This is a genomic window from Pantoea sp. C1E2, from assembly GCF_056491465.1.
This window is the reverse complement of the sequence record NZ_JBSZHT010000002.1, coordinates 2,002,423-2,117,765: the sequence shown is the minus strand read 5'-3', so window position 1 is coordinate 2,117,765 and position 115,343 is coordinate 2,002,423. Positions and strand designations below refer to the sequence as shown.

Genomic DNA, 115,343 nt, shown 5'->3' with positions numbered 1-115,343 from the left:
AGCCAGCAGCATTATCAGAAGAAATACCGTTATTCGCATCAGAATGTCCCTAACTCCGTCGCCCGGCTGACACTTTAGCGGCAAATCTGCTTAGCAGGCAATGTTATTCAGGGAATAAACAGCAGAGGGCCTTGCGGCGTATCGAATTGTTCAAACTCCGTTTGATATAACGGCGCCATATTGGCGGCGGTCAAGACATCCCGAGCACGCCCTTGCATCACCACTTCCCCCTGATGCATCAATCCTACCCGGTCAGCATGGCGCAGGCTGTGGTTGAGGTCGTGGCCGCTGGCAATGACCGCAATACCCGCGTGGCACAGCTGGAGCAGCAATTTATCCACGGCTCGCTGCTGCGCGACATCCAGTGCCGTCATCGGCTCATCCAGAATTAAAAGCTTGCCGTGAGGATTGATCGCCGGATGGATCTGCATCACCACGGCCGCCAGCCGCACACGCTGCCATTCACCACCGGAGAGCTGCGTCAGTTTACGGGTTAATTTGTCCTGCACGCTGAGTTGCGCCAGCACATCATTGAGTGTGACATCGGCCTGCGGCGACGCCGAAGAGAAATGCATACGAAGGTAGTGCCACACGGGCATGGTGCCCAACGCCACCTGTTGCTGCGGTAACCAGGCACGCCACTGAGCTAGCGCAGAACCGCTTAGAGTATTCAGCGATTCTCCTGCGAGCTGGATGACACCTTTCGCCGGCAATAATCCCGACAGCACGCTGAGTAACGTGCTTTTTCCCGCGCCGTTAGGGCCAACCAGATGCACCCACTCGCCCGCGTCGACGCTGAAATCAACAGGAGCCAGACGTCCCGCGACGCTGACTCCCTGACACTGCAACAACATTTACTCTGCCAGCGCCTGCTCAACGCGTTTCAGGATGATCGGATCATCAGGCGTCATATCCGGAGAGAAACGTGCAATCACCTTGCCCTGTTTGTTGATGAGGAATTTTTCGAAGTTCCACAAAATGTCGCCCTCGGCTTTAGGTGCGCGACCTTTACTCACCATACGCTCGAGGAAACCGCTGCCTTCAGGACGTTCGGCTTCAGGCTGTGCCGCCGTTAACTGCGCATACAGCGGATGACGATCTGCACCGTTCACATCGGTTTTGTCGAACATCGGGAAAGTCACACCGTAAGTGGTGCTGCAGAAGGTTTTAATCTCTTCGTTGCTGCCCGGCTCCTGCTCCAAAAACTGGTTGCAGGGGAAACCCAGCACGCTAAAGCTTTTGTCCTGCCAGGCTTTCTGCAGTGACTCAAGCTGCTCATACTGCGCCGTCAGCCCACATTTTGACGCTACGTTAACCACCAGCAGTACGTTGTCCTGATACTCTGCCAGCGTGGTTTTTTCGCCGTCCAGGGTAACCAGTTCTGTCTGATAAATGCTCATTGTCGATTCCTGTTGTTGAGACCAAGATGCCAGCCAACGCTAGCGCGAAGATTTCACTAATAGCACGATAAACAGCGGTGCCCCTAACGTGGCCGTGACCACGCCAATCGGCAACTCCGCAGACGTCAGCACCAGTCGGGCGATAATATCTGCACCGAGTAGCACCGCAGCCCCTGCCAGCGCCGAGGCGGGCAGCAGGTAACGATGATCGCTAAAACCGCTTAAGCGTAACAGATGGGGGATAACCAATCCGACAAAGCCTATTGCGCCGGCCATCGCCACGCTGGTGCCGACCAGCCAGCCCATCGCCAGCACTAACAGGTTGCGCCACAACAGCAACGGCAGGCCCAGCTGACGCGCCGAAGTTTCCCCCAGCGCGAGTAAATTCAGCGTCCGCGCGGTCGCGGTCAGCAGCAGAGTGACCGGCAACAGCGCCAGCATCATCCAGCCATAGCGCCAGTCAATGCCGCTGAAGCCGCCCATCATCCAGTACATTAACTGCCGCAGATCGAGGCTGGTGCTAAAGTACACGGCCCATGTCATCACTGCGCTACAGATAATGCCGAGCGCCACGCCGGTGAGCAATAAGCGGCTGACGGAAAGCTGGCGATGAGCGAAGTGCAGCAGTATCAGCGTGATCAATAACGCTCCCGCCATTGCTGCCAGCGCCAGGCTCCACAGTGAGCCATTGCCCAGCATCACACCCAGCACTAACCCAATGCCGGCGCCATTGGACACGCCAAGTAAGCCGGGTTCAGCCAGCGGATTGTTGAACAGCGCCTGCATCACCACGCCACACACCGCCAGCGCAGCCCCCACCAGCAGCACGGCCAGCGTGCGCGGTAAGCGCAACTGCCAGACGAAGAGTTCACCGTTGGAGGAAAACCATTGGGTTGGTGATATCCAGCTGTCTCCGGCGCACAGGCTGAGTACAAACAGCAACAGCAGAGCGGCACCGAGCAGCATAAGCCAGCGCCGGCTACGACGATCGGCCTGACGGGCAAGCTGTTCCAACAGAGTCATAGGTAAGATTGGCTGAGAAAACAGAGATTTGATTGTAGAGGGATTGTGGCAAAAAGAAAGCGGCACCGAGTGGGTGCCGCTGAGCGTAGCTTACTGATGAGGCGGGATTGGTTGACCGTGATTGTCACGCTGATCGTGGTTATCACGCTGGTCATGATGCTGGTCGCGCGGCTGCGGTTTGTTATCGTGGCGCGGAGCATTGCCCGGATGCTGTGACTGCCAGCCGTTACCGTTCCAGTAACCGTGCGGGCCTTTGGTACCGATGCGTTGATTGTGGTGCTGCTTCCACCAGGTTGGCGCACGCCAGTCGTAGCCATCCCAATAGTAGCCACGCTTATCCTGATCACCGATATGAATAGAAACACCCGGTGTGTTGATGTTAACGGAAACATTGGCGCTCGCCAGCAGCGGCATGCCTAACAGGATGCCCAGTAAAAGTGCTGTCTTTTTCATCAGCAATACCCCTTGTTATGTGATGGCGCTGTTATAACAAATGGATTGCCGCAGTCACTATCAGTCAGTGCCGATTTTCATCCTATTTTCCGGATACTTACGAAATCCTGACATTATGGAAAGATTGCGCAGAACGGCTATTTTACAGCCAATAAAAAAGGCCGCTAAGCGGCCTTTTTGTCATACTGAAATTAGTCAGCGTCCTTCGGTGTCGCGTTCTCAACGCGACTTTTCAACTTTTGTCCCGGACGGAAGGTCACCACTCGGCGGGCAGTGATAGGAATATCTTCCCCCGTCTTCGGGTTACGGCCCGGACGTTGGTTTTTGTCACGCAGATCAAAATTACCAAATCCGGACAGTTTAACCTGTTCTCCGTTTTCCAACGCGCGGCGAACTTCTTCAAAGAAGAGCTCAACCAACTCTTTGGCATCGCGTTTGCTCAACCCGAGTTTTTCAAACAGGTACTCTGACATTTCAGCTTTTGTAAGCGCCATAGGTTCAATCCCTCAAGGTTGCCTGGAATCGCTCTTTTAATGCCGCAACGCATTTGGCAACGGTCGCGGCAATCTCCTCTTCTTCGAGTGTCCGGCTGGTATCCTGCAAAATCAGGCTAATCGCGAGGCTCTTTTCGCCCTCGTTCACGCCCTTACCACGGTACACGTCAAACAAGTTTACGCCAACTACCTGATTTACGCCAACTTTCTTACACTCCGCGATGATATCTGCTGCGGGCACGTTTTCAGCCACTACCACAGCGATATCACGACGGTTCGCCGGGAAGCGTGAAATCTCGCGCGCGTCAGGCAGGACGCGGTCTGCGACCTTATTCCAAAGCAGTTCAAACACTAAGGTGCGGCCGTTGAGATCCAGCTTACGTTCCAACTCCGGATGAACCACTCCGATAAATCCGATTCGTTCGCCGCGTAAATAAATTGCCGCGCTCTGTCCTGGATGCAGCGCCGGATTGGCTTCTGCACGGAAAGAAATTTCATCGAGTTTACCGGTCAAATCCAGTAACGATTCTAAATCGCCTTTTAAATCATAGAAGTCAACTGTCTGACGCGCCAGATCCCAATGCTCTTCGTAGCGATTACCGCTCAGAACGCCCGCCAGCATAAGATCCTGGCGGATACCGAGATCGGCCTGCGTATCAGGAACAAAGCGCAAACCGCTCTCAAACAGGCGTACACGGCTTTGCTGACGATTTTGGTTATAAACTACGGCGCCGAGCAGACCGGTCCACAGTGACAGGCGCATTGCGGACATGTCGCTGGAAATCGGGCTTGGCAGGATCAGCGCTTCTTCACCCGGATGCAGCAACTGCTGTACTTTTGGATCAACGAAGCTGTAGGTAATCGCTTCCTGATAGCCTTTATCGACCAACAGGTTACGCGCGCGCTTCAGCGAAAGATCCGCTTCGCGATGCTTCGTCATAATCAGGCTGGCTTTCACCGGCACGTCTGGAATGTTGTTGTAGCCGTATACGCGGGCCACTTCCTCAACCAGATCTTCCTCAATCGCCATATCGAAACGCCAGCTTGGCGCAACGGCTGTCCACTCGCCATTGCCTACGGTCACTTCGCAGCCGAGACGCGTCAGGATATCGGTGACCTGCTCATCGGCGATCACGTGACCGATAAGGCGGTCGAGTTTTTCGCGACGCAGCGTGATGGTGGCGCGCTCAGGCAGTTTACTGGCGTCGGTTTGATCGATAACCGGGCCCGCTTCACCGCCACAGATGTCCAGCAGCAGTTGGGTTGCGCGTTCAATGGCTTTGAATTGCAGAGCCGGATCAACACCACGCTCATAACGATGCGACGCATCGGTATGCAAGCCCTGACGACGCGCACGGCCGGTGATCGCCAGTGGTTCAAAGAAGGCGCACTCGAACAGCACATTTTGGGTTTCTTCGTTCACACCGGAGTGCTCACCACCAAAAATACCGCCCATCGCCAGCGCTTTCTGATGGTCAGCAATCACCAGCGTATCGCTGTTGAGTTTGGCTTCGGTGCCATCCAGTAAAGTCAGGACTTCACCCTGTTCCGCCATGCGTACCACGATGCCGCCGTCAATGCGGTCGAGGTCAAAGGCGTGCATCGGCTGACCGAGTTCCAGCAGAACGTAGTTGGTGATATCTACTACCGGATCGATAGAACGGATGCCGCAGCGGCGAAGTTTTTCGCGCATCCACAGTGGCGTTGCCGCCTTCACATCAATGCCTTTCACCACGCGGCCCAGATAACGCGGGCAAGCGGCGGTGGCATCTACGCGGATCGGGAAGGTATCGGTAATGGTCGCTTTAACCGGCTCAATCGTTGGCTCGGTGAGCGGCAAACCGTTGACCACTGCCACATCGCGCGCGATACCGATAATACCGAGGCAATCGGCACGGTTTGGCGTCACGCTGATTTCGATGGTGTTGTCATCCAGCTGCAGGTAGCTGCGGATGTCAGTGCCAATAGGCGCATCAGCAGGCAGTTCAATGATACCACTGTGATCGTCGGAAATACCCAGCTCAGAGAAAGAGCACAGCATGCCTTCTGAAGGCTCACCGCGCAGTTTCGCTGCTTTGATTTTGAAATCGCCTGGCAGCACCGCGCCAACGGTAGCCACTGCGACTTTCAGGCCCTGGCGGCAGTTTGGCGCGCCACAGACGATATCCAGCAGGCGTTCGCCGCCCACGTTGATTTTGGTTACGCGCAGTTTGTCCGCGTTCGGGTGCTGGCCGCACTCCACCACTTCACCCACCACCACGCCATTGAAGGCTCCGGCGACCGGATCCACGCCGTCCACTTCCAGGCCGGCCATGGTGATTTGCTCAGACAGCGCAGCGCTGTCCAGGGCTGGATTTACCCATTCGCGTAACCAGAGTTCACTGAATTTCATTGGATAACCTGCCCTTATTTGAATTGTTTGAGGAAACGTAAATCATTTTCGAAGAAGGCGCGCAGATCGTTCACGCCATAACGCAGCATGGTGAGACGCTCCATCCCCATGCCGAAAGCAAAGCCAGAATAGATTTCCGGATCGATGCCCACATTGCGCAACACATTTGGATGCACCATGCCGCAGCCCAGCACCTCCAGCCACTTGCCATTTTTACCCATCACATCCACTTCCGCGGACGGTTCGGTGAACGGGAAATAAGAAGGACGGAAACGAATCTGCAGGTCTTCTTCAAAGAAGTTGTTCAGGAAATCGTGCAGCGTGCCTTTCAGGTTGGTGAAGCTGATGTCTTTATCGACAATCAGACCTTCCATCTGATGGAACATTGGGGTGTGCGTTTGATCGTAGTCGTTACGATATACGCGACCTGGCGCGATGATGCGGATCGGCGGTTGCTGATTTTTCATGGTGCGGATTTGCACGCCAGACGTCTGGGTACGTAGCAGACGAGTGGCATCGAACCAGAAGGTATCGTGATCAGCACGTGCCGGATGGTGGCCAGGAATGTTCAGTGCGTCGAAGTTATGATAGTCATCTTCGATTTCCGGACCGGTAACCACCGCAAAGCCCAGCTCACCGAAGAAGTTTTCAATACGATCGATGGTGCGGGTCACCGGATGCAGACCACCGTTCTCAACGCGACGGCCTGGCAGAGAGACGTCGATGGTCTCAGCGGCGAGGCGCGCATTCAGTTCAGCACTTTCCAGCGTGTTTTTACGCTCGGTCAGGCGGTCCTGAACCTGCTGCTTCGCTTCGTTGATTACCGCGCCTGCTGCCGGACGATCTTCTGCTGGTAGCTCACGCAGGGTGGTCATTTGCAGCGTCAGATGCCCTTTCTTACCCAGGAATTCGACGCGCACGGCGTCCAGGGCGGCGATATCCGCCGCCTCGTCGATAGCGGCCGTGGCACGGGCCACCAGGTCTGCGAGTTGGGACATGATTTCCTCTTCTTCCAGCCGGGCTGGTCAGTTCTTGTAAGGACCGTGAGATCCGATTAAGTGTCGCCAGAAACAGAAAAGCCTCCACGAGGGAGGCTTTCAGCGCGATTTTTCGTTTCTTTTCTTATGCGCAAAAGCCCCTGATTGTCAGGCGCTAAAGTAAAAAAAGAAACGGAAAATAGCAGCGTGCATGCTTGCGTTACCTTGTCTTGATAGAAACCGCACTATTGAAAAGCCCAGCGGTTAAAATGTCAATCTTTTGCGTGAGTTGCAGGCAATAAAAAAGGGAGCAAGCTCCCTTTTTCATCTGACTTACGCCAGAGCTGATTTTGCTTTTTCGACCAGTGCCGTGAAGGTCACTTTATCGAATACAGCGATGTCAGCCAGAATCTTACGGTCGATTTCAATAGAGGCTTTTTTCAGGCCATTAATGAAACGGCTGTAAGACATACCGTTCTGACGGGCCGCAGCGTTGATACGCGCGATCCACAGTTGACGGAACTGACGCTTACGTTGACGACGGTCACGGTAAGCATACTGACCAGCTTTGATAACAGCCTGGAAAGCAACGCGGTAAACACGTGAACGTGCACCGTAGTAGCCTTTAGCTTGTTTTAAGATTTTCTTGTGACGTGCGCGAGCAATTACACCACGTTTTACGCGAGCCATGTGAGCTCTCCTATATCATATTCTGTGATGCCCTATTCCCTGCAGTACGCAAAGTATTCAGGCAGATTTATAAAAAGTTTACTTATGCGTACGGCAGGCAGGCAATAACCAGACCCAGATCGCCTTTAGACACCATGCCTTTCGGACGCAGGTGACGTTTACGCTTGGTAGACTTCTTAGTCAGAATATGACGCAGGTTCGCGTGCTTACGCTTGAAGCCGCCAGAAGCGGTCTTCTTGAAGCGCTTAGCCGCGCCACGGACAGTTTTAATCTTTGGCATTTTTACAAATATCCACTTCGCATTGTTAATAAAATGAATCAGATAGGCGAATAAAAATCCGCACAGCGCGAGCGCTGCGCGGCATTATTACTTGAAGGCCTACTGTTTCTTCTTCGGTGCGAGCACCATGATCATCTGACGACCTTCGATCTTCGAAGGGAAGGACTCGACAATCGCCAGATCCATGTCTTCACACAGATCTTTACGGACGCGGTTAAGCACTTCCATACCGATCTGCTGGTGCGCCATCTCACGACCGCGGAAACGCAGCGTGATTTTGGCTTTATCGCCCTCTTCCAGAAAGCGAATCAGGTTGCGTAGTTTGACCTGATAGTCGCCATCATCGGTACCAGGACGGAATTTGATTTCCTTGACCTGGATAACTTTCTGCTTCTTCTTCTGTTCCTTAGAAGACTTACTCTTTTCATAAAGGAACTTGCCGTAATCCATAATACGGCAAACCGGCGGTTCGGCGTTCGGGCTGATTTCAACTAAATCTACGCCAGCTTCTTCGGCTTTTTCAATTGCTTCGCGCAATGTAACAATGCCAAGTTGCTCGCCGTCTACGCCAGTTAAGCGCACTTCGGTAGCACGGATTTCGCCGTTGATACGGTTCGGACGCGTTGGTTGTACTCGTTTTCCGCCTTTAATAACCTTATTCCTCTAATTGGTGAAGATGTCGGCTGCGAATCTCTTGTTGCAGCTTCTCAACAAACACATCTACGTCCATGCTCCCGAGGTCTTTACCACGGCGGGTGCGCACGGCAACTTTGCCTGCTTCCACCTCTTTCTCACCGCAAACCAGCATATAAGGGACGCGACGTAATGTGTGCTCGCGGATTTTAAAGCCTATCTTCTCGTTTCTCAAGTCTGCTTTGACACGAATGCCCGCTTTCTGCAATTTCTTTGTCAATTCGCTGACATAATCTGCCTGACTGTCGGTAATATTCATCACCACAGCCTGCACCGGTGCCAGCCAGCTCGGGAAGAAGCCCGCGAACTCTTCGGTCAGGATGCCGATAAAGCGCTCCATTGAACCGAGAATTGCACGGTGAATCATCACCGGCGTCTGACGATCGTTATTTTCGCCCACATAGGTGGCGTCCAAACGTTTTGGCAGGGAGAAGTCTAGCTGAACGGTGCCGCACTGCCATGCGCGGTCGAGGCAATCGTACAGGGTAAACTCAATTTTCGGGCCGTAGAAGGCACCCTCTCCTGGCTGATATTCGAACGGAATCTCGTTCTCCTTCAGCGCTTCTGCTAAATCCACTTCCGCACGGTCCCACATTTCATCGGTACCAATACGTTTTTCCGGACGGGTCGACAGTTTCACCACGATTTTTTCAAAACCGAAGGTGCTGTACATGTCGTACACCATACGAATACAGCTATTCACTTCATCACGGACCTGATCTTCGGTACAGAAGACGTGCGCATCATCCTGGGTGAAACCACGGACACGCATCAGGCCGTGTAATGCGCCTGATGGCTCATTACGGTGGCAGCTACCAAACTCAGCCATACGCAGCGGCAGGTCACGGTAAGATTTCAGACCCTGATTAAAGATCTGAACGTGGCCTGGGCAGTTCATCGGCTTGATGCAATATTCACGGTTCTCTGAAGAGGTGGTGAACATCGCTTCTTTGTAGTTTTCCCAGTGGCCGGTTTTTTCCCACAGCACACGGTCCATCATGAACGGACCTTTCACTTCCTGGTAGTCGTACTCTTTCAGCTTGGTGCGCACGAACACTTCCAGTTCACGGAAGATAGTCCAGCCATCGTTGTGCCAGAACACCATGCCCGGCGCTTCTTCCTGCATATGATACAGGTCGAGCTGCTTACCGATTTTACGGTGATCGCGCTTCGCCGCTTCTTCCAGACGCTGCAGATAAGCAGCCAGCTGCTTCTTATCGCCCCACGCTGTACCGTAAATACGCTGCAGCATTTTGTTGTCGCTGTTGCCGCGCCAGTAAGCACCGGAGATTTTCTGCAGTTTGAAGTGATGGCAGAAACGCATGTTCGGCACGTGCGGACCACGGCACATGTCGATATATTCTTCATGTTGATACAGGCCAGGACGATCGTCGTGGCTGATGTTTTCGTCAAGAATGGTGGTTTTGTAGCTTTCGCCACGTTCAGCAAACACGTCACGTGCTTCCTGCCAGCTCACCTTTTTCTTCACAACATCGTAATTAGTCTCAGCCAGCTGGTGCATACGCTTTTCCAGCAGCTCAAGATCTTCCTGCGTCAGGGTGTGTTCGAGATCGACGTCATAATAGAAGCCGTTATCGATCACCGGACCAATCGCCATTTTGGTTTTCGGCCACAGCTGTTTAATCGCATGCCCTAACAGGTGCGCACAGGAGTGACGAATAATTTCCAGACCGGCTTCATCTTTGGCGGTGATAATTGCCACCTGAGCATCTTCGGTGATCGGATCAACCGCATCCACCAGCTCGCCATTTACGCGACCGGCAATACAGGCTTTCGCCAGGCCCGGTCCGATATCCATCGCGATGTCCATCACGCTGACCGGACGGTCAAAGACGCGCTGGCTGCCATCAGGAAGAGTAATTACTGGCATTTCATATCCTTAATTGCAGTGGTAAGCCACACGAAAGCCTACATGCAACATTGAGTTCTGTTTGTGTAACCCGGCGTAATGTCAGACCCACGTTGTCGGAATGACGCCAGGAATGTAAAGCGCCGGAGATAATAGCAGCTTTCGCTCGCGATCTAAACCCGTGAAAAATGCGCTAAGCCATCGGGAGATAAAAAAAAACCGCTGCAAGGCACAAGCCGGCAGCGGTTTTTTTCATCACAGCTTGCTTACATGGCGTAGGAGAGCTGGATGGTGGTTTTGGTATCGGTACGATCCGGCGCAGATTCCGGCGGATTGTTGTTCCAGGTCACGTTATACGCCAGCTTCAGAGCGAAGTGATCGTTGATGGCGACCTGCAAACCGGTTTCAGAGTTAAGGGTCGTATCTTCACCGAAGCTGCTTAACACTGAAACACCCTGGATGAATTTGGTGGTATCGGTCAGCTGCCACTGGTAGCTCACAGCACCGTAACCCAGTGCCTTGGTTTCGTGACCACCTTCATGGAAGTCATCGTAACGAACACCAGGACCGAATTCAGCACGCAGCGAATGAACCGGACCGTTCAGGATCTGGCGACCATAACCTGCGGTTGCTACATCACGTGCGTCATAACCGTTAAAACGGTCGCTCAACCAGCTCGCCTGACCGAACAGATAGTCCGCGCTGTTCATGTTGTAACGGGTACGACCACCGATGTTGTAAGTCTCTGAGGAACGCTCATCGTTAGATGAGTTGTTCGCGGCGTTGCCCCACAAACTGTAAGCGGTGTTGGTCTGATACCACGTCATATTGGTTGACGCGCTCAAAGATGAACTGGTGGTATTCCCTGTCTGTGCCAAATAACCGGCTGACGCGCTGCCTTCAAACGGTTTTTTTGCCGTTGAAGGGTCATCCATAGAGGTAAAAACGGTGTTATCTGCAAATGCCTGGTGACAAAATGCTCCAGCAGAGAGCAATAAAACAGCGGACAGCTTATTAAAGGCTTTCATTAAATGTGACCCGTACGACAGTTTAAAAAAGAGTGAGTCTGAAGAGTTTTCCCAGCCAATCAATGCAATTTACGGTAAGTTTTGTAAATAAGTATGAAGGTGCCAGAAATGCCAGGTTCCGCGTTGGAACCGCATGGTTAATAGGAGTTTTCCCATTACCGGTGCGCATTATAAGAGGCAATTAGCGAAATAGCAGCCCAATTGCTACAAGAATTTTCTGAAGCCCGCTGACGCAGATTTACACCTCTCTTTCTGACCTCAATTGTGCAGAATTCGCTCTATCCGCAGCGCTGGTCTACGCTGAAATCTGTTCCATTACAATGAGGTGAATGATGAGTGACCACGACCTTAAACGTTACATTGTCACGCTAAGTTACCCCGATGAGAGCCTTGGGGATCTTCAATCCCTCAACAGCGTGATGGTCAGCGGCGGCTACACCACCACGCTTCACGATGATGAAGGCCATTCGCATGAACTGGGAACCAATAGTTTCGGCATCATCAGTGCCCTGGAACAACATGAGATTACGGAACACGCCGCCGGGCTGGCAGATGTTGCCTTACATCGCAAAGTGGAGGTGGAAATCATCACATTGGAAGAATTTCTTAAGGCAAAACTCTGACGTGCCACAAATAATCGCAGCGCCGCTGGTTTTGCTGAAGTTTTGAGCGCTACAATCCATTTGACGCAGCGAAAATAGAGGATTACCCCATGTGGTCAGCCATTAGTCGTCTGTTAAGCGAACACGCCGGTGAAGCTGAAATCACTGAACGTTATGAACTTCCCGGTGGCGATGTGCATCCCGCCTGGCGCCTACGCTATGGCGATCTCGACGTTTTCGTCAAATGTAATAAGCGCGATATGCTCACCCTGTTTAGCTGGGAGGCTGACCAGCTGGGCTTGCTGGCGCGGACGCAGACGGTCCGGGTGCCAAAAGTGTATGGCGTTGGTAATGACCGCGACAGCAGCTTTTTGCTACTGGAGTATATTCAGCCAGAGGCGCTAAACGAACTTAGTGCCTTCCAGCTTGGCCAGCAGTTAGCTCGTCTGCATCAATGGAGCGAGCAACCGCAGTTTGGCCTCGACTATGACAACAACATCACCACCTCCCCCCAGCCTAACAGTTGGTTACGCCGCTGGTCGGTATTCTTTGCTGAACAGCGTATTGGCTGGCAGCTGCAGTTGGCCGCTGAGAAAGGGGTGCAATATGGCAATACCGAATTGATCGTCGATTGCGTACAACGCGCGCTGGCTAATCATCATCCTGAGCCTTCTTTACTACACGGCGACTTATGGCCTGCTAATTGCGCGGACAGCAGCAGTGGACCATGGCTGTTTGACCCTGCCTGCTATTGGGGCGATCGGGAGTGCGATCTCGCGATGTTGAATTACTACGTCGAATTGCCGCGCCAGATTTACGAGGGATATCACTCGATATGGCCACTGGCAGAAGGGTTTTCACAACGGCAGCCGGTGTATCAGCTTTATTATTTGCTTAATCGCGCCAACGTGTTTGCAGGTAACTGGACAAACGCCGCACAATTCGCGATTGACCAGCTATTAAATGAAGATGCGCTAGGACAACGTCAGGCCAGACCGGCCTGACGCTTTACAGCATGCCCAGTAATTTCAGGACAAAATAACCGGCGATGGCAATGGCAATCGGCAGGATATAGAGCGGGAAAATCTGCAACAAAATGGTATGACGCGGTATATGGATTTTCTCTTCCAGTTGCGCACGCGTGCGCCCATCCACACCTTTGGCTTGTTCGAGAATCAGCTGATCCTCAATGCCTTCTTTGATATGACGTGATTGACGCCACATACGCGCGCCAGATGCCTGTAAAGCAATCCCGACGAAAATCAGAATGTAGATGATCCAGAAGCCAATATTGGCACCGCCATTAAACTCAGGTACTGGCGAATTTTGCCAAAACATGTTCAAAAACGGCGTGTTGAACTTGATCATGTCGACCATGACATGGACAAAATCCAGCATCACTGCATCAATTCCCGGCTGTTTTTCACTGTGTTTAAACATGAAACCCAGAATCGAGATGATGGTGGATAGCAGCGCTGGAATAAAAATTACCCAGCCAGCCACTCGCTTAAGGATGGCGATGCGGCCAGCCTGTTGGTAAGTCATGGTGTCTCCCTTCACATACAGTAGTTTTGCCCTAAGTCTACCTGCACTACGGCATTTTTTCCTGAAAAATGCGTAACCTGCCGTGAGTCGGATTTCCCTGCTGCCCATGGTAAGGTAGGGCAAATTTCAAACGGAGCTGTTGTATGTCTTATCGTCGCCCGGTGTTGGCCGCTATTTTTGATATGGACGGATTGCTGATCGACTCTGAACCCTTGTGGGATCAGGCAGAACTGGATGTGTTTGCGAGTCTCGGCGTGGATATCACACGCCGCCATGAACTGCCCGATACGCTGGGTCTGCGCATCGATCAAACCGTTCGCATGTGGTACGAAGCCTTGCCGTGGAGCGGCCCGGATCAGGCAGAAGTAACGCAACGTATCATTGCACGCGCATTAGCATTAGTTGAGGAGACGCGTCCCTTGCTGCCCGGTGTTGAACAGGCATTGCAACTTTGCCAGCAGCAGGGATTAAACATCGCCCTCGCCTCCGCTTCACCGCTGTTGATGCTGGAGCGCGTGCTGGAGATGTTCGACCTGCGCAAGTACTTCGACGCGATTGCTTCAGCCGAAGCTCTGCCGTACAGCAAACCTCATCCGCAGGTTTATCTGGATGCGGCCGCGAAGTTAGGCGTGGACCCGCTGAACTGCGTGACGCTGGAAGATTCGTTTAATGGCATGATAGCTACAAAAGCCGCGCGCATGCGTTCAATTGTAGTGCCTGCCGCCGAGTACGCGGATGACGCGCGTTGGGCGCTGGCCAATGTGAAGCTGGCGAATTTGAATGAATTAAAAACTGAGCATCTGTTCAATTAATTCCGATGCACCTGTATCGGGTCAGGACACAGCTCATCCACTCTCGTTGCCCGCCTCTGGGCAACGCTTTGCATTATTCCCAAACGCTCACTACGGCAACATCACCGCATATTTGATCGCTCACGCAAATAAATAAAACAACGTTTCATTTTTATTGAATTCACATCCCATCCTGCCTAAGATGCCCAAAGACCCACTTCGGGACACTTCCTTTAACTTTGAGAGGTCTGAGATGGACGTTCGTCAAAGCATTCATACTGAGCATGCAAAAAATCTGGACACTGCCGGATTACGTCGCGAATTTTTGATCGAAAAAATTTTTGACGCCGACAACTACACCCTGACCTACAGCCACATTGACCGCATCATCATTGGCGGCGTTATGCCCGTGCAACAGTCGGTGACGATTGGCGAGGAAGTCGGCAAGCAATTGGGCGTCAGCTATTTTCTCGAACGCCGTGAACTGGGGGTGATCAATATTGGCGGGCCGGGCTTAATTGACGTCGATGGAAAAACCTGGGAGGTGGGCCATCAGGAGGCGCTGTATGTGGGCCAGGGTGCTAAAAGCGTGGTTTTCCGCAGCAGCGACGCCAGCCAACCAGCGAAGTTTTACTACAACAGCGCACCGGCACACACCCGTTATCCAGATAAAAAGGTCACCTTAGAAGATGCGGTCAAAGCCACGCTGGGCGATGCCGCGACCTCAAACCGTCGCACCATTAATAAATTTATCGTGCCGGATGTGTTACCCACCTGCCAGCTCACCATGGGACTGACGCGCCTTGATGACGGCAATCTGTGGAACACCATGCCGTGCCATACCCATGAACGTCGAATGGAAGTGTACTTTTACTTTGATATGGCGGATGACAGTGCCGTCTTCCACATGATGGGCCAACCGCAGGAGACGCGCCATTTGCTGGTGCACAACGAGCAGGCGGTGATTTCGCCGAGCTGGTCGATTCATGCCGGAGTGGGCACACAGCGCTATACCTTTATCTGGGGCATGGTGGGTGAAAATCAGGTATTCGATGACATGGACCACGTCAGCATCAGCGCGCTGCGCTAACAGGAGCGAAAGATGATCCTTAACGCATTTAATCTGGAAGGCAAAATTGCGCTGGTGACCGGCTGCAACACAGGTTTAGGTCAGGGGATGGCATTAGGACTGGCGCAAGCGGGCTGCGACATCATCGGCGTTAACCGCGCCGGACCTGCCGATACCCAGGCTAAAGTCGAAGCCCTTGGTCGCCGCTTTTGGTCGATTCAAGCCGATCTGACTCAGCCATCAGGGGTGCCGCAGATTGTTGAACAAGCCGTTGCTCTGGCTGGGCGCATCGATATTCTGGTGAATAACGCAGGCATCATCCGCCGTGAGGATGCCCTCAACTTCAGCGAGCAGGATTGGGATGATGTGATGAACATCAACAGCAAAAGCCTGTTCTTCCTGTCTCAGCAGGTGGCGCGCCAGTTTATCGCTCAGGGCAACGGCGGCAAGATTATCAATATCGCCTCGATGCTCTCCTTCCAGGGCGGAATACGCGTGCCTTCCTATACGGCGTCGAAAAGTGCGGTGATGGGATTAACGCGTCTGATGGCAAATGAGTGGGCAAAACACGGCATTAATGTTAATGCCATCGCTCCCGGCTATATGGCGACCAATAACACCGAACAACTGCGCAATGATGAGTCGCGCAACGAAGAGATCCTCGGGCGTATCCCTGCCTGCCGCTGGGGTATTCCGGATGACATGATGGGTCCAGTTGTTTTCCTGGCTTCTGACGCGGCGAATTATGTTCATGGCTACACGCTCGCCGTCGATGGCGGATGGTTAGCACGCTAACCTGTTCTTTTCCCGCGTCATTATGACGCGGGAAAGTGAAAAATATTAACGCTTCGTTACAGCGTCACCGTTCTATTTCACTGGATAAATCCCTATACTGGATGCATCGACAGTTTTTGCAGCCAGGTTTCATCATGACGGCCGAAGGCCATATCATTTTTGCCATTGCCAGCGCGATTTTTGCCAAGCGTGCGGAGCTGACGCCAGTGATGGCCAGCGCCGACTGGTGGCATCTCGTGCCTGCTGCGCTGTTGACCTGTCTGCTGCCCGATATCGACCATCCTAAATCCGTGTTGGGTCAGCGCCTGAGATGGATCTCGCAACCTATTGCCCGCGCCTTTGGCCATCGCGGGTTTACCCACAGCTTGCTGGCGGTGGCGATCAGCCTGTGGCTGTTCCAGATCAACGTCCCGGCGGACTGGTTCCTGCCTGCCGATGTTCTGCAGGGGATGACGTTGGGCTATCTCAGCCACATCGTCGCCGACATGTTGACTCCCGCAGGCGTTCCCTTGCTCTGGCCGTGCCGCTGGCGTTTCCGTTTGCCACTGCTCAACAGCCAAAAAGGCAATCAGCTGGAACGTGCACTTTGCCTCGCATTGGTCGGCTACGCACTGTGGTTTCCGGCTGGCATGCCCTCTTTTGGTGCCAACGGTTGGCCCGAGCAACTGTTTAATACGCTGCAAAATGGTGTCGGTCGATTAGTTAATGGCCAAAGCGGTCAATAACCAGGCAAATCAATCAATAAAGTTATAAACCATTCCTTTTGAGTATAAGCCTGCACTTTCCTGAACTGGTAACATTCCTGACATTCCCTGACGGGAACTTACTGTTTTCCGCGCCAGCCAAACCTGCTACGCGGCACATCTCTGGAGTCGAGTATGGATTTTCCCCTCATTATTAATATCGTCGCCTTCGTTGCGTTGCTGATTCTGTTGAATCGCATTGGCAATCAAAGCTGGAGCCTGTCGAAGCGCGTGCTGACCGGTTTGGTGATTGGCGTATTGTTCGGCCTGGCGCTGCAAACCATTTATGGCGAAAACAGCCCGGTGGTGAAGGCCTCGATTGGCTGGTTCAACATCGTCGGCAATGGTTATGTCCAGCTGCTGCAGATGATTGTGATGCCGCTGGTATTTGCCTCGATCCTGAGCGCGGTGGCACGTCTGCATAATGCCTCTTCACTCGGCAAAATCAGCGTGCTGACCATTGGCGTATTGCTGTTCACTACCGCTATTTCGGCGCTGGTGGGTGTGATAGTCACCGGTCTGTTTGGCCTGAGCGCGGAAGGTCTGGTGCAGGGTGTCCAGGAAACCGCACGCCTGAGCGCGATACAAAGCAACTATGTTGGCAAGGTTGCAGATCTCAGCACGCCGCAGTTGCTGCTCTCCTTTATCCCGAAAAATCCATTTGCTGATATGGCGGGCGCTAACCCCACCTCAATCATCAGCGTGGTGATTTTCGCCGCCTTCCTTGGTGTCGCTGCACTGCAACTGTTGAAGGATGACAAAGTCAAAGGCGAGCGCGTGCTGGTGGCGATTGACACTCTGCAGTCCTGGGTGATGAAGCTGGTACGTTTGATCATGAAGCTGACGCCTTACGGCGTGCTGGCGCTGATGACCAAAGTGGTCGCGGGCTCTAACCTGCAGGACATCATCAAGCTGGGCGGTTTCGTGGTCGCCTCTTATCTCGGTCTGGCGATTATGTTTGGCGTGCATGCCCTGCTGCTGTCGGTGAACGGCATCAACCCGATGCGCTTCTTCCGTAAAGTATGGCCGGTGATCACCTTCGCTTTCACCAGCCGTTCCAGTGCAGCCAGTATTCCGCTGAACGTGGAAACGCAGACGCGCCGTCTTGGTGTGCCGGAATCAATTGCCAGCTTCTCGGCTTCCTTCGGTGCCACCATTGGTCAGAACGGTTGTGCTGGTTTGTATCCAACCATGCTGGCGGTGATGGTCGCGCCAACGGTCGGCATCAACCCGTTTGATCCGATGTGGATTGCCACGCTGGTCGGTATCGTCACGCTGAGCTCTGCGGGTGTTGCCGGTGTTGGCGGCGGGGCCACATTCGCAGCGCTGATTGTGCTGCCTGCGATGGGCTTACCGGTAACGCTGGTTGCGCTGCTGATCTCCATCGAGCCGCTGATCGATATGGGCCGTACCGCATTGAACGTCAATGGTTCGATGACGGCCGGTTCACTCACCAGCCGCTGGCTCGGTTTGACTGACAAAAAAGTGCTGGAGAGTGACGAGCACGCCGAACTGGCGCATCGTTAATTCCGACGCAACTGAACAACGGCAGGCCTAATCGCCTGCCGTTTTTTTATGGCTAAAACTCTGCAATTATCCCCGATCGTGGCGCTAGCGTCAGGAAAGCGTTAAGCATGGTAAACAGACGAAAAATCAGCCACTTTTCTCTTGAGTTTTCTCATCAGAAGGCTAATTCTGCTATCAGTCATAGCAGGAGAATCAACGATGAAACACGTTATCGCCTCGGTGCTGGCGTTAACCTTATTAACGCCCGCCATTAGTTTTGCCCACCCTTACGGCTGGGGCCCCGGCCCAGGTCCACATTGGGGTGGTGGCCCACGTTGGGGCGGTCCTGGTCCGCTGCGCTTCTTACCTGAAGCGGCGACAGCGGTACTGATAGGCGGTCTCACCTATTACATGCTGAATGGCAACTACTACCAGCGTCAGGGCGATACCTACGTGGTGGTCCAGTCGCCTGAGGCGCCGCCAGAAGGCGGGATGCGCGTACTGGATTTCAACGGAAAACGCTATTACGTGCAGGAAGGTCACTATTATCAGCGTGAGATGGGCGGCAATTATGTTGAAGTGCCCCGCCCTTACGGACTGTAAGCGTTAAACGAAAAAAGGCCCGTCATTGACGGGCCTTTTTGCATTCGGTAAGAATTACTGCGCAGCTTGCGGATCGGTATCGTAGTCTTTACAGCTCTGGAAGCCGTAGTTCATTACGCGGCCCACATCGTTATAGCTGACAAAGTAGGTCTGTGATTTACCATCACGCTCGCCAATCACGTATGTCTGGCAAGTACCACGGGCATGTACCATGGTGATTTCAGTTGATGGCGCACCTGCAATCTGGCGAACCTGATCGCGCGTCATACCTTTTTTCACATCCTTAACCACCGGCTTAGTCACGTAGCTTTCGGCTTTGTCATAAGTCGTACAACCAGACAGGGCTACCAGCGTCACAGCGGCAGCGATACATCCCAGCACTTTATTCATCTTTATATTCCTCATACTTTGTCCATGTCACACTAAGCCTGGAACATAAATCCAGATTAATCAAATCAATGGCAATGTTTTAGGCAATTTCTGAAACGTTAGTTTTTCGTAAAGTTGCTATGTTGCCGCTTCACGCTTCGTATAATCCCCCGGCAAAAAAATCTCAAGACATCAATAAGACAGAGGATCAATGACACCTGCACACTCAAATCGGCTGGTTTACGCCATTACGCTGGGCCTGCTTGCGGCACTTGGGCCGCTCTGCATCGACCTGTATCTGCCCGCCTTACCTGAACTGGCGCGCGATCTGCACACCGAAACCGCCACCGCGCAGTTGAGTTTAACCGCAGGTTTGCTGGGGCTCGGCGCAGGACAATTGCTGTTTGGCCCGATGAGCGACAAATTTGGCCGTATTCGCCCCCTGATGCTGTCACTGGTGCTGTTGTTTATCGCTTCCATTGGCTGCGCGCTGGCAAAAGACATTCACTCGCTGCTGGTAGCACGCTTGTTTGAAGGCCTGGCGGGCGCTGGCGGTGCGGTATTGTCACGCGCCATCGCGCGCGATATGTACAGTGGCCATGAACTGACGCGTTTCTTTGCCCTATTGATGCTGGTAAATGGTCTGGCGCCGATTGGTGCGCCGGTGCTTGGCGGCGTGTTAATGACGGTGCTGAACTGGCGCGGCATTTTTGTGGTGCTCGGTTGTATCGCCGTACTGCTAATCTTCCTCGCGCGCTGGAAACTGCACGAAACGCTGCCCGCCGAACGTCGCAGCCAGGGCTCGATCTTTTCCGCCTGGGCGGCTCTCGGCCAGGTGATCACCCATCGTCCATTTATGGGCTTCTGCCTGACGCAGGGCTTTATGATGTCCGGGATGTTTGCCTACATTGGCGCTTCCCCGTTTGTGTTACAGCAAATCTATGGTCTGTCACCGCAGGCGTTTAGTTTCTGCTTCGCCGCCAATGGCTTCGGCCTGATTATTGCATCGCAAACCAGTGCACGTTTGTGCCCGCTGTGGGGTGAATATCGTGTTCTGAAAGGCGGGCTGACGCTGGCGTTTGTCGCGTCGAGTTGCCTGCTATTAGCCGGCCTGACTGGTGCGCCACTGCCGATTATTCTGCTGGCACTGTTCTTCACCATCGCCAGCAACGGTGTGATTGCGACCACGGCTTCGTCTCTGGCGATGCAGAGTCAGGGACATCGTGCGGGCAGCGCCTCGGCGGTGATAGGCGTCACTATGTTCACCTTAGGCGCCATAGCTGTGCCAGTGACCGGGCTGGGCGGTACTTCGGTGGCGAGCATGACGGGCACCATCTTTGGCTGCTTTATGCTGGCAATTTTGATGTTCATCCTGTTGGCACAAAAACCGAAAAGCGCCTGAAAAGCCTGCAAATAAGTGCGACAACAAGCCGTGCGGCTTGTTGTTTGCCAGCGGAGGCGTTAGCTTTAGCAGATGATTCGCATTGTGCCGTCAGGCTACTGACTTGAGGAGAGGTTCATGTCACTGCAGCAGGAAATCATTGAAGCGTTGGGTGTGAAACCCGTTATCGATCCGCAACAGGAAGTCCGCGTCAGCGTCGATTTTCTGAAATCCTACCTGAAAGCCAATCCATTCCTGAAAACCCTGGTGCTCGGTATCAGCGGCGGACAGGACTCCACGCTAACCGGCATTCTGTCTCAAACCGCCATTCGCGAGTTGCGTGACGAGACCGGCGATAAGGATTACACCTTTATCGCCGTGCGCCTGCCGTATGGCGTGCAGGCCGATGAACAGGATTGTCAGGATGCGCTGGCGTTTATCCAGCCGGATTGCACGTTGGTCGTGAATATCAAGGAAGCAATTCTCGCCAGCGAGCGCGCGTTGAAAGAAGCGGGCATCGTGGTTTCCGATTTCGTGCGCGGCAACGAGAAAGCGCGTGAGCGTATGAAGGCACAATACAGCATCGCCGGCATGACCAAAGGCGTGGTGGTGGGCACCGACCATGCGGCCGAAGCCGTGACCGGTTTCTTCACCAAATACGGTGACGGCGGCAGCGATATCAACCCGATTTTCCGCCTGCACAAAGGCCAGGGCAAACAGCTGTTAAAAACCCTCGGCTGCCCGGAACACCTGTATCTGAAGCATCCTACTGCCGATCTGGAAGACGATCGTCCTGGCTTGCAGGACGAAGTGGCGCTTGGCGTTACCTATCAACAGATTGACACTTATCTGGAAGGCAAAACCATCGATGCCGCCGCCGCGAAAACCATTGAAGGCTGGTATCTGAAAACCGAACACAAACGTCGCCCGCCGATTACCGTGTTCGATGATTTCTGGAAAAAGTAACTTCTCTACGTTTCCCGCCGCTATCGCGGGAAACGCCCTCCTTCTGCCGCTGACTGGCGAGAAAAGCATCACGCTGATATACTGGACAGACAACCAGTAATCGGAGTGAGTTTTGGTCAGACGTGCAGCCAGCCACCGCCTCGAATTTGATGCGGCCGCGATTTATCAATATCCCGAACATTTACGTCAGTGGCTGGAAGGGTTACCCAATCAGCCTGGCGTTTATACCTTTCACGGTGACAGCGATAACCTGCCGCTGTATATCGGCAAAAGCGTCAACCTGCGCAGTCGGGTGATGTCGCATTTTCGCACCCCGGATGAAGCCAGTATGTTGCGTCAGGCACGGCGCGTGACCTGGATCCCTACCGCTGGCGATCTTGGTGCGCAATTGCTGGAAGCGCAGATGATCAAAACGCAGCAGCCGCTGTTTAATAAGCGCCTGCGCAAAAATCGTCAGCTTTGTTCTTTGCAGCTTGGCGATGGCGCTCCGCAGGTCGTGTACGCCAAAGATCTCGACTTCTCGTGCTCACCCAACCTCTACGGTTTGTTTCGCAGTCGCTTTGCGGCCATGGAAAAACTCAAGACGATTGCCGATGAACAGCGCCTGTGCCATGGATTGCTGGGATTAGAGCGTTTAACGCCGGGACGCGGCTGTTTTCGCGCCGCGCTAAAACGCTGCGCTGGGGCGTGTTGTGGCAATGAATCCATTGAAGCCCATCAGCAACGCTTGCATGAGGCGCTGGAACAGATGCGTGTGGTGTGCTGGCCGTGGCAAGGCCCGGTTGGCATGGTAGAAGTGGGAACGGCGATGACGCAGATTCACGTCATTGATCACTGGTTCTGGCTCGGTTCGGTTACCACCGAAGTGGAGGCTCGCCAACTGCAGCGCGCACGTCAGGGTTTTGATCATGACGGCTATAAAATTTTGTGCCGCCCGCTGCTTTCCGGGGTTTTCCCACTGATTGAACTCTAAAACAAAACCGCCGACGCTGCCCAAAGCATCAGATGCAGTGGACAGCGTCGGCGGTCTCAAACCGATTAGCTAAACGGCTTATTCACCATCAGCCGGCGGTGGCGGCATTTTACCGTCATGCGGGCCTTTCTCTGTCAGACGTTTCTCAAAGTTGGCGTTGTACTGTTTTTTCTGTTCAGGCGTCAGCACGTTGTAAATCTTGTTCTGCGTTTCCATCATGCTCACCGCACGATCTTTTGCGTTGGCGGTCATTTTCTCAGCCTGCGCTTCGGCTTTCGCTTTATCGAAAGTATCTGAAGCGATGATGCTGTGGTCCGCACGGCGCTCTTCCAGAGATGGACGTTTCATCTCTTTATGGCTGTCACGCATGATGGTTTTGATCTGCGCTTTCTGCGCATCCGTCAAATTCAGGCCTTTGAACATCATCTCCATACCGTGATGACGCATTGGCGGCTTGTGCATTGGTTTTTCGCTACCTGCTGGCGGTGGTGTCAGATTGTCCGCTGCAGCGTGGACGATGTTGGCAGCACCAAGAGCCATTGCAGTAGCCAGGAACAGGGAAGTGAGTTTACGCATAATATTTGTCCTTACTATTCAGTTTCATGACGACAAGGTGTGTCGCGTCTTCGGAAACAAGCATACGACGCCTAACGTCAACTACTCAGAGTCTGAGTAAAGCCCTGAAAGCATAAAAGACAGTAATCAGGCAATCATGGAGAGAAAGAGAAGAAATGCGTGAGGAATTGCAAAAGAGTATGACAATCAAAGGGAAATGCGCAGGAATTAAGGAGGAGTGTAACGGTATTGTCGGTTTTGCGGAAGGGAAAAATGGGCGAATTTCATTCACCCATTTTTATTTATAACGTCAGCGCCTGCGTTTGCGCGTTCTCTTCCACCAGCATCAAGCCAGCACGCAGGCCAGCGGCAACATGAGGATTGGGAAACAGCACATATTCGCGTGCCTGTTGCACGTAATAGCGCGTCTCACCCTCTTCTGCCAGCAACGTGCCCTGCGGAAACGCGGTAAAGTTCAGGGTTTCTGGCCCCATGTGCAGGACAAACTCGTCACTGTGACGGGTAATCTGCTGTGCCACGCGATAGTGCCGCGGCTGTTCCCGCACTTCTGGCAATGGCTCACCGTACAGCAATGCCGCCAGCGCCAACTGCACCGCCGCGAATTGGCTGAGATCGTTTTCACCAAACGGCAGCGCCTTCCCCAGCTCCAGCGTGCAGCTGGCCGCATCGTGATGCTCACAGCTGTAGTGGGTAAAGGTGCCTCCTGGTGAACGATGAAACACCAATGCTTCCAGCTCTGCCGCCGCCAGCCAGTGCAGAAAATCGTCCGGCCACGGCTGAGGATTCAGCGGCATCACGCCGAAGCGCGCATGGTACGAACCGCGAATCGCGGTATGCAGATCGAGATGCCAGCGCACTTCATGATCGCGACACTCATGCCAAAACCGCTCAAGCGCTTGCTCCAGTTGCAGCGTACGCTGGGCTTCAGGTAAGTCGGGCACCTTCTGCCAGCGCCCACCGAACAAACGGTTAATATCATATTGCTGATAGCGTTTGCCGCTGCGCAGCGCTTCTGGATTGCCTAGTATCACCAGCAACCGCACTGCTAACGGCTGATCTCCCCGCAGCAGTGGCGTCAGCAACAGGTTAAGAATCTCAACCGGCGCCGTTTCGTTGCCGTGCACGCCGGCCGAGAGTACCAATGCCTGCTGCGTCGGCGCGTGTGGTGTCAGGGATAAAATGCCCTCGTCATGCCACTGCCACTGCAAATGGGCGTTGCTGCCCTGCCGCTGCTGGGGCGGCTTGCCTGATAGGGTCTGTTGTAGAAAATCCTGCATGTAGACTCCTTTTCAACTCAGAAGCTTTACTTCCACTCTGAGGTTAACGCTGAAATGCGTAGACACTGCCTAAGTCTAGCAGCTGTGTCAGCTCATCCAGCGCGGTGCGTCCTTCACGCAGCAATTGCGGATCGGCCAAATCGGCTTGCGTGAGGCGATCGCGGTAGTGGCGATCCACCCAGCTGTTCAGGGTGGTGAACAGGCGATCATTCATCAGTACCGCTGGATTGAGAGCCTGGCGCTCTGCTTCATTCAGCACCACACGTAAACGCAGACAGGCTGGTCCACCGCCGTTACACATGCTCTCACGCAGGTCGAACACCGTGAGTTCACGAATCGGTCCGCCGCTCTCCACCAGCCCGGACAAATAGCGCCATACACCCGCGTGCTGGCGTGACTCTTCTGGCAGCACCAGTCGCATCCCACCTTCAGGATGCTGCAACAGCTGGCTGTTAAACAGATAGGTATTCACCGCGTCCGCCACTGACACTTGATCGCGTGGCACCACAATAGGCTGGAAGCCGGGCACGCGCGCCGCCAGCTGTTGCAATAACGCAGGCTGATCGACAAACGCTTCTTCATGGCAGAACAGCACCTGCTGGTTGCTAACGGCGATGACATCGTTGTGGAACACGCCCTGATCGATCACCAGCGGATTTTGCTGAGCAAACAGCGTGCGCTGGTCGTCGAGTTGATGCAGACGCGCCACCGCGGCACTGGCCTCTCGCGTTTGACGTGCCGGATAACGCGCCGGTGCAGCGCCCTGCTGTTGGCCATCACGACCATAAATAAACAGCTGCACACCCGCATCACCATACTCGGCGCCAAAGCGGTTGTGGTTAGCGGCACCTTCATCGCCAAACAGGGCCACCTGCGGCAAAGCGTCATGCACACTGAAGTGCTGCGGATCGCGGAAAATGGCGCGCAGCAGGTCAGCGGTTTCCGGCGCTTCGATGGCGCGATGAAACTTGTTATTGAGGTTGGCCACGGTGAAGTGTACGCGGCCATCGGCGCTGTCGGCTGAAGGCGATACGGTAGCGGCATTCGCCACCCACATTGCCGAGGCAGAACTGGCCGCAGACAATAGCTGCGGTGCCTGCTGAGCGGCTTTCGCCAGTACCTGTTCGTCCGTACCAGCGAAACCCAGCTGGCGCAGTAGCGGGATATTCGGCCGCTCATGCGGCGGAATCACCCCTTGCACGTAGCCCATGTCCGCCAGCGCTTTCATTTTCAACAGACCCTGCTTCGCGGCCAGACGCGGGTTAGAAGGCTGCAGCTGATTGCGCGTTGAGGCTTCATTACCAAAGGAGAGCCCGGCGTAATGGTGCGTCAGGCCGACCAGTCCATCAAAGTTGGCTTCAAACGCTTTCATTATTCAGCTCCTTCCGCGGAGAAATCGAGTCCCGGCGATAAGCTGCCCGGCAACGCCAGGCTTGGGCTCTCCAAAGATGCCATCGGCCACGCGCAGTAATCCGCTGCATACCATGCGCTGGCGCGATGGTTACCGGAAGCCCCCACACCGCCAAACGGCGCTGAGCTAGCGGCACCGGTTAACGGTTTATTCCAGTTAACAATCCCGGCACGCGCCTCCAGCAGCAGCTGGTCGAACTGCTCGCGCTGCGGAGAAATCAAGCCGCAGGACAAGCCGTAACGCGTCTGGTTGGCAATACGAATCGCCTGATCGTATTCATCGTAACGGATCACCTGCAGCAGCGGACCAAACACCTCTTCGTCAGGCAGTTTCGCCACGTCGGTCATCTCAATGATGCCGGGAGTGATAATGGCGCTGTCGCGATCCGGCCAGTGCATCGCCAGCAACACCTTGCCGCCCAGATCGATACGCTGCTGCCAGGCCGCATGAATATGTCCAGCGGCGGTAGGTGAAATCACGCTGCCCATAAAGGGTTGCGGTTCAGCATTCCAGGCGCCAGGTTGCAGACGTCCGGCCACTTCCACCAAACGCTGCAGGAAGGCATCGCCTGCCGCTCCGCGTTTCACCAACAGACGACGTGCACAGGTACAGCGCTGCCCAGCCGTAATAAAAGCTGACTGAATCGCAATGTGTACCGCGCCATCAAGGTCTGAAGGATCTTCAACGATCAGCGCATTGTTACCGCCCATCTCCAGCGCCAGCATTTTCTCGGGCTGCCCGGCAAACTGACGGTGCAGGTGATAGCCTGTTGCGGCGCTGCCGGTAAACAGCAGACCATCAATTTGTGGCTCATGCGCCAGCGCCTGGCCGGTTTCGCGCGCGCCCTGCAACAGCGCTATCACGCCTGCGGGCAGACCCGCTTGCTCCCACAGCTCAACGGTTTTTTCCGCTGTCATCGGCGTGAGTTCACTCGGTTTAAACACCACGCAGTTGCCCGCCAGCAACGCAGGAACGATATGACCGTTCGGCAGATGGCCGGGGAAATTGTAAGGACCAAACACTGCGAGCACGCCATGCGGACGATGGCGCAGCGAGCTTTCACCGTCGGCCTGCTCTCCGGTACGCGTGTGGTAGGCTTTCACCGAGATGGCGATTTTATTGATCATCGCCTGCACTTCGGTCAGGGTCTCCCAGCGCGGCTTACCGGTTTCTTTGGCGATGGTTTCTGCCAGAGCGGTTTTGTGGCTCTCGAGTAATGTGGCGAAGGCCTCCACTACCGCCTGACGTTCAGCAAACGGCTTGCGTGCCCACGCGGGAAAGGCGGCGCGTGCCGCCTCGCAAGCTGCCGCCACCTGCGCGCCGGTCGCGGCTCGACCTTGCCACAACGTTTCACCGTTCACCGGGTTTTGTTTGGTTAACGCTTCCGCGCCGCCTGTCAGCCATTGACCATTAATGAAGTGCGTCATGCTTTTTTCTCCTCGCGGCACAGCGTGACTACACGCAATGCATCGCCATAATCGCAGCGCAACGCCGTGCGCTGATGTTCATTGATGCGTACTTTCCCGCTCGCCATATCGACGGGCAGCAGCGCCACGCGGAAATGCTGGTAATCACCGTTGGCGACCAGACACAGCGGCCAGTTTTCATCCGCTTCCCCTGCTTCCGCCTGAAGCAGGTGACTTTTACGAATGGCGCGAATGCGATCAATCTCGCACTCCAGCGTTGGGCCGCCGTCAAAGATGTCGACGTAATTGAGATAACGAAACCCTTCCGCTTCCAGCACGGCGCGCGCGGGCGCTGTTTTCGGATGCACTTCGCCAATCACTTTTTGCGCCGCTTCACTGAGATAGTGGATGTACAGCGGATGTTTTGGCATCAGCTCGGCTATAAAAGCTTTCTGCCCGGTGCCGCTGAGGAAATCGGCCTCACGAAACTCCATCGAGAAGAAACGGCTGCCGACGCTGTCCCAGAACGGGGAATGACCGGTGTCATCACTGACACCGCGCATCTCTGCCACCACATGCTTCATGAAGCGGTCGCGGAAATTGGCCATAAACAGAAAGCGGGATTTCGACAGCAGATGGCCATTTTTGCCATCGCGATAATCGGGATCGAGGAACAGCGTGCACAGCTCGCTGCTGCCGGTGTGATCGTTACTCAACGACAGCGTTGGCAAGCTGGCGTAGACGTTTAACTCTTTCGAGGCGTGTACCTGGGTGCCCACACGGAAGTTGTACCACGGGTCTTGCAGGCCCACGGCCACTTCAATAGCACAGATGCCGACAGCACGATTGTCTTCGCTGTCGGCCAGCACAAACACATAGCCTTGTTCAGCACGCGGTAGCGCGCCCTGCCAGGTGAGCAGAGAACGCTCAATACGCGCTTTCAGTGTATCGCTATCGGCGGGCAGCGAAGTTAAGCCGCCCCCGGTTTTGCCCGCCAGCGACAGCAACTGCGCAAGGTCGTCACGTTCGACGGGGCGAATCACCATCATGATGCGGCTCCTGTGAGCACGCGAGCGCAGGCACGTTCAAAGCGCGCCAGTCCCTCTTTCACTTCCGCTTCGCTGATGTTCAGCGCTGGCGCGAAACGCACCACGTTAGCACCGGCAATCAGCACCATTACGCCTTCTTCAGCCGCCGCCAGGTTGAACTGCTTCGCTTTCCCGGCAAAGTCTTCATTCAGCACGGCGCCAATCAATAGCCCGAGGCCGCGAACTTCTTTAAAGATCGGCAGGCGCTGATTCATCTCCTGCAAAGCATCGACAAACCACTGGTGGCGCTGCGCCACGCCCGCCATAAAATCGGGTTGGTTAATTAGCTCCATCACTTTACCCGCGACCGCACCCGCTAGCGGGTTACCGCCGTAGGTGGTGCCATGGGTGCCCACGCCCATTACCAATGCCAGGTCTTCGCGTGTCAGCATCGCGCCAATCGGGAAGCCGCCACCCAGCGCTTTGGCGGTGGTCAGGACATCAGGCGTCACGCCATAATGCATGTAGGCATACAGCGAACCGGTACGACCTACGCCGCTTTGCACTTCATCAAAAATCAGGGTTGCCTGATGTTTGTCGCACAGTTCACGCAGGCCACGCAGGAAACCAGGATCGGCAGGTAACACACCGCCCTCACCCTGAATAGGTTCGACAATAACTGCACAAGTGTGGTCGTTGATCAGTGCTGCGGCGGAGGCCAGATCGTTGAAGGTGGCATGCTCAATGGCCGGCGGCAGCGGTGCAAAATCACGAGAGTAAGCCGGTTGTCCACCTGCTGAAACCGTAAACAGCGTGCGTCCGTGAAATGCATTATTGAAGGCTACGATGCCATTTTTCTCTGCACCAAAACGATCGTGTGCGACTTTACGGGCCAGCTTTAGTGCCGCCTCATTGGCTTCTGCCCCGGAGTTACAGAAGAACACGCGATCGGCGAAGGTGGCGTCAATGAGTTGCTTAGCCAGACGCAAAATAGGTTCGTTAGTATAGCCATTGCCGGTATGCCACAGTTTTCCTGCCTGATCTGTCAGTGCCTGCTGCAACGCCGGATGCGCATGCCCTAAAGCATTCACTGCAATGCCACCTGCAAAGTCGATGTAATCCTTACCTTGTTGATCCCAGAGTGTTGAACCTTCCGCACGGACCGGAACAAAAGACGCAGGGGCGTATACCGGCATCATCCATTGATCAAAATCGTGACGTGAAACTTGCAGTGACATAGCCATTTCTCCTGCTCCACTTCAGGTGAAGCTTTTGTTTTAAAATTGTTAAAAGCTGTTGTATTGCCGCTCTACTGTAGAGTGCAGCAAGCGTGCCAGCTAGCGAAAAAATGCATAAATCACCTGACGTAACGAAATATCAATAACTTAAAACACCTCACCATTCACTTAAATTGCATAAAAAGTGAATAGATGTCTGATGGAGTGAGTGTGGCAGTGATTTCTTTAGCAGATTTATGCAATTACAAAATGAAATAGTGCTTTTGTGATCGGAGAGGGAATATTTCGCCAGAAAGGTGCGCTAAACGCCCTAATTTAGGGCGGCTTGTGCAATCTCGGTGCACGTATGCGCGGTCATTGTGCAGATATTATCAAGAGGCTAAATGCCAGAGTTGTGATCTTTATTAACATCCAGCGAACAGATTGAATATCTTTTAAGCAACGTTTATTAAACGAAAGCTAAATAACATTTAGTGACTATGGTTATTATCAAAGCGGAAATAAAAAGACACAAAGTGGTGAACTTGATAATTACCATGCTAATGATTAGGTGGATTTCGATATTTGTTATTGAACAATAAAGCATAGGCTTGTGCTATTTAACCAAAATATTAAAAAGGTTATTTACTGTTCTTTAATTTTCAATAAATCATTTATTTTCAACATAATAAATATTTTATGCGCATACTAATGGATGCATGATGGGATAAGTTTATCCAATGTAAAATCCCATATAATGGAAGTTGAGATTAAAAATCACACAAAAAGCCAATCGGAAATATTTAGTTACAGATATTGCACTGTTGATCTTGAACCTTTTGTGTCATTTTCTTTTCACCCCGATTACGGGGACACAATTAAAAAATATCACAGGGTAAATTTATAAATGATGAAGCGCTCCTTACTGGCAGCAGTGATGCCTTTACTGCTGGGACTTTCTTCGGCTCAGGCCGCCGAAATCTATAACAAAGATGGCAACAAGCTGGACCTGACCGGCAAAATCAACGTTTCGCATCTGTTCTCTGATAACGACAGCGCAAACGGTGAAGTTTCTTCCTATACCCGTCTGGGCTTTAAAGGCGAAACCAAAATTAATGACCAACTGACCGGCTATGGTCAGTGGCAATACCAGTACAGCCTGAGCAACTCTGAAGGCAGCGATGCCAACTCAGGCAACAAAACCCGTCTGGGCTTTGCGGGTCTGAAAATTGCTCAGTTCGGTTCAATCGACTACGGCCGTAACTACGGCCTGGTGTATGACGTGCTGGGTTACACCGATATGCTGCCATACTTTGGTGGTGATTCAGGTTACACCGATGCGTTCCTGTCAGGCCGTTCTACCGGTGTGCTGACCTGGCGTAACAAAGATTTCTTCGGTCTGGTGAAAGGCTGGAACGTTGCCGCGCAGTATGAAGGCAAAAACGAGCGCTCTGATAGCGCGACCGCCAGCAACCTGGCTGTTCGTCGTTCGAATGGTGACGGCTTTGCGCTGTCAACGTCTTATGACTTTGACTTTGGTCTGAGCCTGGTAGGTTCTTACGCTAATCTGGATCGCGTAACTGCACAGAACACCGCGACCTACGGCCGTGGCGATAAAGCACAAAGCTGGGCAGCCGGTCTGAAATACGATGCTAACCAGATTTACCTGGCGACCATCTATGGCGAAACGCAGAATGCGACGCCTATCGGTAACAGCGGTTTCGCTAACAAAGCGGTTAACTTTGAAGCCGTTGCACAGTATCAGTTCCTGAACGGCCTGCGTCCTTCACTGGGCTATGTGTCTTCTCGCGCGAAAGATGTCGAGAACAACGTGGGCGACACTGATCTGTTCAAGTATGTTGCCGTTGGCGTGACTTACTACTTCAACAAGAACATGTCTGCTTATGCAGAATATAAAATCAACCTGTTGAAAGATAATAACGCGTTGAACATCAACACTGACGACGTAACTGCTGTTGGTCTGGTGTATCAGTTCTAAGTGAGTATCCCTCATTGCATACCGGCTAGTGTCGGCTGGGTATGAGCAAAGGGCAGCGCAAGCTGCCCTTTTTTATTGTCGTTATACAGGTACTCAATCGCGATTGAGGACGCGATAGCTGACTGTTTCCGTTATTACTCTTCATGATTTTACACTCATGGAGACTACGTTAATGATTCGATTTTGTATTTGTGCACTTATGCTGATGATGTGTGCGTCGCTTGCACAGGCCGCAACGGGCTTTCGTCAAATAACACTTGAAAGCCAGGGCAACCGTCCGCTCAATGTTGCTTTTTGGTATCCCACTGCCGCCACGGGCGTCTTTGAAGACGTGGGTGAGAACCCCGTGTTCTATGGTGAGTCGGTGTTACGCAATGCAACGCCTCGTCCAGGACAGCATCCTTTAGTCCTTCTGTCTCACGGCTATGGCGGTAACTGGCGTAACCTCAACTGGTTGGCGCATGCACTCACTGTGCAGGGATATATCGTCGCTGCCCCCAATCATCCCGGTACAACAACTGAGAATCACGATCCTGCTACTGCCCGGAAACTTTGGCTGCGTCCAGATGATATCAGCCGGGTACTTGATCGGTTATTGGCAGACGAACACCTGGCAGGAAAGGTCGATTCGTTGCGCATCGCCGCCATCGGCCACTCACTTGGAGGGTGGACAGTGATGGAGTTAATCGGTGCCCGGTTTTCGTCAAACAGATTTGTTCAGGATTGTCAGAACCACGCGCAACTAGCAGACTGTCAATTAATCGAGACTTTAGGTATCAGCAATACAAAAACCGCTTCTTTATTAGATGCTCAATTACGTAACCCACGTATTAAAGCGGCCGTATCGCTTGATCTTGGTCTGGCGCGCGGATTCACACCTGAGAGCCTGGCAAGGGTTTCTGTGCCAGTGCTGGTGTTATCCGCAGAACAAGACAGTGCTGAACTTCCCGCCTCACTGGTATCCGGCTATCTGGCGCAGTATCTTCCGCCGCAACAGACATCGTTTTCACGTATAAGAGGCGCAACCCACTTTAGTTTTATGCAGCGCTGTAAACCCCATGGTGCTGAGTTAATCGAACAATCTTCCCCTGGTGAGGGCTTCGTTTGCCGGGATCAAGGCAGCCGCACCCGCGCCGATATTCATCAGGAGTTAATCGCCCGTATCACTCGCTTTCTGACAGCGGCATTGACCCCGCCTGCTGACGAAATGCACTCGGCGTCTGTCCGCTAATGCGCAAAAACTCGCGATTGAAATTTGATTTAGTGGTGAATCCTGACGCCAGCATCACCTCCGTAATCGGCAGTGAGCTGCTTCGAAGCAACTGCTGCGCATGAGCGATGCGAAAACCATTTATCCACTGAGAAACATTGCAGTGGTAAGTCGCATTGATCGCACGTGAGATATGACGCGAGGGAATACCGGATTTGCGTGCTAACAGATTCAACGTGAGTTGTGTATTAAGGAACAGGTCATCCTGCCGCAGTCGATTTTCCAGTTGCAGGCACAAGGCTGCCTGCTCAGGCGTCTGCAACGGAGAAGAATCGGGCAGTACTGTCTCAATACTCACTTCCCGGGGGCGGGTCCGTGCTGCAAGTACAATCGCCAGACTAAGCAAAGGCAGCATTAAACTTTGCAGTATCGCGATGATTTGTGGCACAAGCTTGCCCTGATGCAAAGTGAATTCGAGCGCCACCAGCAAATCTGCCATACCAGAGAAGCAAAGAAATATCCCGGCGGTGAGAGCCATTCTTGCCGCCAGGACGACTTCACCGATGCGCGCATCGCTAAATCGATCCCCACCGCCTAAGCCCATAAGAATCAATGCCGCCCCGTATCCGATGTAAAGCACAAATAGCGCGCTATCAATGGCTTCTGGCCAGCACTGCATAATGATGATGGCCAGCGCGGGCGGGACGATTTTCCAGCGTGAATATTTTTGAGTCGTATGCGGGCTGAAACAGTGCCAGGCCAGCGCCGGGAGTAACGTTGCTAATAGCACGCGCAAAGCCATGAATGGTGTTGACGGCCAGATCCAACGTAATGCTCCCACCGCCAGTAACAGTGAGCAGACGACCAGAAATAGCAGCGTGGTTTGGTGGCGTTGCTTATCGTTCGCCGCTAAGGTCACGATTAAAATTAGCAGCACCAGTAGCGTAACCAGCGGAACCGGAATTGAAGGCATGCAGTAAGAATCCATTCTTGACAATAAGCCGCTATCTTACCAGGTTCATGCACTGAAGTGGCTGGAATTTCGTCGATGACCGTTTTTAAGGCGCCAGCAAATCGAAGCGATTATCCTCACCGGAATTAATGCTAAACGGTTCCTGGATTTGCAGCGTAATCCAGTTGGAGGTCACCCGACCGCCCTTGCTGTCTTCCAGCGTAACCGCCAGACGATAGCTGTTAGTGGCGTCAGATGCGCTGTTCCACGCGGGCATAATAATGCTCCACCCTTGCGGATCGTTAGGATTCGCACCCGGCGTGAGGCTTAACGCCTGGGTATCGCCCTGCCACGTCACCTTGGATATCGGATTCGCATTGCGGATTTGCAATTTCAGCGGCAGGCTTTCGCCGCCGTTTAATTGCCATGGCGGTGTGGCGAGGAATACCGATAAGGTTTTGCGCTGACGATACTCCACTACCGGCGTATTGTTGCGCGTCACCATGTCGTAACGGCTGCCGCGCAGAGAACGCGCTTCAGCCACGTTGTCGGCACTCAACTGCTGGCTCAGCGGCACGCCGAAACGATAGTTAAGATGTAAACCCAGCTGATCCTGACTTTCACCTTCATTACTGGTTTTGTGGCTGGCAGAGAGTGTCACCAGCGGCACCGGCGTGTAGGAGACACCAAAGGTCAGCGCCGAAGGATTGTGATAAGTGTTGCCGCTGCTAAACAGATCGACATCATTGCCCAGATACTGTTCCCAACTTACCGACATGCCGAGTTGGCGATAAAAAGGCAGATAGCCCTGGGTGGTGAAATCGTAGCCACGCGCCATCCGCTGTTGCTGGAAAGGATCGCGGTTTTGCCAGCCCGACAGCGGCGTGTAGTAGTTAGCCGAGAAGCGCAGGTAATCGCCCCAGGCTTCCGTGCCCACCGAAGCGCGCTGCAATCCGCTGTTGAACATACGATCGACAAAACCGTTGTAACCGAGCAGCCATTTGCCCGCCGTCCAGCGTTGTCCCAAGCCGATATTGCCCACCAGCCCATCATCCGTTTGGTGGAAGCCCACCTCACTAAACGTCAGATATTGATAGCGATCGGCCCACGGCGTGAGCAGAGAAGCGCCACTGCCGGTGAAGTTACCGTCGATATCCACGTTGAAATCTATTTGTGCTTTACCATATGGCGACAGCAGGGATTGGCCCTCATTGGTTACGCGGTCGGCCACTTCATCACGAAAGTGGTTGAACGCCCATATCCCCGCCTGATGGCCAAAGGTGGTGTCACTGGTGCTGTCCTGACTGGCTTCACCAATGCTTTTAGCGATGGTCGCCAGATTTTTGCTGAAAGCCGCATTCTCATCTTCATAGCCAAGTGCGGGGAGATCGCTGGCCATCTTCTGGAAGCGTTCGGGATCGTTAAAGGGCGCATCAGCAACATGCGTGTCAGTGACCAGCGCCAGAGCAGGCGCGGTGAAAAGCAGCCCCGTTGCAGCGGGCAGCATGCGCAGTGATTTGAATGCAGAGAAAACAGATGTCATAGCAAAAACAGGCTTTTATCCAGTTTAGAATTTGAAGTGGCTCACAAAACTGTACTGGAATACCCTAACACATTCTGCCGATATTGCAGAAAAAGCCGGGCTGAATTAGGACATTGCCTGATTCGCAAAAGGCATCATCTTATCTTGATAGCGACATCGCTCCGCAGAGCGCCCTGCGTAAAGCCCCGCAAGACGCTCACGGCTGCTGCGATTAGGAGAAGATCAGCCCGCCATCCACATTGATGGTTTGACCGGTAATGTAGCGCGCATCATCCGAGGCGAGAAACGCCACCAACCCGGCGACATCCTGCGGTTGCCCGGCGCGTTTCAGCGGAATATTTTCCACCCATTCCGCCATCAACTCGCCTTTGCCATACTGCTTTTTATCGCTGCTAAGAATTTCTCCCCACACGCGATCGTTGTAATCCCACATCTCGCTTTCGATGATGCCCGGGCAGAAGGCATTCACGGTGATGTGCCACGGCGCCAGTTCCAGCGCCAGGCTCTGAGTAATACCGATGACGCCCATTTTACTGGCTGCATAGTGTGGCGTGTAAATAAAGCCCTGCCGCCCCTGCCCTGATGAGGTGTTGATCAGGCTGCCGCTGCCCTGCTTCACCATATATTTCGCCGCCTCGCGGCAGCACAGCCACACGGCCGTGGTATTGACCGCCAGAATTTTTTCAAAGTCGCTCTTTGGCATTGAATCAAAGCGATCAATCGTGATCACCCCGGCATTTTGGATCGACACATCAATGGTGCCGAAGCGCTCCGCCGCCTGCTGGTAAAGCTGCTGAACCGCCGTCTCATCGGTCACATCCACCTGCAGCGCCAGAATCTCGCTGCCGTACTGTTCTTCCAGCGCCTGCGCCGTGGTGAATACCCGATCCGAGTTGGACACCATCACCAACCGCGCACCATCGCGCGCAAATCGTGCGGCAATGCCCGCGCCAATCCCGCGGCATGCGCCGGTAATCACCACCGTTTTTCCACTAAAATCGCGTGTCATGTTGCCTCCTGTTATCCATGCGTTGCTTCAGGCAGGGCGGCCGATTGCTGCTTTTTTTCATGTCTGCGCAGCAGCACCACCTTACTTTGTAATTTTTGCTGGAACTGGTCGATCACCACGGCGGTAACAATCACCAGCCCTTTAATCACCATTTGCCAGAAATCGCTGACGCCCATCATCACCATGCCATCGGCGAGGAACACGATGACAAAGGCACCAATAATCGAACCCGATACGCGCCCGCGCCCTCCTGCCAGCGCGGTTCCGCCCAAAACGGTTGCGCCGATGGCGTCCATCTCGAACATGTTGCCGGTCATCGGATGTGCCGTTTGCAACTGGGATGCGACGATCAATCCCACCAGCGCAGCGCACAAACCCGAGAAGGCATAAACGAACACTTTGACTTTGATGATCGGCACACCCGCCAGACGAGCCGCGGATTCATTGCCGCCGGTGGCATAGATGTATCGGCCCAGCGGGGTTTTGCGCGTCAGATAGAGGCCGAGCAGCAGGAAGCCAATCATCAACCAGATAGGAATATAAACGCCAAGCACGCTGCCGGATCCCAGCATGGCGAAACCGGTGTTGCCGAGCGCCGGAACACCCACCAGATTGGCGTAAGTGCTGCCATCGTTGAACAGTAACGCGGCCCCGCGTGCCACATACATCATGCCGAGGGTGCAGATAAAGGGCGCGACGCCCAGACGTGTGACGACGGTGCCATTGATCAGCCCCAGCCCGATGCCGAACAGCGCCACCACCAGGATCACTTCCGGCACGTTAAAGAACAGCGTATTGCCGCCCCACAGCGGCACGCCATTGGTCAGCAGCGCCCCTGCCACCATGCCGCAGATGCCCGCCACCGCACCAACAGACAGATCGATGCCACCCGTCAGGATAACCAGCGTCATGCCAATCGCCAGCAGCCCGGTAATGGCAACGTGCTGCGTCATGATCAGCAGGTTTGAGGTGGTCAGGAAGTTGGGCACCATAAAGCTGAAAAAGCCCACCACGATCAGTAACGCGATAAAGGTTCGCGCTTTCAGCAAGTACATATAAAGCAGGTATTTCTGGTTCATTTATTACTCTCCTGCGGGCTCAATCATGCGGTGTTGAGGCGCTAATCAGCGCTTCTCGCGTTGCCGCGCTGCGCGGTAAATCGGCGGTAATACGGCCATCGGCCATCACCAAAATGCGATCGGCCAGTGCCATCACCTCGTCCAGTTCAGAAGAGGAGAACATCACCGCCAGACCTTGCTGTGCGAGATTGCCAATCAGGTGATACACGTCCGTTTTTGCCCCCACATCGATTCCACGCGTAGGCTCATCCAGCAGCACCACCTGTGGGCCGGTCATCAGCGCTTTTCCCAGCACCACTTTCTGCTGGTTGCCACCGCTAAGTGAGGTGATCGGTAGATCCGGGTCGCTGACTTTAATGGCAAGATGGCCAATCATGTCATCGACGCGGCTTTGCTCTTTACGGGGATTGAGTAAGCGCAGCGCACGGCGAAAACCACGCAGGCTGAGATCGCTGAGCGTCATGTTGGCGGTGATCGACATCAACTGCACCACGCCTTCGGTTTGTCGGTCTTCCGGCACCAGCGCAATGCCTTTCTTTAAGCGCTGCTGGAAGTTGCGTTTATCCAGCACTTCGCCATTCAGACTGACGCTGCCGGACTGGCAGTGCATCATGCCAATCAGCCCTTTAAACAGCTCGGTGCGCCCCGCGCCCAGCAAGCCATAGATGCCGATCACTTCGCCCTTGCGCAGTGAAAACGACACATCATTGAGCTTATAGCCGCCATTCTGATGCAGTGCCGTCAGGCCGTTGACGTGCAAAATCGTTTCGCCCTGAGTGGCGGGCTGATAGTCGAAGTGTTTTTTCTTGTCGCCGACCATCTGTTCGATGATCCAGGGAACCGAAGCGTCACGCACTTCTCGCTCACTGATAAAGCGGCCGTCACGAAAAATGGTGATGTGATCGCCAATCTCCATCAGCTCTTCCAGTCGATGCGAGATATAGATGATGGTGACGCCACGCCGTTTCAGCTGGTCAATCACGTTGAACAGCACCTTCACTTCAGACTGGCTGAGCGCACTGGTGGGTTCATCCATGATCAGCACGCGCGTATCTTTCGACAGCGCCCGGGCAATCTCGACCAGCTGTTGATGGCCAATCCCCAATTCGCCCAGCGCCGCATAAGGGTCAACATCCAGCTCAAGCCGCTCAAGCAACGATTTCGCCAACGCATATTGATACTTTTCGTTGATCACACCGCGCTGGAAAAATTCATTGGCGATAAAGATGTTGTCCATCACGTTCATGTTGGGGAACAGATTAAGTTCCTGAAAGATGATGCTGATACCGTGCTTTTCCGCCTGATGAGTGGAGTTGAGCGACACCACTTCGCCATCCAGCAGAATTTCACCGGACGAAGGGGTTTCCACGCCCGCCAGCATCTTCATCATGGTGGATTTACCGGCACCGTTTTCACCAATCAGCACGTTCACTTTGTTGCGATAGACGCGATAGTTCACCTGATCGAGCGCGGTGACGCCGGGATAAATACGCGAAACATTGCGGGTTTCGATAATCACGTCACTTTGAGGATTTTGCATGCCCGCTCCTTACTGCCGCACGATGGCAGCAGGTGTGACATTCGGCACCTGCTCAGGGGTATCGAAGCTGCTGAACACGCCAGAAAGCTGCACTTTATCGCCCACTTTGGGCTTAAAGGCGCTCATCATATTGGCGGCCTGCTGATTAATGGCGCGGCTGTAGTCACCAAACAACACCTGATCGTTGAAGTCCTGATAGCTGGCCCCTTTATAGGCATCACGCAGCACCGTGCCGGGGAAAATCGGACCGACCTGCACCGTCACGTTATCGCCGGAAACGTCTTTCACCGTCATGCGCCCATTGCGTGACGTGGTGTTCACCGCCGTCACCTCACCGCTAACCTTGACGCTGAACACACAAGGATTCTCCTCTTGTGACCGGTAGCCGTAGGTTTGACAGGCGCTGTCAAAATCTTTAGCGGATTTCAGCGCGTTGAGCAGTTCGGCGACTGGTTTTGCATCATGCTGAATCTGCGGCACCAGTTTCTGCTGCCAGGTCTGAGCGATATTGGCCATTTTCGGATTCGGGGGATTTTTCAGGTCGGCCAGCTCCTGCTGCGACACAATGCGGCAACCGCTAAGGATCACGATAGGCAGCAGTAACCAGAGTCGTTTGTGCATCACATTCTCCTGGGGCGCCTGCATAACAGGCGCACCGATTATTGATTACGACTTGTAGTTAAAGTCCTGCACGCCTTTGGCATTGTCCGGGGTGATCAGAATGCCGCGGAACATCACGCGCTGCTTCTCTGGCTTAACCCCTTTCTGAATGAAATTGTCGAGATCGGTCACGCCCTGCGCGGCGATAGCCTGCGCCTGCAACATCACCGTGGCTTTCAGATCGCCTTTTTCCACCGCATCACGTTCGTCGTTGCTGCCATCGATGCCCACCACGGTGACATCATTGCGTCCTGCGGCTTTGAGTGCCGCTATCGCGCCCAGCGCCACCGGCCCGTTGCCGCAGATCACGCCTTTCACATCGGGATGGGCCTGCAAAATGCTGTCCATGATGCGTTTGCCATCAATCAGGGTGCCTTTAGCATCCTGACGCGCCACAGATTTCATATCCGGATACTGATCCAGCACCTGGTGGAAGGATTTCGAACGGGTGACACAGTTGTTGTCCGCGAGGTTACAGGTCAACTCGGCATAACTGCCCTTTTCACCCATCTTCTCGACAAACACGTTAGCCACATCCGAACCGGCCTGGAAGTTGTTGTGGGTGATTTGCGCCAGCGCCACATCGTCTACCGGAATCTCACGGTTGATCAGCACTACGGGGATCCCCGCATCTTTGGCTTTTTTGATCGCCGCGACGCTGGCGGTGGAGTCGGCGTTATCCAGCACAATGCCCTGCACTTTTTTACCGATGGCCGCATCGATCAGCTCGCTCTGTTTCTTAACGTCTTCACCGTGCGACAGCACGCTGGTTTTGTAGCCCAGCTGTTGCGCTTTGAGGTTGGCGCCTTTGGCTTCGGAAGCGTAATAAGGGTTATCCAGCGAGTTCACCAGAATCATGATGGTGCCTTTGTCGGCAGCGAAATTGGATTGGGCGATCAGGCAACTGGCAATGGCGGTGAACAACAGGGTACGTTTTTTCATGTTCGTGCTCTCTCATTGTTTTGTAGTTATTGCAGGGTTGAGGCCTTACTGGTGCTGGCGCGGCATTACCAGATGGTGAAGCCGCCATCGATCATTAAATCTGCGCCGGTGATCATGTCGCTGCCGTTGCTGGCGAAGAACAGCACGGCGGCGGCAATTTCATCGGTGTAAGCAAAACGTCCTAACGGAATCAGTTTCTTCATCTGTTCGCCCTTCTCACCGCGCCAGGCTTTTTCGCCCATCGGCGTCAGCACCACGGTGGGTGACAAGGTATTGACGTTGATGCGGTGTGGCGCGAACTCTTTGGCCATCACTTTGGTCATGCCGAGCAGGCCAGCTTTGGCAGAGGTATAGGCCACATGGTTATCAATGGCGATGGAAGCGGCTTGCGAGGCGATATTGATGATCTTGCCGCCGTTACTGGCGCGCACCATGCGTTTGCCCGCCGCTTGCGAGCAGAGGAAAGGGCCGGTGAGATTGACGGCGATCTGCTTCTGCCACTCGGCAAAGTCGGTTTCCAGTACCGGCTGTAACATCACATAACCTGCACAGTTCACCAGGATATCGATGTGGCCGTAGTGCTGTTCAACCTGGTCGAATGCCGTCTCTACTGAGTCAGCATCGGTCACGTCACAGCACACCAGCAGTACGCGTTCGGCAGAAAATTGTTCCTGCACGGCCGCCACGCGATCGCTTTCGAATGGAGGGTAAAGCAGGGCCAGCCGTGCACCTTTTTCTAACAGCATGGTGTTACTGGCCATGGCAATCCCACCCAGGCCACCGGTCACCACCGCGACTTTGCCGGTGAGATCCAGATCGGTATTCACGCCGTAGCGCAGGTTGACATCGTATTCCCCACTCATCCTTTCTCTCCTGTGTGCATGTTCAGCGGCTCTGGTTATCTCTGGCCGGATAGGTTTGCAGTAATATTGATTTTCGAACAAAAATATAAGCTATCGTTTCGCAATGGTTTGTGGGTGAGATCAAATTTCATACAAATGATGAAAACTATTTTTATCCATATGTTTTTAAAGCAAATAACAAAACACCCTGTTTTTTCGATATAGAAATAACAGCTGGCGGGTGTATGTGAAATCAATTGCATGGCTTTATCTTATTTTCATTCGAAAATGCATCTTTGTGCGAACCGCCTCGCAAATCCCCAACACGCAGAGTAAAATCATCACGGGTTTTCTTATGGTTAAAACCAGACCGTGATTGGAAAGAGGGAGCATTTCGATTGAAAAGCAAAACTGAGCAGCTGGCTGATATGCAGCAGCGTCGTGAGAAGATCCTGGAGATGATCCGCGAAGACGGCACAGTCACGGTTAAAGCGCTTACCGATACCTTTGGCCTGACCGAAGCGACCATCCGCACCGATTTGCGTATGCTACAAAAAGCCGGACATGTGCAGCGCTATCACGGTGGCGCCACGCTGATGACCGGGAAGCAGAATACCGGCGCGCTATTGCTTGAGCGTCAAACCCACCTTGATGAAAAAGAAGCGATTGGCCGTCTGGCCGCACAGTATGTCGAAAACGGCGATACGGTGATTTTCGATTCCGGCACCACCACCACGGCGATTGCCGAGGCGATTGGTCACATCCGCCGTTTATCGGTGATCACCACGGCGGTGAATATTGCGCTGAAGCTGGGGGGTGAACCGGGGATCAATATCCTGCTGACGGGCGGCACCTTTAAGTTTCCGACGCTCTCGACGTCCGGGGAGAAGGCGGCTTCTTTCTTTGAAAACGTGCTGGCCGAAAAGCTGTTCCTCGCCACCGCCTGTATTTCACCGCGCCTCGGGTTAAGCTTCCCCAGCGAGACCGACATCAAAGTGAAGATGGCGATGATCAACTCCGCCAGTACAGTGTTTGTGGTGGCAGACTCCAGCAAAATCGATAAGGTGTCGATGTTTGCCCTGCCCTGTGACTGGAGCAAAATCCATTATTTGATCACCGATCGCGGGATCACTCCGGCGCAGATTGCGGCGTTTGAAGCGTTGGGGGTGCAGGTGTTAGTGGCAGGCATTGAAGAGGCAAAAAAACGCGCGGTGTTTTGAACATTAATTCAGGGGCGGCCAACTCGGCGCCGCCCCTAAGTGCTGATTAGAAACCTAAGCTATCCAGCAAGTCATCCACCTGATCCTGGTTCGCCACCACGCCGGGTGCATTGGCATGAATCTGCGGGCCATTCAACAGGCTGCTGGCGTCTTTACGCGCGGCAGCGTTGGCTTCTGGCATATTCTCCAGCAGCACCATCAGCAACTGACGCTCGATCTCCTGGATCACATCCATCATGCGCTTGATCACCTGACCGGTAAGGTCCTGGAAATCCTGCGCCATCATGATCTCGAGCAGCTGCTTGTTGGTGTAAGAGGTATGCGCCGGCACATCACTGAGAAATTCGCGCGTATCCGAAACCAACTCGCGTGCATCCGCCAGCTCAATCGGGTTTTCAAACCACTCATCCCAACGGCCTTTCAGCTGGTTGGCGTTGGCTTCCATTTGGTCCTGGTGTGGCTGCGCGGCTTCAACGCAGTTCAGTGCGCGTTCTGCCGCTTGCGCCGTCATCTGCACCACGTAATCCAGACGGTCACGGGCGTCCGGAATCGCTTCCGCCGCTTCGGCAATCGCCTGGTCTAACCCCAATTCGCGCAGGCTGTCACGCAACATGCGCGTCAGCGAGCCGATACGGGTAATAATGTCGTGTGCCGAGGCTTCTTCGGTTGGTTTCGGAAGGTCGCTCATCACATCTCCTTACATACCCAGTTTTTCGAAAATTTTACCCAGCTTTTCTTCCAGCGTGGCTGCGGTGAACGGCTTCACTACGTAACCGCTGGCACCGGCCTGGGCAGCTGCAATGATGTTCTCTTTTTTCGCTTCGGCGGTAACCATTAGCACCGGCAGTTTGCTCAACGCCGCATCAGCACGAATGGTTTTCAGCAGTTCCAGACCGTCCATGTTGGGCATGTTCCAGTCGGATACCACGAAATCAAAACCACCCGCACGCAGTTTGGTCAGTGCATCAACACCGTCCTCTGCTTCTTCAACGTTGTTGAATCCCAGCTCTTTCAGCAGGTTGCGGACGATACGACGCATCGTATTGAAGTCATCCACCACCAAAAAGCGCATGTTTTTATCAGCCATATCTACTCCTGTGTTGTCTCGTCCGGCAGGACGGGCTCGTTAAATTCGCAATGCCTGTCCGGCGCTAATTTTTGCCAGCATGTGCTGACTGATGTGTCCTAAATCGACTACTTCACTGGTGCCGCCCATCGCAATCGCTTCGCGCGGCATACCAAAGACGACGCAACTTGCTTCATCCTGCGCGATGGTCCAGGCACCGGCGCGATGCATTTCCAGCATCCCGGCGGCACCGTCGTTACCCATCCCGGTGAGGATGACACCCACGGCATTTCGTCCTGCGTGTACCGCCACGGACCGGAACAGCACGTCAACAGACGGCTTATGACGGTTCACCGGTGGGCCATCATTCAGTTTCACCACGTAGTTGGCGCCGCTGCGGCCCAACTCCATGTGCATGGCACCCGGTGCGATATAGGCATGACCGGGCAAAATACGTTCGCCATCTTCCGCTTCTTTCACGGTGATCTGGCACAGCTTGTTCAGGCGCTCGGCAAACGAGCGGGTAAAGCCTGGTGGCATATGTTGCGTGATCAACAGCGCCGGGCTGGTTGCGGGCAGCGGCTGTAGCACATGGCGAATCGCCTCGGTGCCGCCGGTGGAAGAGCCAATCGCGATCAGCTTCTCACTACTCAGCAGCGGGCCAGCTTTCAGCATCACCGGGGCGGGTGTGGCCGGGCGCGCATGCAATTTCGCGCGTGCCGCTGCGCGAATTTTGTCGGCGATCATCTGGCTATAAGCCAGCATGCCTTCACGAATACCCAACTGCGGCTTAGTGACAAAATCAACAGCGCCCAACTCCAGCGCGCGTAACGTCACTTCCGATCCTTTACCGGTCAGTGATGACACCATCACCACTGGCATCGGACGCAGGCGCATTAACTTCTCCAGGAAGTCGAGGCCATCCATACGCGGCATTTCAACATCCAGCGTCAGCACCTGTGGGTTGTATTGCTTGATTAAATCCCGCGCCACCAACGGATCCGGTGCAGTAGCGACCATCTCCATATCGGCGTGGCTGTTGATGATCTCCGTCATCAACTGTCGCATTAGCGCGGAGTCATCCACGCACATCACGGTGATTTTGCTCATCGTCTTTCCTTGGTCAATCCATAGACTGTCTGTCCACGCAGCCAGAACTCTTTACTGATCTGGCTGAAGTTCTCTGAGTGTCCAGCGAACAGCACACCGCCGGGCTTCAGCAGGGGAACGAAACGGCGCAGGATTTTTTCCTGCGTCTCTTTATCGAAATAGATCATCACGTTACGACAGAAAATCGCGTCGAACGGACCCGGCAACGCCCAGTCGTTGGCCAGTAAATTCAGCTGCGAATAGTTCACCATGCTGGCGAGATCGGAGCGGACGCGCACCATGCCTTCATGCGGCCCGGTGCCACGCAGGAAAAAGCGTTGCAGCTGCGATTGCGATAAGGTGCGCAGCTCTTCCTGGCGGTACACGCCCGCCACGGCTTTTTCCAGTACCTGTGTATCAATGTCGCTGGCGTGCACCTGGAACTTACCCGGTCCGGTACCCAGCGTTTCCGCCAGCGTCATGGCGATGGAGTACGGCTCTTCGCCGGTTGAGGCGGCGGTACTCCACACGCTATAACTGCCACTGCGCTTACGCGCATGATCCGCGAGGATCGGGAAGTGATGCGCCTCGCGGAAGAATGAGGTCAGATTAGTGGTCAGCGCGTTAATAAACGCCTGCCACTCTGCACTGTTCTGGTCTTGCTCCAGCAACGCCAGATAACGACCAAAATCATCAATATTCAGCGTGCGTAAACGGCGCACTAAGCGGTTGTAAACCATCTCCCGCTTGTGATCGGCCAGCACGATGCCCGCGCGTTGATAGATTAGCTGGCTGATACGACGAAAATGCGTATCTGAGAGCGGCAGGCGCTGCACCATTTGCGAGAGCAGCGTGGTCGCTTCACTTTGATCCAATAACGTCGATTTCTTCATGTCAGGTCACCCGGCAACAAACTGATTAAATTGTGATACTGCGATTACTGCTGTGCTGCCAGTTGGGCCGCCTTGCGGCGGCCACACGGATTAAAAGGTTTCCCAGTTATCGTCCGCGCTACGTGCACCTGCGGGTTGTGCCAGCGATTTTGCTGCGGCTGGACGCAAAGTTTTTGGCGCTGTAGATACGTTAACGGCCTGAGCGACAAATTCTTTACCAATATTGAACACCGCAACCGACTGTTTCAGTCGACTGGCCTGATCTTCCAGTGCCGCAGCCGCCGTGGCTGACTCTTCCACCAGCGCGGCGTTCTGCTGTGTCACCTGATCCATCTCGTTCACCGCCAGGCCAACCTGGTCGATTCCGCGACTCTGTTCATCCGACGCCGAGGCAATTTCGCCCATGATGTCGGTGACGCGAGTGACGGCGTTGACGATGTTGGTCATGGTTTCACCAGCACTTTCCACCAGTACCGAACCGGTGTTGACGCGGCTTACGGAGTCTTCAATCAGACCTTTGATCTCTTTCGCTGCCTGGGCGCTGCGCTGTGCCAGACTGCGCACCTCACCTGCCACTACCGCAAAGCCTCGACCCTGTTCGCCCGCACGTGCCGCTTCAACCGCCGCGTTCAGCGCCAGAATGTTGGTCTGGAAGGCGATGCCATCGATCACACTGATGATGTCAGCGATTTTCTTCGAGCTGCCGGTGATCTCTTTCATGGTGGTGACCACGCCATCCACCACTTTGCCGCCGTGCTGCGCGGTTTCTGAGGCGGTGAGCGCCAGCTGAGAAGCCTGACGGGCATTCTCGGCGTTCTGCTTCACGGTCGCAGTCAGCTGCTCCATGCTGGCAGCGGTCTCTTCCAGGGAAGCGGCCTGCTGTTCAGTACGTGAAGAGAGATCGTTGTTACCCATGGCGATTTCGCTGGCACCGGTGTAGATAGCGTCTGAGCCATCACGCACGGTACGCACGGTGTTCGCCAGTTCCTGCTGCATGTGCTGCAGTGAACTGAGCAATTCGCCCATTTCGTTGCGCATGCTGACATCGATCTGCTGTGTCAGGTCGCCGCGGGCGATATGACGAATATGTTCGATACTCTGCTTCAGAGGACGAATCAGCACGTTACGCATGCCGCTCCACACCAGTGCAATCACCAGCAGAGTCACCAGTAAGGTGCCGACCACCAGCATAATGGAGTGCTGATAGGCGCTTTCGTTGGCGTCAATGCCCTGCTTCGCCAGCACGATGTTGTAGCCCAGCCAGGCGGTGTAATCCTTTTCAAATTTATCCTGCATGCCTTGAGTAGGCTGATCGACAAAACCTTTGAAGTTCCCGTTACCCAGGAAATCAATCAGCTCTGCCAGTCCACCACGGAAGGCGTTGTAGTTGGCCTGCAGGACCTTGACGTTCTCTGCACTTTTGCCTTTCTCAGACAAATTGGCGTTGAACTCGGCAAAAGCCTGGTCAGCGTTTTTCAACTCCTCACTTGCCAGCGCCACCAGATCTTTCACGGTTGCGCCTGAGCCAGCCTGTTGGCTGTCCAGCAAATAGCGGATCCCTGCACGGTTCAGCGTGTTACGCGCCTGAACCAGCGATACCCAAGAGGTGCCCATCGCCCGTTGCAGCGTGCTGAGACGCTGGTTGTAGGCAAAATTCTCTTTATCGGCTTTCACCGTGTTAAAAAACATCCCTCCGGAAAACAGCTGCAGCAAGGCAAACAGCGCCAGCACACACAACAGCCCGGAAACGACTCGAATACGACTAAACATAAACACCTCATTGGTTGGCGGATCGCTCCTGTTATCGGCGATTGCGGGGGGATCTTTATGTTGTCTGTGACGGGTTGGACCAGCGGGAATTAAGGAGGATCAGGGATAAATTAAAGTGTGCCGACAGGTGTTCGGGCGCACCTGCGTGCGCCCGAACGAAAGACGCTTAAAACGTCTCCCAGTTGCTGTCACTGACGGGCGCAGTCACGGCTTTGCGTGGTGCACTCAGCACCGGCTGCGCGCTCTGTGGCTGACGCACTGCAGCAGTGGCCTGTGAAGCTCGCGGCACGCGGAATACCGCCACTGACTGGCTCAAACGGCTGGCCTGCTCTTCCAGCGACGCCGCTGCGGCTGCCGATTCTTCCACCAGCGAGGCATTCTGCTGGGTCACGCGATCCATCTCGGTGACCGCCTGGCCGACCTGATCGATACCGCGACTCTGCTCATCTGACGCAGAAGCAATTTCCCCCATGATATCGGTCACGCGCGTCACAGCACCGACGATATCATTCATGGTTTCACCGGCGGTACCCACCAGCTGTGAACCGCTGTTTACACGATTCACCGAGTCTTCAATCAGACCCTTAATCTCTTTGGCTGCCTGCGCACTGCGCTGTGCCAGATTACGCACTTCCCCAGCGACGACCGCAAAGCCACGGCCCTGCTCACCGGCACGCGCGGCTTCCACCGCGGCGTTCAGTGCCAGAATGTTGGTCTGGAAGGCAATACCATCGATCACGCTGATGATATCGGCGATTTTCTTCGAACTGCCGGCGATATCACTCATGGTGCGCACCACACCATCCACTACTTCACCGCCTTTGCGTGCGGTATCAGAAGCGCTGAGCGCCAGCTGAGAAGCCTGACGGGCATTCTCGGCATTCTGCTTCACGGTTGCTGTCAGCTGCTCCATGCTGGCCGCCGTCTGTTCCAGCGAAGCCGCCTGCTCTTCAGTACGGGCGGAGAGATCGTTGTTGCCCGCCGAGATTTCGCTCGCGCCGGTAAAGATGGCATCAGAACCGTCACGCACGTTGCTGACGGTACGCACCAGCGACTGCTGCATCTCATGCAGGCTGGCCGCCAGTTGGCTCATCTCGTTACGTCCTTCCACGGCAATATGCTGCGTCAGATCGCCAGAAGCGATATGGCGGATGTGGCCCAGTAGCTGATGCAGTGGCTGGATCAGCACGGTACGCAGACCAAACCAGCAGCCGATAATCACGAATACCACCACCAGCGCCACCACCACCAGCAGCCACATCATCATATGGAACGCTTGCTGGTTTTGCGCCACGCCTTTCTCCGCCAGCGCACTCTGCGCCGTGCGCCATTCCGCATAGGTGGCTTTCATCTTCACCTGTTTGGCTTCGATGTTCTGCGCAAACATGCCCTGCAGATCGTTGGCTTTTAAACGTTCCAGCATCGCTTTCAGGCCATCATTGAAGGCGGCGTAGTCCGCTTCCAGTCGATCGCGCAACACCTCCGGTAAGCCTGGCGTGCCCGGCAGATCGTAATAACGCTGATAATGACCCGCCGCAACATCCAACTGTTTTTCAGTCTGAGCAATCAACGCCTGCAGCTGGCCGCCATTCGCTTGTGCGGCTGCAGTTCCCTGCATGCGCAGCATCGCGCGGTTCAATACGGTACGGGTCTGGTTGAGTTCAATCCAGGCATCGGACATCGCGCCGACGTTGTTGGTAGAGGTTTGCGCCACCGCAAAAGCTTCTTTGTCTTTTTGTAAGGCAGACCAGAACAATCCGCCGGAAATTAACTGCAAAGCACCAAAGACCAGCAAGACTGCGATCAGGCTGGTGACAACATTGATTCGTTTTAACATGGGTTCTCCAAAGAATAAGGCGTTTCGGCTCCCGCTGTTATCGACCGCTGTTGTTAAATTTTGAGGGGCTTTAACGGATTTTACGAAATATAATTCTGCCAATAACTTTCTTTACAGTGTTTTATAACTAAAGAAATTGTCATTAAAAAAAATGCGCCTTTATCGGTTGAGCGATAAAAGCGCATTGATGTTACTGGAATAAAAGATATTACGGTCGCGCTAGCGCACGACCCTACAGAGGATTAAAACGTTTCCCAGTTGCTGTCGCTGACCGGCGCCGTGACGGCTTTACGTGGTGCACTCAGCACCGGCGGCGCAATTTGTGGATGACGCACGCCCGCACTGGCCACTGTGGACTGTGCGCCACGTGGCACACGGAACACCGCCACCGACTGGCTCAGGCGGCTGGCCTGCTCTTCAAGCGAAGCCGCTGCCGCAGCAGACTCTTCCACCAGCGAGGCGTTTTGCTGGGTGACGCGATCCATTTCGGTCACTGCCTGTCCGACCTGATCGATCCCGCGACTCTGCTCATCAGATGCTGAGGCAATTTCGCCCATGATATCGGTGACGCGGGTGACCGCACTGACGATCTCACTCATGGTTTCACCGGCGGTGCCCACCAGCTGTGAACCGCTGTTAACGCGATTGACGGAGTCTTCAATCAGACCTTTAATCTCTTTCGCCGCCTGCGCACTGCGCTGCGCCAGACTGCGCACTTCACCGGCCACCACGGCAAAACCACGGCCCTGCTCACCGGCGCGCGCCGCTTCAACCGCCGCGTTCAACGCCAGAATGTTGGTCTGGAAAGCAATACCATCAATCACGCTGATGATGTCGGCAATCTTCTTCGAGCTTCCGGAAATGTCGCTCATGGTACGCACTACGCCTTCCACCACGTTGCCGCCCTTCTGTGCGGTTTCAGAGGCACTCAGTGCCAGCTGTGACGCCTGACGCGCATTTTCTGCGTTCTGTTTCACCGTGGCGGTGAGCTGTTCCATGCTGGCTGCCGTCTGTTCCAGCGAGGCGGCCTGCTCTTCCGTACGGGCGGAGAGATCGTTGTTACCCGCCGAGATTTCACTGGCGCCGGTGAAGATGGCATCGGAACCGTCGCGTACATTACTGACGGTGCGCACCAGAGACTGCTGCATCTCATGCAAACTGCTCGCCAGTTGGCTCATCTCATTGCGGCCTTCAATGGCAATGGTCTGCGTCAGGTCGCCCTGCGCGATATGCTGAATATGCTGAATGTTGTCGTTGAGCGGTTTAATTAAGATCTTACGCAGGCCAAACCAGCACAGCGCAATGACAGCAATCACCACCACCATCACCACGCCCAGCAGCCACATCATGCGTTGATAGGCCGCCAGGTTTTCTGCCACACCCTGCGCCGTTAAGCGATCCTGATCGGTTCGCCATTGGCTGTAATCTTTCAGGAAAGCACTCTGGCTCGGCGCCACGGGTACTTTGCCGGCCTGAACTAAATCGTTTGCCAGCAGTGCGTCCTGCATCTGACTCAACGCGTTAGCATAGGCAGTGTAAGTTCCATCAAGATGCTGATTGAGTTCGACATCCTGTCCCGGTGTATCAGGGGTCGTTTTGAACAGTTGATAGTTATCCGCTGCCGTTTTCTGAAACGCCTTGCTGTCGTTGTAAAGCCCGGCGATGTCCGGCTCTGAGCCATTCAGTTTGCTGGTGGCCATACGCAGCTGAATACGCGTCAACACCACACGGCTTTGGTTGAGGCTCATATAGGCATCATTAATAGCGGCGGTATTTTTACTGGCCAGTTGTGAAATATTAAAACTGTTTTTGTCATCACTCAGTGCTCTGAAGAACAGTGATCCGGATGCCAGTTGCAGAAAGCCAAAGATGAAAAGCACCAGCAACAGGCTGGTTACAACGCGGATTCTCGTAAACATAGTTTGCCCTGGAAAAAGAAGAAAATAATGCAGAGCAGTTATCGACCAATGACCGGAATTATTGAGGGGGAAATGCGAAGAATAGTGGGAAATTAGTGTTTAATTACAATGAATTAATTTACACAAGTGATGATAACGGGCCGCCATGCAGCGGCCCGTTTTATGCGCTTACGCGCTGCGCAGCGTATCCACCAGCGCCATCTCTTCGCTGCTCAGCAGCTTCTCGATGTCGACCAGAATCAGCATACGATCGCCCAGCGCGCCGAGGCCGGTCAGGTACTCGGTGGACATGGTGACCGCGAACTCTGGTGCCGGACGAATCTGTTCCTGCATCAGGGACAACACGTCAGACACGCCATCCACCACGATACCCACTACGCGGTGCTCAAGATTCAGCACGATCACCACGGTGTTTTCGTTGTATTCCACATCCAGCTGCGCGAACTTCACGCGCAGATCGATGATCGGCACGATCACGCCGCGCAGGTTAGTCACACCCTTGATGAACTCTGGGGTGTTAGCGATACGCGTTACCTGATCGTAACCACGAATCTCCTGCACTTTCAGAATGTCGATGCCGTACTCTTCGTCACCCAGGGTGAATACTAAGAATTCCTGGCCCACGGTTTCGCCAGCGATTTTGGTCACGGTTGCCATGTCAGTCATTTTTTTGCCCTTTATTTATCTATTACGCTGCGGCACCGGCCACACGCTTTTCACGGTTCAACGATTGCAGTGCAGAAACATCCACAATCAGCGCCACGCTACCATCGCCGAGGATGGTGGCGGCAGAAATGCCCGGCACTTTGCGGTAGTTGCTTTCCAGATTCTTCACGACCACCTGATGCTGGCCAATCAACTGATCCACCAACAGTGCATAACGACGGCCTGCGCTCTGCAGAATCACCACAATGCCCTGTGTGGCATCGGTTTTCGCATTCTGCACATCAAACACATTCCACAGCTCAACCAGCGGCAGATACTCGCCACGCACTTCCAGTACGCGCTCGCCACCCGCCAGCGGTTTCAGCTCTTCAGCGGTCGGCTGCAGGGATTCCATCACCGCATTCAGCGGCAGAATGAACACCTCATCCGCCACGCGTACTGACATGCCATCAAGGATCGCCAGCGTCAGTGGCAGCAGGATGCGAATGGTGGTGCCTTTACCCTGCTTCGAGGAGATTTCGACGTGACCGCCCATCTCCTGAATGTTACGTTTCACCACGTCCATGCCCACGCCACGGCCGGACACGTCAGTGACCTGTTCCGCCGTTGAGAAGCCCGGTGCGAAGATCAGCATGCCGACTTCTTCATCGCTCATGCTTTCGCTGACCGGCAGGCCAGAGGACAGGGCTTTCGCCAGAATACGTTCACGGTTCAGACCGGCACCGTCATCGATCACTTCGATGCAGATGTTGCCGCCCTGATGTTCCGCTGACAGCGTCAGGTTGCCCACCGCGGTTTTGCTCGAAGCCAGACGCTTCTCTGGCGTTTCGATACCGTGGTCAAGGCTGTTACGCACCAGGTGCGTTAACGGATCGATAATGCGCTCGATCAGGCTCTTATCCAGTTCGGTTGAGCTACCCAGCAGCGTCAGCTCCACTTCTTTGCCCAGCTTGCTGGCCAGATCGCGGACCAGACGCGGGAAGCGGCTAAACACATACTCCATCGGCATCATACGAATCGACATCACCGACTCTTGCAGGTCACGCGCGTTACGCTCCAGCTGGCCCATGCTGTTCAGCAGGTCGCCGTGCGCCACGGGATCCAATTCGCCAGAACGCTGTGCCAGCATCGATTGGGTGATCACTAACTCACCCACCAGGTTGATCAGCTGATCGACCTTCTCAACCGCCACGCGAATACTGCTGGATTCGCTGACTTTGGCCGGCGCTGCCGCACGTTTCGCTTCGCGTTTGGCTGGCGGAGTTATATCGGTCACGGTGGCCGTTTGCACCGGCGCTGCGGCTTCAACAGCTGCTGGCTCGGCAGGTGCTGCTGCTGGAGCAGCCGCGCCTTCCGGGAACTGAATCTGTGATTCATCAAGTACAAAACAGAGCACCGCAACGATGTCGTCTTTGCCGACGCCATCAATGGTCACTTCTAACGAGTTAGTACCTTTCACCACGTTGGAAACGGTGCCGAGATTGCCCAGCTCCTCCAGCATCAGTTCCGGCTCTTTCTCTTTCAAATCGACCAGTTGCAGGCGTAAACCCGCTGCCGCTGCCGGGGCCGCTGCGATATCGACCACATCGGCCACTTTCGCCGGTTCTGGCGCAATTCCTTTGGCTTCCAGCGCCAGCTGACGCAGTGCTTCGCAGATATATTTAAAGTTTTCTGCGTTGGGTTCCTGCGCCGTTTTATAGGCATCGAGCTGTTCTTGCATAATATCTTTGGTTTCCAAAAACAGGTTGATGATGTCGGTGCTGAGCTGCATTTCGCCGCGGCGCGCACCATCCAGAATGTTTTCCAGGATGTGGGTGGTTTCCTGTAAAACCGTAAAGCCAAACGTACCGGCTCCGCCCTTAATGGAGTGGGCGGCGCGGAAGATGGCATTCAACTGCTCGGAATCGGGCTCCTGGGGATCCAATCCCAACAGGTGTTGCTCCATATCCGCTAACAGCTCATCGGCTTCATCGAAAAACGTCTGGTAAAAATCGCTGATGTCCATGCTCACGGGATCACCTCGGCTGTGAGGGTTGGTCTGGTGTCACCGCGCCTGCCGCTGGCTGCGCTGCTGGTGCAGGGACGACCGCACTGGCCGGCGAAGCCGGAGTCGCGGTAGAACTTGCGGGTGCAGCAGATGCAGCGGGACCGGTCGGTGCGGTAATGTCGGGAATAATTTGTGCCGGGTCAGTTATCTGCGCGGCATCGCTCTCAGAGTTCTCTTTCTCAATCGCAGCCTGGGTGTCATGGTTCAACACCAGCAGACTGATACGACGGTTTACAGCATCGTTCGAACCACGATTCTTTAACTTCATGGTGTCAGCCATGCCCACCACACGCAGCATTTTCCCTGCGTCCAGGCCGCCGATCACCAGTTCGCGACGTGAAGCATTGGCGCGATCTGCTGATAACTCCCAGTTGCTGTAGCCACGATCGCCAGACGCATACTGGAAATCATCGGTATGCCCAGCGAGACTGATTTTGTTCGGGATATCGTTCAGCACCGGCGCAATGGCGCGCAGGATGTCACGCATGTACGGCTCCACTTCTGCGCTACCGGTTTTGAACATCGGGCGGTTCTGGCTATCAATAATCTGAATGCGCAGCCCCTCTTCCACCATGTTGATGATCAGATGCGGACGCAGTGCTCTCAGACGTGGATCGGCTTCAATCAGCTGATCCAACTTCTCGCGCAGGCGATTCAGGCGAATCTCCTCCAGCTTTTTCTTTTGCGCATCCATATCGACCACTTTCTTCACTTCACCGTCTTTACGCGTCGGGTCATCGCCGCCGCCAGGGATCGGGCTTTCGCTGTCGCTGCTGCGCTGGCCGCCGGTCAGGGCGACCTTCAGCGGCGTACGGAAGTATTCTGCAATCTGAATCAACTCTTTCGGGCTGGAAATCGAGAGCAGCCACATCACCATAAAGAACGCCATCATCGCCGTCATAAAGTCGGCATAGGCAATCTTCCACGAACCGTGGCTGCCATGATGACCTTTATGTTTGCGCTTTTTAACCAGCACAATGGGGCGATTGCCTGCCTTCATGAGTTCTGATCCGAGGTTTGTTTCGCAGGGTTTTTCGCGTTACGCACGTGCTCTTCCAGCTCGGAGAACGACGGACGCTCAGCGGAATACAGGGTCTTACGGCCAAACTCCACGGCGATTTGCGGCGCGTAACCATTCAGGCTGGAGAGCAAGGTCACCTTGACGCACTGCATCATTTTGGTGGTTTCAGCACACTTCTGACGCAGCACCGATGCCAGTGGCGAGATAAAGCCATAAGCCAGCAAGATACCGAGGAAGGTTCCCACCATGGCGTGTGCCACCAGGGCGCCTAACTCTGCTGCCGGGCGATCGGCCGATGCCAGTGCATGCACGACGCCCATTACCGCGGCGACGATACCGAAGGCGGGTAAGCCGTCACCCACTGCCGATATGCTTTGTGCTGGTACTTCGCATTCGTGCTCGTAGGTTTCAATCTCTTCATCCATCAGGGCTTCGATTTCGAATGCGTTCATATTTCCGCTGACCATTAGACGTAAATAATCGGTAATAAAATCCACCAACTGTTTATCGGCCAAAATACGCGGATAGTTAGCAAAAATTTCACTCTGGCTGGGGTCTTCAATGTCGCGTTCTAAAGAGAGCATGCCCTGCTGACGTGATTTCGCCATCAGGCGATACAGCAGCGCCATTAAATCCATGTATACAGCTTTGTTATATTTCGAGCCGCGCATTAACATTGGCAAGGCTTTTAATGTTTTCTTGATCGACTTGCCATTGTTGCCCACTAAAAAAGCACCAATACCCGCACCGCCGATAATAATCAGCTCTGCAGGTTGATAAAGCGCCCCCAGATGGCCACCGACCATCATATAGCCGCCCAACACGGAGCCGACGACCACGATATAACCCAGAATAATCAGCACAAAAAATCCTTACGTCCGTAACGTGTTGGTAGAAGTTAAGCCAGAGAGCCGCAGGTGTTATTCGTAAATCGTGGGCAAAAAAAAAGCAGCGGGCTAAGCCGCTGCTGGATGTTTTCCACGATGCGAACAAACTTAAACGGCGCGTTTAACCTGTTCATCCAGCAGTTGTGGAAAGGTATCGGCAGAATCTGCAGAAAGTTTACGTCTTTTTACGGCACGTGATGGCGGCTGGCACAGGCTGCAAACAAAGCTGCCAACAGGCTGATGAGCATGGTTAATAAAGCTCCCGCCACAGCATTTACAGTCAGACAATTCCAGCATGCCGCTTTCAACGAATCGCACCAGGGTCCATGCACGCGTTAGCGCCAACAGCGGGCCCTCGTCCGATTGCGGACACTGCTCAAGATACAAGCGATAGGCTTTGATCACTGCATCAACACCATTGCTCAACCCGGTTTTCAGCAAGAACTGCCAGGCATTACAGAACATGGATGAGTGAATGTTTTGTTCCCAGGTCATGAACCAATCAGTCGAGAATGGCAGCATGCCTTTCGGTGGTGGTGCGCCACGCAGCTCTTTGTACAGTTTAATCAGGCGACCACGGCTCAGCTGGGTTTCACTTTCCAGCATCTGCAGTCGTGCGCCCAATGTAATCAGCTCCATGGCCAGCTGAATATCGCGCGCTTCCTGAACAATACTTTTTTCGGTCATTACACCGCCCTCTTCTTCGCGGAGACGTCATCTTTTGACGCGCTGCGCAATAAACGGCTGGATAATAAAATACCGGTGTGGATTTGCTGCAAATCATCCACGCGTGATTCTTGAGTCAAACGATTAATGTGGTTGTGATCGGTAAAGCGGAACTGGCAAACCAACTGGTTGGTTTCCGCTAATTTTACCATCTCAGGTAAGGTTAATTGCGACAATGCATCGGCCATCGATTCATCGATGCCTAAACGAAACATTGCTGAAGCTTTTTCCTGGTTAATTAAACGCTGAGCAAGAAGCAAATATGACAGATTGATGTCATATATATGTTTTAGTAATTCTGATGTACCCATTTTTTTCCATCCTGATAGACGCGACACATATACGGCCACAGAATTTAAATTTCTATGGTTCGGGTTGCTGGTTGGTAAATCTAAAGATGGCAAAAAATTATCAGGCACAAGCCAACGTGTACTGAACTGGTTCATTCCCCACCGGGACATTGGTCAGTAGTAGTCAAAACTCCAGGCCATTCTTTTATCGAGTTGTAACCATCTTCCGTGACGTCTGCTTACAGTTTTTTAAGACTAATCCGAAAACAAGGCAAATCTATATCGTCTGATATCGACATACAACGTGAGTGGAGCGAAATTTTAGATAAAGTGTGATCTACGTCACACTTTTAAGGCAAATTTTTTCCTGGAACCTTCAGGATTGCTTTTCTGTTGTGCGTTTTTTGAGCGAATTTGAATTGTTTCGCTAATATTTCACTCCAAAATCCGCCTCTTTAGCCTCTGCGGGCGATTGTCATGACAACGCGATCTTTTATCTGCTGAGTTGGTTTTAAACGGCGATATATGACCACACCACATTCAATAGGCAGCATAATATACTGATTTAAGCGAAAACTATTTGCTTCTAAATTAATCACTTACAGGGAATATTGCTGAAAGGCACTACCACCATGATGATAGATAAGCGTGAAGACTGGACGCAGCGCGCCTGGGAACTGTTAGGGCTTTGTAGGGAGTGTTTAGTGAACGGCAGTGGATGTAACAGAGCGTTACATTAGGGATATGAATGAATTGAAGATTTTACGTATTGATTTGAGATAACTATCGGCCTGACCAACCAAACCTTTAGGGCTGACATGAAAAAAAAGCTTTTTCCGGGTTCAATTGCACGCTTTTTAACCAAAATGTGCGGTTTTAGCTGCCACGTCAGGCAGTTACCCCATAAGGAAATGAAAACGATTTCGCAGGTTTAGGATGGACAGTGAAAATGGTGCGCAGAATTGCGCACCGGAGAGAAGATTTAGGCGAGTTTAGGAAAGGTGGCGACTTTGTTGGCCATACCATGATCGGCGCTACGAGCTGGCAATCCATTCAAATCACGCAGGAAGCTCTCACGCCACTGGGTGATATCCTGCTTGCGCAACACCGCCATCATGTCGTTATAGCGCGAGATACGCTCTGTGCGTGGCATAGTGAGCGCTCTGTCGAGTGCAGCCGCCACTTCATCACGATCGTAAGGATTCACAATCAGTGCCGATGTCAGCTCGTTCGCCGCCCCGGCAAAGCGTGACAACACCAGCACGCCCGGATCGTCCGGGTCCTGCGCGGCCACATACTCTTTCGCCACCAGGTTCATACCGTCACGCAGTGGCGTGACCAGACCCACATCGGTTAAGCGGAAGATTTTCATTAACAGGCGGCGATCAAAGTGCTGGTTCAGATAATAGAGCGGTGTCCAGCCGAGCGTGCCGTACTTACCGTTAATGCGCCCCGCTTCCGTCTCTAATTGATGACGAATATCCTGATAGGCCTGCACATCGCCACGCGACGTCGGCGCAATTTGTGAATAACGGATTTTGCCGCGATGGTGCGGGAAATTCTCCAGCAGTGCCTCATAAGCCAGAAAACGTTCCGGCAAGCCTTTGGAATAATCCAGTCGCTCGCTGGCAATGATATTTTGCACATCGCCCAGCTCACGTTTCATCGCCGCCATCTTCGGTGGCAAATGTCCCTCGGCCATCTCTTTAATGCTGTCCGGCTCGATGCCAATCGGATACACATCGGTCATAAAGGTATTGCCAAAGGCGCGATGTTTCTTCTCACCTTTATTCTGCAACTGCGTCAGCTGGCTCAGGCTATCGAGGAAGGCCACGCGATCGGATTCGGTCTGGAAACCCAGCAGGTCATAATCGCACAGCATCTCCAGCAGCGTCTGATGCGGTGGCAGCGCATTGAAGATCTCCGGCGTCGGGAACGGGATATGCAGGAAGAAGCCGATACGATTGTTAACGCCCAGTTTGCGCAACTCAGCAGCAAACGGCAGCAGATGGTAATCATGGATCCACAACACATCGTCAGGTTGCAGCAGCGGCTTCAGGCGCTGGGCCAGCAAGGTGTTGACACGGCAATAGCCATCCCAGGCTTCGCGCTGATACTGCACTAAATCCAGACGATAGTGGAAGGCCGGCCAGATAACGGTATTAGAGAACTGGCAGTAGTACTGATCGTAATCGTTCTGATTGAGCGGCATTGAGGCATACGTAATGCCATCCTGTTCAACTTGCGAAAGTGGCTCATCCTCTTCCTCGCCAGAGAATTCACAGATTTCTCCGTTCCAGCCAAACCACAAGCCTCCGGTGGTGCGTAACGCGTCCAAAATGCCCACCGCAAGACCACCCGCGCTGGCTTTGCCTCCATCCGGAATAGCGATACGGTTAGATACCACGACTAAACGACTCATAACCTTGACTCCTTACCGACGATGTCATGTTCTAGTTGTAATAATAGTTGCGACAGCCAGTGCCATACCGCCTCAACGCTGTCGAGACGGTAGCGCGCATGGCTGGCGCCTTCTCCGACCTTGACTGAAATGCCCTGCATGGCGTTAACGGCGAGAAATCCTTTTTCATCGGTCAGATCGTCGCCCACGAAGACCGGAATCCGGCCTATAAAGGGGGCTTCTTGCATAAATTCACGTACCGCAGCACCTTTATCGATGCCCTGCGGTTTGAGTTCCACCACGCACTTACCCGGCTGTAGCGCCAGCGCAGGAAAGCGCGTCACGGCGTCTTCCGCCAGTTGCATGATGGATTTTTCATACTCGGGCGCGTTGCGAAAGTGCAGCGCGAACGCCATCCCTTTTACCTCCAGCAGGGTGCCTGGCCACTGGTCGAGCGTCTGCTGCAGTTCGGTTTGAAGCGTTTGCGCAATATCGCCAGGCAACGAGTGCCGATGCACGCGCCCGCTGGCATCACGACGTTCCGCACCATGCACGCCAGCAGCGGGCGCTTCCAGTGGCGCAACCAGCGCATCCAGTTGCGCAATCGGACGGCCCGATACCAGCGCCAGAGCGCCATGACTCAGATTGGAGATTTGTTGCAGATGCTGGCGCACCGATGCGGGGATGGAAACCGACTCGGGGTGCGACTCAATAGTCGCTAGCGTGCCGTCGACATCAAAAAAGAAGGCATAAAGACCGCCGCTGAGTGACGGCAAGGTGCTGTTCTGATTAACCGCAGGGGTCACGTCTCCTCCTGTTCATTAGGCTGTAACAGGATGTTCGAAGTCAGGCTGGGTGTTTTAGTCCGATGTCTGGACTGAGGCGAGGAGGTTGGGCCAAAAACGGGGGACTACAATAGGTAACGCTCCACAAACTCACAACTTTATTGCCAACACAGCAACCTGACTGCGAACATCGTCAGCGTTAAGTCTAGACGGAGATCACAGTTTTGCCAGGTACAGCGGGTTTTTGTGTGAGAAAAGTGTCGGTTTCAGGTGTTTGTGACTTCAAAAAATCGCACCCTTTCCTTTTATTACGCTTCGCTTTTTAACGAGGCTGAATTTTGCCTGACCGCCTTTCCCTGATGACACCGCATTTACCAGATTTTCCTCACTTGCATCCGCGCCGCCGATTGGCTTATGGTGCGGTTACCGTGCAATTTAAGGCGGAAAAAAGGCCGATAAAGGCCCATATCTGCGCCAAATGGCGCTTTAAGGCAGGCATTCAGGACGATGAAAATCCGATCAAGTTCACACTTTAGCGATGTCATGGTGGGTAATAGCCGATGATCCCCCAGAGCTACAGTCAGCGCGTTCACTTCTATTACTGCATTTTGGTCGCACTGAAGATCAATGCAAAAACGCGCAAGCCCGCTGGCGTACGCGGCAAGAATAATTTTCTGCTGAAATGGCTGCGCAACGCGCAGAACAACACCATTTTTCACCCCGATATCACCAGCGAAATTGAGTGGCTGCGTGGCAAAATTATCAGCTCCGGGCCGGATGCCGATTTAGAGCCGATGCTGCAATACGTTTATGACACCGCCAAGCGCGCCGAAACCCTGCGTTTAGGATCGTGAATACCCCACCTCCCTGTTAAAGTAACCTGCTGAAAAATCAGTGATGGAACGTTCGGCTGCACGAACATCAACAGGGATGGATAACAGGACATCAGATATGAATTTCACCATACGCAAGGCTCAGGCCGAGGACGCGGAACTGCTTCACCAACTGGGACGCATGACCTACAGCGCGCATTTTAAACATATGTGGGTTTCCACCGACGAGATGGATGCGTTTATCGATAAAGAATACGGTTTGACGGTGCTGCAGAGCAGCCTCGCAGCAGAAAATGAGAGCTGGTTGATCGCTGAGACCGACCACCCAGTGGGTTTTGCTAAGGTCACCTGGAATACGCCAGTGCCTGATTCCGGTATGACCGGCGCCATGCTGAATAAGCTCTACCTGAATCCCGATCAAACCGGGAAAAACTTCGGCAAAATCATGTTTCAAAGCATCATCAATGAAGCCCGTGAGAAGCAGGAAGGTTACATGTGGCTGGAAGTGATGGCCGAGAACGTGCGTGCGCGTAAGTTCTGGGAAGCCTTTGGCATGCAGCACATCAAAGATATCCCGTTTGTCACCGCCTCACAGCAGAGCACACTGCAAATTCTGGGTATGGTGATTTAACCCGATAAGGCGCCGCGAACACCGATTTCGCCGCGCCCTCACCTTCTTTATTTGCACATTATCCCGTCTTTACCACTTATTCAGATTTGTTCTAACGATATAATCAGTTTTTCTTTTAAGCCGTCCCTCCGCATCATTACGGCAACACAGGAGGCGTTATGGCTGATATCTCTCTACATAAACCATCACACGGCATTGCGCATTTCGCGCCCGGTTTACTGCTCACGGCAGTGATTGCGCTGGCAACCGCATGGCTCGCAAATTTACCCTCAGTCGCTCAGCTTGGGCTGGGCGCCCTGACGCTGGCGATCATCGGCGGGATCATTCTCGGGAATACGCTCTACCCGACGGTACACGGCCAGTGTGATGCGGGCGTGCAGTTCGCCAAACAGAAACTGCTGCGTCTTGGCATCATCCTTTATGGCTTCCGCCTCACCTTCCAGCAGGTGCTGGATGTCGGCGTCAGCGGTGTAGTGATCGATGTGCTGATGCTGACCAGCACCTTTACCCTCGCCTGCTGGCTGGGACGCAAGATCCTGAAGCTGGATCGTGAAACCGCGTGGTTGATTGGTGCAGGCAGCAGTATTTGCGGTGCCGCCGCTGTGCTGGCGACTGAACCGGTAATTAAAGCGGAATCGTCCAAAGTGGCGGTGGCGGTCGCTACCGTGGTGATCTTCGGTACGCTGGCGATTTTCCTTTATCCGCTGATTTGGCATAGCGTTTCGCCTTGGCTGCCAGGCCTTAGCCTGAGCGAATTTGGTATTTACACCGGTTCAACCATGCATGAAGTGGCACAGGTGGTGGCGGCCGGACATGCTATCAGCCCGGAAACAGAGAATGCGGCGGTGATTGCCAAAATGCTGCGCGTAATGATGCTGGCTCCGTTCCTGGTGGTGATTGGCGTGATGGTGCGTCGCGGTTCACCCGCCACCGGAGGAGAGAAACAGCGCATTACTTTCCCGTGGTTTGCACTGGCATTTATTCTGGTGGCGCTGTTTAACTCAGCGCATTTAATTCCCGCCCCTGCCATTGCGGTGATTAATCAGCTGGATAACGTGTTACTCGCCATGGCGATGGCAGCACTGGGACTCACCACACATATGAGTCAATTGAAAAGAGCCGGCTTTCGCCCGCTGCTGTTAGGTCTGATGTTGTTTATCTGGCTGATTGTCGGTGGTGGAGCCATTAATCTCGCGGTTCATCATTGGCTTGGATAAATTTTTGCCGCCCACCCGGGCGGCAAAAATCCTTATTACTTGAAGTGTTTTCTTGAGTAGATAGCGGTTTGTCTGCGGCTTTTAATACGAAATTTCGCATGGGAGATCACGGTCATCCACTTTGGATCGACCTTGTTGGTCAAATAGATATTCAACTGATCCAACAGCGCCTCCCAATTCTTCGCCTGCCAGGCTTTATCACTACCAAGACTCTCCTTCATTCGCTGAATAAGGCTATCCACCCTGGCCTTTACATCACTCAGCGTTTCTCCGGCCTGATGTGCTGCTGCTAATTTCCGGATTTCGGTGGCGTAATAATTGATATCGATCTCGTTTTCGCGCACGCGAACCTCTGCTTATTATTGGTCCGTAATATTACAGTAACCTAAGTCTGCGAATTAACATAATCGGCAATACCTCTCGCCGCTTCGCTATTCTTACACACCCGTACTATTTTTCAGCAATGACGCGCAATATTCGTGCGATCGGACAATTAAAAACGCCGCCTTCAGGCGGCGTTTCACATAGCTCGGGTCGTAATATAAAATGGGGTTTCATTATTTTTTCGAAATCTTAACGCATTTCTTTCAGTTACCCATCAAACAAACAGACCCACGAGTTTTCAGTCAATTGGCAAACATCCACTGGCTTAGATTCACTCTTTAATCGTGAATTCCAGCTCACTCAGTTTTTGATATTCCTTCGCCAGCTTTTTCAGCTGTACTGAGCGCATTTTATCGGCGCGCGCTAGGGCTTCTTCTTCGGTTAACTGAAACTCTTTTTTCTTAAAGAACTGCTCAAAGTTGTACTCACGATCACGGCGCTGAACAAATACCTCGCCATCGTTTTTGAGTTCGCCTTCTGCGATGTAAATGCCCCGGGTTAATGCATATTTTGTTATATAGGCTTTTGTCATGCTGTCCTCTCATCTTGCTTCGTCAGTTAATTAAAGCAAAATTGCCGCGAGTTTTACAGCGCCTTGAAGAAAAAGCAGTCTATTCCTGGATTGTATTGCCATTGATTTAATTAATGTTTTAATTAAACCGAACGTAAAGGCGAAGCGAAGAAATTTCATCTGGTATGGTGGCAATTAAAAGCGCAGCGTGCCTTTAAGATTCCAGTAATGCAAAGTCATCCCATATGAAATTCCCGCCCAGCGCCTCAAATGATAGCTTTCATTTTTTCTGGATATTTTCCCAACTCAACCCAAAGCGCATAAGGTATTTACGTAAGCGATCGGCATCATTTGGCTGTTTTTTATGCTGCCGCGAGACCGCAAATAAATGTCGGCCCGCTTCAGATAATGTTGTGGTGTGCTGACAGACTTCCAGCACGGTTTCGAGTTGTTTTTGATCAAAGAGATCAATATCACCCACAATCGGCAGTAACGGCGAGGACACTCGCTCACTCTGCCAGTTTGCACGTAGTCGCGCGATCTCCTCATCCACCAGCATCAGCGAAATACGCCCGTCTTCAGCCAGTGTTGCCATTCGCATTACGCTGGCGCCCAGTTCACGAAAGTTACCGTGCCATGCTGCTTCTTGTGAGGTGGCAAAAGACACATAATGCAGGCGTGCCTCTTTATCAAACCGCACCTGATGCTGACGCGTGCGCACAAACCGCTGCAATTCATAGTCGATATTCGGTTCAATATCTTCACGACGCTCTGCCAACCCAGGCAACTGGAAGGTCCACATATTGATGCGTGCGTAGAGATCTTCCCTGAAGCGCCCCTCTTTTACCCATTGGCGCATATCACGATGCGTGCCCGCAATAAGCTGGAAATCACTACTCACTTCACGATCGGCTCCAAACGGGAAAAAGCGTTTCTCTTCGATGGCGCGTAATAGCATCGCCTGTTCATCCAGCCCCAGTTCAGCAACCTCATCAAGAAACAGAATGCCGCCATCCGCTTCACGCAATAACCCGCTGCGTGCCGTCAACGCTCCCGTAAAGGCCCCTTTAACGTGACCAAACAGCGTTGACATGGCGTTATCACCGCGCAGCGTCGCGCAATTGACCGCGACAAACTTCCCCTTCACCTGATGACGCGAGAGACGTAATTGATAGATACGCTCAGCGAGGAAGGATTTACCCGCACCCGTCGGCCCGGTCAGCAACATTGGTGCATCAGAACGCTGCGCCACTCGCTCAATTTGTTCAATCAGCGCGTTAAAAATGGCGCTGCGCGTTTCAATACCTGATTTGAGGAACGACACGGAATTCTGACGTTCGTGCTGAAAACGACTGGTCAGAGTGGTATAGCGACTTAAGTCCAAATCAATAATCGAGTAAACGCCATGAGGGGATTTCTCCTCCTTCGGCCCCGGTCCAGTCTGCAACAGACTGGCAGGCAGAAAACGTGCTTCGGTTAACAGGAACCAGCATATTTGGGCAACGTGTGAGCCCGTGGTGATGTGAACCAGATACTCTTCATTCTCGGTATCGAAGGGATAGTTGCGAGCAAAATCGAGAAAAGCACCATACACCTCTTCAAAATCCCAGGGATCGTCAAGGCTGATTTGATGAGGCACCACCTGAGTCTGGGGAGAAATGTGCGCGATATCTTCAGTCAGTTGTTCCACCATGCCGCGATTTAGCGGCTGGTGCAGTACCTCAAACCGATCCACAGGCAAATCGGCATGCTGGCACAGCGCTACACTGGGCCGCCATTTGCTCCAGCGATTTTGCCTTTTGCCACGTCTATCCAGCTGGGTGCCTAAAACACCTATCACGACCCGTCGCTTCACGCTTTATCCCCTAAGATAAAAACCTATCCTAAAGAATAAAAAACTTCTCATTCAATGGCTATCATTTATGTCACACCATAATAATTAATACCTAAAAATCAGATGGTTAATTGAAAATATGACATTTTGTATTTTTTGGCACGTTATTCGCTATCTCTTTATTGCCTAAAGATTTTTAAAAGGAAAGATGAGATGAAAATAACCACAGGGATTCATGGTGTCGATGCCGTTATGCGTGAGCGTGTCTGTACTGTGTTACAGCAGATAGAAGCTGAACATAACGTCCGTGTTCTCTTTGCCTGCGAATCCGGCAGTCGCGGCTGGGGGTTTGCCTCCCCTGACAGTGATTACGATGTCCGTTTTCTCTATGTCCATCAACCCGAGTGGTATTTGCGGGTGGAGTCGCCACGCGATGTGATCGAAAAACCCATCGATGCCGAGTTGGATGTGTGTGGCTGGGAGTGGCGTAAAGCATTGGGCTTATTAAAACGCGCCAACCCAACGCTGATCGACTGGCTTGATTCGCCCATCGTGTATCGCCAGCACGACGGCGTCATGGCGCAACTGAATGCGTTGAGCGGTCGCTTCTTCTCCGCAGAAAGCGCGCGCTGGCATTACCTGTCCATGGCACAAAAGAACTTTCGCCAATATCTGCAGGACGATGAGGTGCGGCTGAAGAAGTACTTCTACGTGCTGCGACCCTTGCTGGCCGTTCGCTGGATCGAGGCGGGGAAAGGTGCGCCACCCATGCGTTTTGACCAACTGCTACACGGCACAGTGCAGGATGGCCCACTGCTGCGTGATATCGCTGAGTTGCTGTCGGTGAAGCAGCGCGCCGGCGAAGCGGAGTACGGTCCGCGACGGCCGATACTGCACGCTTTTATCAGTGCCGAACTGGCTCGTCCGACAGAGGCACTGCCACTGGCACACAGCACCCGAGACAGCGCACTGCTGGATGCCCTGTTATTCGACACCGTGATGGCCGATTTCGATGTGAAGGAGGAGATATGATGCGCGCACTGATGCATTCATTAGGACTGGCTTCTGCGTTCCCCGTAGTATGGAAAACCCGGCAGCGCGCCCTGTATACCCTTCTGGCACCGAGCTATGACAGCGCGCAGCCGTTGCCCTGGGATAACACCGTGCTGCCAGCACAACCGTTGGGAGAGAACGCTGAATTGCACTGGGCGCCGGGTGCCTGCGAAGGCACGCTGATTTACCACATCGGCATCAGCCCGGCTGAGGAGGATGCCGCCGCCATCCTCGCTGCGTTACAACGGGTACTGGCAAAGCCGGACAAGAAAAATATGCGCGCGCTATATCGGCTGATCAATCAGCAGTCGCCGTTGTACTACATCGATGCATTAATGGAGGCTATTCCGCAGGCGAATTTGAGCGCGGTTCAGCTCTATCCGCTGGTGATCTGGCTGGTGACCTCCAGCCCGGACCAGAACGTGGTGAAGTTTGCTATGGCCATGACCGCGTGGTTCTCACAGCAGCGCACCGTGAAGATATTGCAGGTGCTGGCGCAGCATGACGAACTCACGCTTTATGCGGTGGTCGCGCTGCGAACCATGCTGGATCCAGAGGAGTACACGGAAGTTTGGTTCGCCATGATGCAACGCGTCGATGGCTGGGGCCGCGTGCATCTGATGGAGCGGATGCCCACCACATTAAACGCAGCGCAACGCGGTTGGTTATTGCGCACAGGATTCGCCAACAGCGTAATGATCGAATACACCGCAGTGAACTGCGCTGTGTACGGTGAGTTGCTGGATGCGCTGGCCAGTGAGCACGATGATGCACTCCTGTTAGGCTGTGCGGAGATGCTGCTCGCCATGTTGAGTGATGCGCCAACACCGGACATTTCAACCTATGAAGATGGGCCGATTACGTGCTTACGCTACTTACAACATTTGGTTACCCAGCAACCAGCACATCCACAACATCACCGCACCGCACAGGAAATCGGTGCCTGGGTGGCGAGCGAAACGTTGATGGATGCGCCGCTGGCTCAGCGGCTGACGGCATTATGTGCGCAGGTGCTGGCGTTACCGATTTGGCAGGAGGAGCAATGATTATTTTGCCACCGGCAGATCTGCATATCGTGTGGTGTACGCCGGTGACAACATCTCGCGCTTCATCGCCCAGGATTTTTGGATTCCTTGTCCAGCGAACCATAGCTTCCCTTTCCCTTTTTTATTGATCTGATCTATCACATGCATCAATGCTGAACTGTTGGCCTGCGGCTGGATGTCATCAAACAGATCGAGCTGCGCCACGCCCTGACTGTAAAAGTCACCTAACAAGACACCCGCTTTCATATAGCGACACCCTTCCCGCCAGATGCGATCCAGCGCCTCGGTGGCAACGCGGATAATGTCACGAGTGTCATTCGTAGGTATCTGTAATCCACCAATCGCCTGATTACCGTAAAAGATTTCACCCTCCGCATGCGGACTGGTGCGAATAAACACGCCGATCTGTCGGCAATACTGTCGCTCACCACGCAACTTTTCGGCGGCGCGCACGGCATAGTTGCACACTGCCTCACGCATATCGGCATATTCCGTGATGCGTCCCGCAAACGAACGTGAGCAGACAATCTGCTGCTTCACTGGCGCAAACTCTTCCAGTTCGAGACAAGGTTCACCGCGCAGCTCGCGCACGGTGCGCTCCAGCACCACATTGAAGTGCTTACGGATCACCCAGGTGCTTTGCTCCGACAAATCCAATGCGGTGGTGATGCCCATCGCATTCAGCTTCTTGCTGATGCGACGCCCTACGCCCCACACATCTGCCACATCGACTAAAGCCATTAACTTCTTTTGCCGCTCAAGATTGGAGATATCCAGCACGCCGCCGGTTTTGCTCCATTTTTTGGCGGCATGGTTGGCCAGCTTGGCCAGAGTCTTAGTCGGGGCTATACCGACTCCAACTGTCAGGCCCGTTTCTCTAAGCAAGCGCTTACGAATGTCACGGCCGAACACCTCGAGATCGATACAACTCCTGACGCCTGATAAGTCGAGAAAAGCTTCATCAATCGAATAAATTTCCATCCTCGGAGCCATCTCTTCGAGAATATTCATCACCCTATGACTCATGTCACCATACAGCGCGTAATTGGAACTGAATACCTGCACCTTCTGGCGTTTCAGTTCATTCTGTAGCTTGAAATAGGGCTCAGCCATACCGATACCCAATGCCTTCGCTTCCGCTGATCGTGAAATTATGCATCCGTCGTTATTGGAAACAACAACCACAGGCTTACCTTGCAGGTCCGGTCGAAAAACAGTTTCGCAGGAAGTGTAAAAACTGTTTACATCAACAAGCGCGAACATATCTGTGGTCTTTCAGGGTAAACGTCACTACACCAAAAATTTCCAGTTCCTCTTCTGCCTCGAAAACGATAGGAGAATAGTTTGTATTACGTGGCATGAGCTGAAGGCGTGGGGAAGTTTGAAGTTCTTTCACCGTGAATTCTCCCGCGACGGCAGCAATGACGATATCGCCATGAACTGCAGATAATGACCGGTCAACAACCAGTAAGTCTCCGTGACTGATACCTGCTCCTAACATTGAATCACCACTGACTTTGATAAAGTAGGTTGCGCTGGGATGTCTGATGACAAGTTTATTCAGATCGAGACTGTCCTCAATATAATCCTGAGCGGGGCTGGGAAAGCCGCAAGGCACACGTTCCATAAAGAGCGGAAGCGGGCTCGTTGTATCGGACTGATAGGGGATAATCAATTGCATAACAGGCACCTTGATACTGTGTTTATATACAGTATCCATGATTATTCTGATCGATCAAGATCTCTGGGGAAGGATTTCTGAAAGCCGTTGAAGCTCCTCTGAATTTAAGTTGCAACCAGACCCTGAACCCTGAAGATCGAACACTCAATAATCACATAACGTTACTTATTCTGCTTTCCTACTGTTGTCATTCTGTTGAGGTTCGCCAAATGTCGGTCCATCACATTGATATCGTCAGTTACAGCAATCTGTTATCTACTGTCAAAGGGATATCCTTTATGCTGTCAGCTACCAAAACGGACTTCAGATGCAAATCTGACAGGCAGAAAGCCCTAAGCTGTTAAATGCCAGATAAGCTTAGAACTGCTAACTACCTGCACAATAGTAGTTTCAGCTATATTTGTTATTGCTCACAGTTTATACTGTACGGATTGATCAACGGAGGTTCTTAATGAAACACACTCCACAAAGTAATGCTGACACTCTCAATCTTCATGCTCGAACCATGCAGATAAATGGTACTGTTGACGAAAAGGTTGAGCAGTTGCGCAACATGTTCGCTCAGAGTTCAAAACGTACTAAGGATGACAGGAAGCTCCGTGGGGATCGAGAAAAGGTATATTACGAAGGCTGAGTTTAGCGAAGATTTTGTAAGAGCCAGTGAAGACTTTGAATATGGGTATGACGTTATCTCTAAAGTTAATGTCAAAACTGGTCAGTCAATTCTGCATTACGCAGTCCGCCTCCAACAGAGATGGAACGATGATAATTGTATCGTCGTCTATGATCATGATGACGATAGGTTATGGAGCAGGGTAAAGGCCTCTGATTCGAAGGATGATGCAGGCATAAACTGGTATCTTGGTTTTTTTCATGGTCGCGTTGAAGCATGGAAAAATGATCCCCTAATCGTAATATCTTTCCGTGATGAAATCATTCCAACCCCTACAGGGTATGATAAAGGTTTCAAATTAGCTGTTATCCACGCAATCAGTGATCACTCTACCCTTTTCGGTGATGGCTGGGAAAAGAAAATCCCTGCTTACATGCGTGATAAGCGAAAAGAAAATTCCAATATTCTCAACTATTTTGCGGATATAAATAGTTCGGACTCTGACGACCCGACTGCATCTTGAAACTCGTAAATATGGCTGAAGCCTTAGTTTTGAATAGGGGATTATCTGCGTCTCTATGCAATTACATTAAGCATCCGCAGTTACCGCTTCTATAACCTCTTGGCTCAACGCCTCAGCATCAACAATCATCCGCACTCCATGCCCATAAGCGACCCCCGGCAGAAGCTGATACTCACAAATAATTTCAGGCTGTTCTGACCTGCTCCCCGTTGATTAATACACCGCAATGTATTAATCAACGGGGAGCAGGTCACCCTCTTTGTAGCTATCTTTAATGCGGTATGGATGTGCCAGTCTACTTCATCATGCTATGCCGCCTGCGCATCATACTTACTTCGTCACGTCAAAATAGGAAGTGCATTTTGCCTCAACCTCAAGGCCAGAGCATGCGCCGAAAGGCCTTTATTGCGGATACCACTGCACTGATTTTATTTTTCACCACGACGGGCATCATTAATGAACGATGGATCGCGGGCATGGCGTGGGATCAGGTGCTGCATGCGCGTTTGATTGGTGCAATTCTGATGGTGCCAGTTGCCCGCCCTTACGGCTTGTGGCGCGATTGGGTGATGCAGCGGGCGGGATCGGGCCGAGTTTCGAAGCTGCTGTGGGACAGTATCGCGCTGGTGAGTTTTCAGGTGCCGATCTATGCGGCGATCATTGCTTTTAGCGGTGCGTCGGGCAGTGGTTTGGTGCGTGGTACGCTTGGTGCTGCCCTGATGATGCTGTTTTTGGGAAGGCCTTATGGCGCGTTTTTAAATTGGGTGCGGAGAGTGTTTGGTTTGCCGCCTGGTGGGGAAAAACCGATGTCGTTGGATAGCTAAATGATTATCTAGCGGGAGCGAACGAAGATTATTCAAATAGCTGCAAAATGGAGTGTTAACCTGGTGATGAATAGGTGTTTCCCACACATTAATCATAAAATTCGCACCACAACGTTATTAAGACGAGTCGTAATGCAACATTCTGAATAACGTCTAGGGTTAGGTTGAGGTTGTCATTAATTCGATCTGATGGAGGATTTTCAGTGTTATTTCAAGATGACGAGAAAGGCCATATTATCATTGGTGAAGCCGCATTAAGCCTGGCTTTATGTCGAAAGGAAATCAGTGTTACAAACCTTTTTTCACAGCTTGGTTTGATGTCTAAATCAGAGAGTAATATTGACCGGTTGACTCAAATCGCTAAGGCCAGAAACTGGCTGATGAGTTTTGAGTCACCTTCAGTCGCCGAGGAGCAAATACCTTATTTGCAGACCTTAGTTGGCCTGAACAATGAACTGAATTAACGATATATGATCTGAAGCCAAAGGACGTATCCGGTTCCGGCCGGACAACGACGAAGCGGATGGCCTCATCGGTTACACGTGAGTGTACACCGGCCGGAGACAATGTCAGGGACGACACTCTCAAAATGATTTGCCAGAATCTGTCTTTCGCTACTCCACTGACGAAGCAACCGAGTGATCAGGCATAAGCTGATAACTCACTCCACGTAAAACATTCCCGCATAAAAAAACCGCAAACATGAAGATGCCTTTGAGCATAAATTGGCCTAATGAAATTTATGGACGATGCCAGGGCTGTTTTTGGTGATCATCGCCCTCCCAATTTTGAAAAAATGCGCTAAGTTTATTTCACATGGGGTTTCGACATCAGTCGAAATTCCACCCCGTACAAAACCCGCACGCTTTCAATAGAGTGCGATTGTTATACGTTACAGCCTGACCATAATGACGCCTGAGTAGCGGACATAAGGGATAAAATCATGTATCAGAGCACACAACAGTCAACCAATAGCGCGAAGTCTTTCCTTCACTTAGATGCGCTTCGCGACAAAGCAACGACTGAAACCGTTGTGATTGAAGCAGCCGCAGGTGAAATCACCCAACGTGGCGTGAGAGTCACTAACGGCGCCGTTATTTTGCAATTGATCACTGAAGTGCAGAATGCCTCTGATCCAGTACAAATTGATGTGTTACTCAATGCCCTAAAAATCGTAGTCGGGATGACTCCCGGTGAAGAGGAACGCTGGGCATACTTCAACTGGTAAAAGTGTTTATAAAGACTAAACACATCTTCGACCATTGATATTGAAGGGTAAAATAACGTCCAGGTTAACAAACTGAACGACGGCTTTTATCGACATTCCTGTTATTTCAATGGGGTATGGAAAGCATTGATGATCAGTGCTGATGCCGCGCGCTCAGGCTATGGCAGTCACAAAGTACCCCATTGAGTTGCCCGCTACTCCTCTTTCACCCATTGCAAAAAATCCGCAATCGCAGCTTCAATAACCTGCTGGCTCAATGTCTCAGCTTCAACGATCATTCGCAGCCCATGCCCATAAGCGAACCCTGGCAGAAACTGATAACCACAGCAAACCCTCGGCGGTTGATCCTGCGCTATTTCCCGCTCACGCTTCTCAATAAACTGCCAAAATGTCAGCCCGCCAAAAATCGCATACGCTTGCTTTTCCCGGTGTACAAGGGTATGGCTGATGATTTTGCCTTTGCTATTCACGTTAGGCGTTGTTTCAAATCGCGCCTCTTCTTCTTGTTGCTGCTGACTAAGCATCGCCCAGGCTTCATTAAATGCCTGGTCGTGTACCGCATCCTGAAGCGCCTGCTTTGCTGTGATGATCTCAGCATTCCAGAGATCGGCAGGATCGTGGCCGACAAAATAGATGTCACTCCACGCCCAAATGTGATCGGGATTATCTTTGTAGTGCTGGATATCACAATCATCATAAAACACCCCGCCGCAGCGATGACGTTCACAATAGATAAGGTTTTTAAGCTCAATGACTTTTTTGCGACGCTGACGACGAGAAAGGGAAATGAAGGGGCGATGTTTGTTAAAAGGCGACATGGAAACTCCTGACCGGCAACGCTAATGCGGCTGGAAGCAGTCCAGCCGCACAGGCTAACAAAAGCAAGGGCTAAGCAACAGTCGTTATGGGGAGAAAATGTGAACTGTGCACAATCATATTGCACCATTCATCGGCACTCAGTGCGACGAAATAGTGGCTGATTACTTCGAATTGCTCATCGGTGGCTGCAGCATTGTGGGGCTTGCTTGCGGCAGTTAAGTGCCAGAAGCGGAGCCTCAAACCTCAATCGTCTGGATACATTGGTTGTGAAATAAAAGATATTAATTTACTGAGGTCTGCAGATGCCTACGTTCCAGTATCCATTCCCCTAATAACAATGTTCTTTCAAACCAAACGACTTCAGTTCCTTTGTATTTAGCCGATTAATTACCGCATACCCCACAAGCAATACAGGGCCCTATACTTTTTTTTAACGTAATCCGATAGCCCCCTCATTGATGTCAGGAATAATCCAAACACATATGTATACCCTGGGAAGTGATTAGCACTACTTAAGTTGAGGGATGGCTTTAAGTACATTCAGGATATTGGCCAGCCAGTTATTCAGAAGTTAGCAAACAATACCTTCCTTTTGAGTAGCGGCCAAATCATGGACTATCTAGACTTTCTTAGGAGTATTACCAGACCTTTTTCACTGTACAAAGCCTTTTTTGCCCCGATTTTATCAAGGTAATGTAGAATTTGTGTCCAATTGGAACGGCCCCTTCTCCTGGTAAGCCCATGTTTAAATTCTCATTAAAGATATGAGTGGTTTCCTTAGCACTACGATCTCTGAGATTGATTCTGAACCCCGCTTTAACACTGCCATTTTTGCTTTGGCAGATAGCTTCCATCTCATAAATGCCATTTTGTGGTAGCCATAATCCCGGCGGCACAGGCCTGACGTCATCATCTGCAGGAGAGATGTCACGGGCATTTTTTTCTCCCTGAATAATGCCTTGATACCTCCCAGCACCGTATCCGCGGTCATAACTCGATTTGTTGGTAACAACATGGGTTATTATTCCCACCACGACCGCAGCAAATATCATCCACCTTAGCGATCCCCTAAACGACCCTCTCTGTGTTTGGAGTGTCTTTTCAAGCTGACTCACTTTTTCCTGTGCAGCGACGGCGATCGGTGCCAACTCTTTAAGCTGAGATTCATGCAGCTCAGAGCGACGGTACCACTTTATGGCCTGTTCTTTTGCTTCTCTGAGATCGGCCGCTAAAGATGTGTCGCTATTGCTCGTAAGGCGAAGCTCTCCAATTTCATATTCCAGTTGCCTGATCCTACTTTGCGCCGTCTGCAGAGACTGAATGAGATATGCGTGCTTATCACGTAACTCAAGCAGTTCAGCGTGATTAGAGTTTTGCCCCTTCTGTTCCAGATAATCAGCGGGATTCAAACCTTCGGACTGCATCGTTGCAGCTGCAAGCTTTAACGCCTGCGCAGCTTCATTTGCATTGCTGTTATACAAAGCAGATTTTAGGAATTTCTGTATTTTAGACATTTTCAGGTTGAAGCTGTGTGATTTATAATATGTGCTAAATATATTTCAGTTGCGGAACATACTAACTGAAATAGATAGCTTAATGCATTAATTATCCCTTCAGATGAAAATATTTTTTCCACTGCATTCAGATTAACGGAAAAAACCTCGCATAAAATGTTAACTTAATAAGTCGCGCCAATCCCTCGGCTTGAAAATGAACTAAAAAAACATAAGACTACACAGATCATTTCGATAGGCGCTTTCACGCCAGATGAAAGTGCTGCTCACAATCAAATAAAAGGCATGAAAATTAACCATTATACTAACAACCCGCATAAACCTTATACCTCAATAAACTATAGGGGTTAAAATCACGATTTTCGTTTACTACTAATTTTGGCATTCATAACAGTAAAGATATATAGTAAACTTCGTCAATAAACAATCTTTAGAATAAAATTATAAAACGGGTCGCATTTATGCTGTTTTTATGTCCCTTGTCATCTTGGGCAGACTGCTTAGGGAGTGGTGCTTATCAGACTTGCACGGACAATTCAGGTAATAATTATCACGTCCAGCGATAAAATAATGCCACGACAGTCAGTTCATTAAACCAGAACAGTACGAGGATGGGGAGGAAAAATTCAAAAAAAGATGAAAAAGTCAAATAATTTTGGTGGTATAAGATAATGTTTTATACCACCCTCATATCAAACGACTTCTTTTGGATTTGAACCAAATCGGTTGGTTGTTGATTGCCCTTCGAGGGCCAGGAATACAATGTTTACAATGGGCAATAGTAGCCACCACCCGCTACGATCAGTATCGTGAAGTCTTCGAACACCGACAGCAATGCTAGGAATGAGTATAGCTAAACTATAAATATTTGAAAAGACCTCATTGATTCCAATCAAACCTTCGAATATACCAATCAATAATGCAATAATGAAGTTAATCAGAAAAAACATCCAATATTCTTTCCTGCGTGCCCTGCCAGTAAATACTGCATATTTTTTAAGTACATCCAGATACCATTTATTTAAAATCCCACTAGGACTTTCTGTGCTCTGGATTTTTTGACTTATCTGTGGTGCACCGCAATGTGGGCAGGAGTTAGCTGTACTATGAATTTCCTTACCGCAACCGCGACAAAAAACCATGCTCATAATTTTTCCTTAATTTATGAATAGTCTAAACAGTTAAGCATACAAGGGAGACAACTGATAACACAATCCCGGAGATTGCCATATTTTTACCACTTCTCTTTTGAGTTATAGTAATTATTCCAAAAATCAGACCTAGACCCGAAAAAACTCCTAGCCCAACGATAGTATCGTTGTCCCATTCAGAGTCATCAAACATTGCGAGCATACTGATAATACCGAATACTAATGATGCTATGGACATCCACAGTGACCCGGAGACGATATTGTGACTTGCAGATGACGCGACATGCTGACTTGCACCACATTGTGGACATGCGGATGCTGTTTCATGAATTTCCTTGGCACAACCACGGCAAAAGACCATAGCCATGACGTATCCCTCCTTCGATTCAAACGATTCTTATCCATTGGTCTTAGAGTTATCGGCACCCTTTAGGAAAACATTAGTGAAATCGCAGAACAAAAATCTCAATACCATGAGTGTGGAGCGTTGCAGTCATTCACTAGTTTCCTGCCAACACTTATCTGTATTTAAATTCGAAAGTCTTCAATGCTAACGATGTAACACCCACACCTAATGCGGAAACATACACCATTAAGGCAGGTTACATCTAAAAAGGTAAAGAGCATGACTATTGAATACAAATACGGTGCTTAGGCCCTTAAGACATCCCTCAGCGGTTCAGGGGCTTGCAGGTTAGCGCCGTTGGGCTGACGACCCGGCACGCCGGGGAGCCGAAGGGGCCAGAACCTCTTAATGCAGTGGGAGTTATAGAAAAAAGAAATAAGAGTCAATGGATCATCTGCAAATTACCGCAGCAGTTAGGGTGTTAGCAGATAGAACACATATGGACAGAACATCCCGCGACAATCAGGCTTTTTCACAGGTTCTCAGCGGCCTTTAACTTTTCGATTCAACTGCCCGACGATTTTATCCAGTGAATCTCACATTGCAATGCTAGTGGAGTTGCCTGGCGGAGTTGATTGAGTATCAAGGTTTCCTGGTGATCCGGGGAGTTTCTGTGAAGCTGAAGGTTTCAAATCAGAACAAATGAGGTCTGACCCGAAATAAATAGAGTTACTATTTTCAGGCCTGATGCCATTGAGCGGTACTGAGTCACTAATGGAGGAAACTAATGCATCGTGATGCAGAGAACGCTCAAAGGAATGGCTCAAGTATCCGCCCTCACCTCTCTTTCAGAATGCTGTCCGATAGATACCAAAATCTCCGTTAGACCCGTATCCGACACGGAAGATCAACACCCCGTCTTTTTTAACCACACCCGGTATTTCTACCATCCCTCCGCCACATATGCCCTTGGGCCATGCACTGAAAACATGTTCACCGGTAGATGGGAAAAATATGAATTTTTCTGAGGTATCAATTTCAGCGAGAATTTTTCCATCCATGAATATCTGCGTCAGGCATGCGCTTCCACCGAACCCGGCATCACGTTTGATGATTACCTGTCCACTGTCCTCGCTAACTCTCGTTATTAACGACTGGTCTATCACCCTTTGTGCTGGAACAGGCTTTGCTGCCTGATTACTCACAGGTGTACTGGCGCAGCCAGTCATACCCACAATCATCCCACATAAAATAATTGCTGAAATTCTCAAGATTATCCCTATTCGGTAAGGTATTGGCACTGTGCCAAAGCATAATGGCTTATTGCTTTAGGTAATTTACTCATTGCTTTCTTGGCTGCAGGTGATAAGGGTTGCCCCTTCATATCTTTATCAGTTGAAAAGGCCTGCTCTGTTTTTTGTTCAGCTTTAGAGGTAATCACGTCACAGTCCGCACTATGATTAACGCCTTCCTTCACAAATTGATCAACATTCTGAACAAACTCATCCGCCATCTGCATGCCGGCCAGTTGAGGGTTTCTGAGAGCTTTATCGGTCAGACTGTCCGTGAGCATTCCGACTTTCACAAGTGCCTCCGCAATTTCCTGCTTGGCGGTATAAACCGCCATTTCACTCTCTGTTGAAGCACATGCGGCTTTTGTATAAATAAGCGCGAAACACAGTATTAATCTTGCTGTTCTCATAGAAGCTGCTCAATATCCCCGGTCCATTAAAGGTGTCATCACTCTGAAGCTGCCTACCAGGGCTTTGATCCCGGGCGCACTATACAACGCTCAGTGGTATAAACATCAATTACCGCTCAACTTTGTTTGTTCAATGAGGGCGAAAAGATGCTGGGCAAACTGCCTGGCAGCTTCTTCATCAGATACCATGTATTCCTCGTGAAGCACTTTACTAAAGCGGAAAGTCAGGATGCCGTAAATGGCCCATGGAATCGGATAGTTGTCGTTAAAGCGTTTGTCTGGTCCGCCGTTTTTATTGGCATAACGCCATGTATTACCGTCAACCTTACTGTCAGCCGGGACCGCTTCTGTTTCAGCGAACCGGGTCCGCCCATACTGGAGATCAATATCTGAAATTGATACCACCGCGAATCTGGCGTCACTTTCAATCAGCAGAAAGCCCGGGAAAATATACACGTCACCCCCGTTTCGGTTTTCCAGATGCGGTACCAGCCTGAACTCATCGTTGTTTGAAGCTGGCAGACAGTTTGGGCGCCCCATACTGAAAATCACGCCTTCGCGGGAAACCTCTTTATCCGCCTGGGTGCGCTGCTTCAGCTTATCGGTATCCCTGTAGGAAAGAATGTCCCAGATTTTGTTGCTCCGGGAGACCATCCCAAAAGACTGGCTCAGTGCACGATAATGAGAGAGGATCATTTCATCACCTCCCCAGTCGAACGTGACGCCACTGCTTTCCAGCGCGTCCTGGCCGTTTTCAATCTCCGCAGCGGTGTCCAGTGCCTGTTCTAGCACTCTGGCCAGCTTTTTACGGAACAGACTCCGCAAAACGATCATGCCGTAAAATCTGCTCTGCTTCTCAATCTTGCGCTGACGGGCTTTCAGCCCTGACAGCGCGCTGGTGATCTGCTGACGCGTCGCTTCAGCCTGATTGATCACCTCTGCCAGTTCGGACATACCCATTTCGCCAATGGCTTCAATATCGGCACTTACCACGGGGGTAGCAGGAGGGTCATTATGTTCAAAGCGTAAAGGAGGAGTATCTGACTGGCTAGGCTCGGGATAGCGCGGAGGGACTGAAGGTGAAGCGGATTTTTTTCCACCAAGCTTGTGGCTGTAAGATAAACCGGACCCCGGAATACCGACGGTTGCACGCGCTCCATTACGTCCACCAAAATTTATCGTGGCACCCGGAACGCCCAAAGACCAACTGGTTCCTCCCGACGAGACATTAAGATAAAGCCCCGGTGCGATTTTAAGTCTCTTTCGAAACGCAATCCCATGATTTCCCCTTCCTGTTGTTAGGAATAATCCTAACGGCAATCAGCCTGGCGTGGAAGTTAACTTTGCTGCCAGAATTAAGGGTTGATTCACCGTAAGAGGTGTGCAGGGTTGATAGAGACAAGATACAGCGCGGGTACCGCTTAAACGGAAAGTCACCTCATTTCAGCTAAGGATTCAGCGTTTAATCGGGCTAACGCGTACTCGGTTCCACTTTTGAGAAGCTAACTTAGGTCATTGGCCTCAGTCTCTAAATGCCACTTCCGGCTATGCAGCAGAGCTTTCCTAGCTTACTCTAGGGAAATCGTAAGCCCATGAAAGCCAGTATATGTGCCAGAAGCTGACCCTGACCCGAAATCCTGCTCCATTCAGAAACAAAAATTCCGGCATGATATTAATTTCCCCTCGCATCGCGTGATGCATCGATTAGGCATGACTTACAAAGCGATAGAACAGCACTATGATGTGCCATGTGTCGTTTATGAACCTAGTATTTTAGGGTCTGATTGAGTGTTTGATTTGGAGATGCGTGAATGATTTCTGCTGTGTGTCAAAAGAGGGCACATAGCAAAGTAATTAGTATAAGTAGAAAAAATAATTATATTTAACATTAATCATTGATAACATATTGTATTATAATACAAACCTTAGTAACCTTTCTGTCTCGCTCGCGACATATGTAAACATCAAATTGTAATTATTAAATAAAATGACAATGAAAAAAAAGAAAAAACAGCAGAGGAAACCAAAATATAACAAGACAGAGTTCAAAGCAAGATGGAGCCCTCTGAGAAAGACGAATAAAATTATCCTATGGCTGGCAGCGATAGGTATCTTACCTGTAGTTAGCAGCTATCTTTTTGACTTTTTCACAGGAGATGTTCAGGTAAAATACATTCAATCTTTGGATCGAGGATATGAGTTTAAACTCATAAATCACAGTCCTACAGATCAAGTGGTTGAAAAATTCAGAATCTCCCCAGAATTTGGCCAAGCAATATTATTCAAAATTAACAAGCCCGTTTATGGTACTATTTCTGGAAATAGTATCACTTTACCAGGGGGGAACTCTAGCTATATGCCGGCCTTTGAATACAAAGAAATGAATGGCTATACATTGGAAGCAAAATCAGAGGTTAGCTTTCGCATACCTCCTCTCACAGCAAGAAATTACATGACTCCCGAGGCCATAATTGTGTATGCCGATTATAAAACCAGCTCTAAAAATAAAGTCATGAGGAACATTGAGCAAGTCTTGGACTCTCTTATGATCATAGATACGAATAAAAGACAAAAGTATATGGTTGTTGATAACTATTGGACCCCACTTGCCCAAGGAAATGAAGTTAATGCAATAAAAAATGCCTGTCGCGATGATGATATTTTATCAAGGTCGGAGATATGTAAAAAACAATTTTAAAATAATGCGAAGCATGTTTTAAACAACTTTTTTATCACCACTGGTTTAGTTTGATTAAATATAAATTAAACAGCCTCTATACAAATTTAAATTAGCTATTTAGCCTTCAAATGTGTCTTAGTATAAAAATGATTTCACTCCTATTAAAATCTACTTTCTGCTGTGAGTTTGACGTCACGCTACCATCATGAAAACTGTCTGATATAGACTATATTCGCACCTAAGAACACCCTATAGTAAAAAAAACTTTAGGCCTGAACTGAACAGCGTATCGAGGACATTGATGAGAAAACTGAAGTGCTCAATAATCGTCGCTGAGATTTAGTCGCTCAGCATCCTGATATCGTCAAGTGATAACGTACACCGCTACCGAAAAGGTAGCGGTTTTCACGGCTAATACTAAGTGTTCGACAGCTAGCTATTAATTAATTTAACCGGAATTTTAGGATGTGGGATTAGTTTATTATGGAGGTCTTTATAGCGTTCCTCTTGCTGTGCTCTCTCTGACAATATGACTTTATTATTCAAAAAAGTTAGATCATCGTTGTCAAATAAGTGATGCAAGTCTGCCGCTAATGCAATACCGTTTTCAACGCTGGGTTTACCCTGCTTAGCATGGCTAAGGATGTGGCAGGCTTCGACGGCGAGAGAACTGCCAGTGATGGCGCATTTACCCCGCCAATTATCCAGAACATCGCGCCTGAAAGCAGCCTGATCCATACGAATTTTGACCATCCGTAACCCATCTTCACGGCGCGAACGTTGTTCATGAGATTTGATGTCCGCCCCTGTGAGGGAACCCAGCAGTTCCACGACTTCATTGACCAGCGGTGCAGCAAATGATGCACCCTGGCTACAGAAGTGACGCTGGAAGAGATTGAAGCGTTTATCGCCGCTTTTGTGCGGCAATAATGTGCTGAGCTCGAGCGGGTCTAACATGACAAATGCATTTAAATGAGATACGTCATGTAGTGCGAAACGGTAGGGATAACGGGCATCGTGATTAATTGAGTGGCCGACAATCTCATATTCACCACAAAGATAAAAGCGACTGGTTTTACCCGCCAGTCTTTGAATGATAAATACTCTATCGCCCACATTAACTCGCGCATGCCGTGTTTTTGAGCTGATGCCATAACCCCCTGCAGCATTGAATTGATTTTCATTGAGCGGCCCGTGATAAGCGTAGAAATACTGCATGTTATCCTCCTTGAGAATAGATTAAGTTTACTATATCGGCAGTTAGCACAAAAAAATTAGAGTAAAATACGAATAATCGGCGATTACATCACCATTAAATGTATATTACAAACACTTACTTTGGAGGGGGTTAGTCATTATATGAAATCGTAGATAATCCTTTGCAGTTAGCAAAAATAAAACTTTCCTTCCTCACACCAATAAGCTTCACCACCATAAAATTACACCCTTCAAAAATCATCGCCCTTTCTGAAAGATGGCACATCGAAAGAGTGACATTCGTAAGCGCACAATCTTTGAATACAACATTATCGATGACACATTGATTGAACACTGTATTAATAATAAGTGACTCTCGGATTAAACGTCTTCCCACTAACTCTTACAGAAAATGCTCATGATACTACCGCCAAATATTTTCAATCCTTTGAATCGACATCGGGTAAAAAGTCCTTCGATATAGAACAGATGACTAAAACCATCGTTTCCTTTAATATATAATTCGTCCACATCATTATTGAGCATTTCCAAGCCCGTACCGGGCTGAATTCGGAGGCACGTCTTACGAATGTAAGAAAAACGAAACTTTAGCATCTTAACCGCACTCATACGAGAACCGTGAATAGAGGACTTATGAGCATATACCTCGCCCGCGGTCAGAATTGTGCTGTTCAATATATCAGTTTGCTATAAGGTAAGGAGTGATGTCTGGCCAAACGCAGGGGGGATATCCAGTCCCACGCCAGACAGCCGACACTCTTTTATGACAGAGTCACCAGAAGCATGGGTGATGCGAAGCGTTTCATTTGTGAACGTTGTGTGTGTATAGGCGAAAGCATTCGCCCCTTGTTAATAATGGTTCGATGGAATGAATAAATCCCGATAAAAAGAGCGGTACAGGCAGAAAATCCTTAACAAGAACACCCGTTTTAACGAAATAGATATGAACAATCAATCTCGATTTTGACCATTTATTTGCAGAATTGAGGTGAAATAAATGACTGAAAAAAAATATTTTTATTTTTTACAATAATTAAAGCGGAAGAAGGCAATGTCTTTATAGCCAGCCGCCATTAACTTCACCGTGCATCACCACATTAAACCCTTCATCCGCATGCGGTGCGACGAAGTAACTGCTGATCACCTCGAACTGCGCATCGGTCGCCGCGAAGTCATGCTCACCTTCGGCGTTGCGCGCATGCAAACGACTTTTGCACACCGCATCGGGCACATCGATAAAGTGCAGTTGATGTTCCGCCTGAGCACTCTGGATCACCGCCTTCATCCACTGGCGTTGGCCTACTGTGTTCGCCGGGAAATCCAGCACCACTGACACACCGCACTGCAGCAGCGAGATCAGGTGCGGCGTCATCGCATTGCGTAGCTTGCCCGCACAACGCACGTAGTCCGCAACATCCTGCATCTCTTCGGCGAACAGATGCGCCAGCCAGGCGTCTTCGCTAATAATCACCGCGCCAGTTTGTTGGGCCAGTTGGTGCGCCAGTGTTGATTTTCCGGCAGCGATTTTGCCACACAGCAGATGCAAAACAGGACGAGATGTGGGCACAGACGCAGATTCCATTAGCCAGCTCCAGATAAAATGACGCTCTACCATGCCGTTAAATGCCGGTCCAGTAAAGCCTGGCATCTACACTTACGCTATCTCTGTAGAAATAAGGAGCCGCATGATGAGTCAACGCCTGCACAAAATCGACTTTCCGGTCAGCAAGGCGCGGAAGTATCTGGAACCTGGTCCGGTGGTGTTGCTAAGTTCGCAATTTGAAGATCACCACGACATCATGACGCTCGGCTGGCACACCATTCTCGAGTTCTCGCCGTCACTGGTGGGCTGCATGATCGCCAACGGCAACTACAGCCATGAGCTGATTCGGCAAAGTGGACAATGCGTGATTAACATCCCCTCGGCGGATTTGGTGGATAGCGTGGTGGCGATTGGTAACTGCCATGGCGATCGTCTCGATAAGTTCGATGCCTTTCACCTCACGCCAGAACCGGCAAAGGTGGTGAATGTACCGCTGATCGATGAGTGCTTCGCCAGCTTTGAGTGTCAGCTGTATGACGACTCGATGGTGAATAACTACGGCTTCTTTGTTTTCGAAATCGTCAAAGCGCACGTGGCCGATAAACCGGAATTTCCGCCGACGCTGCACTACACTGGCGAAGGACGTTTTACCGTCATGAGTCATACCGTGCTCGACAAGCACCGCGATTTTAAGCCAGAAATGTTAATTTAAGCGGCTTGAATTCGCCCTCGAGCGCCCACACAGTTACGCTTTCGACCTGACAGGAGTAATAACAATGGCAACCGAATATGCGGTGATCGCCGGTGGCTGTTTCTGGTGTACCGAAGCAGTGTTCAAAGATGTGATTGGCGTGGAGTCAGTCGAAAGTGGGTATACCGGCGGGGAGCGCCCGAACCCAACCTACGAGCAGGTGTGCAGCGGTGCCACCGGCCACGCCGAAGCGATCCGCTTAGGTTTCGATCCAGAACAAGTGAAGTACGGCGATCTGCTGGATATCAGCTTTGCGACGCACGATCCAACCCAGCTGAACCGTCAGGGCAACGATGTCGGTACCCAGTATCGTTCAGCGATCTTCCCGGCGAATCCAGAGCAGGAAGCGGAAGCGATTGCTGCCATTGCCCGTGCACAAGCCGATCTCAACGTGCCAGTGGTCACCACCATCGAGCCGCTGAAAGAGTGGTATCCGGCAGAAGATTATCATCAGGATTACTGGGATGGTGCCGGTCAGCGTAACGGCTACTGCATGGCGGTGATCCCACCAAAACTGCAGAAGCTGCGTAAGAGCTTTGCCAATCGCGTGAAGCAGGGCTAATCCAGCCCCTCGGATGCGGCATCTGAACGGCGCATCCTGACTGCTTATCACCATGAAAGGTCGTCATTTATGACGACCTTTTTGCATTTAGCCGTCATAATAGCGCCCTCTTCTCTTCTGGGAGCGATGATGACCACGCCTCAACCCGCAATCCCCGCGCGCAAGCGGCCCATGAAACTCAACACGCTGGTGACGCTGATGCTCAGCGCGGTGATCGTGCTGGTGCTGCTGAGTGTGCACATGTTCTATTTCTTCCAGATTGGTGCTTCAACCCGTGCCCAGTTGGAAGATAAAGCCATGGCGGTGGCCCGCACGCTGGCGAGATCACCGGAGATTCAGCAGGCGCTGACGCAGCCGGTGGCCAATGCCAATATCCAACCCATCGCGAAAGCCGTGGAAGAGAGCAACAATCTGCTGTTTATTACCGTCACCAATATGGACGGAATCCGCTATTCTCATCGCAATCCGGAACTGGTCGGCAAACACTTTATCGGCGAGGACATTAAGCCCGCCCTGCGCGGCCATGAAAACGTCTCGGTGAACAAAGGTTCGCTGGCAAAAGCGCTGCGCGTTTTTACTCCAGTGTATAACGCGGAGGATCGGCAGATCGGTGTGGTGGCGATCGGTATTTCCCTTGATGCCGTCACCGATCAGATCAACGAAAGCCGCTGGAGTATTATCTGGACCATCCTGATTGGTACGCTGGCGGGCGCGATTGGCACCCTGGTGCTGGTGCGCGTGCTGAAACGCATCTTGTTCGGCCTCGAACCCTACGAGATTTCCACCCTGTTTGAGCAGCGTCAGGCAATCCTCAACTCGGTCAAAGAAGGCGTGGTGGCGATGGACGATCAGGCGCAGGTGACGCTGGTGAATCAGGCCGCGCGCACCCTGCTTAATGAGCCGTCGTCCAGCGGCATGGTCGATAACGAGGGCATTGATGATGCCTCGGTGATCAACCAACACCTGCGAGATGTGCTGCACAGCGGCCGCGCACGCCGTGATGAAGAGCTGAACGTGAATGGTCGCTTGTTGTTGTGCAATACGGTGCCGGTACGCAGCCAGGGACGCATTATTGGCGCGGTCTGTACTTTCAGGGACAAGACCGAGATCAGCCGACTGATGCAGCGTCTGACGGGCATGGTAAACTACGTCGATGCGCTGCGGGAGCGCTCGCACGAGTTTATGAACAAGCTGCACGTGATTCTCGGCCTGCTGCACATGAAAAACTATGCGCAGGTGGAAGCGTATATCCTGAAAACCGCCAATAATTACCAGACTGAGATTGGCTATTTGCTGGATCGCATCAAGTCACCGGTGATTGCCGGTTTCCTGCTGAGCAAGATTAATCGCGCTTCGGATTGCGGTCATCGCCTGACCATCAGCGATGCCAGCTTTGTGCCGGACAGCGGCAACGAAGACCAGATGGCGGCCCTGATCACCGTGGTCGGTAATCTGGTGGAGAACGCCATCGATGCGCTCAGCGAGCAGACTGAAGGCGAGATCCATGTGATGCTGCACTATCAAAACGGCTGGCTGGCGTGCGAAGTGAGTGACGATGGTCCCGGCATTGAGCCTGACAATCTCGCAACGATTTTTGACAAAGGGTTCTCCACCAAAGGAGAGAACCGTGGCGTGGGCCTGTTCCTGCTGAAACAGCAGACGGAAAACCTCGGTGGCGGCGTGACCGTTGAGTCAGAACCCGGCGTATTTACCCAATTTTTAGTACAACTTCCCTGGGATGGAGGAAACCAATCCGCATGATCAATGTGTTAGTGGTCGATGATGACGCCATGGTCGCTGAACTGAACCGATCCTTTATCGGTCAGGTTCAGGGCTTCCACTGCTGTGGAACCGCTTCGACCCTGAAGCAGGCCAAAGAGATTTTGTTCAACAGCGACACGCCGATCGATCTGGTGCTGCTGGATATCTACATGCAGCAGGAGAATGGCCTCGATCTGTTGCCGGAACTGCGCCAGGCCCAGAGTTCGGTGGAAGTGATCATCATTTCATCCGCTGCCGATGCGGAGAATATCAAAACCTCGCTGCACTACGGCGTGGTGGATTATCTGATTAAGCCGTTCCAGTTCCCGCGTTTCGAAGAGGCGCTCACCGGCTGGCGGCAGAAGAAGTCGTTGATGGATAATCAGCACTACTATCAGCAGTCTGATGTCGATCTGTTGATCCACGGCAACCCGGCAACGCAGCATGACAACAAGCGCCTGCCGAAAGGCTTAACCCCGCAGACGCTGCGTACCTTGTGTCAGTGGATTGATGCCCATCCCGGTCATGAGTTCTCGACGGATGAACTGGCGGCAGAAGTGAATATTTCGCGCGTGTCGTGCCGTAAATATCTGATTTGGCTGGCGCAGATTAATATCCTGTTCACCAGCATTCATTACGGCGCAACGGGTCGTCCGGTGTATCGCTATCGTTTACAGCCGGAATACCATTCGCTGTTGCAGCAGTACTGTCAGTAACGCAGTTGCCAGTCGAAATCGCGCTGCTGGAACTGGAAGTGGCGCGGTGAAGAGCAGATGATTTGGCGATCGCGGGTGACGAACACCGCATCCAGATCGGGCTGGTCGGCCAGATAGTCCAGCCCCTGCTCTACCCCCATGCCGTACAGCAGCGTGGTGTAGATGTCGCCATCCAATGAGCGATCGGAAATCACCGTCACGCTCAGCAACTCGTTATCCAGAGGATAGCCGGTGTGCGGATCGAAAATATGGTGCCAGCATTTACCGTCCAGTTCGAAATAGCGCTCGTAAATCCCCGATGTCACCACCGATTTGCCCTGCACCTGCAGCACGCCCAATAGTTCATCATCGCGTCCAAACGGCTTTTTCAGGCCGATGCTCCAGCCTTGTGGCTCGTGCGGTGGCGCACCGAGGGTTTGCACATTGCCCCCGAGATTGATCAGCGCCTGCGGCACGCCCTGCTGGCGCAGAAATGACTGTACCACATCAGCGATATAGCCTTTGGCGATGGCACCGAGATCGATCTCCATACCCGGCTGTTGCAGGAACACTGAGCGATCCTCGGGGTTGAGGATCACCTGATGCGGATCGGTCAGCGGCAACAGTGCGGCGATCTCATTAGCGGGTGGCACGGCACGCCCCTGAAAACCAATCTTCCAGCGTTTGACCACCGGACCGATGGTGAAGTTAAAAGCGCTGCCGGGTGACACGCTGACGGCATGCGCCACGCTGATCAAACGGAACACCGCCTCACTGATCTGCACCGGATGCCGACCCGCCGCGTGGTTAATCGACATCACTTCGGATTCGGCACAATTAACGGTGAACAGGTTTTCCTGCTGCTTGATGAGTTGAAAGACCTGGCGGGCTAAGGTGGGGTTATCGTCGAACAGTTTGAGCAGGATGGGAGAACCCATCAAAACCGCAGAGTAGGCGTAGACGCCGGCGTCGGAAGTCATGAGCGCCTCAACAATGGGAAAAGGTGCGCATAAATGCGCACCCTACAGTGGTTGGGAGAGTCACCAGGATGGTGACCTCCTGCCCTCTAATTACCTAACGCCAGTTTAGCCGCATTGTGACCGGCTTTAATACCGAAGATGATGATATCCGCCACCGCGTTACCGCCGATGCGGTTCGCGCCGTGTATACCGCCGACCACTTCGCCTGCAGCCCATGCGCCAGGGATCACCTGTTTCTGCGCATCCAGCACTGCGGTATCAGTGTTGATGGTGACGCCGCCCATAGTGTGGTGCACGCCCGGGGCGATACGGATCGCGAAGTAAGGACCCTGATTCAGCGGATGACGCAGCGCCGTGGTACGACCGAAGTCTTCATCTTTCTGGTTAATCACAAACTCGTTGTAACGGCCCAGAGTGGTCTGCAGCGCTTCCTGATCCATGTTGAGTTTCACCGCCAGTTCGTGCGGCGTTGGCGCGCTGATCACAAAGCCTTTGGCGATATACTCGTCAGCCGCTTTGTTGTTGGCACGCACCTGCTCATCAAACACGATCCAGGCGCTTTTCTCAGGTAGTGCGATGATCTCAGCAGAAACTTTGTCACGGGTTTCCATCTCATTGTAGAAACGATGACCGGCCTGACTCACCAGAATCGCCCCACCGCCGCGCATCGCCTCAGAGATCAGGTAAGAAGTGGTCTGCTCAACCGTTGGGTGAATCTGGATCTCGCCCATGTCTACGGTATCCGCACCGATGTGCTGCAACATGGCGATACCGCTGCCGGTGGCACCTTTGTGGTTGGTGGTCACGAAGCCATCCAGCTCAGGGCGGTATTTCACCACCATCTCACGGTTAGCACTGAAACCACCGGTGGCAACAATCACGCTTTTTGCATTGAGAATGCGGCTGTCGTTGTACTCATCCACCACTTTCACGCCGGTAACAGCACCGTTTTCCACCAGGATTTCTGCCACTGAGGTCTCCAACAGCACTTCAATCTCACGCTGGTTAACGTTCTTCACCAGGCCGCTAATCAGGAAGCCACCCACCGCAGACCGGTCTTCGGGACGGTGCGTACGGTCAATGCTCATACCACCGGTGATGGTGATGTCGCACAGCTCAATCTCTTTCGCCGCCAGCCACTCAATCGCTTCTGGCGCCTGCTCAACAAACTCGCGCAGCAGCACCGGGTTATTTTTGAATTTACCGCCCTTCAGCGTCTCTTCGTAGAACAGCTCTTTGCTGTCTTCGATACCTTTCAGTTTCTGATAGCGCGTTTCGGCCGCGTTCATGCCCACCGAGGCTTTGATGGTGTTACCGCCGATGGTCGGCATCTTCTCGATAATCACCACGCGAGCGCCGTCGTCATGCGCCTGAATCGCCGCCGCCAGACCGGCACCGCCGGTGCCGATCACCACCACGTCGTAGTTAACAGGCGCGTTCGGGTTACCGCCTTCGTCAATCACATACTCTTTGCTGGAGGTGGTCAGCGCGCGTGATACCGCTTTTTTCAGCGCCTCACTCTGCGTGGTCGCGCCAGTGATGGCATCCACGTGTGGGCTGTTGGCGACCAGAATGCGTTCACGCAGGCTTTCAAAGGTGCTGGTGAAGTCGACGTCCAGACTCGGATCCGGCACCAGTGAGATATCAGTGATACGGTCGGTATCGAGGGTGACGTTGATTTTCAGTTTCAGCGCTTCAGCTTCAACTTTCGCCTGATAAACACCGGCTTTGTACTTACGATGGCCATCGCTGACGTCGCGGATCATCGCATCCACCAGCGAGAAGCGCCACAGTGGTTCTGGAATCGTCAGCGCCTCACGTTTGGTGCTGTCGATGTAGAGATCCATGTGTTCGTTTTTGATGATGCGATCGGCCCAGTCCGGATAGGCGATGCAGGCTTTACCCACCGCCACCAGATCAAAGCCGTGCTCCAGCGCGTTCTCGGCATCTTCTTTATTGACCACGCCGCCGACGCCAATCACCGGCACTTTCGCCAGGGTCGCCGAGCGCTCCGCCAGATATTTAGTGATCAGTGGCGTTGGATCTTTAGTGTCGATAATCGATGGACGCAGCAGCTGGCCGACGGAGAAGTGCACGTAATCCAGACCGCGCGCCGCCAGTTTTTCCAGCAGATACATCGTGTCGTCCCAACGGATGCCGGGAACTTCCAGCTCTTCCGGTGAGAAGCGATAGCCGATGATGAAGTCTGCCGCCGCAAAGCGATCGGCCATTTTATGGGTGATCTCCAGCACTTCCATTGGGAAGCGTGCGCGGTTGTCGCGGCTGCCGCCCCATTTGTCATCGCGCTGGTTGGAGTTAGGTGAGTAGAACTGCTGGATCAGATAGGTGTTCGCGCCGTGGATCTCAACGCCATCGAAACCGGCTTTGATCGCACGGTTCACGGCGTCACCAAACTTGGTGATCATCACATCCACTTCTTCTGCGGTCAGCGCCTGCGGTTTGGTGGCACCTTCACGCGGTGCGGCAATGGCGCTCGGTGCGACCGGCGTTTTACCGCCAATCAGCGCCGGTTCCACCATACGGCCACCGTGGTAGATCTGCAGAATGGCTTTTGAGCCTTCGGATTTGATCGCATGCGCAATTTTCGCCAGGCCGGCAATTTTGTTGTCGCTGTCGATACCCAACGCGCCAGGGAAAGCCGGGCCACGGTTATCGATAAAGCAGCATTCAACAATCACCGTACCGATGCTGCCAGCACGTACGCGGTAATACTCGACAAGATCACTGGTGACGCCGCCGTCAAAATAGCCGGTACAGGTGGTCATCGGTGCCATCACCAGACGGTTTTTGAGCACCGCACCTTTCGGTAGCGTAAGCGGGTTAAGGATCGGGGTGAGCTTATTCATAATGAGCAACTCCAGAATTAAGAAATTGTGTATTCAATTCTTTGGCGGTTCGGAGCGGTTTATAATTATTTAAGTGGTCCGATATCATGGCGCAAATATACCATTTTATTTAGTTACATAACCCAGATTGTTAGTTATATAAGTTTTACGTTTGGAAATGATATTTAATGCTCATTGCTGGAATTAGCGCTCCGCTAAGTTTTAACCAAGACTTGACAAAAATCAACTTTTTCCTTACATTTAAAACAAATGCAGTACTATCATAAAGATAAAACTTACTACCCCGCCTCATTTTGCTCGATTTTCCGCGTTTCGGTTGTTTGTAGCGTTTAATCCACAGCAGACAGAAAGTTAAATAAAAAGCAAAAGATAAAAATTAAAAAACAGTGCATATTTTTTATTGATCTAGATCAAAAGAGATATTTTAATTAATCGCATCACAGCTGCAATCAATAGATAATTCGCGTATCAAATTTGCAAAGCAAAGATTCATTAAAGAGCAAAATTTAAATTGTCACGACTCATCTGCTGCACGCCTGTTGAAACCAAAAGAACAGTGTGTCCGTGACAATCAATCGCATTCTTCCTAACTTGCAGACAAAACTATGAACACACAAACAACCCAGAGTGCCTCCCCCGTAGTGCCTCCTGCGGCGCCGGGGAAAAAGAATCGCCTGATTATGTTGTGCCTGCCGATCATTGTGGCGGTGCTGTTGCTGCTGGTCCCTACCCCTGCCGGGCTGGAACCTTACGCATGGCACTTCTTCGCTATCTTTGTTGGCGTGATTGTGGGACTGATTTTTGAACCGCTGCCGGGGGCCGTTATCGGCCTGACGGGTGTGGTGGTGATTGCGCTGTTCAGCCAGTGGGTGCTGTTTAGCCCGGCCGAACTGGCAGATCCTAAGTTCAAAACCGCGGCGCAGTCGTTCAAATGGGCAGTGAGTGGCTTCGGCAACTCCACCGTCTGGCTGATCTTCGGTGCCTTTATGTTCGCCGCCGGCTACGATAAAACCCAGTTCGGTCGCCGCCTGGCGCTGATTCTGGTGAAATATCTTGGTCGTCGCAGCCTGACGCTGGGCTACGCCATCACCTTCGCTGACCTGTTACTGGCACCGTTTACGCCTTCTAACACTGCGCGCAGTGGCGGTACCATCTATCCGATCATCGCCAACCTGCCGCCGCTGTACGGTTCAAAACCGAATGACCCGAGCGCACGTAAGATTGGTTCTTACCTGATGTGGGTGGCGATCACCGCCGCGTGTATCACCAGTTCAATGTTCCTCTCAGCGTTGGCTCCAAACCTGCTGGCGATTGCGCTGGTGAAAAGCATCGTTGGTTTTGAAATTTCCTGGGGCATGTGGTTCCTCGCCTTCCTGCCGCTGGGCGTGCTGTTGATTCTCATCATGCCGCTGCTGGCTTACTGGCTCTATCCGCCAGAAGTGAAGGTCAATGACGAAGTGCCGCGTTGGGCGACCGCTGAACTGGCGAAGCTGGGCAAACTGACACGCAATGAAATCCTGCTGCTGGTGTTTGTGGTCTCGGCACTGATGATGTGGATCTTCGCTGCGGCATGGATTGAACCGGCGATGGCTGCCCTGTTGGTTATCGTGTTGATGCTGTGGACAGGTGTACTGAACTGGAATGACATCACCAGCAACAAAGCCGCATGGAACACCTTCGCGTGGTTTGCCACACTTGTAGCTCTGGCCGATGGTCTGGCGCGCGTTGGCTTTATCGCCTGGTTGGGTAAAGAAGGCGCACAACTGCTGCAGGGTTATGACCCACAAATTTCTGCGGTGGTGCTGCTGATTGCCTTCTACTTACTGCACTACCTGTTCGCCAGCACCACAGCGCACACCACCGCACTGTTGCCAGCGATGCTGACCATTGCCGCCTCGATTCCAGGCATCAATATGCCGGTGTTCTGCTTAATGATGTGTGTGTCCCTGGGTGTGATGGGTATTATCACCCCGTACGGCACTGGCCCAAGCCCAATTTACTACGGTAGCGGCTATCTGCCGACCAAAGATTACTGGCGCCTCGGCACCATCTTTGGTGGTCTGTTCCTGGTGGCTCTGATGGTTATCGCCTATCCATGGATGGTGATGATGTTCTGATGATGTTGCTTCGATGTTAAAAACGGAGCCGCGCAGTACCGTGAAAGTGTTATGATGCTCGCCAGTCAGCCCCTGTGGAGGGCTGGCGAGAGAAAATCAAAAAACAGATCGCATAATTTGTCACCTGCCACCCTGACAGATGACACGAAGCTAAGTGAGCCAACATGTCGAACAAACCCTTCTATTATCAGAATCCCTTTCCTCTCGCCAAAGATGATACCGAATACTATCTGCTGAGCAGCGATTACGTTTCAGTAGCGAACTTCGATGGCGAAGAGGTCCTGAAAGTTGATCCGAAAGCGCTGACGCTGCTGGCTAAGCAAGCGTTCCATGACGCCTCCTTTATGCTGCGCGCCTCGCATCAGGCACAGGTTGCCGCGATTCTGGCGGATGACGAAGCCAGTAAAAACGACAAGTACGTTGCCCTGCAGTTCCTGCGTAACTCGGAAATCGCCGCGAAAGGCGTGCTGCCGACCTGCCAGGACACCGGCACGGCCATCATCATGGGCAAGAAAGGCCAGCGCGTCTGGACCGGCGGTGGCGATGAAGCCGCACTGTCGCAAGGTGTCTACAACACCTTTATCGAAGACAACCTGCGTTACTCACAGAACGCCGCGCTGGATATGTACAAAGAGGTCAACACTGGCACCAACCTGCCGGCGCAGATCGATCTCTATAGCGTGGATGGCGACGAGTACAAATTCCTGTGCATCGCTAAAGGTGGCGGTTCCGCCAACAAAACTTACCTGTATCAGGAAACCAAAGCGCTGATCACACCGGCCAAGCTCAAAAATTACCTGGTCGATAAAATGATGTCGCTCGGCACCGCCGCCTGCCCGCCGTACCATATCGCGTTTGTGATTGGCGGCACCTCAGCAGAGAGCACGCTGAAAACCGTGAAGCTGGCCTCAACGCATTACTATGATTCGCTGCCCACCGAAGGCAATGAACACGGCCAGGCATTCCGCGACGTGGCGCTGGAGCAAGAGCTGTTGAAAGCCTCACAAGAGCTGGGCCTCGGCGCACAGTTCGGCGGTAAATATTTCGCTCACGATATTCGCGTGGTGCGTCTGCCGCGTCATGGCGCGTCTTGCCCAGTCGGCATGGGTGTGTCGTGCTCGGCTGACCGCAACATCAAAGCCAAGATCAACCGCGAAGGGATCTGGATTGAGAAGATGGAAGACAATCCAGGCCGCTATATCCCGGAAGAACTGCGCCAGCAGGGCGAAGGCGAAGTGGTGAATGTCGATCTTAACCAGCCAATGAGTGAAATTCTGGCGCTGTTGTCGGCCTATCCGGTGTCGACCCGCCTGTCGCTGAACGGCACCATCATCGTGGCGCGTGATATTGCCCACGCCAAGTTGAAAGAGCGTATTGATAACGGTGAAGGCCTGCCGCAGTACATCAAAGATCACCCGGTGTATTACGCGGGTCCGGCCAAAACGCCGGAAGGTTACGCGTCCGGTTCACTCGGCCCAACTACGGCGGGTCGTATGGACTCCTACGTTGACCTGCTGCAGGAGAACGGCGGCAGCATGGTGATGCTGGCGAAAGGCAACCGTAGCAAGCAAGTCACCGACGCCTGCCACAAACACGGCGGCTTCTACCTCGGCAGCATTGGCGGCCCGGCAGCAGTGCTGGCGCAGCAAAGTATTAAGAGTCTGGAGTGCGTGGAGTACGCGGAACTGGGAATGGAAGCGATCTGGAAGATTGAAGTGGAAAACTTCCCGGCGTTTATTCTGGTAGATGACAAAGGGAATGACTTCTTCCAGCAGATCCACAATCAGTGCTCTGCCTGCGTGAAGTAAGCTGTTAAGCAGTGCTAAAACTAAAAAATCCGCGGCTAAAGGGCTGCGGATTTTTTTATGGGTTGAGCACTGCGCGATGCTTACATCGCACCGAGTTGTACGTCTAACAGCATATCGGCATCATCATCGTTTTGACCAATCACGTAAATCGCCTGACGGCCTGGCAGATTCACCGTGATGATGTGCTGATCATCGGCATCCAGCACGTCGTCGTGCTGTTCCTGAAACTTGTGCAATGTGTTCATGTTTTTTCCTTAAAATGGTGCGCGACTTTACTTTCCCTACACTCTTATATCGACAAGACCCGGCTCAAATGTAGCGGAATATTCTGCTTTCGTGATGCAGGCACTCTGGCATGGCTAAATGACAGTCAGATTAAAGAAGTAACGCACATTTCTTACTGCGATGCTGTCAGCGCCGGGCAACCCGGTAACGCCGGATAGCGGATGCAATCGGCCGTCACCGCTTTTTCACTGTGCGGGGTATTTTCTGGTGCCCAGCGATAATCCACCATGTAAGCGCGATACACCGTATTACCTATGTAGTGGTCACGCGGCATCGCTTTGCCGTAATACGGGCTGACGTACTCCCAGACAATCGCGCCCTGCGGTGTCACCTGGAACAGTCGGCCGCTCTGCCCTTCGTTAATCAGCGTGTTGCCATTCGGCAGGCGCTGCGCGTTGCTGATGTAGGCACTGTAAAAGGTGGAGATCGCTTGTCCCGATTTCTCGCCGGTGTACTCCCAGACGATCTGTTTGGTTTGCGGATTCACTTCAATGACGCGTGAGGCAGAGAAGAATCCCTGACGTGATGGTGGGAAACCGGCATTGCCCTGATTGTCAAAAATCAGAATATTGCCAGCACCCGGCAAGCCCGGTCCGATCATGTGCACATCATGTTCGCCAATCAGCTGATCCAATGGACGCGGTAGCGGCGTATCCAGCTTGAGTGCTGGATAATCTGGCCCAATGCGCCACACTACTTTCCCGGTCTGCCGATCGACGATCACGGCCACGTTACCGTTGCGTGAGTTAAACAGGATGTTGTCCGGGGCAAAACGCTGATCGCCCTTATCAAACCACGGGTTCGGGCCCAGCGGAGCTGCCGTGTTCATATGCAAAAAGTCAGCATCCTGGCTATCACGGATCATCGCCAGCTGTGCGTCAGAAAAGCCAAGCTCGTTGAGGTGATCGGCCACTGACCAGCTCCACAGCTTCTCTCCCTGCGGCGACACTTCCTCCAGCGTGTTATCGATAATGCGATAGTTGTAGCCGGGCAGCTGGCGTAGTGCCGCACCCAGTACCAGCGTGTTGCCATCCGCCAGACGCTGGATTTCATGGTGCTGATGCACCGGCTGCTGCTGACTGCCGTATTGCCACTGCACCGCACCGTTCCAGTCCACCTCCGCCACGCTGGCATTGACCATGCCATTGCCGGGACTGGCTTCTTTATCGAGATCTTTCTGACGCTCCAGCTGTACCAACAGATGGCCACGCTGACCATTCACTCGATCGGTGGGAATCGGCCAGCTCGGGAATCCTTCATAGGCCCAGCGATGCACTTCCTGCCCGGTCATATCAATTAAGTGCGTTTGGTTATCGCTGCCGGGGATCACCACATATCCGTTCCATGCACGCGCGGGATCGTAATAGGTGACGCCGGTTGGAATGGCACTCGGAATCGCCGAAGCACCGAAAGAGAGGGAAAGCAGGCAGACAGACAGCGTTGCCGGAATACGCATGGTTTACCATCCTGAATAAGGGAGTCGTGAGCAGCCCTTATAGCGTAGATGTGAAACCCAGCAGGATTAGTCCGAATGAGGCATGGCGGAAAAAAGGCAGCGGTGTGACCCGCTGCCTGAGCGCTGCGTTTAGAAGAAACCGAGCGGTTGCGTGCTGTAGCTTACCAACAGGTTTTTGGTTTGCTGGTAATGATCGAGCATCATTTTATGGGTCTCGCGACCGATACCGGATTTCTTGTAACCACCAAACGCCGCATGTGCGGGATAGAGGTGATAGCAGTTGGTCCAGACGCGACCGGCTTTAATCGCGCGTCCCATACGATAGGCGCGGTTAATGTCGCGAGTCCAGACGCCAGCACCCAAACCGTAGATCGAGTCATTGGCAATGGCGAGGGCTTCCGCTTCATCTTTGAAGGTCAGCACACCGACCACCGGCCCAAAGATCTCCTCCTGGAACACGCGCATACTGTTGTCACCTTTCAACAGCGTTGGCTGGATGTAGTAGCCGCTATCGAAGGCTTCACCAATTTTCTCTACACCGCCGCCGTGCAGCACCTGTGCGCCCTCTTTCTGCGCGATTTCCAGATAAGAGAGGATTTTATCGAACTGCTGCTGTGACGCCTGCGCGCCAATCATGGTTTCGGTGTCAAGTGGATCGCCGCGTTTGATGGTTTTGATGCGTTTCATCACCGCCGCCATAAACGGCTCAAAGATCGACTCCTGCACCAACGCGCGTGACGGACAGGTACAGACTTCACCCTGATTAAGGAAGCCGAGCACTACGCCTTCTGCTGCTTTTTCGATAAAGCTCTCTTCCGCATCCATGATGTCTTCAAAGAAGATGTTCGGCGATTTACCGCCCAGCTCAACGGTAGACGGAATCAGGCTTTTCGCCGCCAGTTCAAGAATGTGCCCACCGGTGGCGGTGGAGCCGGTAAAGGCGATTTTGGCGATGCCCGGATGTGACGCCAGCGCTTCACCGGCTTCTTTACCGTAACCGTGCACCACGTTGATGACACCCGGTGGCACCAGATCTTTGATCACTTCCATAAACAGGGTGATCGACAACGGCGTCTGCTCAGCCGGTTTTAACACCACGCAGTTACCCGCTCCGAGCGCCGGGGCCAGTTTCCACGCCGCCATCAGCAGCGGGAAGTTCCACGGGATGATTTGCCCGACCACACCCAGCGGTTCGTGGAAGTGATAAGCAGCGGTGAACTCATCGATTTCCGCTGCTGTGCCTTCCTGTGCGCGCACACAGCCCGCGAAGTAGCGGAAGTGGTCTACCGCCAGCGGCAGGTCAGCGGCCAGAGTTTCACGCACCGGCTTGCCGTTATCCCAGGTTTCGTTGACCGCGATATATTCCAGTTTCTCTTCCAGGCGATCGGCGATTTTCAGCAGCACCAGTGAACGCGCCTGCGGGGAGGTTTTGCCCCAGGCATCTGCCGCAGCCTGGGCTGCCGCTACCGCATTATCGACATCGGCCTTATCCGAACGCGGGAACTCGCCGATGGTGGAACCGTTGATTGGGGTGGTGTTGACGAAGTAATTACCGTTCACCGGCGCAACGAATTCGCCGTTGATAAAGTTGCCATAACGCGATTGCAGGGTGATGAGAGAACCTTGTTCTCCCGGAGCAGCGTAACGCATGGTGTTTCTCCTTGCGGGACAGAGTGGCGAATAACAACTATGAAACCTGTTATTAACATTGATCGATCAATGTCAGCCTGTCAGATCGCAGAGCGGGAAACTGTGACCGCACCGAAGGAAAATTCCGGGAATGAGGGTTTGAGATTTATGCGTGATGATCTCTCACGCCAGTCTCAGCATTGATTAAACGTTAGGCACTTGCCCGCCGTACTTCCGCTTCAGGATAACGGGGGCTATTGCGCCACTTCACAGACGCGTTATCAGGTCCACATGCCGCCGTTTTCTCCCCCGCTTCGTTGCGGATAATTCCGAGTTTTGGCGCAGATGCAGCGAAAAGCGAAACAAACGCAATGAATTTGGTCAATATGAAACAGGATACTCATCAGGAGAAAGAGATGTTGGCTTCAGCCCTGACGTTAATGCGCGCCAAAGCGAACTTCGTTCAGCAATTTATTCGAAACCCGCGCAAGATGGGCAGCATCACGCCCTCCTCTGCTGCGCTGTGCCGCACCATGTGCGATGCCGCCAACTGGGATCACAGCCTGCGTATAGCCGAACTTGGAGCCGGGGACGGTGTATTAACTCGCCACATTCTGGACAGAATGTCGCCGCAAGCTCAGCTGGATGTGTTTGAAATCAGCCCTGATCTGGTGGCAAACCTGCGCGAATGGACCGATCCGCGTATGCAGGTGCGAGCCTGCTCGGCCGAGTACTTGTCTGGTGAATACGATGTGATTTTTTCTGGCCTGCCGCTGCTGTCGCTGCCGCTGGAAACGCGTGAAGCGATTCTTGGCGCCGTGCACGATGTATTGGGCCCACGCGGTGTATTTATTCAGTTCCAATACACCTCATTGACCCAACCTACTCTGTCACGTTACTTCACCTGGCAGCGCCAGCGGGTGCTAAAGAATATGCCGCCCGCGTGGGTATATCGCTGCACCCGACATTACGCGCCCTGAGCCTGCACGTGCGGCTGCGGCCGCGTTTGCTGCCAGAATCTTTGTAGCAACTCTCGTGACCAATCCTCACCGACGACCTGCGCGCCATCATCGCTCACGCCCGCCGGTAAGCAGGTGGTCATGATTTCGCGGGTAAACTCAGGATGGAACTGCACCGACAGCGCCTGCGGGGAATAACGTAAAATCTGGCAGCCATCCAGCTCGGAATGCGCCAATACTTTTGCCTGCGAAGGCGGTGTGATCACTGACTGACGATGTGACAACCACGCCTGGAACTCACCAGGCAATGTCGCTAACCAGGGATCATCACTGGCGGTGTGGGTCAGGTTTTTCAAGCCACGCTCCCAGCCGTTCGGGTTATCCCCCACTTTGCCGCCCAGCGCATACGCCATCAGCTGATGACCGTAACAGACACCCAGCAGCGGCAGATCCGCTTCCAGTGCACCACGAATCCATGCGGCCGTGCGTTCGCTCCAGTCAGCGTGATCGGTCACCATCGCCCATGAACCGCTGAGAATAGCGCCGCTGACGCGATCAAACGCCGGCAGCTCTTCGCCAAGGTGCGGACGGACAATGACATAGTCATCAGGCTGCAGTTGCAGCGCATCAATAAACCAGACGGGTTGTTCACCAATTTGCGCCACAACCTGCGGTGGCGGTACTTCGAGTTGAATCAGAGCAAGGGGTAACGCGCGGCTGTGTGTCATTCCGAATTTATTCCTTAACGGAGTCAGGTTTCGGACATCCACTTTGACAGGAAATCAGTGACCTGTCTTATTTTTTTCCTGCATAAGCTCATGCCATAACGAAAAATATTTTTGCACAATGTCACAGAAATGCACGGCTTCGTGCCATGATTAGCCGGTGATTACCCCCTTTCATGTGAAGGATGACATTGTGGCAGTGCGGCATTTCTTTATGGTTCTGATGGTGGTCTCCATCTGGGCTTTCAATAACGTGGCAGTGAAGTGGGGATTGCTGGAACTTCCGCCGCTGTTCCTCACCTGGATGCGTTTTGTGGTGGTGGCGATTGTGCTGGTGCCGTTCTGCCGCATCACGCGCGAACAGCTGCCGTGGCTGCTCACACTGGCCTTCACCTTTGGTTTTATGCACTTCTCGCTGCTGTTTGTCGGCATGCGCTACACCGATGCCGGTACCGGCGCGATTGTGGTACAACTCGGCACGCCGATTGCCATGTTGCTGGCGATGCTGGTGCTGAAAGAGAAGCTGCGTCTGGTGCAACTGTTCGGCATCGGCGTCTCTATGTGCGGTGTGGCGGTACTCTCCGGCAGCCCGACGATTCCGGCCTGGTGGGTATTGTGCATTCTTCTGTGCAGCGCCTTTGGCTGGGCCATCAGCAACATGATTGTGAAGAAATCGCCGCCGATTAAACCACTGACGCTTACCGGCTGGATCTCGTTCCTCGCCGTGCCGATTGTCGGTGCCGCTTCCTGGCTTACCGAATCACAGCAGTTTTATGCCCTGAGCCACGCGGGCTGGCGCGGCTGGTTTGGTATTCTGTACAGCGCGCTGGCTTCATCGATCGTGGCTTATACGCTTTGGTATTCGCTGCTGAAAAAGTACAACGTCAACTTAATCATGCCTTACTCGCTTCTCACACCTGTGCTGGCCGTTTTGATGGGCGTATTCGTGCTGGGCGATAGCATGAACAGCTTTAAGATTCTCGGCGCGTCTCTGGTGGTGCTTGGTACAGCTATTGCGGTGATCAACCTGCGTAATCTGCGCATGCACGCGCGCTTTCCTCGCCTGCGCCGCCGTTAAATTCTCTCTGCTATGCTTGAGTCTCGCGCGTTTTCCGGAGACTCAATATGGATACTCAATCTGCTGCCGCGCTATGGCAGCAACTGTGGCAAGGATTGTGTGGCGCGGAACCCCTTCCCGCGCTCAGCTTTCTCCAGCCCGATACCTTTTCTTCCGCGTTTGCCGTCAGTGAACTGGCCGCCACCAGCATCGGGTTGGCAAGCCAGGCGCTGAGCGATTTGCTCAGGCAATCAGCCCCGGTCAGCGTCAATGTCCGGATCGCCTCTCGCTGGTTTCAACATAGCCTCACGCCGTTAAATCGTCCTCCTGCCGCACTTTGGGATCCTTTTGCTGGCGATTACGCCACCGCCGATGGCTGGATCCGTCTGCACACCAACGCCCCGCATCACCGAGCCGCGATGGAGCGGGTGCTGGGCCAACAGGCCGACCGCGCCGCGCTGGCAAAAGGAGTTGCGCACTGGCAAGCGGAAGCGCTGGAGCAGGCCGTGATTGAGGCAGGCGGTTGTGCCGCGCAAATGCGCAGTGAGCAGCAGTGGCTACAGCATCCTCAAGGCGTGGCCGTCAGCAGTGAAGCACTGATCGCCCAACAGGCCACGGGGGATGCGCCCACGCCTGGCTGGCAGCTGCCGACGGCACGTCCCTTGCTCGGCGTGCGCGTGCTGGACCTGACGCGCATTATCGCCGGGCCGGTCGCCACGCGTTTTCTCGCCAGCCTCGGCGCGCAGGTGCTGCGTATCGATCCTTACGGCTGGGAAGAGCCGACGCTGGAAGAGGAGATCACCTGCGGCAAACGCTGTGCCCGGCTCGATCTCAAATCCAAAGCGGGACTTAAACAACTGCGCGATCTGATCAAACACGCCGATGTGATGGTGCATGGCTATCGTGCGGATGCGCTGGAAAAGCTGGGGCTGGATGCAGAGTCTCGTCGCAAACTGGCACCCGGATTGGTGGATGTGAGCCTGAATGCGTGGGGCTGGAGCGGGCCGTGGCGCAATCGGCGTGGCTTTGACAGTCTGGTGCAGATGGGATGTGGCATCGCCGAACAGGGCATGAGCTGGAGTGGTAACGCTAAACCAACACCGCTGCCGGTGCAGGCGCTGGATCACGCCACCGGCTATATGATGGCCGCCGCCGTGCTGGAAGGGATGCGTCAGCGTCGTGAAAATCATGTTGGCTGGCAGGCTCGCTTATCGCTGGCGCGCACCGCAAGGCTATTGCAACAGTTTGGCGCGTCACCGCAACAGCCGCAGCATGGCATTACGGCACAGCACGGCGATGCGCTGGCGACAGTTGAGATCAATGCATGGGGGATTGCTGAAAGGTTGCGTGCCGCTGCGTATCTGCCCGGCACGCCGATGATCTGCGCCACGCCGGGCGTCAAACTCGGCAGTAGCGCAGCCAGCTGGTAATCAGGCTTCTTCGCTGTCGTCTTCGTTCAGCTCGTCGTACATCGCCTGAATGGCTTCACGACTCAGCGCGGCCAGCGTGCGGTAAAACGCGCTGGTCGCGTGCGCTTCGACTTTGCCGAGGAACGCGCCGCACCATGGCATCAGATAGTCGTCGAACAGCGCCAGCTGCGCGGCGGACTCATCTTCCGCAGACTGATCTTCCAGCCACGACGCCGCCAGCAACAGCACGCCAAAATGATCGGCTGGTGCATCGCTCAACGGCATGCCGCGTGAGGAGAGGAACGCCCGCACATCCGCCTCTTGCGGGCCGTTTGGCCACTGTGAAGCATAAGGCGGTACGCTGCATTCGCTGCCGACAAACAGCGCATTGTAATCCGCCGCCAGGGCCTGCGGATCGCTGTTCTGCTGCAGACGCGTCAACAGTTCATCCTGCTCCAGCGGCCACTGAGCCTTCAGTTTGCCTTCACGTAACATGGTGAAAAGCGGCACCAGCAGCGGATCTTGTGGCTGGCGGTTGAACAGCGAGCCGATGACGCGGCAGAGAATGGAAAACTCATTCATGCAACAGAATTCCTTGAGGCTAAAAGTTAAAAGTCCGCAAATTCAGCAATGTGCTTACCGGTACGCTGTTCGAGGAAATCGAGCAGGCGGCGCGGCGTGACATTTAACACGCGATCCTCGGGAAAATCCACTTCGCGTGTGATGCGGATGCAGTGTTCGAAATGACCGAGGGTAAACGCGGTGTGAGAATCTGAGCCAAACGCCAGACGCCCGCCTGCATCACGCACCGCTTCGGCGATGGCGCGACAGTTCGGCTCACTGCCCGGACGTGAATGGGTAAAGGATGAGTTGTTGATCTCCAGCGCCACATCATAATGCGCGGCGGCTTCGGCAATCGCGCGGATATCGACCGGAAATTTCGGGTTGCCCGGATGCGAAATGATGTGCACCAGCCCACCCGCCATCGCCGCAATCATCGCCTCGGTGTGATGTGCTTTGTCACGTGGCGCATACACCGGCTCATGGAAACCGGCCACGATCAGGTCCAGTGCATCCAGCATCGGGCCGCTACAATCAATTTCGCCCTGCTGGTTTTTGATGTTGGCTTCAATACCGCGCAACACGCCCACGCCATCAATCACGCGTGGCCAGATGCGCATGTTTACGAAGTGCCAGTAATGCGGCGCATCCGCCATATCCGGGCCGTGATCGGTGATGGCAAACAGCTTCAGGCCATTCTGCTTCGCCTGCACCACATAGTCATGCAGCGTGCTGTAAGCGTGGGTACTGGCAACGGTGTGCATATGCAAATCGACGGGATACATCCTCTTCTCCTGACTCAATATGAATTAATAACCGCGCTGACGATCGACTAAACCACCCGGTTGATCCCCCTGCTCCAGAGCAAGTATGGCACCGGCAATGAAATCCATCGCCTCGCCGGGCAACGTGATAGCCGCAGTATGTGGCGTCAATGTGACATGTGGATGAGACCAGAGCGGGTGATCCGCTGGCAGCGGCTCAGTCTGGAACACATCTAGCGCCGCGCCCGCCAGTTGGCCGCTGTTCAGCGCCGCCAGCAGATCGGCTTCCACCACATGCGCGCCACGCGCCAGATTGAGGAAAAAGGCCCCGTGCGGTAACACGCGCAGCAACTTTTCATCGATCAGGTTGGTGGTTTCCGGCGTGGTGGGCAGCAGGTCGATCAGCACCTGAGTGCCATCGAGAAACGCATCCAGCTGATCGCGACCGTGGAAGGTTTGCACGCCATCAATCTGCTTAGCCGAGCGGCTCCAGCAGCGCAGCGGGAAACCCCACTGACGCAAACTTTCGAGCACGCTACTGCCTAATACGCCCGCGCCGAGCACGCCGATGGTGAAGTTGGCGCGGTCCGCTGTGTCGAGTGGCTGCCAGTTTGCCTGTTGCTGCTGCTGACGATAATCGGCAAAACGGCGGAACCAGCCCAGCACACACCAGTTGGCGTACTCCTGCATCTGTCGCGCCATACCGGTGTCTTCGAGACGGAACAACGGCACGTCATCGGATAGCATTTCCGGGTGAGCGTGCAGCTGCCTGAGGATTTCGTCCACGCCCGCGCCCATGGCAAACACGCCTTTTAATGAGCTGCCAGCCAGCATCTCGATGGGCGGTGAACGCACAATGGCGTAATCCGCCGGTGCGCTATCGCCTGGCTGCCAGAAACGCACGTTGGCTTGCGGTAAACGCTGACGTAATCCTGCAAGCCAGCGATCGGGGGCTTGCGACGGGTGATACCAGATAATCTCCATACAGCTCTCCTTTTTTTTCCTTCAGCCTCAGGTAAATAGCGGCTAAGGGCAAGTAAAAACCTTAGGGTTAATGCAATTTCATGCGTGATTAATTCCCGCTGCTTCACATTTCCATGGCTTAAGGCGGCTAAGCAGCGCGTTACCGACTAAAGTTGTTTGGGTGGTCAATGTGTTAGCGCACCACCTTTTCGGACAAGGAGAAAAACCGATGATAAAAAATGTCAAATTCACGCCCGCCCCTCTGACGTTCTTACTCAGCGCGGCGCTGCTGGCAAGTGCTTCTGTAGCGCATGCTGAAGATACCAGCCGCATGCTAAGCAGCCAGCCGCAGCCACCCGATATCCGACTGGGGCCACTGTTCAATGCCGTGCAACAGGCAAAATTTTATCCGGACCAGAAAACCTTTGCCGACGCGGTACCGAAGTACAATCCTTCCTCGATACTGGCAGACTGGCAGATGCAAAAGAGCCAGCGCAATTTCGACCTGAAGCATTTCGTTGACGCGAACTTCACACTGCCCAAAGAGCAGGACAAATATGTGCCGCCTGCCGGTCAGAGCCTGCGTGAGCATATCAACGGCTTGTGGCCGGTACTGACCCGATCCACGCCGACCGCCAGCCAGTATGATTCCCTGTTGCCGCTGCCGAAACCCTATGTGGTGCCGGGTGGGCGTTTCCGTGAAGTCTATTACTGGGACAGTTACTTCACCATGCTGGGTCTGGCGGAGAGTGGGCACTGGGATCGCGTGCAGGATATGGTGGACAACTTCGCCACCGAACTGGATAGATACGGCCACATCCCGAACGGCAACCGCAGTTATTATCTCAGCCGCTCACAGCCACCGTTCTTTAGCCTGATGGTGGATCTGCTCGCTACGCATAAAGGGGATGACGTCTACCGTCAGTATCTGCCGCAGTTGCAGAAAGAGTATGACTACTGGATGGCGGATAGCGATAACGTCGCCGCCGGTCAGGCCAGCAAGCGCGTAATCAAACTAGGCGATGGCACCCTACTCAACCGCTACTGGGACGAACGTGATGCACCGCGCACCGAATCCTGGCTCGACGATGTCAACACTGCCAACAAAGCACCAGAGCGCAATAAACAGCAGGTGTATCGCGAACTGCGCGCGGGTGCGGCATCAGGCTGGGATTTCAGTTCACGCTGGTTTACCGATGCGCATAATCTGGCCTCGATCCGCACTACCCAGCTGGCACCGGTCGATCTCAACAGCCTGATGTTCCATCTGGAACATGTGCTGTCCAAAGCCTCGAAGCTGGCGAATCAGGATGATAAAGCCAAACAGTTCGCGGCAGATGCTGAGAAACGCCAGGCTGCTATCAATCGTTATCTGTGGGACGAGAAACAGGGTTGGTATGCCGACTACGACTGGCAGAAGAAGCAAGTCCATCCTCAGCTGACTGCTGCCACGTTGTTCCCGCTGTATATGCAGGTGGCGAGTGATAAACAGGCGGATCGCACCGCCAAAGCGGTAGAAAAACAGCTGCTGAAACCCGGCGGTTTGGTGACGACCACCGTTAATAACGGTCAGCAATGGGATGCGCCAAATGGCTGGGCACCGCTGCAATGGGTGGCGGTGGAAGGTCTGGAACATTACAAGCAACCGAAGCTGGCGCAAGAGATTGGTCAGCGCTTCCTGCAGAACGTGCAGGCCACTTACGACAAAGAGCACAAGCTGGTTGAGAAGTACGTGGTAGAAGGCGCACAGTTAGGTGGCGGCGGCGGCGGTGAATACCCGCTGCAGGACGGCTTCGGCTGGACCAATGGCGTCACGCTCAAACTGCTCGATAAATACTGCCCGAAAGATAAAACCTGTAATAACGCGCGCGATATCCCGAATATGCCTGCGCTGAGTGCAGGGAAATAATTAACCGTCGATCCTCTTAATATATTTGTTTAACTGCCCACCATCAAAAGGTGGCCGCTCTGGCGGTCACCTTATTTCGTTATAAAGCAGCTTATCGTCTGCCCCCGGTAAACCATCGACACTGTCCACTTGTCAGAACATATTTTGAGATTCGGTGAGTAATCAATATTAACCTCTAATTCCACAAAATAACTGTATGTAATTATATTCCCTGATGTATATTGCTGAAAGGAAAAACAAAAAAGGACGATGTAAAATGCCAATTCCAGCTTATCTGTGGCTTAAAGATGATGGCGGCGCGGTAATCAAGGGAAGCGCGGATGTACAGCACCGTGAAGGAAGTATTGAAGTCGCGGGCTTTTCTCATGCAATCACGCTCCCGGTTGACGCTCAGACAGGGAAAATTACGGGCAAACGAAAGCATGCGCCTATCTCATTTGAAAAAGATTTTGATTCATCCAGCCCTTACCTTTTCAAAGCTGTGACAACGGGCCAGAAGCTCACGTCAGCAGAGTTCAAATGGTATCGCATCAACGATGCAGGTCAGGAGGTGGAGTATTACAACATGCTCCTCGAAGGCGTGACGGTGATCACTTTCAGCCCAGGAATGCCAAATACGAAAATCGCTGGTCTGGGCGGCGTTAACCACAGCGAGTCGGTGTCATTTATGTACGAAAAAATCACTCATAAATACTGTGACGGGAACGTGCAACACTCAGACTCATGGAATGAGCGATGACAGAAGGGGCTGACGCCCCTTTTTTAAGGCGCGATGTATCCAATCAGATAAATGGCCGCTATCACTGTGGTCATAATCAGGGCGGTTTTAAGCAGTTTATTCAGAAACACCTTCATAAAAATGTTTCGTAATTCAGGTTTTTTCATCAGACAGACTGCCGTAATGAAGACGACATAAACGGGTGCGGCTAGTAACAGGTCCAGATAAATATTTAACTCGTCAAATATCATCATGGTCTGTTCGCCCATGCCCGTAACGCCCCTCCATCCGGCCACGGCATCAACGTACTGCCAGCTAATGACGCGCTCACCAAGTGAGAAGTAGCCATCAGTGATAACGACTGCAATAAATGAGGCAATGAAGATCGCAAACCCCATAAGCTTACGGGCAGCTTGTGCCATTCGCGATAACCTCTATTTTTCCGTATGCTCTGAATTTAGAGTTGGGAATATCAAATTGTTCCGTATTCAGTATGATTTCACGCAGCCTGAGAAAATCAGTGCGGTGTACCAGCGTAATACAGCCTTCCGAAATGCTACCGGGGTGCAGCCTGAATCCCCCTCTTTCGACGCCCTCGATAAAGGTCGTGTCATCAATACTCCCGTCCGCACGAAATAGCGCAAACCATTCATAGTGATTGATAATTGAACGGGTTTTAATGGATTTATACACGTCGATCCCCGCAGCACGGATGACATTCTTCCAGTCTCCGATGGGTCTGTCCACGATGTAATAGCAGCCCGGAGGAACCGGGCCCAGCTTCGAGATGTGGCCGCACCCGCCTTTGTTCATGTAGGCCTGTTGCCCGGAGAACGCCATAAAGGTGCCAACGCCGTAAATCGTCAGTGGCGCAATGTCCGCGCCGTTAAGAACAAACTTTCCCTGTAATGCCATCCGTAATCGCTCCATATAATAAACCACGTTTATTATATGGTTTTGTTGCGCAATTAATAGACTCCGCTCGATAAACCTTTGCTTTATTCGCTTAAAAAATATTTCACTAACGGTTCTGACTTAGAGATTTTCATTTGTATGCCCGCACATGATTCGTGATGTCCTGTAGCACTTTGCCGACTTTTCAGGCATAAGCGAGTACCCGTCGAAAACCGAAAATGCGTCTTCGCTTGTTGTCAGTTGGTAAATGTCATCGAGTGCTTCTCTGAGCTTGTTTGTCATGCCATCCCTTACTTTTCGTTTCCTCACAATCTCTTGAACCCACATTAACAACTTGAAACACACCTCACTTAAAGATAATAATTCTCACTCTTAATTTTAATCGTATTCTCATTAGTTTTGTGGCGATGGTGCTTCGCTGCTTTTTACCTGCTTCCCGTTAAAGGATTTTCGATGACGCTTTTTACCCTCAATCGTGGCCGCGTGCTGTGCGCACTGGCTCTGGCCCTACCTGCCGCAACCTTCGCAGAAGAATCCATTGTGGTCACCGCGCAACCGCAAGAGAGCGCCAACTCACCGACGCAAGGCTATCTCGCCACCCGCAGTGGTGGGAGTAAAACTGATCAGCCACTGATCACCACTCCGCAGTCCATTTCAGTGGTGACCCGTCAGCAGATGGAAGATCAGGGCGCACTCGATCTCAATCAGGCACTGAACTACACGCCGGGTGTGTTCACTAACTTCGGCGGTGCCGCCACTCGCTATGACACCATTGCCCTGCGCGGTTTCCATGGCGGCGATGTCGATAACACCTTCCTGGATGGCTTGCGCATCATGAGTGATGGCGGCAGCTTCAACATCCTGCAGGTGGACAACTGGTTCCTCGATCGCGTTGACGTGATCAAAGGTCCCTCTTCTGCACTCTACGGCCAGACCGTGCCGGGCGGATTGGTCAATCAGGTCAGCAAGCGGCCGCAGTTCGCTGAAGAGGGCCATTTCCGCCTGTCGACCGGCACCAACGCCACCAACAGCGCCGCCTTTGATTACACCAATGCGATTAACGATCAGTGGGCATTCCGTCTCACCGGCATCACGCGTAACAGCGACACGCAATACGATCACACCCGCGAAGAAAAATATGCGATTTCGCCACAGTTGCTGTGGCAGCCCAGCGAAGACACCAGTCTGGTACTGCGTGCCTATCTGCAAAAAGATCCGTCCGGTGGTTATCACGGTTCCGTACCCGCTGAAGGCACGCTCTACAGTCACAATGGCCGCAAGCTGAGTGACGGATTCTATGAGGGCGACAGCGCGCTGGATCAGTTCAAGCGCCATGAGCAGATCTACAGCTACGACTTCTCGCACCGCTTCAATGAAGTGTGGTCTGTTTACTCCACTGCCAGCTATAGCCACTCCAATGTCGATCTCGATCAGGTGTATCAGATTGGCTGGAATGCCACCAATCCGGATCTGCTGACCCGCTACTTCTCCGGTGAACGTTCTTCTCTCAGCGCATGGGCCAACGACAACCGCCTGCAGGCCGATTTTGCCACTGGTGCGCTGCAGCATCGTGTGATCCTCGGTGCCGAGTACCATCGTTATAAGAACGATATAAGCAAAGCCGGTGACTATGCGAGTTCCCTGAATCCATGGACGGGCGAAGCGGTTGGCAACATGCCGGATTACAGCTGGAGTGAGGAAACCCGCCGTTACTACCAGACCGGACTCTACTTGCAGGATGAGATGCAACTCGACCGCTGGCATCTGGATCTCTCCGGCCGCTACGACCGTATCGTCTCCAATAATGGCACCAGCCGTCGCCAGGATGACCACATCAGCGGCCGTGCTGCACTGTTGTATGCGTTCGACAGCGGTATTTCACCGTACGTCAGCTGGAGCCAGGCGATTACTCCGGCCTCTCTGACCGACCCGTATGGCAATCAGTTGAAGCCGACCACTTCCGAGCAGTATGAAGCCGGTGTGAAATACCAGCCGGTGGGCACGCGCGATATGTACTCCATCGCGCTGTATGATTTGACGCAGAACGATGTGGCGAACCGTAACGTGGTGGACAGCACTTACAGTCCTTCCGGCAAAGTGCACTCGCAGGGCATTGAGCTGGAAGCACGCAACCAGCTGACGCCGCGCCTCAGCACAATCGCCGGTTATACCCTCAACCATCTGCGTTACAAGGATTCGGTAGACGGCAATGATGGCCACACGCCATACGTCACGCCGAACAGCATGGCGTCATTTTGGGGTCACTATCAGTTTGATTACGGCCTGAGCGCGGGCGCGGGTGTGCGTTATATCGGTAAGCAGTGGGCTGATAATGAAAACACCACACGTTTGCCGTCAGTGACGCTGTTTGATGCTTCCGTACGTGCCGATCTCGGTGCGTGGGATTCACAGTTGAAAGGGGCATGGCTGCAGGTGAATGCCAATAACCTGACCGACAAAAAGTATCTCGCCGCCTGCTATGGCACCGGTTACTGCTATCGCGGTGCGGAGCGGACCATTACCGCTACCGTGGGTTACGATTTCTAACCGCCATAAAAAAATCCGCATCCCGTTGGGGATGCGGATCTCATTAAATCAGGGTGTACTGCTAGGTACGCACTTTACGGTAGATCCACAGCACCACGATGGCACCAATCACCGCCACCACGAAGCTGCCAAAGTTGAAACCGTCAACCTTGCCGAAGCCAAACAGGGTACTGATCCAGCCGCCAACCACCGCGCCGACAACCCCTAATACCACAGTGATGATGAATCCGCCGCCATCTTTACCTGGCATGATCCATTTAGCGATGATCCCGGCAATCAAACCAAAAATAATCCATGAAAGAATACCCATTTACTGCTCCTTACGTTATGAATCAAGGTGTTCACTGCGATTAGTATAGCCGGATATTTTTACTTTGCTTGATGAACATCACTGTAAAATAATAGTTAGCAGGCTAAAGCTTTTTGTCAGGCCGTCGATAATAGTTCGATAGCCGTGTCAGCCGTGATAATAACAATCGGATAAGTGGAGCAGGATGTGAAAGACGCCGATAACGAACAATATCTCAAACGAGGCACCCTTGCTGTTTTAAACGTAATGAAGGATTTGTTACGTTTCCAGACCCCATTAATGGTCAGTTTTTCGCGCGGTCAATTTATCAGCCGCATGCTGGATGCCGATGAGGATCGCGTGATCTTCGATCTCGGCAGTAATGCACTGGATAACGATTTAGCGCTGCAGGGCGGTGAAGTGAATATCGCTGCAGAAACCCAGGGTGCTAAAGTGGAATTCGGCTTGATCAAACTGGAGCGCACCGAGTTTGAAGGCTTACCCGCTTTCGCTGCCCCGCTGCCTGAGCTACTGTGGCAGATTCAGCGTCGTGAATTTTTCCGTGTTTCAGCTCCGATGGAACCGGTGTTTTACTGCCATACGCAGTGGCCGGATGGTAGCAAAGCGCGTTTCCGTTTACAGGATCTCTCTCTCGGTGGCGCGGGCGTATTGCTCGATGACAGCTTGCCCGAGGGCCTGAATCGGGGTGATACCTTTAAGAACCTGCGCGTGGAATTGGGCGAATACGGTCATTTTGAGGTCACCGCACAGCTGCTGCATATTGGCGAACGCAGCACGGTCACCAGCAAGAATGAAACCCGCACAACCCCACGCCTCAGCTTCCGTTTCACCGCCATTGAGCCCGTACAGGAACGCCAGCTACAGCAAGTGATCTTTGCGCTGGAACGTCTGGCCCGCGACAAAGCGAATCGCTTCCAGTAATTCCCTGCTGGCGCCACAAAAGGCGCCAGCCAGGCTATCCTTTCCTTGCTTTCACTTTTTATCGCCTCCCAGCAAGGAGAATCTCCCCAATGGAAAACTGGCTTTCTACCCATCGTTTACAGCTCATTTTTCTCAATCAAACCTTCTGGATAAACAGCGCCATCATCGTCTTCGGTACTCTGATGATGTATTGGCTTTTGCGTACCCTCATCCGCTTTGTATCCAACCGTATTGCGCACTACAGCGAGCAGCGGAATCACCGCGTCACCACACTGCTGGTGGAAATCCTGCGCAGCACCAGCCAGCCTTTGCTGCTGATTTTCTCATTACTGATTGCACTGAGATTTGTCGACCTACCCGCCAGCTGGAGCGTGACGATTGCACACGGCTGGTTCCTGGCCTTTATTCTGCAAATGACCATGTGGATTGACTGTGGTATCCGGCTCTGGCTACAGAGTTTGCTGCGTGATCCATTGCACGTGCGCAATCCGGTGACCACGGTGATCCTCGGCATTCTGCTGCGGGTGGTGGTGTGGGTGATGATGATGTTGGCGATCCTGTCCAACATGGGCATCAATATTACGGCACTGGTTGCCAGCCTCGGCGTCGGCGGTATTGCGATCGCCCTGGCGATTCAGACGGTGTTGAGTGACGTGTTTGCCTCGCTGGCCATTGGTTTTGACAAGCCCTTTGAGCATGGCGATTTTATTGTGTTTGGCGATGTGGCGGGCTCAATCGAACACATTGGTCTGAAAACCACCCGGCTGCGCAGCCTGAGCGGCGAACAGATCGTTTGCTCGAACACCATCTTGCTGCAGCAGACCATCCACAATTACAAACGCATGCAGCAGCGTCGCATCGTGTTTAAGTTCGGCATCAATTACGGTACGCCTGCTGAGAAAGTGCGACAAATTGGCAGCATGGTGAAGGAGATCATTCAGGATGTGCCGGATACTCGTTTTGACCGCGCACATTTCCTCGCTTTTGATGAGTCGCAGCTGACATTTGAAGTGGTCTACTTCGTGCTCAGTGCCGAGTACAACAAGTACATGGACATCCAGCAGGAAATTAACCTCCAGCTGATGGCGCAACTGGAGCAGAAGCAGATTCGTTTTGCTTTCCCAATGCGTCGCGTCGAGTTTACGGGGGGTGTATTACCACGGATTAATCTCAGCGATGCCTCCAATGAATCCTCACCCCAGACGGCACAACGTTAGTGACCGATGTTCAGGCGGTTACCCCGCCTGAACACTAATGCGGTTGATAACGACAACGCGCCACCGCTTCCAGCCAGCCGCGATAATTCTCCTGCATGATGGCCGCGCGATCGCTGCGCGGTTCAACCACGCTGCCACCCTGCAGCGCCTGCATATCACTGCCCTGCTGCCACCAGCCGAGTAAACGTCCCGCCAGCAATGCGGCACCAAGCGCGGAAACTTCGGCGGTGGGTGCACGTTTTAATGGTCGCTGCAACACGTCTGCCTGTAGCTGCATCAGCCAACTGTTTTCGGTTGCCGTGCCATCGACACAGAGCGCGGGCAGTTGCACACCACTGGCCTGCTCCATGGCGAAGAACACGTCGGCGATCTGGAAGGTGATCGATTCCAGCGCCACCCGCGCCAGCACCTCTGGCGTGGCTGCATCGGTGAGGCCGCACACCATGCCGCGCGCTTTCAAATCCCACCAGGGTGCGCCCAAACCCGACAGCGCCGGCACGAAATAGATGCCCTGATTATGTTCACTACGCTGCGCCATTGCCGTCAGTTCACGTGGATCGCTGATGCCCAGCATGCGTCCCAGCCAGGCCGCGCCCGAACCGGTATGCGTGATATTGCCCTCGAAAGCAAAACGCAGCGTGCCATCATGCCAGGCTACCGTGGTGCTGAGACCGTTTTCGGTCAGCAAAGGTGTGGCCATCGACATCATCAGCGATGAGCCGGTGCCGTAAGTGGCTTTCACCACTTCTTCACCTGCGTTGCGCTGCGCCTGCAGTGCCGCATGAGAATCACCGATGCGCGACAGGATCGGCGTGCCCGCTTTCAGCCCGGGGATGTCCTGTACGGTGACCACACCCTGCGCGCTGGCGGAGGGCACAATGTTCGGCAGTGCCGGGCGCGGGATATGGAACAGCGTCAGCAGTTCGTCATCCCAGTCACCGCTGTGCAAATTGTAGAGTTGGGTGCGGGCCGCATTAGCGTGATCGGTGACAAAACTTTCGCCGCCGCTTAATTGCCAGCTGAGCCAGCTATCCACCGTGCCGATGCAGAGTTCACCGGCTTGTGCACGCGCCAGTCCATCCGGAATCGTGGCCAGCATCCCGGTGAGTTTGCCCGCCGGAAACATCGGATCCACCGCCAAGCCGGTTAAACCGGTGATGCGTGGCGCTTTGCCCGCCATGCGTAAATCGCGACAAAAGGCTTCCGAACGGCGATCCTGCCAGCTCACCAGCGGCGTCAAAGGCTGGCCGTCGCGGCGCTGCCAGATCAGCACCGACTCGCGCTGGTTGCTGATCGCTACTGCGGCCACCTCCGCTCCGCCGCACTGCGCCAGACAGCTTTCTATCGCCTGTTTCACTGCCTGCCAGATCGCCATTGGATCCTGCTCGGCCAATCCCGGCTGCGGATGGGCCAGCGTCAGAGGTTGACTGCCGCGCGCCACCACGTTGCCTGCACGGTCCACCGCAATGGCTTTCGCGTTTGTCGTACCTTCATCAATTGCCAGTATTAATGGACCCGCCATGTTTACGCTCCTGCACACATGCGCACTGCACTCTTCACCACGCTGGCGGCGTCGATACCATGATGCGCGCGCGTGGAGGCTCGATCGCCAGCAATCGCGTATTGCCCATCCGGGATACCCAGACGCAACAGCGGAATACCGCAGCCCCCTTCAGCCAGTACTTCTGCCACCAGGCTGCCGACGCCGCCATTGACGTTGTGTTCTTCTACGGTGATCACCGCCGGATAATGCTTTAACAGCTCTTGCAGACGTTGGGTATCACAGGGACGAATTGATGGAATGGCGATCACACCTGCGCTGATTCCCTGTTCCTGTAATTGCTCGGCCGCGCTCACCGCCTCATGCACGGTGGAGCCCATTGCCACCAGCACGATGTCGTTGCCTTCGCGCAATACGTCAATCTGGCCGGGACGGAACTGGTAGTTCTCATCGTGCAACTGCGGCAGGTCTTTACCATCCAGACGGATGTAAACCGGACCCACATGCGCAAGGGCATAATCGATGATCTGGCGGCACTCAAGCGGGCAGGATGGCGCGTAAATTTCGATATTGCCGAAGCCACGCATCACCGCAATATCATCAATACTGTGGTGGGTGCTGGCCAGCGGGCCGTAGCTGGCACCGGCATTCAGG

General features: G+C 52.8%; 112 protein-coding genes and 1 other annotated feature (2 of these 113 only partly in view). Of the genes, 39 read left to right on the top strand and 73 right to left on the bottom strand.

Annotated elements, in window-relative coordinates; genetic code table 11:
- From ACXI0A_RS10360 to ACXI0A_RS10295, 14 genes are all read right to left on the bottom strand, one after another.
- Window positions 1-39: the 5' end (the start) of an NlpC/P60 family protein gene (locus ACXI0A_RS10360; protein ID WP_200571625.1), read on the bottom strand. The gene continues 423 nt to the left of window position 1, outside the view; the window shows 39 of its 462 coding nt (coding positions 1-39); its start codon is at window positions 37-39; the stop codon falls past the left edge of the window.
- Window positions 40-107: 68 nt separating this feature from the next.
- The gene (btuD, locus tag ACXI0A_RS10355; protein WP_476149023.1) at window positions 108-854 is read right to left on the bottom strand and encodes a vitamin B12 ABC transporter ATP-binding protein BtuD; all 747 of its coding nucleotides are present in this window, start codon (window positions 852-854) and stop codon (window positions 108-110) included.
- Window positions 855-1,400, bottom strand: a complete 546-nt coding sequence (locus ACXI0A_RS10350) for a glutathione peroxidase (protein WP_476149025.1) — start codon at window positions 1,398-1,400, stop codon at window positions 855-857. It lies immediately after the preceding gene.
- 39 nt (window positions 1,401-1,439) lie between these two features.
- Entirely contained in the window at window positions 1,440-2,423 is a 984-nt protein-coding gene (btuC, locus tag ACXI0A_RS10345) for a vitamin B12 ABC transporter permease BtuC (protein ID WP_476149027.1), read from the bottom strand.
- Window positions 2,424-2,513: 90 nt separating this feature from the next.
- Window positions 2,514-2,876: a DUF2502 domain-containing protein gene (locus ACXI0A_RS10340; RefSeq protein WP_200571613.1), complete on the bottom strand. Its 363-nt coding sequence runs from the start codon at window positions 2,874-2,876 to the stop codon at window positions 2,514-2,516.
- A gap of 191 nt (window positions 2,877-3,067) precedes the next feature.
- The gene (gene ihfA / locus ACXI0A_RS10335) at window positions 3,068-3,370 is read right to left on the bottom strand and encodes an integration host factor subunit alpha (protein WP_007892687.1); all 303 of its coding nucleotides are present in this window, start codon (window positions 3,368-3,370) and stop codon (window positions 3,068-3,070) included.
- A 4-nt stretch (window positions 3,371-3,374) separates the two neighbouring features.
- Complete coding sequence (pheT, locus tag ACXI0A_RS10330; protein ID WP_476149029.1) at window positions 3,375-5,762, bottom strand: phenylalanine--tRNA ligase subunit beta; 2,388 nt, start codon at window positions 5,760-5,762, stop codon at window positions 3,375-3,377.
- A 14-nt stretch (window positions 5,763-5,776) separates the two neighbouring features.
- Complete coding sequence (gene pheS / locus ACXI0A_RS10325; protein WP_224928887.1) at window positions 5,777-6,760, bottom strand: phenylalanine--tRNA ligase subunit alpha; 984 nt, start codon at window positions 6,758-6,760, stop codon at window positions 5,777-5,779.
- A 71-nt stretch (window positions 6,761-6,831) separates the two neighbouring features.
- Window positions 6,832-6,957, bottom strand: a sequence feature (Phe leader region).
- A complete protein-coding gene (pheM, locus tag ACXI0A_RS10320; protein ID WP_121626058.1) occupies window positions 6,908-6,952 on the bottom strand; it encodes a pheST operon leader peptide PheM in 45 nt (14 codons plus the stop codon). Its footprint overlaps the feature before it by 45 nt.
- 115 nt (window positions 6,958-7,072) lie before the next feature.
- Window positions 7,073-7,429 carry a 50S ribosomal protein L20 gene (rplT, locus tag ACXI0A_RS10315; RefSeq protein WP_283227692.1) on the bottom strand — a complete coding sequence of 119 codons (357 nt, stop codon included), beginning with the start codon at window positions 7,427-7,429 and terminating at the stop codon, window positions 7,073-7,075.
- Between the two features lie 82 nt (window positions 7,430-7,511).
- A complete protein-coding gene (rpmI, locus tag ACXI0A_RS10310) occupies window positions 7,512-7,709 on the bottom strand; it encodes a 50S ribosomal protein L35 (RefSeq protein ID WP_004157374.1) in 198 nt (65 codons plus the stop codon).
- Window positions 7,710-7,808: 99 nt separating this feature from the next.
- Window positions 7,809-8,360 (bottom strand): translation initiation factor IF-3, encoded by a 552-nt coding sequence (gene infC / locus ACXI0A_RS10305; RefSeq protein WP_036621995.1) that lies wholly within the window; start codon window positions 8,358-8,360, stop codon window positions 7,809-7,811.
- Window positions 8,361-8,364: 4 nt separating this feature from the next.
- A complete protein-coding gene (thrS, locus tag ACXI0A_RS10300; protein WP_476149031.1) occupies window positions 8,365-10,293 on the bottom strand; it encodes a threonine--tRNA ligase in 1,929 nt (642 codons plus the stop codon).
- 245 nt (window positions 10,294-10,538) lie between these two features.
- Window positions 10,539-11,300 (bottom strand): DUF481 domain-containing protein, encoded by a 762-nt coding sequence (locus ACXI0A_RS10295; RefSeq protein WP_224928893.1) that lies wholly within the window; start codon window positions 11,298-11,300, stop codon window positions 10,539-10,541.
- A gap of 329 nt (window positions 11,301-11,629) precedes the next feature.
- Between ACXI0A_RS10295 and ghoS the strand changes: the two genes are divergently transcribed.
- Window positions 11,630-11,923, top strand: a complete 294-nt coding sequence (gene ghoS / locus ACXI0A_RS10290) for a type V toxin-antitoxin system endoribonuclease antitoxin GhoS (RefSeq protein ID WP_476149033.1) — start codon at window positions 11,630-11,632, stop codon at window positions 11,921-11,923.
- A gap of 89 nt (window positions 11,924-12,012) precedes the next feature.
- A complete protein-coding gene (locus tag ACXI0A_RS10285) occupies window positions 12,013-12,906 on the top strand; it encodes a fructosamine kinase family protein (protein ID WP_476149035.1) in 894 nt (297 codons plus the stop codon).
- Window positions 12,907-12,910: 4 nt separating this feature from the next.
- On the opposite strand, the gene ACXI0A_RS10280 is transcribed toward ACXI0A_RS10285, so the two are convergent.
- Window positions 12,911-13,447 carry a YniB family protein gene (locus ACXI0A_RS10280; protein WP_476149037.1) on the bottom strand — a complete coding sequence of 179 codons (537 nt, stop codon included), beginning with the start codon at window positions 13,445-13,447 and terminating at the stop codon, window positions 12,911-12,913.
- Between the two features lie 143 nt (window positions 13,448-13,590).
- On the opposite strand from ACXI0A_RS10280, the gene hxpB reads away from it, so the two are divergent.
- The 6 genes from hxpB to ACXI0A_RS10250 all read left to right on the top strand — a co-directional run bounded on the left by hxpB (window position 13,591) and on the right by ACXI0A_RS10250 (window position 18,954).
- On the top strand, window positions 13,591-14,259 hold the full coding sequence (gene hxpB, locus ACXI0A_RS10275) for a hexitol phosphatase HxpB (protein ID WP_476149039.1): 669 nt from the start codon (window positions 13,591-13,593) through the stop codon (window positions 14,257-14,259).
- A gap of 232 nt (window positions 14,260-14,491) precedes the next feature.
- On the top strand, window positions 14,492-15,328 hold the full coding sequence (gene kduI / locus ACXI0A_RS10270) for a 5-dehydro-4-deoxy-D-glucuronate isomerase (protein WP_476149041.1): 837 nt from the start codon (window positions 14,492-14,494) through the stop codon (window positions 15,326-15,328).
- A gap of 12 nt (window positions 15,329-15,340) precedes the next feature.
- Window positions 15,341-16,102: a 2-dehydro-3-deoxy-D-gluconate 5-dehydrogenase KduD gene (kduD, locus tag ACXI0A_RS10265; RefSeq protein WP_476149043.1), complete on the top strand. Its 762-nt coding sequence runs from the start codon at window positions 15,341-15,343 to the stop codon at window positions 16,100-16,102.
- Between the two features lie 134 nt (window positions 16,103-16,236).
- Window positions 16,237-16,827 (top strand): metal-dependent hydrolase, encoded by a 591-nt coding sequence (locus tag ACXI0A_RS10260; RefSeq protein WP_200571592.1) that lies wholly within the window; start codon window positions 16,237-16,239, stop codon window positions 16,825-16,827.
- Between the two features lie 153 nt (window positions 16,828-16,980).
- Window positions 16,981-18,372, top strand: coding sequence for a cation:dicarboxylate symporter family transporter (locus ACXI0A_RS10255; protein WP_476149045.1), 1,392 nt, complete (start codon window positions 16,981-16,983; stop codon window positions 18,370-18,372).
- A gap of 198 nt (window positions 18,373-18,570) precedes the next feature.
- Window positions 18,571-18,954: a DUF6515 family protein gene (locus ACXI0A_RS10250; protein ID WP_224928914.1), complete on the top strand. Its 384-nt coding sequence runs from the start codon at window positions 18,571-18,573 to the stop codon at window positions 18,952-18,954.
- Between the two features lie 54 nt (window positions 18,955-19,008).
- Here the strand turns inward: ACXI0A_RS10250 and osmE are convergent, their stop codons facing one another.
- Window positions 19,009-19,344: an osmotically-inducible lipoprotein OsmE gene (gene osmE, locus ACXI0A_RS10245; RefSeq protein WP_476149046.1), complete on the bottom strand. Its 336-nt coding sequence runs from the start codon at window positions 19,342-19,344 to the stop codon at window positions 19,009-19,011.
- 190 nt (window positions 19,345-19,534) lie between these two features.
- Between osmE and ACXI0A_RS10240 the strand changes: the two genes are divergently transcribed.
- The 3 genes from ACXI0A_RS10240 (at window position 19,535) to cho (ending at window position 22,643) form a co-directional block, all read left to right on the top strand.
- Window positions 19,535-20,725 carry a multidrug effflux MFS transporter gene (locus tag ACXI0A_RS10240; protein ID WP_224928921.1) on the top strand — a complete coding sequence of 397 codons (1,191 nt, stop codon included), beginning with the start codon at window positions 19,535-19,537 and terminating at the stop codon, window positions 20,723-20,725.
- 117 nt (window positions 20,726-20,842) lie between these two features.
- Window positions 20,843-21,670 carry an ammonia-dependent NAD(+) synthetase gene (gene nadE / locus ACXI0A_RS10235; RefSeq protein WP_476149049.1) on the top strand — a complete coding sequence of 276 codons (828 nt, stop codon included), beginning with the start codon at window positions 20,843-20,845 and terminating at the stop codon, window positions 21,668-21,670.
- Window positions 21,671-21,782: 112 nt separating this feature from the next.
- Window positions 21,783-22,643, top strand: a complete 861-nt coding sequence (cho, locus tag ACXI0A_RS10230; protein ID WP_476149050.1) for an excinuclease Cho — start codon at window positions 21,783-21,785, stop codon at window positions 22,641-22,643.
- 78 nt (window positions 22,644-22,721) lie between these two features.
- On the opposite strand, the gene spy is transcribed toward cho, so the two are convergent.
- The gene (spy, locus tag ACXI0A_RS10225; protein ID WP_224928929.1) at window positions 22,722-23,219 is read right to left on the bottom strand and encodes an ATP-independent periplasmic protein-refolding chaperone Spy; all 498 of its coding nucleotides are present in this window, start codon (window positions 23,217-23,219) and stop codon (window positions 22,722-22,724) included.
- A gap of 155 nt (window positions 23,220-23,374) precedes the next feature.
- Here spy and ACXI0A_RS10220 point away from each other — a divergent pair, with 155 nt between their 5' ends.
- A complete protein-coding gene (locus ACXI0A_RS10220; RefSeq protein WP_476149052.1) occupies window positions 23,375-23,506 on the top strand; it encodes a hypothetical protein in 132 nt (43 codons plus the stop codon).
- On the opposite strand, the gene astE is transcribed toward ACXI0A_RS10220, so the two are convergent.
- From astE to ACXI0A_RS10195, 5 genes are read right to left on the bottom strand one after another with little or no spacing between them, the layout of a single operon-like run.
- The gene (astE, locus tag ACXI0A_RS10215) at window positions 23,501-24,496 is read right to left on the bottom strand and encodes a succinylglutamate desuccinylase (protein ID WP_476149054.1); all 996 of its coding nucleotides are present in this window, start codon (window positions 24,494-24,496) and stop codon (window positions 23,501-23,503) included. The two genes, ACXI0A_RS10220 and astE, sit on opposite strands and share 6 nt — an antisense overlap.
- A 43-nt stretch (window positions 24,497-24,539) precedes the next feature.
- Window positions 24,540-25,868 (bottom strand): N-succinylarginine dihydrolase, encoded by a 1,329-nt coding sequence (astB, locus tag ACXI0A_RS10210; RefSeq protein ID WP_476149056.1) that lies wholly within the window; start codon window positions 25,866-25,868, stop codon window positions 24,540-24,542.
- Window positions 25,868-27,334, bottom strand: a complete 1,467-nt coding sequence (astD, locus tag ACXI0A_RS10205; protein ID WP_476149057.1) for a succinylglutamate-semialdehyde dehydrogenase — start codon at window positions 27,332-27,334, stop codon at window positions 25,868-25,870. The genes astB and astD overlap by 1 nt, the downstream gene beginning before the upstream one ends.
- Window positions 27,331-28,362 (bottom strand): arginine N-succinyltransferase, encoded by a 1,032-nt coding sequence (gene astA / locus ACXI0A_RS10200; protein WP_476149058.1) that lies wholly within the window; start codon window positions 28,360-28,362, stop codon window positions 27,331-27,333. Before astA ends, astD begins: the two co-directional genes overlap by 4 nt.
- On the bottom strand, window positions 28,359-29,579 hold the full coding sequence (locus ACXI0A_RS10195; RefSeq protein ID WP_224928942.1) for an aspartate aminotransferase family protein: 1,221 nt from the start codon (window positions 29,577-29,579) through the stop codon (window positions 28,359-28,361). Before ACXI0A_RS10195 ends, astA begins: the two co-directional genes overlap by 4 nt.
- 886 nt (window positions 29,580-30,465) lie before the next feature.
- Here ACXI0A_RS10195 and ACXI0A_RS10190 point away from each other — a divergent pair.
- Window positions 30,466-31,557: a porin gene (locus ACXI0A_RS10190; RefSeq protein WP_320442522.1), complete on the top strand. Its 1,092-nt coding sequence runs from the start codon at window positions 30,466-30,468 to the stop codon at window positions 31,555-31,557.
- Between the two features lie 157 nt (window positions 31,558-31,714).
- Window positions 31,715-32,788, top strand: coding sequence for an alpha/beta fold hydrolase (locus ACXI0A_RS10185; protein ID WP_476149060.1), 1,074 nt, complete (start codon window positions 31,715-31,717; stop codon window positions 32,786-32,788).
- Here ACXI0A_RS10185 and ACXI0A_RS10180 read toward each other — a convergent pair.
- The 8 genes from ACXI0A_RS10180 to ACXI0A_RS10145 form a co-directional block, all read right to left on the bottom strand.
- On the bottom strand, window positions 32,721-33,740 hold the full coding sequence (locus tag ACXI0A_RS10180; protein WP_476149062.1) for a helix-turn-helix domain-containing protein: 1,020 nt from the start codon (window positions 33,738-33,740) through the stop codon (window positions 32,721-32,723). The genes ACXI0A_RS10185 and ACXI0A_RS10180 overlap by 68 nt on opposite strands.
- Before the next feature lie 85 nt (window positions 33,741-33,825).
- Window positions 33,826-35,262: a YchO/YchP family invasin gene (locus ACXI0A_RS10175; RefSeq protein WP_476149064.1), complete on the bottom strand. Its 1,437-nt coding sequence runs from the start codon at window positions 35,260-35,262 to the stop codon at window positions 33,826-33,828.
- Between the two features lie 211 nt (window positions 35,263-35,473).
- Complete coding sequence (locus ACXI0A_RS10170) at window positions 35,474-36,271, bottom strand: glucose 1-dehydrogenase (RefSeq protein WP_224928951.1); 798 nt, start codon at window positions 36,269-36,271, stop codon at window positions 35,474-35,476.
- Between the two features lie 11 nt (window positions 36,272-36,282).
- The gene (locus ACXI0A_RS10165) at window positions 36,283-37,350 is read right to left on the bottom strand and encodes an ABC transporter permease subunit (RefSeq protein ID WP_476149066.1); all 1,068 of its coding nucleotides are present in this window, start codon (window positions 37,348-37,350) and stop codon (window positions 36,283-36,285) included.
- A 19-nt stretch (window positions 37,351-37,369) separates the two neighbouring features.
- Window positions 37,370-38,890: an ATP-binding cassette domain-containing protein gene (locus tag ACXI0A_RS10160; RefSeq protein WP_476149068.1), complete on the bottom strand. Its 1,521-nt coding sequence runs from the start codon at window positions 38,888-38,890 to the stop codon at window positions 37,370-37,372.
- A gap of 9 nt (window positions 38,891-38,899) precedes the next feature.
- Window positions 38,900-39,511 carry a DUF2291 family protein gene (locus ACXI0A_RS10155; RefSeq protein WP_224928958.1) on the bottom strand — a complete coding sequence of 204 codons (612 nt, stop codon included), beginning with the start codon at window positions 39,509-39,511 and terminating at the stop codon, window positions 38,900-38,902.
- A gap of 45 nt (window positions 39,512-39,556) precedes the next feature.
- Window positions 39,557-40,492 carry a substrate-binding domain-containing protein gene (locus tag ACXI0A_RS10150; protein ID WP_476149070.1) on the bottom strand — a complete coding sequence of 312 codons (936 nt, stop codon included), beginning with the start codon at window positions 40,490-40,492 and terminating at the stop codon, window positions 39,557-39,559.
- A 65-nt stretch (window positions 40,493-40,557) separates the two neighbouring features.
- A complete protein-coding gene (locus ACXI0A_RS10145) occupies window positions 40,558-41,355 on the bottom strand; it encodes a GolD/DthD family dehydrogenase (protein ID WP_476149072.1) in 798 nt (265 codons plus the stop codon).
- A gap of 377 nt (window positions 41,356-41,732) precedes the next feature.
- Here ACXI0A_RS10145 and ACXI0A_RS10140 point away from each other — a divergent pair, with 377 nt between their 5' ends.
- Window positions 41,733-42,554, top strand: a complete 822-nt coding sequence (locus ACXI0A_RS10140) for a DeoR/GlpR family DNA-binding transcription regulator (protein WP_097119239.1) — start codon at window positions 41,733-41,735, stop codon at window positions 42,552-42,554.
- Window positions 42,555-42,600: 46 nt separating this feature from the next.
- Here the strand turns inward: ACXI0A_RS10140 and cheZ are convergent, their stop codons facing one another.
- The 15 genes from cheZ to otsB form a co-directional block, all read right to left on the bottom strand.
- The gene (gene cheZ, locus ACXI0A_RS10135) at window positions 42,601-43,242 is read right to left on the bottom strand and encodes a protein phosphatase CheZ (RefSeq protein ID WP_224928969.1); all 642 of its coding nucleotides are present in this window, start codon (window positions 43,240-43,242) and stop codon (window positions 42,601-42,603) included.
- A 9-nt stretch (window positions 43,243-43,251) separates the two neighbouring features.
- Window positions 43,252-43,641, bottom strand: a complete 390-nt coding sequence (cheY, locus tag ACXI0A_RS10130; protein WP_224928972.1) for a chemotaxis response regulator CheY — start codon at window positions 43,639-43,641, stop codon at window positions 43,252-43,254.
- A 39-nt stretch (window positions 43,642-43,680) separates the two neighbouring features.
- A complete protein-coding gene (locus tag ACXI0A_RS10125; protein ID WP_224928975.1) occupies window positions 43,681-44,730 on the bottom strand; it encodes a protein-glutamate methylesterase/protein-glutamine glutaminase in 1,050 nt (349 codons plus the stop codon).
- A complete protein-coding gene (gene cheR / locus ACXI0A_RS10120) occupies window positions 44,727-45,602 on the bottom strand; it encodes a protein-glutamate O-methyltransferase CheR (protein ID WP_034821825.1) in 876 nt (291 codons plus the stop codon). Before cheR ends, ACXI0A_RS10125 begins: the two co-directional genes overlap by 4 nt.
- A 90-nt stretch (window positions 45,603-45,692) precedes the next feature.
- On the bottom strand, window positions 45,693-47,372 hold the full coding sequence (locus ACXI0A_RS10115; protein ID WP_224928978.1) for a methyl-accepting chemotaxis protein: 1,680 nt from the start codon (window positions 47,370-47,372) through the stop codon (window positions 45,693-45,695).
- A 166-nt stretch (window positions 47,373-47,538) separates the two neighbouring features.
- Window positions 47,539-49,209, bottom strand: coding sequence for a methyl-accepting chemotaxis protein (locus tag ACXI0A_RS10110; RefSeq protein ID WP_476149076.1), 1,671 nt, complete (start codon window positions 49,207-49,209; stop codon window positions 47,539-47,541).
- Window positions 49,210-49,451: 242 nt separating this feature from the next.
- Entirely contained in the window at window positions 49,452-51,128 is a 1,677-nt protein-coding gene (locus ACXI0A_RS10105; protein WP_476149078.1) for a methyl-accepting chemotaxis protein, read from the bottom strand.
- Window positions 51,129-51,296: 168 nt separating this feature from the next.
- On the bottom strand, window positions 51,297-51,794 hold the full coding sequence (gene cheW, locus ACXI0A_RS10100) for a chemotaxis protein CheW (RefSeq protein ID WP_224928988.1): 498 nt from the start codon (window positions 51,792-51,794) through the stop codon (window positions 51,297-51,299).
- A gap of 22 nt (window positions 51,795-51,816) precedes the next feature.
- A complete protein-coding gene (gene cheA, locus ACXI0A_RS10095; protein ID WP_476151086.1) occupies window positions 51,817-53,799 on the bottom strand; it encodes a chemotaxis protein CheA in 1,983 nt (660 codons plus the stop codon).
- Between the two features lie 10 nt (window positions 53,800-53,809).
- Window positions 53,810-54,841: a flagellar motor protein MotB gene (gene motB, locus ACXI0A_RS10090; RefSeq protein WP_476149080.1), complete on the bottom strand. Its 1,032-nt coding sequence runs from the start codon at window positions 54,839-54,841 to the stop codon at window positions 53,810-53,812.
- Window positions 54,838-55,725 (bottom strand): flagellar motor stator protein MotA, encoded by an 888-nt coding sequence (gene motA / locus ACXI0A_RS10085; protein WP_100699837.1) that lies wholly within the window; start codon window positions 55,723-55,725, stop codon window positions 54,838-54,840. Before motA ends, motB begins: the two co-directional genes overlap by 4 nt.
- Window positions 55,726-55,857: 132 nt before the next feature.
- Window positions 55,858-56,436: a flagellar transcriptional regulator FlhC gene (gene flhC / locus ACXI0A_RS10080; protein WP_200571527.1), complete on the bottom strand. Its 579-nt coding sequence runs from the start codon at window positions 56,434-56,436 to the stop codon at window positions 55,858-55,860.
- Entirely contained in the window at window positions 56,436-56,786 is a 351-nt protein-coding gene (gene flhD, locus ACXI0A_RS10075; RefSeq protein WP_064740987.1) for a flagellar transcriptional regulator FlhD, read from the bottom strand. Before flhD ends, flhC begins: the two co-directional genes overlap by 1 nt.
- A 961-nt stretch (window positions 56,787-57,747) precedes the next feature.
- Window positions 57,748-59,187 (bottom strand): alpha,alpha-trehalose-phosphate synthase, encoded by a 1,440-nt coding sequence (gene otsA, locus ACXI0A_RS10070; protein WP_476149082.1) that lies wholly within the window; start codon window positions 59,185-59,187, stop codon window positions 57,748-57,750.
- Window positions 59,184-59,972, bottom strand: coding sequence for a trehalose-phosphatase (otsB, locus tag ACXI0A_RS10065; protein WP_476149084.1), 789 nt, complete (start codon window positions 59,970-59,972; stop codon window positions 59,184-59,186). The genes otsA and otsB overlap by 4 nt, the downstream gene beginning before the upstream one ends.
- A gap of 539 nt (window positions 59,973-60,511) precedes the next feature.
- On the opposite strand from otsB, the gene ACXI0A_RS10060 reads away from it, so the two are divergent.
- The 3 genes from ACXI0A_RS10060 to ACXI0A_RS10050 all read left to right on the top strand — a co-directional run bounded on the left by ACXI0A_RS10060 (window position 60,512) and on the right by ACXI0A_RS10050 (window position 62,632).
- Window positions 60,512-60,805: a hypothetical protein gene (locus tag ACXI0A_RS10060; RefSeq protein WP_234465340.1), complete on the top strand. Its 294-nt coding sequence runs from the start codon at window positions 60,512-60,514 to the stop codon at window positions 60,803-60,805.
- Between the two features lie 97 nt (window positions 60,806-60,902).
- Window positions 60,903-61,415: a GNAT family N-acetyltransferase gene (locus tag ACXI0A_RS10055; RefSeq protein ID WP_200571514.1), complete on the top strand. Its 513-nt coding sequence runs from the start codon at window positions 60,903-60,905 to the stop codon at window positions 61,413-61,415.
- A gap of 158 nt (window positions 61,416-61,573) precedes the next feature.
- The gene (locus tag ACXI0A_RS10050) at window positions 61,574-62,632 is read left to right on the top strand and encodes a YeiH family putative sulfate export transporter (protein ID WP_476149086.1); all 1,059 of its coding nucleotides are present in this window, start codon (window positions 61,574-61,576) and stop codon (window positions 62,630-62,632) included.
- A gap of 35 nt (window positions 62,633-62,667) precedes the next feature.
- Here the strand turns inward: ACXI0A_RS10050 and ACXI0A_RS10045 are convergent, their stop codons facing one another.
- The 3 genes from ACXI0A_RS10045 to rtcR all read right to left on the bottom strand — a co-directional run bounded on the left by ACXI0A_RS10045 (window position 62,668) and on the right by rtcR (window position 65,382).
- A complete protein-coding gene (locus ACXI0A_RS10045) occupies window positions 62,668-62,976 on the bottom strand; it encodes a hypothetical protein (protein WP_224929002.1) in 309 nt (102 codons plus the stop codon).
- A gap of 311 nt (window positions 62,977-63,287) precedes the next feature.
- On the bottom strand, window positions 63,288-63,548 hold the full coding sequence (locus tag ACXI0A_RS10040) for a hypothetical protein (RefSeq protein ID WP_224929005.1): 261 nt from the start codon (window positions 63,546-63,548) through the stop codon (window positions 63,288-63,290).
- A 259-nt stretch (window positions 63,549-63,807) separates the two neighbouring features.
- Window positions 63,808-65,382: an RNA repair transcriptional activator RtcR gene (gene rtcR, locus ACXI0A_RS10035; RefSeq protein WP_476149088.1), complete on the bottom strand. Its 1,575-nt coding sequence runs from the start codon at window positions 65,380-65,382 to the stop codon at window positions 63,808-63,810.
- A 192-nt stretch (window positions 65,383-65,574) separates the two neighbouring features.
- Here rtcR and ACXI0A_RS10030 point away from each other — a divergent pair, with 192 nt between their 5' ends.
- Window positions 65,575-66,393, top strand: coding sequence for a DNA polymerase beta superfamily protein (locus ACXI0A_RS10030; RefSeq protein WP_476149089.1), 819 nt, complete (start codon window positions 65,575-65,577; stop codon window positions 66,391-66,393).
- Window positions 66,390-67,460 (top strand): hypothetical protein, encoded by a 1,071-nt coding sequence (locus ACXI0A_RS10025; protein WP_476149090.1) that lies wholly within the window; start codon window positions 66,390-66,392, stop codon window positions 67,458-67,460. Before ACXI0A_RS10030 ends, ACXI0A_RS10025 begins: the two co-directional genes overlap by 4 nt.
- On the opposite strand, the gene umuC is transcribed toward ACXI0A_RS10025, so the two are convergent.
- The gene (gene umuC / locus ACXI0A_RS10020; RefSeq protein WP_476149092.1) at window positions 67,461-68,723 is read right to left on the bottom strand and encodes a translesion error-prone DNA polymerase V subunit UmuC; all 1,263 of its coding nucleotides are present in this window, start codon (window positions 68,721-68,723) and stop codon (window positions 67,461-67,463) included.
- Window positions 68,707-69,141 carry a translesion error-prone DNA polymerase V autoproteolytic subunit gene (gene umuD, locus ACXI0A_RS10015; protein WP_476149094.1) on the bottom strand — a complete coding sequence of 145 codons (435 nt, stop codon included), beginning with the start codon at window positions 69,139-69,141 and terminating at the stop codon, window positions 68,707-68,709. The genes umuC and umuD overlap by 17 nt, the downstream gene beginning before the upstream one ends.
- A 599-nt stretch (window positions 69,142-69,740) precedes the next feature.
- Between umuD and ACXI0A_RS10010 the strand changes: the two genes are divergently transcribed.
- From ACXI0A_RS10010 to ACXI0A_RS09995, 4 genes are all read left to right on the top strand, one after another.
- Complete coding sequence (locus ACXI0A_RS10010; RefSeq protein WP_476149096.1) at window positions 69,741-70,277, top strand: hypothetical protein; 537 nt, start codon at window positions 69,741-69,743, stop codon at window positions 70,275-70,277.
- Window positions 70,278-70,663: 386 nt separating this feature from the next.
- On the top strand, window positions 70,664-71,101 hold the full coding sequence (gene alaE / locus ACXI0A_RS10005) for an L-alanine exporter AlaE (RefSeq protein ID WP_476149098.1): 438 nt from the start codon (window positions 70,664-70,666) through the stop codon (window positions 71,099-71,101).
- A gap of 203 nt (window positions 71,102-71,304) precedes the next feature.
- A complete protein-coding gene (locus ACXI0A_RS10000; protein ID WP_476149099.1) occupies window positions 71,305-71,565 on the top strand; it encodes a hypothetical protein in 261 nt (86 codons plus the stop codon).
- 479 nt (window positions 71,566-72,044) lie between these two features.
- On the top strand, window positions 72,045-72,329 hold the full coding sequence (locus ACXI0A_RS09995; RefSeq protein ID WP_476149101.1) for a biofilm development regulator YmgB/AriR family protein: 285 nt from the start codon (window positions 72,045-72,047) through the stop codon (window positions 72,327-72,329).
- 194 nt (window positions 72,330-72,523) lie between these two features.
- On the opposite strand, the gene ACXI0A_RS09990 is transcribed toward ACXI0A_RS09995, so the two are convergent.
- The 7 genes from ACXI0A_RS09990 to ACXI0A_RS09960 form a co-directional block, all read right to left on the bottom strand.
- On the bottom strand, window positions 72,524-73,147 hold the full coding sequence (locus ACXI0A_RS09990) for a hypothetical protein (protein ID WP_476149103.1): 624 nt from the start codon (window positions 73,145-73,147) through the stop codon (window positions 72,524-72,526).
- Between the two features lie 639 nt (window positions 73,148-73,786).
- Entirely contained in the window at window positions 73,787-74,662 is an 876-nt protein-coding gene (locus ACXI0A_RS09985; protein ID WP_476149105.1) for a hypothetical protein, read from the bottom strand.
- Window positions 74,663-75,354: 692 nt separating this feature from the next.
- On the bottom strand, window positions 75,355-75,690 hold the full coding sequence (locus ACXI0A_RS09980; protein WP_476151087.1) for a DUF805 domain-containing protein: 336 nt from the start codon (window positions 75,688-75,690) through the stop codon (window positions 75,355-75,357).
- A 145-nt stretch (window positions 75,691-75,835) separates the two neighbouring features.
- The gene (locus ACXI0A_RS09975) at window positions 75,836-76,180 is read right to left on the bottom strand and encodes a DUF4190 domain-containing protein (RefSeq protein ID WP_476149107.1); all 345 of its coding nucleotides are present in this window, start codon (window positions 76,178-76,180) and stop codon (window positions 75,836-75,838) included.
- 827 nt (window positions 76,181-77,007) lie between these two features.
- Entirely contained in the window at window positions 77,008-77,430 is a 423-nt protein-coding gene (locus tag ACXI0A_RS09970) for a hypothetical protein (RefSeq protein WP_476149109.1), read from the bottom strand.
- Window positions 77,431-77,438: 8 nt separating this feature from the next.
- Entirely contained in the window at window positions 77,439-77,861 is a 423-nt protein-coding gene (locus ACXI0A_RS09965) for a hypothetical protein (RefSeq protein ID WP_476149111.1), read from the bottom strand.
- Between the two features lie 105 nt (window positions 77,862-77,966).
- Entirely contained in the window at window positions 77,967-79,181 is a 1,215-nt protein-coding gene (locus ACXI0A_RS09960) for a DUF4236 domain-containing protein (RefSeq protein WP_476149113.1), read from the bottom strand.
- Between the two features lie 673 nt (window positions 79,182-79,854).
- Here ACXI0A_RS09960 and ACXI0A_RS09955 point away from each other — a divergent pair.
- The gene (locus tag ACXI0A_RS09955) at window positions 79,855-80,559 is read left to right on the top strand and encodes a hypothetical protein (RefSeq protein WP_476149114.1); all 705 of its coding nucleotides are present in this window, start codon (window positions 79,855-79,857) and stop codon (window positions 80,557-80,559) included.
- Between the two features lie 414 nt (window positions 80,560-80,973).
- Here ACXI0A_RS09955 and ACXI0A_RS09950 read toward each other — a convergent pair whose 3' ends face one another.
- On the bottom strand, window positions 80,974-81,759 hold the full coding sequence (locus tag ACXI0A_RS09950; RefSeq protein WP_476149116.1) for an HNH endonuclease: 786 nt from the start codon (window positions 81,757-81,759) through the stop codon (window positions 80,974-80,976).
- 1,057 nt (window positions 81,760-82,816) lie between these two features.
- Entirely contained in the window at window positions 82,817-83,341 is a 525-nt protein-coding gene (locus ACXI0A_RS09945) for an AAA family ATPase (RefSeq protein WP_476149118.1), read from the bottom strand.
- Window positions 83,342-83,447: 106 nt separating this feature from the next.
- Here ACXI0A_RS09945 and ACXI0A_RS09940 point away from each other — a divergent pair, with 106 nt between their 5' ends.
- The 4 genes from ACXI0A_RS09940 (at window position 83,448) to dcuR (ending at window position 87,092) form a co-directional block, all read left to right on the top strand.
- Window positions 83,448-84,014, top strand: a complete 567-nt coding sequence (locus ACXI0A_RS09940) for a flavin reductase family protein (protein ID WP_224930272.1) — start codon at window positions 83,448-83,450, stop codon at window positions 84,012-84,014.
- Window positions 84,015-84,078: 64 nt separating this feature from the next.
- Window positions 84,079-84,615 (top strand): peptide-methionine (S)-S-oxide reductase MsrA, encoded by a 537-nt coding sequence (gene msrA, locus ACXI0A_RS09935; RefSeq protein WP_224929049.1) that lies wholly within the window; start codon window positions 84,079-84,081, stop codon window positions 84,613-84,615.
- Between the two features lie 129 nt (window positions 84,616-84,744).
- Complete coding sequence (locus ACXI0A_RS09930) at window positions 84,745-86,376, top strand: DcuS/MalK family sensor histidine kinase (protein WP_476151089.1); 1,632 nt, start codon at window positions 84,745-84,747, stop codon at window positions 86,374-86,376.
- Window positions 86,373-87,092, top strand: coding sequence for a two-component system response regulator DcuR (dcuR, locus tag ACXI0A_RS09925; protein WP_224929051.1), 720 nt, complete (start codon window positions 86,373-86,375; stop codon window positions 87,090-87,092). The genes ACXI0A_RS09930 and dcuR overlap by 4 nt, the downstream gene beginning before the upstream one ends.
- On the opposite strand, the gene ACXI0A_RS09920 is transcribed toward dcuR, so the two are convergent.
- Both ACXI0A_RS09920 and ACXI0A_RS09915 read right to left on the bottom strand, forming a co-directional pair.
- Complete coding sequence (locus ACXI0A_RS09920) at window positions 87,086-88,051, bottom strand: FAD:protein FMN transferase (RefSeq protein ID WP_476149119.1); 966 nt, start codon at window positions 88,049-88,051, stop codon at window positions 87,086-87,088. The genes dcuR and ACXI0A_RS09920 overlap by 7 nt on opposite strands.
- A gap of 86 nt (window positions 88,052-88,137) precedes the next feature.
- Window positions 88,138-90,918, bottom strand: coding sequence for a flavocytochrome c (locus ACXI0A_RS09915; protein WP_224929058.1), 2,781 nt, complete (start codon window positions 90,916-90,918; stop codon window positions 88,138-88,140).
- Window positions 90,919-91,523: 605 nt separating this feature from the next.
- On the opposite strand from ACXI0A_RS09915, the gene ACXI0A_RS09910 reads away from it, so the two are divergent.
- Both ACXI0A_RS09910 and fumA read left to right on the top strand, forming a co-directional pair.
- Window positions 91,524-93,035: an anion permease gene (locus tag ACXI0A_RS09910; RefSeq protein ID WP_320442523.1), complete on the top strand. Its 1,512-nt coding sequence runs from the start codon at window positions 91,524-91,526 to the stop codon at window positions 93,033-93,035.
- 164 nt (window positions 93,036-93,199) lie between these two features.
- Window positions 93,200-94,843 carry a class I fumarate hydratase FumA gene (fumA, locus tag ACXI0A_RS09905; protein ID WP_224929061.1) on the top strand — a complete coding sequence of 548 codons (1,644 nt, stop codon included), beginning with the start codon at window positions 93,200-93,202 and terminating at the stop codon, window positions 94,841-94,843.
- Between the two features lie 80 nt (window positions 94,844-94,923).
- On the opposite strand, the gene ACXI0A_RS09900 is transcribed toward fumA, so the two are convergent.
- The 3 genes from ACXI0A_RS09900 to exaC all read right to left on the bottom strand — a co-directional run bounded on the left by ACXI0A_RS09900 (window position 94,924) and on the right by exaC (window position 98,234).
- A complete protein-coding gene (locus ACXI0A_RS09900) occupies window positions 94,924-95,088 on the bottom strand; it encodes a hypothetical protein (RefSeq protein WP_166931753.1) in 165 nt (54 codons plus the stop codon).
- A 152-nt stretch (window positions 95,089-95,240) separates the two neighbouring features.
- Window positions 95,241-96,584, bottom strand: coding sequence for an aryl-sulfate sulfotransferase (locus tag ACXI0A_RS09895; protein ID WP_476149122.1), 1,344 nt, complete (start codon window positions 96,582-96,584; stop codon window positions 95,241-95,243).
- Between the two features lie 129 nt (window positions 96,585-96,713).
- A complete protein-coding gene (gene exaC / locus ACXI0A_RS09890; RefSeq protein ID WP_058959688.1) occupies window positions 96,714-98,234 on the bottom strand; it encodes an acetaldehyde dehydrogenase ExaC in 1,521 nt (506 codons plus the stop codon).
- Window positions 98,235-98,629: 395 nt separating this feature from the next.
- Here exaC and ACXI0A_RS09885 point away from each other — a divergent pair, with 395 nt between their 5' ends.
- Window positions 98,630-99,193, top strand: a complete 564-nt coding sequence (locus ACXI0A_RS09885; protein WP_476151091.1) for a methyltransferase domain-containing protein — start codon at window positions 98,630-98,632, stop codon at window positions 99,191-99,193.
- Here ACXI0A_RS09885 and ACXI0A_RS09880 read toward each other — a convergent pair.
- Window positions 99,181-99,900 (bottom strand): glutamine amidotransferase, encoded by a 720-nt coding sequence (locus ACXI0A_RS09880; protein WP_476149124.1) that lies wholly within the window; start codon window positions 99,898-99,900, stop codon window positions 99,181-99,183. The two genes, ACXI0A_RS09885 and ACXI0A_RS09880, sit on opposite strands and share 13 nt — an antisense overlap.
- Before the next feature lie 190 nt (window positions 99,901-100,090).
- Here ACXI0A_RS09880 and ACXI0A_RS09875 point away from each other — a divergent pair, with 190 nt between their 5' ends.
- Window positions 100,091-100,975 (top strand): DMT family transporter, encoded by an 885-nt coding sequence (locus ACXI0A_RS09875; RefSeq protein WP_224929074.1) that lies wholly within the window; start codon window positions 100,091-100,093, stop codon window positions 100,973-100,975.
- 47 nt (window positions 100,976-101,022) lie between these two features.
- A complete protein-coding gene (locus ACXI0A_RS09870; RefSeq protein ID WP_476149126.1) occupies window positions 101,023-102,384 on the top strand; it encodes a CoA transferase in 1,362 nt (453 codons plus the stop codon).
- On the opposite strand, the gene ACXI0A_RS09865 is transcribed toward ACXI0A_RS09870, so the two are convergent.
- Genes ACXI0A_RS09865 through ghrA form a run of 3 tightly spaced genes read right to left on the bottom strand, consistent with a single transcriptional unit; the run spans window position 102,385 to window position 104,672 of the window.
- Window positions 102,385-102,945: a molecular chaperone TorD family protein gene (locus ACXI0A_RS09865; protein ID WP_476149128.1), complete on the bottom strand. Its 561-nt coding sequence runs from the start codon at window positions 102,943-102,945 to the stop codon at window positions 102,385-102,387. It abuts the gene before it with no gap.
- A 26-nt stretch (window positions 102,946-102,971) separates the two neighbouring features.
- Window positions 102,972-103,709, bottom strand: a complete 738-nt coding sequence (locus tag ACXI0A_RS09860) for a phosphatase (protein ID WP_034821944.1) — start codon at window positions 103,707-103,709, stop codon at window positions 102,972-102,974.
- Window positions 103,710-103,733: 24 nt separating this feature from the next.
- On the bottom strand, window positions 103,734-104,672 hold the full coding sequence (ghrA, locus tag ACXI0A_RS09855) for a glyoxylate/hydroxypyruvate reductase GhrA (RefSeq protein WP_476149129.1): 939 nt from the start codon (window positions 104,670-104,672) through the stop codon (window positions 103,734-103,736).
- A 208-nt stretch (window positions 104,673-104,880) separates the two neighbouring features.
- On the opposite strand from ghrA, the gene treA reads away from it, so the two are divergent.
- Together treA and ACXI0A_RS09845 are read left to right on the top strand one after the other, a co-directional pair.
- Window positions 104,881-106,560 carry an alpha,alpha-trehalase TreA gene (treA, locus tag ACXI0A_RS09850; RefSeq protein WP_476149130.1) on the top strand — a complete coding sequence of 560 codons (1,680 nt, stop codon included), beginning with the start codon at window positions 104,881-104,883 and terminating at the stop codon, window positions 106,558-106,560.
- Between the two features lie 256 nt (window positions 106,561-106,816).
- The gene (locus tag ACXI0A_RS09845; protein ID WP_476149131.1) at window positions 106,817-107,299 is read left to right on the top strand and encodes a type VI secretion system tube protein TssD; all 483 of its coding nucleotides are present in this window, start codon (window positions 106,817-106,819) and stop codon (window positions 107,297-107,299) included.
- 23 nt (window positions 107,300-107,322) lie between these two features.
- Here the strand turns inward: ACXI0A_RS09845 and ACXI0A_RS09840 are convergent, their stop codons facing one another.
- Together ACXI0A_RS09840 and ACXI0A_RS09835 are read right to left on the bottom strand one after the other, a co-directional pair.
- Window positions 107,323-107,700 (bottom strand): hypothetical protein, encoded by a 378-nt coding sequence (locus ACXI0A_RS09840; protein ID WP_476149132.1) that lies wholly within the window; start codon window positions 107,698-107,700, stop codon window positions 107,323-107,325.
- Window positions 107,681-108,193 carry a tlde1 domain-containing protein gene (locus ACXI0A_RS09835; protein WP_476149133.1) on the bottom strand — a complete coding sequence of 171 codons (513 nt, stop codon included), beginning with the start codon at window positions 108,191-108,193 and terminating at the stop codon, window positions 107,681-107,683. The genes ACXI0A_RS09840 and ACXI0A_RS09835 overlap by 20 nt, the downstream gene beginning before the upstream one ends.
- 453 nt (window positions 108,194-108,646) lie before the next feature.
- Between ACXI0A_RS09835 and ACXI0A_RS09830 the strand changes: the two genes are divergently transcribed.
- Complete coding sequence (locus ACXI0A_RS09830) at window positions 108,647-110,740, top strand: TonB-dependent siderophore receptor (protein ID WP_476149135.1); 2,094 nt, start codon at window positions 108,647-108,649, stop codon at window positions 110,738-110,740.
- 61 nt (window positions 110,741-110,801) lie between these two features.
- Here the strand turns inward: ACXI0A_RS09830 and ACXI0A_RS09825 are convergent, their stop codons facing one another.
- Window positions 110,802-111,050, bottom strand: a complete 249-nt coding sequence (locus ACXI0A_RS09825) for a GlsB/YeaQ/YmgE family stress response membrane protein (protein WP_224929091.1) — start codon at window positions 111,048-111,050, stop codon at window positions 110,802-110,804.
- A 186-nt stretch (window positions 111,051-111,236) separates the two neighbouring features.
- On the opposite strand from ACXI0A_RS09825, the gene ACXI0A_RS09820 reads away from it, so the two are divergent.
- Complete coding sequence (locus ACXI0A_RS09820) at window positions 111,237-111,971, top strand: flagellar brake protein (protein ID WP_224929094.1); 735 nt, start codon at window positions 111,237-111,239, stop codon at window positions 111,969-111,971.
- Window positions 111,972-112,060: 89 nt separating this feature from the next.
- Complete coding sequence (locus ACXI0A_RS09815; protein ID WP_476149137.1) at window positions 112,061-113,188, top strand: mechanosensitive ion channel domain-containing protein; 1,128 nt, start codon at window positions 112,061-112,063, stop codon at window positions 113,186-113,188.
- A gap of 34 nt (window positions 113,189-113,222) precedes the next feature.
- Here the strand turns inward: ACXI0A_RS09815 and ACXI0A_RS09810 are convergent, their stop codons facing one another.
- Both ACXI0A_RS09810 and ACXI0A_RS09805 read right to left on the bottom strand, forming a co-directional pair.
- A complete protein-coding gene (locus tag ACXI0A_RS09810; protein ID WP_476149139.1) occupies window positions 113,223-114,710 on the bottom strand; it encodes an FGGY family carbohydrate kinase in 1,488 nt (495 codons plus the stop codon).
- Between the two features lie 2 nt (window positions 114,711-114,712).
- Window positions 114,713-115,343, bottom strand: the 3' portion of a protein-coding gene (locus tag ACXI0A_RS09805) for a transketolase C-terminal domain-containing protein (RefSeq protein WP_476149141.1). Its footprint extends 314 nt past the window's final position; 631 of the gene's 945 nt are visible here — the last part of the coding sequence; the start codon falls outside the window, past its right edge; its stop codon occupies window positions 114,713-114,715.

Coding starts and splice junctions, on each gene's coding strand:
- btuD (WP_476149023.1), bottom strand. CDS start 854: ATGTTGTTGCAGTGTCAGGGAGTCAGCGTCGCGGGACGTCTGGCTCCT.
- ACXI0A_RS10350 (WP_476149025.1), bottom strand. CDS start 1,400: ATGAGCATTTATCAGACAGAACTGGTTACCCTGGACGGCGAAAAAACC.
- btuC (WP_476149027.1), bottom strand. CDS start 2,423: ATGACTCTGTTGGAACAGCTTGCCCGTCAGGCCGATCGTCGTAGCCGG.
- ACXI0A_RS10340 (WP_200571613.1), bottom strand. CDS start 2,876: ATGAAAAAGACAGCACTTTTACTGGGCATCCTGTTAGGCATGCCGCTG.
- ihfA (WP_007892687.1), bottom strand. CDS start 3,370: ATGGCGCTTACAAAAGCTGAAATGTCAGAGTACCTGTTTGAAAAACTC.
- pheT (WP_476149029.1), bottom strand. CDS start 5,762: ATGAAATTCAGTGAACTCTGGTTACGCGAATGGGTAAATCCAGCCCTG.
- pheS (WP_224928887.1), bottom strand. CDS start 6,760: ATGTCCCAACTCGCAGACCTGGTGGCCCGTGCCACGGCCGCTATCGAC.
- rplT (WP_283227692.1), bottom strand. CDS start 7,429: ATGGCTCGCGTAAAACGTGGTGTAATTGCTCGCGCACGTCACAAGAAA.
- rpmI (WP_004157374.1), bottom strand. CDS start 7,709: ATGCCAAAGATTAAAACTGTCCGTGGCGCGGCTAAGCGCTTCAAGAAG.
- thrS (WP_476149031.1), bottom strand. CDS start 10,293: ATGCCAGTAATTACTCTTCCTGATGGCAGCCAGCGCGTCTTTGACCGT.
- ACXI0A_RS10295 (WP_224928893.1), bottom strand. CDS start 11,300: ATGAAAGCCTTTAATAAGCTGTCCGCTGTTTTATTGCTCTCTGCTGGA.
- ghoS (WP_476149033.1), top strand. CDS start 11,630: ATGATGAGTGACCACGACCTTAAACGTTACATTGTCACGCTAAGTTAC.
- ACXI0A_RS10285 (WP_476149035.1), top strand. CDS start 12,013: ATGTGGTCAGCCATTAGTCGTCTGTTAAGCGAACACGCCGGTGAAGCT.
- ACXI0A_RS10280 (WP_476149037.1), bottom strand. CDS start 13,447: ATGACTTACCAACAGGCTGGCCGCATCGCCATCCTTAAGCGAGTGGCT.
- hxpB (WP_476149039.1), top strand. CDS start 13,591: ATGTCTTATCGTCGCCCGGTGTTGGCCGCTATTTTTGATATGGACGGA.
- kduI (WP_476149041.1), top strand. CDS start 14,492: ATGGACGTTCGTCAAAGCATTCATACTGAGCATGCAAAAAATCTGGAC.
- kduD (WP_476149043.1), top strand. CDS start 15,341: ATGATCCTTAACGCATTTAATCTGGAAGGCAAAATTGCGCTGGTGACC.
- ACXI0A_RS10260 (WP_200571592.1), top strand. CDS start 16,237: ATGACGGCCGAAGGCCATATCATTTTTGCCATTGCCAGCGCGATTTTT.
- ACXI0A_RS10255 (WP_476149045.1), top strand. CDS start 16,981: ATGGATTTTCCCCTCATTATTAATATCGTCGCCTTCGTTGCGTTGCTG.
- ACXI0A_RS10250 (WP_224928914.1), top strand. CDS start 18,571: ATGAAACACGTTATCGCCTCGGTGCTGGCGTTAACCTTATTAACGCCC.
- osmE (WP_476149046.1), bottom strand. CDS start 19,344: ATGAATAAAGTGCTGGGATGTATCGCTGCCGCTGTGACGCTGGTAGCC.
- ACXI0A_RS10240 (WP_224928921.1), top strand. CDS start 19,535: ATGACACCTGCACACTCAAATCGGCTGGTTTACGCCATTACGCTGGGC.
- nadE (WP_476149049.1), top strand. CDS start 20,843: ATGTCACTGCAGCAGGAAATCATTGAAGCGTTGGGTGTGAAACCCGTT.
- spy (WP_224928929.1), bottom strand. CDS start 23,219: ATGCGTAAACTCACTTCCCTGTTCCTGGCTACTGCAATGGCTCTTGGT.
- ACXI0A_RS10220 (WP_476149052.1), top strand. CDS start 23,375: ATGCGTGAGGAATTGCAAAAGAGTATGACAATCAAAGGGAAATGCGCA.
- astE (WP_476149054.1), bottom strand. CDS start 24,496: ATGCAGGATTTTCTACAACAGACCCTATCAGGCAAGCCGCCCCAGCAG.
- astB (WP_476149056.1), bottom strand. CDS start 25,868: ATGAAAGCGTTTGAAGCCAACTTTGATGGACTGGTCGGCCTGACGCAC.
- astD (WP_476149057.1), bottom strand. CDS start 27,334: ATGACGCACTTCATTAATGGTCAATGGCTGACAGGCGGCGCGGAAGCG.
- astA (WP_476149058.1), bottom strand. CDS start 28,362: ATGATGGTGATTCGCCCCGTCGAACGTGACGACCTTGCGCAGTTGCTG.
- ACXI0A_RS10195 (WP_224928942.1), bottom strand. CDS start 29,579: ATGTCACTGCAAGTTTCACGTCACGATTTTGATCAATGGATGATGCCG.
- ACXI0A_RS10190 (WP_320442522.1), top strand. CDS start 30,466: ATGATGAAGCGCTCCTTACTGGCAGCAGTGATGCCTTTACTGCTGGGA.
- ACXI0A_RS10185 (WP_476149060.1), top strand. CDS start 31,715: ATGGAGACTACGTTAATGATTCGATTTTGTATTTGTGCACTTATGCTG.
- ACXI0A_RS10180 (WP_476149062.1), bottom strand. CDS start 33,740: ATGCCTTCAATTCCGGTTCCGCTGGTTACGCTACTGGTGCTGCTAATT.
- ACXI0A_RS10175 (WP_476149064.1), bottom strand. CDS start 35,262: ATGACATCTGTTTTCTCTGCATTCAAATCACTGCGCATGCTGCCCGCT.
- ACXI0A_RS10170 (WP_224928951.1), bottom strand. CDS start 36,271: ATGACACGCGATTTTAGTGGAAAAACGGTGGTGATTACCGGCGCATGC.
- ACXI0A_RS10165 (WP_476149066.1), bottom strand. CDS start 37,350: ATGAACCAGAAATACCTGCTTTATATGTACTTGCTGAAAGCGCGAACC.
- ACXI0A_RS10160 (WP_476149068.1), bottom strand. CDS start 38,890: ATGCAAAATCCTCAAAGTGACGTGATTATCGAAACCCGCAATGTTTCG.
- ACXI0A_RS10155 (WP_224928958.1), bottom strand. CDS start 39,511: ATGCACAAACGACTCTGGTTACTGCTGCCTATCGTGATCCTTAGCGGT.
- ACXI0A_RS10150 (WP_476149070.1), bottom strand. CDS start 40,492: ATGAAAAAACGTACCCTGTTGTTCACCGCCATTGCCAGTTGCCTGATC.
- ACXI0A_RS10145 (WP_476149072.1), bottom strand. CDS start 41,355: ATGAGTGGGGAATACGATGTCAACCTGCGCTACGGCGTGAATACCGAT.
- cheZ (WP_224928969.1), bottom strand. CDS start 43,242: ATGAGCGACCTTCCGAAACCAACCGAAGAAGCCTCGGCACACGACATT.
- cheY (WP_224928972.1), bottom strand. CDS start 43,641: ATGGCTGATAAAAACATGCGCTTTTTGGTGGTGGATGACTTCAATACG.
- ACXI0A_RS10125 (WP_224928975.1), bottom strand. CDS start 44,730: ATGAGCAAAATCACCGTGATGTGCGTGGATGACTCCGCGCTAATGCGA.
- cheR (WP_034821825.1), bottom strand. CDS start 45,602: ATGAAGAAATCGACGTTATTGGATCAAAGTGAAGCGACCACGCTGCTC.
- ACXI0A_RS10115 (WP_224928978.1), bottom strand. CDS start 47,372: ATGTTTAGTCGTATTCGAGTCGTTTCCGGGCTGTTGTGTGTGCTGGCG.
- ACXI0A_RS10110 (WP_476149076.1), bottom strand. CDS start 49,209: ATGTTAAAACGAATCAATGTTGTCACCAGCCTGATCGCAGTCTTGCTG.
- ACXI0A_RS10105 (WP_476149078.1), bottom strand. CDS start 51,128: ATGTTTACGAGAATCCGCGTTGTAACCAGCCTGTTGCTGGTGCTTTTC.
- cheW (WP_224928988.1), bottom strand. CDS start 51,794: ATGACTGACATGGCAACCGTGACCAAAATCGCTGGCGAAACCGTGGGC.
- cheA (WP_476151086.1), bottom strand. CDS start 53,799: ATGGACATCAGCGATTTTTACCAGACGTTTTTCGATGAAGCCGATGAG.
- motB (WP_476149080.1), bottom strand. CDS start 54,841: ATGAAGGCAGGCAATCGCCCCATTGTGCTGGTTAAAAAGCGCAAACAT.
- flhC (WP_200571527.1), bottom strand. CDS start 56,436: ATGACCGAAAAAAGTATTGTTCAGGAAGCGCGCGATATTCAGCTGGCC.
- flhD (WP_064740987.1), bottom strand. CDS start 56,786: ATGGGTACATCAGAATTACTAAAACATATATATGACATCAATCTGTCA.
- otsA (WP_476149082.1), bottom strand. CDS start 59,187: ATGAGTCGTTTAGTCGTGGTATCTAACCGTATCGCTATTCCGGATGGA.
- ACXI0A_RS10060 (WP_234465340.1), top strand. CDS start 60,512: ATGATCCCCCAGAGCTACAGTCAGCGCGTTCACTTCTATTACTGCATT.
- ACXI0A_RS10055 (WP_200571514.1), top strand. CDS start 60,903: ATGAATTTCACCATACGCAAGGCTCAGGCCGAGGACGCGGAACTGCTT.
- ACXI0A_RS10050 (WP_476149086.1), top strand. CDS start 61,574: ATGGCTGATATCTCTCTACATAAACCATCACACGGCATTGCGCATTTC.
- ACXI0A_RS10040 (WP_224929005.1), bottom strand. CDS start 63,548: ATGACAAAAGCCTATATAACAAAATATGCATTAACCCGGGGCATTTAC.
- ACXI0A_RS10030 (WP_476149089.1), top strand. CDS start 65,575: ATGAAAATAACCACAGGGATTCATGGTGTCGATGCCGTTATGCGTGAG.
- ACXI0A_RS10025 (WP_476149090.1), top strand. CDS start 66,390: ATGATGCGCGCACTGATGCATTCATTAGGACTGGCTTCTGCGTTCCCC.
- umuC (WP_476149092.1), bottom strand. CDS start 68,723: ATGTTCGCGCTTGTTGATGTAAACAGTTTTTACACTTCCTGCGAAACT.
- umuD (WP_476149094.1), bottom strand. CDS start 69,141: ATGCAATTGATTATCCCCTATCAGTCCGATACAACGAGCCCGCTTCCG.
- alaE (WP_476149098.1), top strand. CDS start 70,664: ATGCGCCGAAAGGCCTTTATTGCGGATACCACTGCACTGATTTTATTT.
- ACXI0A_RS09995 (WP_476149101.1), top strand. CDS start 72,045: ATGTATCAGAGCACACAACAGTCAACCAATAGCGCGAAGTCTTTCCTT.
- ACXI0A_RS09990 (WP_476149103.1), bottom strand. CDS start 73,147: ATGTCGCCTTTTAACAAACATCGCCCCTTCATTTCCCTTTCTCGTCGT.
- ACXI0A_RS09985 (WP_476149105.1), bottom strand. CDS start 74,662: ATGTCTAAAATACAGAAATTCCTAAAATCTGCTTTGTATAACAGCAAT.
- ACXI0A_RS09975 (WP_476149107.1), bottom strand. CDS start 76,180: ATGGCTATGGTCTTTTGCCGTGGTTGTGCCAAGGAAATTCATGAAACA.
- ACXI0A_RS09965 (WP_476149111.1), bottom strand. CDS start 77,861: ATGAGAACAGCAAGATTAATACTGTGTTTCGCGCTTATTTATACAAAA.
- ACXI0A_RS09955 (WP_476149114.1), top strand. CDS start 79,855: ATGAAAAAAAAGAAAAAACAGCAGAGGAAACCAAAATATAACAAGACA.
- ACXI0A_RS09950 (WP_476149116.1), bottom strand. CDS start 81,759: ATGCAGTATTTCTACGCTTATCACGGGCCGCTCAATGAAAATCAATTC.
- ACXI0A_RS09945 (WP_476149118.1), bottom strand. CDS start 83,341: ATGGAATCTGCGTCTGTGCCCACATCTCGTCCTGTTTTGCATCTGCTG.
- ACXI0A_RS09940 (WP_224930272.1), top strand. CDS start 83,448: ATGAGTCAACGCCTGCACAAAATCGACTTTCCGGTCAGCAAGGCGCGG.
- msrA (WP_224929049.1), top strand. CDS start 84,079: ATGGCAACCGAATATGCGGTGATCGCCGGTGGCTGTTTCTGGTGTACC.
- ACXI0A_RS09930 (WP_476151089.1), top strand. CDS start 84,745: ATGACCACGCCTCAACCCGCAATCCCCGCGCGCAAGCGGCCCATGAAA.
- dcuR (WP_224929051.1), top strand. CDS start 86,373: ATGATCAATGTGTTAGTGGTCGATGATGACGCCATGGTCGCTGAACTG.
- ACXI0A_RS09920 (WP_476149119.1), bottom strand. CDS start 88,051: ATGACTTCCGACGCCGGCGTCTACGCCTACTCTGCGGTTTTGATGGGT.
- ACXI0A_RS09915 (WP_224929058.1), bottom strand. CDS start 90,918: ATGAATAAGCTCACCCCGATCCTTAACCCGCTTACGCTACCGAAAGGT.
- ACXI0A_RS09910 (WP_320442523.1), top strand. CDS start 91,524: ATGAACACACAAACAACCCAGAGTGCCTCCCCCGTAGTGCCTCCTGCG.
- fumA (WP_224929061.1), top strand. CDS start 93,200: ATGTCGAACAAACCCTTCTATTATCAGAATCCCTTTCCTCTCGCCAAA.
- ACXI0A_RS09900 (WP_166931753.1), bottom strand. CDS start 95,088: ATGAACACATTGCACAAGTTTCAGGAACAGCACGACGACGTGCTGGAT.
- ACXI0A_RS09895 (WP_476149122.1), bottom strand. CDS start 96,584: ATGCGTATTCCGGCAACGCTGTCTGTCTGCCTGCTTTCCCTCTCTTTC.
- exaC (WP_058959688.1), bottom strand. CDS start 98,234: ATGCGTTACGCTGCTCCGGGAGAACAAGGTTCTCTCATCACCCTGCAA.
- ACXI0A_RS09885 (WP_476151091.1), top strand. CDS start 98,630: ATGTTGGCTTCAGCCCTGACGTTAATGCGCGCCAAAGCGAACTTCGTT.
- ACXI0A_RS09880 (WP_476149124.1), bottom strand. CDS start 99,900: ATGACACACAGCCGCGCGTTACCCCTTGCTCTGATTCAACTCGAAGTA.
- ACXI0A_RS09870 (WP_476149126.1), top strand. CDS start 101,023: ATGGATACTCAATCTGCTGCCGCGCTATGGCAGCAACTGTGGCAAGGA.
- ACXI0A_RS09865 (WP_476149128.1), bottom strand. CDS start 102,945: ATGAATGAGTTTTCCATTCTCTGCCGCGTCATCGGCTCGCTGTTCAAC.
- ACXI0A_RS09860 (WP_034821944.1), bottom strand. CDS start 103,709: ATGTATCCCGTCGATTTGCATATGCACACCGTTGCCAGTACCCACGCT.
- ghrA (WP_476149129.1), bottom strand. CDS start 104,672: ATGGAGATTATCTGGTATCACCCGTCGCAAGCCCCCGATCGCTGGCTT.
- treA (WP_476149130.1), top strand. CDS start 104,881: ATGATAAAAAATGTCAAATTCACGCCCGCCCCTCTGACGTTCTTACTC.
- ACXI0A_RS09845 (WP_476149131.1), top strand. CDS start 106,817: ATGCCAATTCCAGCTTATCTGTGGCTTAAAGATGATGGCGGCGCGGTA.
- ACXI0A_RS09840 (WP_476149132.1), bottom strand. CDS start 107,700: ATGGCACAAGCTGCCCGTAAGCTTATGGGGTTTGCGATCTTCATTGCC.
- ACXI0A_RS09835 (WP_476149133.1), bottom strand. CDS start 108,193: ATGGCATTACAGGGAAAGTTTGTTCTTAACGGCGCGGACATTGCGCCA.
- ACXI0A_RS09830 (WP_476149135.1), top strand. CDS start 108,647: ATGACGCTTTTTACCCTCAATCGTGGCCGCGTGCTGTGCGCACTGGCT.
- ACXI0A_RS09825 (WP_224929091.1), bottom strand. CDS start 111,050: ATGGGTATTCTTTCATGGATTATTTTTGGTTTGATTGCCGGGATCATC.
- ACXI0A_RS09815 (WP_476149137.1), top strand. CDS start 112,061: ATGGAAAACTGGCTTTCTACCCATCGTTTACAGCTCATTTTTCTCAAT.
- ACXI0A_RS09810 (WP_476149139.1), bottom strand. CDS start 114,710: ATGGCGGGTCCATTAATACTGGCAATTGATGAAGGTACGACAAACGCG.